This window comes from Bacteroidota bacterium, from assembly GCA_020402865.1.
GTDB lineage: Bacteria > Bacteroidota > Bacteroidia > Palsa-965 > Palsa-965.
In genome coordinates, this window is sequence record JADBYT010000006.1 from 115,343 (window position 1) to 230,685 (window position 115,343).

Annotated in this window: 103 protein-coding genes (2 of these 103 running past the window's edge); 61 read left to right on the forward strand and 42 right to left on the reverse strand. The window is 49.2% G+C overall.

The features are described 5' to 3' along the window. Positions 1 to 941, reverse strand: partial view of a DUF4397 domain-containing protein gene (locus IM638_04655; protein MCA6362303.1) — the 5' portion only. Its footprint begins 1,495 nt before the window's first position; 941 of the gene's 2,436 nt are visible here — the first part of the coding sequence; it begins with the start codon at positions 939 to 941; the stop codon falls past the left edge of the window. A 269-nt stretch (positions 942 to 1,210) separates the two neighbouring features. Here IM638_04655 and IM638_04660 point away from each other — a divergent pair, with 269 nt between their 5' ends. From IM638_04660 to IM638_04690, 7 genes are all read left to right on the forward strand, one after another. After that, positions 1,211 to 2,200 (forward strand): bifunctional phosphoglucose/phosphomannose isomerase, encoded by a 990-nt coding sequence (locus tag IM638_04660; GenBank protein ID MCA6362304.1) that lies wholly within the window; start codon positions 1,211 to 1,213, stop codon positions 2,198 to 2,200. Positions 2,201 to 2,207: 7 nt separating this feature from the next. Next, complete coding sequence (gene lipB / locus IM638_04665) at positions 2,208 to 2,930, forward strand: lipoyl(octanoyl) transferase LipB (GenBank protein MCA6362305.1); 723 nt, start codon at positions 2,208 to 2,210, stop codon at positions 2,928 to 2,930. Positions 2,931 to 3,011: 81 nt separating this feature from the next. Then, positions 3,012 to 4,184: a serine hydrolase gene (locus IM638_04670; GenBank protein MCA6362306.1), complete on the forward strand. Its 1,173-nt coding sequence runs from the start codon at positions 3,012 to 3,014 to the stop codon at positions 4,182 to 4,184. A gap of 105 nt (positions 4,185 to 4,289) precedes the next feature. Beyond that, positions 4,290 to 4,691 (forward strand): hypothetical protein, encoded by a 402-nt coding sequence (locus IM638_04675; protein MCA6362307.1) that lies wholly within the window; start codon positions 4,290 to 4,292, stop codon positions 4,689 to 4,691. A 19-nt stretch (positions 4,692 to 4,710) separates the two neighbouring features. Next, positions 4,711 to 5,445: a 3'-5' exonuclease gene (locus IM638_04680; protein MCA6362308.1), complete on the forward strand. Its 735-nt coding sequence runs from the start codon at positions 4,711 to 4,713 to the stop codon at positions 5,443 to 5,445. Between the two features lie 41 nt (positions 5,446 to 5,486). Beyond that, a complete protein-coding gene (locus tag IM638_04685) occupies positions 5,487 to 6,050 on the forward strand; it encodes a hypothetical protein (protein MCA6362309.1) in 564 nt (187 codons plus the stop codon). Between the two features lie 43 nt (positions 6,051 to 6,093). Continuing rightward, complete coding sequence (locus IM638_04690; protein MCA6362310.1) at positions 6,094 to 7,911, forward strand: ABC transporter ATP-binding protein; 1,818 nt, start codon at positions 6,094 to 6,096, stop codon at positions 7,909 to 7,911. A gap of 9 nt (positions 7,912 to 7,920) precedes the next feature. On the opposite strand, the gene IM638_04695 is transcribed toward IM638_04690, so the two are convergent. The 17 genes from IM638_04695 to IM638_04775 all read right to left on the reverse strand — a co-directional run bounded on the left by IM638_04695 (position 7,921) and on the right by IM638_04775 (position 27,799). Next, entirely contained in the window at positions 7,921 to 8,802 is an 882-nt protein-coding gene (locus IM638_04695; protein MCA6362311.1) for a hypothetical protein, read from the reverse strand. Further along, entirely contained in the window at positions 8,774 to 9,355 is a 582-nt protein-coding gene (locus tag IM638_04700; GenBank protein ID MCA6362312.1) for a hypothetical protein, read from the reverse strand. The genes IM638_04695 and IM638_04700 overlap by 29 nt, the downstream gene beginning before the upstream one ends. 265 nt (positions 9,356 to 9,620) lie before the next feature. After that, positions 9,621 to 11,204, reverse strand: coding sequence for a hypothetical protein (locus IM638_04705; protein MCA6362313.1), 1,584 nt, complete (start codon positions 11,202 to 11,204; stop codon positions 9,621 to 9,623). A 12-nt stretch (positions 11,205 to 11,216) separates the two neighbouring features. Next, positions 11,217 to 11,912: a methyltransferase domain-containing protein gene (locus IM638_04710; GenBank protein MCA6362314.1), complete on the reverse strand. Its 696-nt coding sequence runs from the start codon at positions 11,910 to 11,912 to the stop codon at positions 11,217 to 11,219. Between the two features lie 5 nt (positions 11,913 to 11,917). Continuing rightward, positions 11,918 to 12,649 (reverse strand): glycosyltransferase, encoded by a 732-nt coding sequence (locus IM638_04715; protein MCA6362315.1) that lies wholly within the window; start codon positions 12,647 to 12,649, stop codon positions 11,918 to 11,920. Beyond that, positions 12,646 to 14,985 (reverse strand): hypothetical protein, encoded by a 2,340-nt coding sequence (locus IM638_04720; protein ID MCA6362316.1) that lies wholly within the window; start codon positions 14,983 to 14,985, stop codon positions 12,646 to 12,648. The genes IM638_04715 and IM638_04720 overlap by 4 nt, the downstream gene beginning before the upstream one ends. Then, positions 14,985 to 15,704: a glycosyltransferase family 2 protein gene (locus tag IM638_04725; protein MCA6362317.1), complete on the reverse strand. Its 720-nt coding sequence runs from the start codon at positions 15,702 to 15,704 to the stop codon at positions 14,985 to 14,987. Before IM638_04725 ends, IM638_04720 begins: the two co-directional genes overlap by 1 nt. Positions 15,705 to 15,771: 67 nt before the next feature. After that, on the reverse strand, positions 15,772 to 17,658 hold the full coding sequence (locus IM638_04730; GenBank protein ID MCA6362318.1) for a hypothetical protein: 1,887 nt from the start codon (positions 17,656 to 17,658) through the stop codon (positions 15,772 to 15,774). 8 nt (positions 17,659 to 17,666) lie between these two features. Then, entirely contained in the window at positions 17,667 to 18,326 is a 660-nt protein-coding gene (locus IM638_04735; GenBank protein ID MCA6362319.1) for a CoA transferase subunit B, read from the reverse strand. Between the two features lie 23 nt (positions 18,327 to 18,349). Then, positions 18,350 to 19,510: an acyltransferase gene (locus IM638_04740; protein ID MCA6362320.1), complete on the reverse strand. Its 1,161-nt coding sequence runs from the start codon at positions 19,508 to 19,510 to the stop codon at positions 18,350 to 18,352. Positions 19,511 to 19,522: 12 nt separating this feature from the next. Then, positions 19,523 to 20,233: a CoA transferase subunit A gene (locus IM638_04745; GenBank protein ID MCA6362321.1), complete on the reverse strand. Its 711-nt coding sequence runs from the start codon at positions 20,231 to 20,233 to the stop codon at positions 19,523 to 19,525. Positions 20,234 to 20,256: 23 nt separating this feature from the next. Next, the gene (locus IM638_04750) at positions 20,257 to 22,485 is read right to left on the reverse strand and encodes a transglycosylase domain-containing protein (GenBank protein MCA6362322.1); all 2,229 of its coding nucleotides are present in this window, start codon (positions 22,483 to 22,485) and stop codon (positions 20,257 to 20,259) included. A 168-nt stretch (positions 22,486 to 22,653) separates the two neighbouring features. Continuing rightward, complete coding sequence (locus tag IM638_04755) at positions 22,654 to 23,571, reverse strand: NAD(P)-dependent alcohol dehydrogenase (protein ID MCA6362323.1); 918 nt, start codon at positions 23,569 to 23,571, stop codon at positions 22,654 to 22,656. A 33-nt stretch (positions 23,572 to 23,604) separates the two neighbouring features. After that, positions 23,605 to 24,666 carry a DUF4386 domain-containing protein gene (locus tag IM638_04760; GenBank protein MCA6362324.1) on the reverse strand — a complete coding sequence of 354 codons (1,062 nt, stop codon included), beginning with the start codon at positions 24,664 to 24,666 and terminating at the stop codon, positions 23,605 to 23,607. A 115-nt stretch (positions 24,667 to 24,781) separates the two neighbouring features. Continuing rightward, the gene (locus IM638_04765; protein ID MCA6362325.1) at positions 24,782 to 25,720 is read right to left on the reverse strand and encodes an alkaline phosphatase family protein; all 939 of its coding nucleotides are present in this window, start codon (positions 25,718 to 25,720) and stop codon (positions 24,782 to 24,784) included. A 58-nt stretch (positions 25,721 to 25,778) separates the two neighbouring features. Then, the gene (locus tag IM638_04770) at positions 25,779 to 26,255 is read right to left on the reverse strand and encodes a gliding motility lipoprotein GldH (protein MCA6362326.1); all 477 of its coding nucleotides are present in this window, start codon (positions 26,253 to 26,255) and stop codon (positions 25,779 to 25,781) included. Positions 26,256 to 26,263: 8 nt separating this feature from the next. Then, positions 26,264 to 27,799, reverse strand: coding sequence for a hypothetical protein (locus IM638_04775; protein ID MCA6362327.1), 1,536 nt, complete (start codon positions 27,797 to 27,799; stop codon positions 26,264 to 26,266). A 255-nt stretch (positions 27,800 to 28,054) separates the two neighbouring features. Here IM638_04775 and IM638_04780 point away from each other — a divergent pair, with 255 nt between their 5' ends. The 5 genes from IM638_04780 (at position 28,055) to IM638_04800 (ending at position 33,065) form a co-directional block, all read left to right on the forward strand. After that, positions 28,055 to 29,230, forward strand: coding sequence for a hypothetical protein (locus IM638_04780; protein ID MCA6362328.1), 1,176 nt, complete (start codon positions 28,055 to 28,057; stop codon positions 29,228 to 29,230). 14 nt (positions 29,231 to 29,244) lie between these two features. Then, the gene (locus IM638_04785) at positions 29,245 to 29,946 is read left to right on the forward strand and encodes a hypothetical protein (GenBank protein MCA6362329.1); all 702 of its coding nucleotides are present in this window, start codon (positions 29,245 to 29,247) and stop codon (positions 29,944 to 29,946) included. A 110-nt stretch (positions 29,947 to 30,056) separates the two neighbouring features. After that, positions 30,057 to 31,115, forward strand: coding sequence for a DUF4917 family protein (locus tag IM638_04790; protein MCA6362330.1), 1,059 nt, complete (start codon positions 30,057 to 30,059; stop codon positions 31,113 to 31,115). A gap of 12 nt (positions 31,116 to 31,127) precedes the next feature. Continuing rightward, complete coding sequence (locus IM638_04795; protein MCA6362331.1) at positions 31,128 to 31,868, forward strand: hypothetical protein; 741 nt, start codon at positions 31,128 to 31,130, stop codon at positions 31,866 to 31,868. 240 nt (positions 31,869 to 32,108) lie between these two features. Further along, positions 32,109 to 33,065 (forward strand): hypothetical protein, encoded by a 957-nt coding sequence (locus IM638_04800; protein MCA6362332.1) that lies wholly within the window; start codon positions 32,109 to 32,111, stop codon positions 33,063 to 33,065. Between the two features lie 285 nt (positions 33,066 to 33,350). On the opposite strand, the gene IM638_04805 is transcribed toward IM638_04800, so the two are convergent. Next, complete coding sequence (locus IM638_04805) at positions 33,351 to 34,085, reverse strand: T9SS type A sorting domain-containing protein (GenBank protein ID MCA6362333.1); 735 nt, start codon at positions 34,083 to 34,085, stop codon at positions 33,351 to 33,353. A gap of 299 nt (positions 34,086 to 34,384) precedes the next feature. Here IM638_04805 and IM638_04810 point away from each other — a divergent pair, with 299 nt between their 5' ends. The 3 genes from IM638_04810 to IM638_04820 are packed head-to-tail and all read left to right on the forward strand — an operon-like array spanning position 34,385 to position 37,385. Beyond that, complete coding sequence (locus tag IM638_04810) at positions 34,385 to 34,804, forward strand: IPExxxVDY family protein (protein ID MCA6362334.1); 420 nt, start codon at positions 34,385 to 34,387, stop codon at positions 34,802 to 34,804. A 29-nt stretch (positions 34,805 to 34,833) separates the two neighbouring features. Next, positions 34,834 to 36,297: a pyruvate kinase gene (gene pyk, locus IM638_04815; protein MCA6362335.1), complete on the forward strand. Its 1,464-nt coding sequence runs from the start codon at positions 34,834 to 34,836 to the stop codon at positions 36,295 to 36,297. A gap of 38 nt (positions 36,298 to 36,335) precedes the next feature. Beyond that, entirely contained in the window at positions 36,336 to 37,385 is a 1,050-nt protein-coding gene (locus tag IM638_04820; GenBank protein ID MCA6362336.1) for a M42 family metallopeptidase, read from the forward strand. Between the two features lie 189 nt (positions 37,386 to 37,574). Here the strand turns inward: IM638_04820 and IM638_04825 are convergent, their stop codons facing one another. From IM638_04825 to IM638_04840, 4 genes are all read right to left on the reverse strand, one after another. Next, positions 37,575 to 37,922, reverse strand: coding sequence for a hypothetical protein (locus tag IM638_04825; protein MCA6362337.1), 348 nt, complete (start codon positions 37,920 to 37,922; stop codon positions 37,575 to 37,577). 7 nt (positions 37,923 to 37,929) lie between these two features. After that, positions 37,930 to 38,241 (reverse strand): tetratricopeptide repeat protein, encoded by a 312-nt coding sequence (locus tag IM638_04830; protein ID MCA6362338.1) that lies wholly within the window; start codon positions 38,239 to 38,241, stop codon positions 37,930 to 37,932. 243 nt (positions 38,242 to 38,484) lie between these two features. Next, on the reverse strand, positions 38,485 to 38,856 hold the full coding sequence (locus tag IM638_04835; GenBank protein MCA6362339.1) for a hypothetical protein: 372 nt from the start codon (positions 38,854 to 38,856) through the stop codon (positions 38,485 to 38,487). Between the two features lie 105 nt (positions 38,857 to 38,961). Next, on the reverse strand, positions 38,962 to 39,324 hold the full coding sequence (locus IM638_04840) for a hypothetical protein (GenBank protein MCA6362340.1): 363 nt from the start codon (positions 39,322 to 39,324) through the stop codon (positions 38,962 to 38,964). Between the two features lie 102 nt (positions 39,325 to 39,426). Here IM638_04840 and IM638_04845 point away from each other — a divergent pair, with 102 nt between their 5' ends. The 8 genes from IM638_04845 (at position 39,427) to IM638_04880 (ending at position 45,980) form a co-directional block, all read left to right on the forward strand. Continuing rightward, positions 39,427 to 40,275, forward strand: coding sequence for a peptidylprolyl isomerase (locus IM638_04845; GenBank protein ID MCA6362341.1), 849 nt, complete (start codon positions 39,427 to 39,429; stop codon positions 40,273 to 40,275). 25 nt (positions 40,276 to 40,300) lie between these two features. Continuing rightward, entirely contained in the window at positions 40,301 to 41,821 is a 1,521-nt protein-coding gene (locus IM638_04850; GenBank protein MCA6362342.1) for a hypothetical protein, read from the forward strand. A gap of 38 nt (positions 41,822 to 41,859) precedes the next feature. Next, positions 41,860 to 42,882 carry a phenylalanine--tRNA ligase subunit alpha gene (pheS, locus tag IM638_04855; protein MCA6362343.1) on the forward strand — a complete coding sequence of 341 codons (1,023 nt, stop codon included), beginning with the start codon at positions 41,860 to 41,862 and terminating at the stop codon, positions 42,880 to 42,882. A 109-nt stretch (positions 42,883 to 42,991) separates the two neighbouring features. Beyond that, on the forward strand, positions 42,992 to 43,495 hold the full coding sequence (locus IM638_04860; GenBank protein ID MCA6362344.1) for a flavodoxin family protein: 504 nt from the start codon (positions 42,992 to 42,994) through the stop codon (positions 43,493 to 43,495). Next, complete coding sequence (locus IM638_04865) at positions 43,496 to 44,254, forward strand: arylamine N-acetyltransferase (GenBank protein ID MCA6362345.1); 759 nt, start codon at positions 43,496 to 43,498, stop codon at positions 44,252 to 44,254. A 337-nt stretch (positions 44,255 to 44,591) separates the two neighbouring features. Further along, a complete protein-coding gene (locus IM638_04870) occupies positions 44,592 to 45,020 on the forward strand; it encodes a hypothetical protein (GenBank protein ID MCA6362346.1) in 429 nt (142 codons plus the stop codon). Continuing rightward, positions 45,013 to 45,246 (forward strand): hypothetical protein, encoded by a 234-nt coding sequence (locus tag IM638_04875; GenBank protein ID MCA6362347.1) that lies wholly within the window; start codon positions 45,013 to 45,015, stop codon positions 45,244 to 45,246. Before IM638_04870 ends, IM638_04875 begins: the two co-directional genes overlap by 8 nt. Before the next feature lie 314 nt (positions 45,247 to 45,560). Next, entirely contained in the window at positions 45,561 to 45,980 is a 420-nt protein-coding gene (locus IM638_04880) for a VOC family protein (protein ID MCA6362348.1), read from the forward strand. A 78-nt stretch (positions 45,981 to 46,058) separates the two neighbouring features. Here the strand turns inward: IM638_04880 and IM638_04885 are convergent, their stop codons facing one another. Beyond that, positions 46,059 to 46,409 carry a hypothetical protein gene (locus IM638_04885; protein MCA6362349.1) on the reverse strand — a complete coding sequence of 117 codons (351 nt, stop codon included), beginning with the start codon at positions 46,407 to 46,409 and terminating at the stop codon, positions 46,059 to 46,061. Positions 46,410 to 46,505: 96 nt separating this feature from the next. Here IM638_04885 and IM638_04890 point away from each other — a divergent pair, with 96 nt between their 5' ends. After that, on the forward strand, positions 46,506 to 47,081 hold the full coding sequence (locus tag IM638_04890; GenBank protein MCA6362350.1) for a CvpA family protein: 576 nt from the start codon (positions 46,506 to 46,508) through the stop codon (positions 47,079 to 47,081). A gap of 254 nt (positions 47,082 to 47,335) precedes the next feature. Here the strand turns inward: IM638_04890 and IM638_04895 are convergent, their stop codons facing one another. Both IM638_04895 and IM638_04900 read right to left on the reverse strand, forming a co-directional pair. Then, positions 47,336 to 47,857 carry a hypothetical protein gene (locus tag IM638_04895; GenBank protein MCA6362351.1) on the reverse strand — a complete coding sequence of 174 codons (522 nt, stop codon included), beginning with the start codon at positions 47,855 to 47,857 and terminating at the stop codon, positions 47,336 to 47,338. A gap of 5 nt (positions 47,858 to 47,862) precedes the next feature. Next, a complete protein-coding gene (locus tag IM638_04900) occupies positions 47,863 to 49,071 on the reverse strand; it encodes a phosphoglycerate kinase (GenBank protein ID MCA6362352.1) in 1,209 nt (402 codons plus the stop codon). Between the two features lie 106 nt (positions 49,072 to 49,177). On the opposite strand from IM638_04900, the gene IM638_04905 reads away from it, so the two are divergent. Next, positions 49,178 to 49,846 (forward strand): hypothetical protein, encoded by a 669-nt coding sequence (locus IM638_04905; protein MCA6362353.1) that lies wholly within the window; start codon positions 49,178 to 49,180, stop codon positions 49,844 to 49,846. A gap of 219 nt (positions 49,847 to 50,065) precedes the next feature. Here IM638_04905 and IM638_04910 read toward each other — a convergent pair whose 3' ends face one another. Beyond that, on the reverse strand, positions 50,066 to 52,963 hold the full coding sequence (locus tag IM638_04910; protein ID MCA6362354.1) for a T9SS type A sorting domain-containing protein: 2,898 nt from the start codon (positions 52,961 to 52,963) through the stop codon (positions 50,066 to 50,068). A 368-nt stretch (positions 52,964 to 53,331) separates the two neighbouring features. On the opposite strand from IM638_04910, the gene IM638_04915 reads away from it, so the two are divergent. Beyond that, a complete protein-coding gene (locus IM638_04915) occupies positions 53,332 to 54,462 on the forward strand; it encodes a DNA polymerase III subunit delta (GenBank protein MCA6362355.1) in 1,131 nt (376 codons plus the stop codon). A 219-nt stretch (positions 54,463 to 54,681) separates the two neighbouring features. Here the strand turns inward: IM638_04915 and IM638_04920 are convergent, their stop codons facing one another. Then, positions 54,682 to 55,599, reverse strand: a complete 918-nt coding sequence (locus tag IM638_04920) for a phytanoyl-CoA dioxygenase family protein (GenBank protein ID MCA6362356.1) — start codon at positions 55,597 to 55,599, stop codon at positions 54,682 to 54,684. A 171-nt stretch (positions 55,600 to 55,770) separates the two neighbouring features. Between IM638_04920 and IM638_04925 the strand changes: the two genes are divergently transcribed. From IM638_04925 to IM638_04955, 7 genes are all read left to right on the forward strand, one after another. Then, positions 55,771 to 56,193, forward strand: coding sequence for a RidA family protein (locus IM638_04925; protein ID MCA6362357.1), 423 nt, complete (start codon positions 55,771 to 55,773; stop codon positions 56,191 to 56,193). A gap of 1 nt (position 56,194) precedes the next feature. Beyond that, positions 56,195 to 57,592: a glycosyltransferase family 39 protein gene (locus IM638_04930; GenBank protein ID MCA6362358.1), complete on the forward strand. Its 1,398-nt coding sequence runs from the start codon at positions 56,195 to 56,197 to the stop codon at positions 57,590 to 57,592. A 40-nt stretch (positions 57,593 to 57,632) separates the two neighbouring features. Next, a complete protein-coding gene (locus tag IM638_04935; protein MCA6362359.1) occupies positions 57,633 to 57,887 on the forward strand; it encodes an addiction module protein in 255 nt (84 codons plus the stop codon). A gap of 52 nt (positions 57,888 to 57,939) precedes the next feature. Then, positions 57,940 to 58,191, forward strand: coding sequence for a hypothetical protein (locus IM638_04940; protein MCA6362360.1), 252 nt, complete (start codon positions 57,940 to 57,942; stop codon positions 58,189 to 58,191). Between the two features lie 202 nt (positions 58,192 to 58,393). Then, the gene (locus IM638_04945) at positions 58,394 to 58,651 is read left to right on the forward strand and encodes a hypothetical protein (protein MCA6362361.1); all 258 of its coding nucleotides are present in this window, start codon (positions 58,394 to 58,396) and stop codon (positions 58,649 to 58,651) included. A gap of 5 nt (positions 58,652 to 58,656) precedes the next feature. Continuing rightward, positions 58,657 to 58,971: a type II toxin-antitoxin system RelE/ParE family toxin gene (locus tag IM638_04950; GenBank protein ID MCA6362362.1), complete on the forward strand. Its 315-nt coding sequence runs from the start codon at positions 58,657 to 58,659 to the stop codon at positions 58,969 to 58,971. A 328-nt stretch (positions 58,972 to 59,299) separates the two neighbouring features. Then, positions 59,300 to 62,797 carry an isoleucine--tRNA ligase gene (locus IM638_04955; GenBank protein ID MCA6362363.1) on the forward strand — a complete coding sequence of 1,166 codons (3,498 nt, stop codon included), beginning with the start codon at positions 59,300 to 59,302 and terminating at the stop codon, positions 62,795 to 62,797. On the opposite strand, the gene IM638_04960 is transcribed toward IM638_04955, so the two are convergent. Further along, positions 62,777 to 63,277 carry a hypothetical protein gene (locus IM638_04960; GenBank protein ID MCA6362364.1) on the reverse strand — a complete coding sequence of 167 codons (501 nt, stop codon included), beginning with the start codon at positions 63,275 to 63,277 and terminating at the stop codon, positions 62,777 to 62,779. The two genes, IM638_04955 and IM638_04960, sit on opposite strands and share 21 nt — an antisense overlap. On the opposite strand from IM638_04960, the gene IM638_04965 reads away from it, so the two are divergent. After that, the gene (locus tag IM638_04965; protein ID MCA6362365.1) at positions 63,252 to 63,539 is read left to right on the forward strand and encodes a hypothetical protein; all 288 of its coding nucleotides are present in this window, start codon (positions 63,252 to 63,254) and stop codon (positions 63,537 to 63,539) included. The two genes, IM638_04960 and IM638_04965, sit on opposite strands and share 26 nt — an antisense overlap. Here IM638_04965 and IM638_04970 read toward each other — a convergent pair. After that, positions 63,471 to 64,136, reverse strand: coding sequence for a hypothetical protein (locus tag IM638_04970; GenBank protein MCA6362366.1), 666 nt, complete (start codon positions 64,134 to 64,136; stop codon positions 63,471 to 63,473). The genes IM638_04965 and IM638_04970 overlap by 69 nt on opposite strands. Here IM638_04970 and IM638_04975 point away from each other — a divergent pair. After that, on the forward strand, positions 64,105 to 64,527 hold the full coding sequence (locus IM638_04975) for a TraR/DksA C4-type zinc finger protein (protein MCA6362367.1): 423 nt from the start codon (positions 64,105 to 64,107) through the stop codon (positions 64,525 to 64,527). The genes IM638_04970 and IM638_04975 overlap by 32 nt on opposite strands. A gap of 85 nt (positions 64,528 to 64,612) precedes the next feature. Further along, the gene (locus IM638_04980) at positions 64,613 to 65,566 is read left to right on the forward strand and encodes a lipoprotein signal peptidase (GenBank protein MCA6362368.1); all 954 of its coding nucleotides are present in this window, start codon (positions 64,613 to 64,615) and stop codon (positions 65,564 to 65,566) included. Positions 65,567 to 65,651: 85 nt separating this feature from the next. On the opposite strand, the gene IM638_04985 is transcribed toward IM638_04980, so the two are convergent. Further along, positions 65,652 to 66,635 (reverse strand): aspartate-semialdehyde dehydrogenase, encoded by a 984-nt coding sequence (locus IM638_04985; protein ID MCA6362369.1) that lies wholly within the window; start codon positions 66,633 to 66,635, stop codon positions 65,652 to 65,654. Positions 66,636 to 66,824: 189 nt separating this feature from the next. Then, positions 66,825 to 73,706 (reverse strand): T9SS type A sorting domain-containing protein, encoded by a 6,882-nt coding sequence (locus IM638_04990; protein MCA6362370.1) that lies wholly within the window; start codon positions 73,704 to 73,706, stop codon positions 66,825 to 66,827. 408 nt (positions 73,707 to 74,114) lie between these two features. Here IM638_04990 and IM638_04995 point away from each other — a divergent pair, with 408 nt between their 5' ends. Both IM638_04995 and IM638_05000 read left to right on the forward strand, forming a co-directional pair. Further along, positions 74,115 to 74,480, forward strand: coding sequence for a hypothetical protein (locus IM638_04995; GenBank protein MCA6362371.1), 366 nt, complete (start codon positions 74,115 to 74,117; stop codon positions 74,478 to 74,480). A gap of 94 nt (positions 74,481 to 74,574) precedes the next feature. After that, complete coding sequence (locus IM638_05000; protein MCA6362372.1) at positions 74,575 to 77,988, forward strand: lamin tail domain-containing protein; 3,414 nt, start codon at positions 74,575 to 74,577, stop codon at positions 77,986 to 77,988. A 150-nt stretch (positions 77,989 to 78,138) separates the two neighbouring features. Here the strand turns inward: IM638_05000 and IM638_05005 are convergent, their stop codons facing one another. Next, a complete protein-coding gene (locus IM638_05005) occupies positions 78,139 to 78,786 on the reverse strand; it encodes a DUF2306 domain-containing protein (protein MCA6362373.1) in 648 nt (215 codons plus the stop codon). A gap of 226 nt (positions 78,787 to 79,012) precedes the next feature. Here IM638_05005 and IM638_05010 point away from each other — a divergent pair, with 226 nt between their 5' ends. From IM638_05010 to IM638_05020, 3 genes are all read left to right on the forward strand, one after another. Beyond that, on the forward strand, positions 79,013 to 79,831 hold the full coding sequence (locus tag IM638_05010) for a YARHG domain-containing protein (protein ID MCA6362374.1): 819 nt from the start codon (positions 79,013 to 79,015) through the stop codon (positions 79,829 to 79,831). 96 nt (positions 79,832 to 79,927) lie between these two features. After that, positions 79,928 to 80,707: an enoyl-CoA hydratase/isomerase family protein gene (locus tag IM638_05015; GenBank protein MCA6362375.1), complete on the forward strand. Its 780-nt coding sequence runs from the start codon at positions 79,928 to 79,930 to the stop codon at positions 80,705 to 80,707. Between the two features lie 357 nt (positions 80,708 to 81,064). Continuing rightward, positions 81,065 to 82,606: a hypothetical protein gene (locus IM638_05020; protein ID MCA6362376.1), complete on the forward strand. Its 1,542-nt coding sequence runs from the start codon at positions 81,065 to 81,067 to the stop codon at positions 82,604 to 82,606. 68 nt (positions 82,607 to 82,674) lie between these two features. Here IM638_05020 and IM638_05025 read toward each other — a convergent pair whose 3' ends face one another. After that, a complete protein-coding gene (locus tag IM638_05025; protein ID MCA6362377.1) occupies positions 82,675 to 83,694 on the reverse strand; it encodes a hypothetical protein in 1,020 nt (339 codons plus the stop codon). A 153-nt stretch (positions 83,695 to 83,847) separates the two neighbouring features. On the opposite strand from IM638_05025, the gene IM638_05030 reads away from it, so the two are divergent. Next, positions 83,848 to 85,407 (forward strand): hypothetical protein, encoded by a 1,560-nt coding sequence (locus tag IM638_05030; protein MCA6362378.1) that lies wholly within the window; start codon positions 83,848 to 83,850, stop codon positions 85,405 to 85,407. 20 nt (positions 85,408 to 85,427) lie between these two features. Then, positions 85,428 to 86,978, forward strand: a complete 1,551-nt coding sequence (locus IM638_05035) for a hypothetical protein (protein MCA6362379.1) — start codon at positions 85,428 to 85,430, stop codon at positions 86,976 to 86,978. Between the two features lie 57 nt (positions 86,979 to 87,035). Here the strand turns inward: IM638_05035 and IM638_05040 are convergent, their stop codons facing one another. Beyond that, positions 87,036 to 88,055, reverse strand: coding sequence for a PKD domain-containing protein (locus IM638_05040; GenBank protein MCA6362380.1), 1,020 nt, complete (start codon positions 88,053 to 88,055; stop codon positions 87,036 to 87,038). Between the two features lie 150 nt (positions 88,056 to 88,205). Here IM638_05040 and IM638_05045 point away from each other — a divergent pair, with 150 nt between their 5' ends. Then, positions 88,206 to 89,759: a hypothetical protein gene (locus IM638_05045; protein ID MCA6362381.1), complete on the forward strand. Its 1,554-nt coding sequence runs from the start codon at positions 88,206 to 88,208 to the stop codon at positions 89,757 to 89,759. Between the two features lie 55 nt (positions 89,760 to 89,814). Here IM638_05045 and IM638_05050 read toward each other — a convergent pair whose 3' ends face one another. Beyond that, a complete protein-coding gene (locus IM638_05050) occupies positions 89,815 to 90,309 on the reverse strand; it encodes a hypothetical protein (GenBank protein ID MCA6362382.1) in 495 nt (164 codons plus the stop codon). Between the two features lie 389 nt (positions 90,310 to 90,698). Between IM638_05050 and IM638_05055 the strand changes: the two genes are divergently transcribed. The 15 genes from IM638_05055 to IM638_05125 all read left to right on the forward strand — a co-directional run bounded on the left by IM638_05055 (position 90,699) and on the right by IM638_05125 (position 105,774). Next, positions 90,699 to 92,192 (forward strand): oligosaccharide flippase family protein, encoded by a 1,494-nt coding sequence (locus tag IM638_05055; GenBank protein ID MCA6362383.1) that lies wholly within the window; start codon positions 90,699 to 90,701, stop codon positions 92,190 to 92,192. Between the two features lie 24 nt (positions 92,193 to 92,216). Then, entirely contained in the window at positions 92,217 to 92,651 is a 435-nt protein-coding gene (dut, locus tag IM638_05060) for a dUTP diphosphatase (protein ID MCA6362384.1), read from the forward strand. Between the two features lie 32 nt (positions 92,652 to 92,683). Continuing rightward, positions 92,684 to 93,691 (forward strand): nucleotidyltransferase, encoded by a 1,008-nt coding sequence (locus tag IM638_05065; GenBank protein MCA6362385.1) that lies wholly within the window; start codon positions 92,684 to 92,686, stop codon positions 93,689 to 93,691. Positions 93,692 to 93,695: 4 nt separating this feature from the next. Beyond that, the gene (locus tag IM638_05070) at positions 93,696 to 94,832 is read left to right on the forward strand and encodes a tetratricopeptide repeat protein (protein ID MCA6362386.1); all 1,137 of its coding nucleotides are present in this window, start codon (positions 93,696 to 93,698) and stop codon (positions 94,830 to 94,832) included. Between the two features lie 99 nt (positions 94,833 to 94,931). Beyond that, the gene (locus tag IM638_05075; GenBank protein MCA6362387.1) at positions 94,932 to 95,471 is read left to right on the forward strand and encodes a tetratricopeptide repeat protein; all 540 of its coding nucleotides are present in this window, start codon (positions 94,932 to 94,934) and stop codon (positions 95,469 to 95,471) included. Positions 95,472 to 95,489: 18 nt separating this feature from the next. Next, entirely contained in the window at positions 95,490 to 96,371 is an 882-nt protein-coding gene (locus tag IM638_05080) for a DUF4292 domain-containing protein (GenBank protein MCA6362388.1), read from the forward strand. After that, entirely contained in the window at positions 96,328 to 97,746 is a 1,419-nt protein-coding gene (locus IM638_05085; GenBank protein ID MCA6362389.1) for a peptidoglycan DD-metalloendopeptidase family protein, read from the forward strand. The genes IM638_05080 and IM638_05085 overlap by 44 nt, the downstream gene beginning before the upstream one ends. A gap of 180 nt (positions 97,747 to 97,926) precedes the next feature. Beyond that, entirely contained in the window at positions 97,927 to 98,232 is a 306-nt protein-coding gene (locus IM638_05090; GenBank protein MCA6362390.1) for a hypothetical protein, read from the forward strand. A gap of 3 nt (positions 98,233 to 98,235) precedes the next feature. After that, positions 98,236 to 99,429, forward strand: a complete 1,194-nt coding sequence (locus tag IM638_05095; protein MCA6362391.1) for a hypothetical protein — start codon at positions 98,236 to 98,238, stop codon at positions 99,427 to 99,429. Next, entirely contained in the window at positions 99,426 to 100,049 is a 624-nt protein-coding gene (gene dcd / locus IM638_05100) for a dCTP deaminase (protein MCA6362392.1), read from the forward strand. Before IM638_05095 ends, dcd begins: the two co-directional genes overlap by 4 nt. Positions 100,050 to 100,118: 69 nt before the next feature. Beyond that, positions 100,119 to 100,637 carry a histidine phosphatase family protein gene (locus tag IM638_05105; GenBank protein ID MCA6362393.1) on the forward strand — a complete coding sequence of 173 codons (519 nt, stop codon included), beginning with the start codon at positions 100,119 to 100,121 and terminating at the stop codon, positions 100,635 to 100,637. 92 nt (positions 100,638 to 100,729) lie between these two features. Further along, positions 100,730 to 102,838, forward strand: coding sequence for a polyphosphate kinase 1 (gene ppk1 / locus IM638_05110; protein MCA6362394.1), 2,109 nt, complete (start codon positions 100,730 to 100,732; stop codon positions 102,836 to 102,838). Further along, entirely contained in the window at positions 102,819 to 103,730 is a 912-nt protein-coding gene (locus IM638_05115; protein MCA6362395.1) for an exopolyphosphatase, read from the forward strand. Before ppk1 ends, IM638_05115 begins: the two co-directional genes overlap by 20 nt. An 83-nt stretch (positions 103,731 to 103,813) precedes the next feature. Continuing rightward, positions 103,814 to 105,013 (forward strand): ATP-binding protein, encoded by a 1,200-nt coding sequence (locus IM638_05120; GenBank protein MCA6362396.1) that lies wholly within the window; start codon positions 103,814 to 103,816, stop codon positions 105,011 to 105,013. Then, a complete protein-coding gene (locus IM638_05125) occupies positions 105,010 to 105,774 on the forward strand; it encodes a 1-acyl-sn-glycerol-3-phosphate acyltransferase (GenBank protein MCA6362397.1) in 765 nt (254 codons plus the stop codon). Before IM638_05120 ends, IM638_05125 begins: the two co-directional genes overlap by 4 nt. Positions 105,775 to 105,780: 6 nt before the next feature. Here IM638_05125 and IM638_05130 read toward each other — a convergent pair whose 3' ends face one another. From IM638_05130 to IM638_05150, 5 genes are all read right to left on the reverse strand, one after another. After that, a complete protein-coding gene (locus tag IM638_05130; GenBank protein MCA6362398.1) occupies positions 105,781 to 107,028 on the reverse strand; it encodes a 50S ribosome-binding GTPase in 1,248 nt (415 codons plus the stop codon). A 2-nt stretch (positions 107,029 to 107,030) separates the two neighbouring features. Continuing rightward, positions 107,031 to 108,326 carry a TSUP family transporter gene (locus tag IM638_05135; GenBank protein ID MCA6362399.1) on the reverse strand — a complete coding sequence of 432 codons (1,296 nt, stop codon included), beginning with the start codon at positions 108,324 to 108,326 and terminating at the stop codon, positions 107,031 to 107,033. Positions 108,327 to 108,330: 4 nt separating this feature from the next. Next, the gene (cysD, locus tag IM638_05140) at positions 108,331 to 109,233 is read right to left on the reverse strand and encodes a sulfate adenylyltransferase subunit CysD (protein MCA6362400.1); all 903 of its coding nucleotides are present in this window, start codon (positions 109,231 to 109,233) and stop codon (positions 108,331 to 108,333) included. Between the two features lie 31 nt (positions 109,234 to 109,264). After that, a complete protein-coding gene (locus IM638_05145; GenBank protein MCA6362401.1) occupies positions 109,265 to 109,975 on the reverse strand; it encodes a phosphoadenylyl-sulfate reductase in 711 nt (236 codons plus the stop codon). 227 nt (positions 109,976 to 110,202) lie between these two features. After that, positions 110,203 to 110,658, reverse strand: a complete 456-nt coding sequence (locus IM638_05150; protein ID MCA6362402.1) for an Rrf2 family transcriptional regulator — start codon at positions 110,656 to 110,658, stop codon at positions 110,203 to 110,205. A 245-nt stretch (positions 110,659 to 110,903) separates the two neighbouring features. Here IM638_05150 and IM638_05155 point away from each other — a divergent pair, with 245 nt between their 5' ends. Both IM638_05155 and IM638_05160 read left to right on the forward strand, forming a co-directional pair. Next, positions 110,904 to 114,269, forward strand: coding sequence for a gliding motility-associated C-terminal domain-containing protein (locus tag IM638_05155; protein MCA6362403.1), 3,366 nt, complete (start codon positions 110,904 to 110,906; stop codon positions 114,267 to 114,269). Between the two features lie 88 nt (positions 114,270 to 114,357). Continuing rightward, positions 114,358 to 115,170 (forward strand): nuclear transport factor 2 family protein, encoded by an 813-nt coding sequence (locus IM638_05160; GenBank protein ID MCA6362404.1) that lies wholly within the window; start codon positions 114,358 to 114,360, stop codon positions 115,168 to 115,170. Positions 115,171 to 115,248: 78 nt separating this feature from the next. Here IM638_05160 and IM638_05165 read toward each other — a convergent pair whose 3' ends face one another. Further along, on the reverse strand, positions 115,249 to 115,343 hold the 3' portion of the coding sequence (locus tag IM638_05165) for a hypothetical protein (GenBank protein MCA6362405.1). The gene runs 523 nt beyond the window's last position; the window shows 95 of its 618 coding nt (coding positions 524-618); the start codon falls outside the window, past its right edge; the stop codon is at positions 115,249 to 115,251.

Consider the following 115,343-nt stretch of genomic DNA (forward strand, 5'->3'; position numbering starts at 1 on the left):
GGCCCGCAAATGGTAATGTCGAACGTTACGCCAGCAGGTACGTCCACCCAGGCGGTGGCTTCGCGGAAGCTCAGGTTGTTGGCATACAAGGTATCGTTGAGCCAGATGTCAACCGTTGCTGCTGCTGCATCGGCGCAGTTATGAATGATTTGTGCACGGGCAGTGGAAATGGGAGCCGAAGGCAATTGAATCATGGGGCCGGTGGTATCAGGAGCTACCCAGATACCAAACGCCGGACCATTGCTGTTGGCCGCCGGATTGAGGAAACCTGAAGCTACAGCTACCAGCGCAGCACCGTTCAGATTAAGTGTTTGGAGCGGAGCCAAATACTCAGCCACCACGTCGGTGCCGGCAGCGGTACGCACCTGGAGGCGGTAGTCGGCCGTGGGCAATTCGAGGTAGTTGCTGAACTGCGGATACGATACGTCATTAAGCAACGTAACATTGGTGTAAGGCGTACCTACACCGGGAGCCACAATATCAACAGTGGGTGCATCGGTTGAACCGTGCAGCACAAGGATATCAGTATTAGCCGGATTAGAGGCCGTTTCGCGGCCGAGTGTATAAAGATCAAGGTTAAATGCCGGAGCTGGCGAGTAGCCCGAAGGACTTACAATACCGTTAGCTACTGCCACATAGGTTTCACCAGAAGTAAGTTGAAGACCAGAGAAGCGACGCACTTCATTGATAGTGTCAGTACTGTTTTTACCACAAATGGTAATGTCAAAAGGCACTCCGGCGGGTGCATTGTTGAATCCCCAAACAGTTCGGAATGCAAAGTTGTCAATAAGCAATGTATTGTTCAACCAAACATCCACTGTGTCGGCCGCTGCATCGGCACTATTGTGAATAACCTGCAGACGGGCAGTTTGTGCATTAAGGCCTAAATACCCCAGCAATAGTCCCCCCGCGAGTGTGAAAAATCGTTTTGTTCTATTCATGATTTCTAGTTTTGAAAAGTTCAGCCTGTGGTTGCAACACAGCAACAAAACCAGAATAGGGTTTTAATGTTCAGTGCACTCATCAAACTTTAATGTGCATTAAAACCTGTTTAATAAATTGCACCTGCACGTCCTGACCAGTTACCGGTAATTTACCTGCCGGTTATCATCCGATAAATACCAATTGCCGGAAAAGACCGAAAACAGGCACAAACCGTGCTCCGGCGAAATTTTCTTACCTTTAACCCTTCTGAATTCGTTTGTTACGTATGACTATGCAAAATCTGGTGGAGCGCTTTCCCGAACAACTCGACGAAGCTGTTTCCATCTTTCGTGCCGCCACACTGCGTGAACCGTCGCAGCCTTTTGTGAATGTGGTTATTGCCGGCCTGGGTGGCTCTGGTATTGGCGGAACTATTGTAAGCGATCTCGCCTTCGATTCGTCGCCCATCCCGGTAACTGTTACCAAAGGCTATTTCATTCCGGCATTTACAAGTGCACAATCGCTGGTGGTTATTTCCTCTTATTCAGGAAATACCGAAGAAACCATAGCCTGTTTTGAGCAGGCCCGCAGCAAAGGTGCGCATATTGTATGCATCACCTCAGGCGGACGTGTGGCCGATATGGCCCGCGAAGGCAAAGAAGATTTGCTGCTGGTGCCCGGCGGTATGCCTCCACGCGCCTGCCTCGGCTATTCGCTTGTGCAGTTGCTGGGCGTATTTTCGGCATACGGACTGCTGCCGGCCACATCGCTTAGCGAAGTTTCTCACGCCGGAGCTGCTTTGCGCAGTACAAAAGAAGAAATTGCCGCCGCAGCAACCACGCTTGCCAATGACCTCAATAACCGCGTACCGGTAATTTACAGCACCACGCACCTCGAAGGTGTGGCCATACGCTTGCGCCAGCAGATAAACGAAAATGCAAAAATGCTTTGCTGGCACCACGTAATTCCCGAAATGAACCACAACGAGCTTGTGGGCTGGGCCGGCGGCAACGATCAGTTTGCCGTAGTACTGCTGCGCGACCCGAACGAATACGAGCGCAACAACTACCGCATCGACATTAACAAAAACATCATCATCCAGAAAACAGCAAACTTCTTTGAAGTAACTGCACAGGGACAAAACCCCATTGCAAAGGCACTCTGGCTGATTCATTTCGGCGACTGGCTCTCTGTAATACTGGCTGATTTGCGCGGTGTGGATGCCATTGAGGTAAATGTGATCAACTACCTCAAAAACGAACTCTCCAAAAAATAACAGCGCCATGCAGCAGGTGCGCTTCCGCGATCTGGGTCTGATTGATTACAAGGCCTGCTGGGATTACCAGGAAGAATTATTTGCGCAAACCGTTGCCGTAAAGCTGGGCAACCGCAACCTGCCGCCCGATGAAGCCGTACCTACACAAAGTCACCTGCTCTTTTGTGAGCATCCCCATGTATATACACTCGGCAAAAGCGGCCATGAAAGCAACCTGCTGGTTGACGAGGCAGGCCTGAATGCCATTCACGCTACCTACTATAAAATAAACCGCGGCGGCGATATTACCTACCACGGCCCCGGCCAGCTGGTAGGCTATCCGGTGCTCGATCTCGATTGCTTTTTTACCGATATACACCGTTACCTGCGATTACTTGAAGAAGTGATTATCCGCGTGATGGCCGAATACGGACTCAAGGGCGAACGCTATCCCGGCTACACCGGCGTGTGGCTTGATGCAGCCGACGAACAAAAAGCGCGTAAAATATGCGCTATGGGCGTGCGCGCAAGCCGGTGGGTAACTATGCACGGCTGGGCGTTTAATGTAAATACCAACCTCGACTACTTTTCAAAAATCGTACCCTGCGGTATTGATGACAAAGCCGTTACATCAATGAAACAGGAGCTGGGGCATGATGTAAATATGGAAGAAGTAAAGCGGCTCACCGCATATTATTTCGAGCTCGAATTTGGCTGCAAACTGGTTGTTGCAGCAGACGTAAGGGTATAACTTTTTCGGCCTGTTTCCGTATTACACACAAGGAGTGTGTGAAAAGGGTTGTATCATTTCTTTCATTGAAAAGCCTCATGTATGCGAAAGTTTCTGAAACGTTTTGGAATTGGTTTGCTGATTCTGCTTGTGGCACTAAATCTGTTTATCCTTATCAGCGGCCGCACCTATCTTTACAAAGGCGTATGGAATACCTATCTGAAAGGGCGCAGCGGTCCGTCGGTAAGTGAATATGCAATTTTTGAAAACCGTACGCTTCAGCCGCTTTCGCCGCAGCCCTGGCCCGTAGCGGCCAAACTGAATGCGCAAAGCATTCCGGCCGACTTGCTGGCAAAAATAAATGCCATTGAAACCGGTGCACTGCTCATCATCCGTCATGACACGATCCTGCACGAGCAGTACTGGGGCGATTTTTCGGCGGCAAGTCATACCAACTCCTTTTCCATGGCGAAAACTGTAGTGAGTATTCTGGTCGGATGCGCCATTGAAGATGGTTTTATTCAAAGTGTGGATCAGCCGGTGGGCGATTTTTTGCCTGAATTTAAGCAGGGCGAAAGGGCGCGAATCACCATCAGGCATCTGCTTACCATGAGCTCAGGTATTTCGTTTGATGAAGACTATGTAAACCCGCTGGCCTACCCGGCCGAATCATACTACGGCAGCGACCTGCGCCAACTTACTTTCGGTTACGATAAAGTACACAGCGCGCCGGGGCAAACGTTCGAATACCTGAGCGGTAATACGCAACTGCTGGGTTTTGTGCTGCGTGCCGCTACGGGCAAACCCGTTTCAGACTACGCCACACAACGGCTCTGGGGGCCGGCAGGCTGTGAGCAAACCGCATTCTGGAGCCTCGACCATAAAGACGGCGACGAAAAAAGCTTCTGCTGCCTCAACAGCAACGCACGCGATTTTGCCCGCATCGGCAAACTGTATCTCGACAGCGGCCGCTGGAACGGAAAACAACTTGTGCCCGAAGCCTACGCCCTGCAATCAGTGCAACCGGCCGGGCTAAAACGTAACGACGGAAGTGTGTGCGATGATTACGGCTTCAGCTGGTGGCTAATTCCCGACTACAAAGGCCACCGCATTTTTTATGCACGCGGTATTCTCGGACAATATGTGCTTTGTATTCCTGATCTGGATATGATTGTGGTGCGCCTTGGCAAAAAACGACTGCCCAGCGACAGTGACGATGTGCCGGAAGATGTACATTATTATCTGGATGCGGCACTAACCATGTATGCGAAATAGAAATTATTTACATCGCTCCTCAAAATTGTTTTTTATACCCGGTGAAAAAGCCGGAAGGATAATTTTGAGATGAGTTCTGATTGTTTAACGATCTTTGCACTGCGTATGAAAAAGGATTTTGAAATTCCGCCGGTTGAAAACGTGGCTATAGCCATAATCAAGGAACCTAACCGCGATGTGGATGAATGGGGTGTTTATCTGATAAACCTCAAACAAGAACCCCTGCGGAATGTGTTTATTACCTCCACCGGCTACGGGGAACTTAACGGTGAAAAACGCCGGACTTCTACCCTTCGGCATTTCTTCGAAACCGTGGCTGCCGACACTGCAATTAAAGTAGAACCCATCATGGATTTTACTTTCGGGCTGAGTAACGAGTACTGGGTGAGTTTTTATGTGGGCGAACAGGTTTACGACAAACAATACATCTTTCTGCCCGAAACAATTAACCCGTCAAACTTCACCACCATTCCCCTGCTCGAACGCAAGGGTGTGATGATCGGCTGATTTTGCGCATCTTCGTGGTATGAGCAACTACACGCCGGCCACAAGCATTCTTTTCCTCGATATTGAAACGGCACCGGCAGCGCCGGGCTACGATAAACTGCCCGAACACTGGCAGGAACTCTGGAACCTGAAGGCCGAGCAGATTAAGCGTGAACGCAATTTGCCCGAAGCCTCAGCTGCCGAAGTCTATGACCGCGCCGGTATTTATGCCGAATTTGGCAAAGTGGTGTGCATTGTAGCCGGTGCAGTAGTAAAAGCCGAAGACGGCCGCCGGGCACTGCGCCTCAAAGCCTTTGCCGGCCACGACGAAAAAAAACTGCTAAGCGATTTTGCCGAACTCCTGCGCAACCGCTACAGCCGCCCCGGCACTTTTCTTTGCGCGCACAACGGCAAAGAGTTCGACTTTCCCTTCCTCGGCCGTCGAATGCTGGTACATGGCATTACGCTTCCGCCCGCGCTTGATGTGGCCGGCAAAAAACCGTGGGAAACTTCGTTTATAGATACCATGGAGCTTTGGAAATTCGGCGACCGGAAAAGTTTTACAAGCCTCAACGTCCTGGCCGCATTGTTTGGCATCCCCTCGCCTAAAGACGACATAGACGGCAGTATGATTCATCAGGTATATTGGCAGGAAAACGACCTGGAGCGTATTGCCCGGTATTGCGGTAAGGATGTGGCCACGCTGGCTCAGGTATATTTACGCATTACAGGTGAAGAAATAATTGATGCCGATTTAATTATGGAAATAGGCTGATACAAACGGTTGGTGTATCTTCGCAGCAGGTATTCAGACACATGCGATTTGCCTTCATTTCCCTTTGCTTTCTTTTGCTGTTTGCGGGCTGCTCTTCGCAACCTGAAGCCGACAAAAAAATTATCTCCGGATTTTCAGGAACTGTTGTAAATATCATCAACAACGACGAGGGGTTGCTGCACGGCATCGCACTGGGCATGACCGAAGCCGAGGTAAAGAAAAAAGCCCTGCCCGGCGACAGTTTAAGCAGTACTTCGGCAGGTTATCTGCTTTATGAAGAAAAGCTTGATTCATCAATTGAATATACTTATGAATGTGAGTTTGATGAAAAAGGCCTGAGCGCACTTACCCTTATGGTTTACCGGAAAGGTGAAACACAGGCTGATGCCCTTTTTGCCGATTTCAAAAACTACTTCACAAAAAAGTACGGCCAGCCCGAAGATGCAGGTTTCGGATACATCTGGAATGCAACCGCAGGCAAACGCCCCGCACGCATTACACTCAAAGACGAATCAGTGGAATACCTGTACGGCGTAATTTCCGTATCGTTTTACGACAGCTCCTTCGAAGCGCGGCCTGCCACAAAAGACAGTTTAGCACTGTAATTTCTCCGATTCCGCCGAAAACCTTATTTTTAAGGCGATGGAAATGAAGGAACCCACGGGCGGCGAACTGCTCGACATCCGAAATCTTGTTACTGAATTCCGTTCGGGCGACGAAACCCTGAAAGCAGTAAATAACGTAAGTTTTACTGTGCGCAAAGGCGAAACCGTAGGCGTGGTGGGCGAATCGGGCTCGGGCAAATCAGTAACAGCCCTTTCGGTGATGCGCCTCATTCCTAATCCTCCCGGAAAAATTACCGGTGGCGAAATCATTTACCATTCCCGCACAAAAGGCATTGTGGATCTCACCAAAGTATCAGAGAAAGACATGCGCGATTTTCGCGGGAATGAAATAGGCATGATCTTTCAGGAGCCGATGACTTCCCTCAACCCGGTTTACACCTGCGGCAATCAGGTGATGGAGGCCATAATGCTCCATCAAAAAGTGACCAAACAGGAAGCCGTAAACCGTACCCTGCGGCTTTTTGAAGAAGTACTGCTACCTAACCCGGCCGAGATTTTTAAAAAGTATCCGCACCAGATTTCGGGCGGACAAAAGCAGCGTGTGATGATTGCCATGGCAATGTCGTGCAATCCGCAGGTGCTTATTGCCGACGAGCCGACCACGGCGCTCGACGTAACGGTACAAAAAACCATTCTCGACCTCATGCTCAAACTTCAGCGCGAGCATGATATGGGCATCATTTTCATTACACACGACCTTGGTGTAATTGCCGAACTGGCCGACAAGGTGGTGGTAATGTATAAAGGCCGTATTGTAGAGCAGGGACCAGTAATGGAGATTTTTGCCAACCCGCAGCATCCCTACACCAAAGGCCTGCTTGCCTGCCGTCCGCCACTGAACCGTCGTTTGCACTACCTGCCCACCGTGGCTGACTTTATGACGGTGGCTGAAGACGGCACCATTAGCGAAAATAAACGCACCGTTACCGACATGATTCACGACGTGGAGGTAACGCCCGAGCAGCGCCGCACACAGCAGGAAAAACTCCGCGCACAGCAACCCATCCTCCGCATCGAAAACATCCGCACCTGGTATCCTACGGCAAAAACCATTCTGGGCAAAACCATTTCGTGGAACAAAGCGGTTGACGATGTAAGCTTTGATGTATATCCCGGCGAAACCCTTGGACTGGTGGGCGAATCGGGCTGCGGAAAAACCACACTCGGCCGCACCATTCTGCGTTTGATTGAGCCTACCGAAGGCAAAATTATTTTCGACGGAAAAGACATTACACATTTGCCGGCTGCCGAAATGAGGCCGCTGCGTAAAGACATACAAATCATTTTTCAGGATCCGTATTCATCGCTCAACCCGCGCATTACCATTGGCAGTGCCATTATGGAACCCATGCGTGTGCACAACATTGGCGCAAACGACAAAGAGCGGAAAGAGAAAGTAATGGAACTGCTGCGGCGTGTGAATATGAACGAAACGCATTTTCACCGCTACCCGCACGAATTTTCGGGCGGACAACGCCAGCGTATTTGTATTGCACGCGCGCTGGCGCTCAATCCGCGTTTCATTATCTGCGATGAGTCTGTATCGGCGCTCGATGTATCCGTGCAGGCACAGGTGCTCAATCTGCTCAACGAACTGAAAAAAGATTTTGGCTTTACCTACATCTTCATCTCACACGATCTTTCGGTAGTAAAGTTTATGAGCGACCGCATGGTGGTGATGAACAAAGGCAAGATTGAAGAAATGGGCGATGCCGATGAAGTCTATGCCAATCCGACCTGCGAATACACACGCAAACTCATCAGCGCAATTCCGAAAGGTGAGCTTGAAGATATTCGGCGTGCAATGGTGGAAAAGCGCATGCGCTCAGGCCTTGTATAAACCGGATAACTAGTCCGGCTTGTACGCATACAACGTAACATGCCTTTTCCTGAAAACGATTGCATAGTGAAGTGAGTCCATCGCCGACGTTATTTTTTGCGCACACAACGTGTCTTTAGCATTGTTGATATTACCCAATAGCATTACGTAATCGATCTGCCGGGCTGGCTTACTCATTTCCGTTTTCCATGAGCTCAGGCAATGCAATTCGTGCGGATCTAATGAGGCAAGTGTAAAACGATGAGGAAAATGCGCATCATTATTTTTTAGCGGAAAATAGCCCTGTCCGGTTTCGTAATTATTAAGTAAAGCCACGTCCCGTCCCGCAAAAGCATACTCCCCTGAATGATGATCCAGCACCTCATCCGAAAATGAATACACAACAATTGTACTGCGGTCGCGGATGTATTTACCAGCTTCCGAAACAGCATGCACATTGTTGTTCAGGTGTTCGGCTTTGTCTTGTATCAGAAGATTTTTGGAAAGTGTGATCACAACCGAAACTACGGCAAAAGAATATAACCATCGCTGCGGGTACCGGAAACGGGCAACAACGACCAGCAAAAAAATCCACGTAATCCACTCAACCCGCACGCCAAAAATTCCGCCTCCTCCGGCCTCCTCCGGAAAAAAAAGAACAGCAAAAAAACACAACACAGCAAATAGTATAAGAAGCAAAGTCAGCGACCTTGCTTCATTACCCGCATGCTTTCTTAATCTGAACGTATTATAAGCACCAATTACAATAACGCCCAAAATAATCGCCGCCAATAACTCGTAAAGCAGACTTACCGGTGCTGTAAGTATTGGTGCCGAATGCATACTTAAAAAGAAATCCATTCTTTCAGATACCGGCTCGAATTTAACCGCATTCGCTCCGGACTGTGCCATCGTATAGATTATGAAAAAAAACAAGCGAAGGCAAAAAGCTGATGAACGCCACAATTAACGGCTTTAGCAGCTGCCTGAAATTACGTTGACGTATAGCCTGAATAATAAGAGAAACAAAAACAAATAGCCCTGTAAACAACCAGGTGAGCTGATGTGAAAACCAACCTGCGGTAAACAACATGAGCAGTAGTAATACGTATGGCCAACGGATGTCAGAAGAATACTTAAGCCAGCCGGTTATTCCCAGCAACATAAAAACCACTCCGAAACAAAAATTGTAGAACCCGAACTGAAAAACCAAACTCAGCACGATTGGGAAAATAAGGTAACTCATTATTCGCGGATAAGGAGATACCACAAACATCAACCAACGAAAAGCAAACACAAGTCCGACGGCATAAAGCAAATGAACAATTTTTGCGGCCAGCGCTATTCCGAACCACTCATTAAAAAATGCAAGTAAAACATGCCCCGTCCAATTGGGCGAAGGCAGTGTATTTACCGAATAAAACTGATTTAAAAATTCATCATTCCCAAAAACAAGTTTATACAATACACCCGCATTGTAACTATGTGCAGCCCCATCGAGTGTAAGAAACCATTTTGAGGCGATGAGCGGATTAAGCAGCAATAAAGTGACTCCGCAAAAGAAAACAACCTCTATCCGGTTTCGGAGTGTGGCTGAACGTAACATGGATGCTGGGTTAAATGCAGGCATGTGTGTGATAAATTAAGTTTTACCAGATGCTTCTGTTAAATGTTTACGTTACGCCGACTCTTCAGACAAGTAAAAGCCAATGTATGGACATTATTAACGGTTAATCCGGCAAATACTCATACAAGGTAATTTCCCGTCGGCTATATATCGCTCTGTAATCAAGCGAATCCATAGCACAGGCAATCTTCTCCAGACAAACCGGATCTTTTATATATACCTGATCCTTTACAATCAGTACATAATCGACCTGCTTAGCCGGTTTGTTTTTCACTTCCGGCCAGTACCATGTACAATTCACATCGCGCCAGCTGAGCGAGGCGAGCTGATAGTTGTAGGGTAGTTTTTCATAATTCCATTTTACCGGAAAATAATTATGCTGCGCTTCGTAATTATCAAGCAACACTACATCGCGCCCGGCAACTGCATACTGTCCGATGTGCAGATGCAGCCAGTTGTAAGTAAAAGGCAACACAACTACTGTAGATTTATCACGGATATATTTCCCTGCATCATGCGCTGCATGTGCATCAAGATTGTAGTCAATCAACGACGGCTTGAAGTAGGCCACATGCAACAGGCCAAGCAATACCGTAACTGTACCCGCAGCAGTCCAAAGACGCGAAGGCAAACGAAATTGTGCAGCCAGTATCATCAGAAAGACTATAGTAATCCATATTATCCGTATGCCAATTACCCCTCCGTCGCCAATTACTTCGGGAATAAACAACATGAGCAGAAAAGACAATACAAACATGATCAGCCAGAAAATTATCTGCCCTGATACACCTGCTGCTGCGCTTTTCCGCACCCGGTAATAACGAATGCCGCCTGCAACCACCATTGCGGTTAACAGCAATAAAAAACAGACTCCCAATGTATTCTCCTGAATAAAATACAGTCCCCAAAAACTACCATCCGAAAAATCAGTCCAACGCTTTGATAACGCAACAAATTCTGCTCCCGATCCTCCGCCTCCTTTAACGCTGTAAACAAACAGGAAAACAAGCGATGGCAGCGATACACCCGCTGCATACAATACCTTCCTAAATACAACAGCAAACTGCTTTTGTGTAATGAACAGATAAAGCAGATGACAGCCAATAAACAACCCAGTAAACGCCCAGGTAAGCTGATGCGAAAACCAAAGAAGCGTTAACGCAATTGCCAGCCATAACGCACGCAGCCACGAAGGGTTTGGCGCAAAACGCAGCCAGCTGTTCATCACAACCAGCATAAGCACCATACCCAGACAGTAATTGTAAAACCCAAAAAGAAAAACAACATTGTAAATTACCGGAAAGGCCAGATAACTCATTAACCGTGGCTGCGGCGATACCGTGAACATGAGTCTTCGGAATGCAAGCGCAAAACCGGCAATGTAGGTTAGATGCACTATTTTGGCCCCGGCCGCCACACCAAACCAATGTCCTCCATAAGCCAGCAACAAATGCCCCAGCCAGTTTGGAGAAGGAAGTAAATTGATTTTATAATACTGCCCAAGATATGAATCATTACCCGAGAGCAAATTATAAAGTACGCCGGCATTATAACTGTGTGATGCCCCGTCTTCGGTAACAAACCAAGTAACTCCGGTTATCGGAAAAGCAACCAGCAACAGCATTGCCCCGAAAAATATTCTCTCGGCAAGTGTGAGATACTGCTGTCGGGTGAGGCGGATTTTCATTTACTGTAAAGCTTATGGCTTACCAAGATATACCCAGTCGCCATTGAGTTTGTGACACTCGAAATCCTTTAGCGGAATAACCGATGTAAGTTTTTCTTTAAACGGGAAAAAATTCACATGCTCATCGAGCGTGTAGTAATAGTAGCGCTGGCAGGGTGTAACAATGAACACCTGCTTGCGGGCAATACGCACCAGCTCTTTCATACATTGTTCCAGCTTAATCAGGTGTTCAACCGTGTGGCTGCAGGTTACAATGTCGAATGATTTATCAGGGAAAGGCATTTGTTCAATATTGCCTTTCACATAGGTGTATTCAGTTGAATCGTCTTTGTCTTTAATATCAAAAGCAGTAAGTGCTAAATCAGGGTGACGCTGTTTGATGGTACGAAGCAGATAGCCATTTCCTGAACCTACATCAATGAGTGACGTGGCAGAAGGATCGATATGATCAAGAATAAACGCCAGACTAGGTTTATTGATATCGGTAATACGGTTGCGTGAAATGGTATTGAGGTTGTTGTAAAAGCGGTCGTAATCTTCAGGCGTAAAGCTGTACACACGGCTTTTAAAATCCATCACCTCGCGTATATTACGCCCGCGATAGGCAAACCAGAAAAACGGATACATAAACCAGCGGCTGTCGCGCACCACAGGCGGTATCCATTCATCCATCACATAGCGTATGGCATTCGTCAGATCTCTGTTCATCAGTATCAGGCTGTTCTTCTGTTATACTTACCGGTAACGTGGTTCCATTTAATGCGGAACAAATCAAGCAGCATGCCGGGTGCGTGTTTAAGCAAACTTACACTCGACTCATCGTGACTGCTTTTAAACACCACGGGCAAACGTTTTATATCGTAATTACGTTTGAGTGCAATGTAAAGCAGTTCCACATCAAACGCAAAGCTGTTCAGGCGTGATACGCCAAAAAGATCGTCGGCAATTTCGGCGCGGAAACCTTTGAGGCCGCACTGTGTATCGTGCAAGCCGGTAGTCACAAAACGACCTACAAAAAAGGTAAAAATGCCGCTGCCTAATTTTCGCGCGCCGGAAATTTCACTGAAATAACGCGAAGCCTCCAGCGTACGGTCGCCGATTACAAGATGAAATTGCTTTTCGTCGAGATACTCTACAAAACGTTGCATCGAAACTTCATCAAACGGCACATCGGCATCGGTAAACATTCGCAAACGGCCTTTGGCCTCCCGCATGCCTGCGCGCACAGCTCCTCCTTTGCCCATGTTTTCGGGAAGGCCGATGAATTTGCAGCCTGCACGTTTTGCAACATTCTCCGTAGCACCGTCATCGCCCGAACCATCATCAACCACAATAACCTCCCACGTTTTGCCAAGCGTACCAAGCCACTGCTGCAAAAGCGGCAGCGACTGCTCCAATTGTGCAGCACCTTTGTAAGCGGGCAATACAAAACTGATGTCGGTCACGGTTTGCGGTAATAGGTGCGGTTGTTGTGCTGGATGGAATCTTTCTGCACATCAAACAACTGTGTATGCACAGGCTTAATGAGCAATTCATCAATGTATAGTGGTGATGTTTTGGGAATATCAAAATTGAACAGCGTTACCTTGATGCGCTGTTCGGGATGTGTAATCGGAATAATTCGTTCTTCGAGCGCCCAGTGGTTTGATATTGCCACACAGGCTTCAGACATATTCCCATACACAACCGTATCCAGCTTATCGCCTGAGTAACTTGCCACTTCCACATACGAACGTGCATAAAGGTCTTTGTCGAAATTGGCGAGCCAGAACGTAACGCTGTAATTTCCGGGCACTGCGCCAATAACTTTGGCATCGTAAAGTACATTATACACATAGCGGCCACCGTTTGCCTTCATCGACTTTTTACCACGGAACGGCGGGCCATACGCTTTCACTTCTTCAAAATCACGGCACGCGAAATTCAATACCGAATCGGTACTCAGGTAAGGCCATACAGGCCATGTTTTTTGCGCTTCGAAGGCTGCAAGGTGTTTGCTGTATTGCTGTGCTATGCGTTCCTGCATTTTTGAAGGCAGCAAACGATGCACGGTGTAATCCGGTGTTTCAAAAAGCAAATCAGACAGCGCAAGCAGTTCGGCTTCGTTTGTGCTGAGTTCAGCTTTTCGTGCAAGCACCAGAAACGGACGCGCATCGGGCAAACGGGTAAGCAGGCTGAGCGGCCTTACCGGATCCTTCACCATTGCAATATGCTCAGCCGATTTCGAAAGCGAACTCCGTCCCGAAAGCATGGAAAGCATAGGCAGACCGGTTTTGAGCGAAACAAGGTAGGTGATATTGATAATGTCGTGATTAGCCGGCATCAGTCCGGGCCCTTCGCTACCGTTGTGAAAATAAGGCAAAGGAAGTATGGCCTGATAATCGCTCACCCTGATCTGACGCAGCCAGGCATTTTGCGGAAGCAGGTTTTTCTCATCGTCCATTTCCACAATCCGGTTGTTTAACCGATCCTGCAGCGTGGCCGATGTACCCCACGAATCAAACAACAACAATGCCGGCACCGCAATCATCACCGACCAGCGCAGCACATTGCCAAGCGTACCGGCACGGTGCTCAACCAGTTTCCAGAGGCGATACACGGCAAGAATGTTTACAACATAAAAAAACATCCATGTAAAACGTCCCAGCGCCCTGAACTGCCTGAACGGCCCGGCATACTGTATCCAGCTCCCGTCTTCTTTAAACAAAAACGGCCAGCCAAACGAAAGAAACATCAGTAGCAGCGATGTCCATGCAAGTATGTTGAGCACCTTTTTGTCTGATACACTCAGCAGCAAATCAAACCTCCGCCGCACAAGTCGCAGCAATTGAACCAGCAACACAGCAAGCAAACCAATAACTGCGGCAAGGCCAATGTATGCCGCTCCTTCGTAGCTGCCATGCTTGGGATGAAACCAGCCCGAAACATACGGCTCATACACACGGCCATACGGGTAAAACACGCTGCTCCACGTGGCTGTAAACTGATCAAAACCCCAGGGAACAGACGTGCGGTCGGTTTCATGATCGGTGAAATAAACCATTGCCTGCAGAAGCACCACAGGAAGCACAACCTGCAGCGAGAAATGCAGCAACACAAATTTCAAACGCCCGAAACCACGGTCGCGCGTGACAAAGAGTACAAACCAGTATAAGCCACTGGCCGCAAGGCAAAACACAAGCAGATAAAGGTGTGTGGCTGCAGCAAAGAAAATGAGCAGCGCCGTAAACAAACTCAGTCTGATGCGCGGATAATCATAAAACCGGGCCAGCGAAAAAACAAGGGCGGGAATAATAAAACTGATGGCAAGTGAATAATGCCCCGACATCCGGTCGAGCTGCGGCGAACAGAACATTATGCCCACACCACACAACGCACCGTACCACCACGGCAAATTCCAATGCCTGAAAAGCGCATAAAGAAAAACAGCCCCGAACAACGGCGAAAAAAGCATGAGCAAATTGAGCACCGCCACCGAAGTATGCGCAGCACCGGGGCCAAACACCTTCATTGCATTGGTGTAAAGCGGCAACGCACCGGTAAAAAAAATGCTTTCCTTGTCGGGATAATTCATACTCTGCTGCTGCCACCAGAGCGAATCATACTTTACGTGATATTCCGTTTGATAGTAAATCTGCATCCCATCGCCGGCAGCACCAAAGTAGCGCGAACCGGGGTGTGTAACCAATGTGCCGAAATAGTAAAAAGTAAGCAACAGACCTGCTCCGATGACAAGAAGCAGGCCTTTATCGGTAAACACGCGATGAAAAAATGCCTTCACTATCGGGCCCAGATGTTATACTTAAGAATGCAGAAAATTGCACGGAAACCGTCTTTCCAGCCAATTTTTTTTCCCTCCTCATAAGTACGGCCGTAGTAAGAAATGCCTACTTCGTAAATACGCACTTTGGGGATACGCGAAATGCGTGCGGTAACCTCAGGCTCAAAACCAAAGCGCTTTTCACGAAGCGGGAGCGATTTAATCATTTTCGCATCAAACAGCTTGTAGCATGTTTCCATATCCGTAAGGTTGAGATTGGTAAACATGTTGGAAAGAAACGTGAGGAATTTATTGCCGATGGTATGCCAGAAAAAGAGAATGCGGTGCGGACGTCCGCCCATAAACCGCGAGCCAAACACCACATCGGCAAAACCATCAATGATGGGTTTGAGCAAAATATTGTATTCGGCAGGATCGTATTCAAGATCGGCATCCTGAATAATGATATAATCGCCCGAGGCAATTTCGATGCCTTTGTGAAGCGCCGCTCCCTTGCCCTGATTGTAGGGCTGATTAAACAGGCGGATATCATGACCGGTATGTTCGGCAATGTATTTTTCCACCACACCCTGCGTATCGTCTTTCGAACAATCGTTCACGATCACAATTTCTTTCGTCATGCCGCTGATGAGTTCTACGGCAATCACTTTATTCAGAATCAGGTGAATGGTGGCGGCCTCGTTATACGCCGGGATAACGATACTGAGTTTTTTCGACATTTATTTTAGGAAATAGTGCCGAAAGATAGGGGTTTTCGGCGGTTCAGCGGCAAAAAAACACCGTAGTTTACCGTGGTTTCACCACACCGGCCCGTATGCGCAGATTATCAAAATACATCAGGCTTTCCGAACGGATAAAAAACTGCGTAACCAGCGTATCGCCCGCACAAACCGGCTGATCAATAAACTGCCTGTTTTTTATCGTAATCCATGCATCCTCAGGCGCAGCATAGTTTGTAAGCCGCAGGTCAGTGAGTGCCACATAATCCTGCTGTCCGCGTTTAATATAATACAACACCGATGCGGCATGGCGCGCGTTGCCCCTGTTCATCGCCATTTCAGTATCCACAAAAATATACGCATCATTGAGCGAATCAGGAACCGGTGTTTTGATTTGCAGCGGATACACTTCTCCTGCTCCTCCAAACAACACATTGCCTTTTCCGGATAATGCCCTGACCGGTTGCTTGTATGCCCGCTTCTCAAAATCCATATCCGCAATTTCAATAGCCGGAGGCCCGCTCACGGCTGTATTTTCCATCAGCACAATCCGGCCACCGCCGAAATAATTCCTTACCCTGAATCCGGGATATTTCTTCCTGTCGTTCGCAAAAACCAACAGCCAGGGGTAAGGCGCAAGCGGCTGTCGTATTTCGCACAAGGTGACATCAGGACTAAGTTTGCCGATGCTTTGCTGGTAATTTAAATCGGTGAGAAACTGCCCCTCTGCTGCTAACACAAAAGACTTTTGGGGTACACGCTTGTGCAGCTCATTTACAATTTCTGTAATGTGCCGCTCATCGGGCCAGTCGCGCTGATAGGAAAAGTTAAGCGTAAAGGGCAGCAACAGCAGCGCGGGTAGTGCGGGAGCAAAAACCAGCTTTGAAACAATTCTGTTTTCGGGCCATACATGCAGCAGTTGCACAAACAGCAGCATGAGCAGCGGCACATAAAAAAGCGCCGTGCGTTCAGACAGCAGCAGTGTGCCCACTAACCGGCTCTGAAGCAGCGGACCAAACACGGCAGCCGCAGCAGCGGCGGCAAGCAGCACTAAAAAATGCTGATCGGGCGTAAGCTGTTTGCGCAGTTGTTTCCACGCAAATACGGCAGCTGCACTAATTCCGGCTAATGTAACAATCAGAAAAAATGCCGCGGCCACATCTTTCAGGAAAGGCGGAAACACATGGCCATATAGCATCCTGTCGATCAGCGAACGCCAGGTGCCTCTGAACCAGCTGCCCTGTGCGCCAAAAAACAATGCACCGGCCGCTTTGAGTTTGAGCGAATACGGCACAATACCCGCCAGCACGCCAAGCAGCGGCAGCAGCAGAAACTGTATGCGCACCAGCCGGCCTTCCCACATGCGTTGCGTGGGCATAAACCACACACGCACGGCAGCCGCAACCGAAGCGCCAAGCAATACATGTATAAGTGCGAGATTGGCCAGCACGGCCAGCGCAAGCAGCAGTTGTGCCACAAACGCATCGCGGAGGTTATTGCTGCGGCACCAGCTCCGGTACATCCAGAAACCAGCCAGCATAAGCGCATTACTCAGTCCGTAGCCGCGTGCAATGGAAAAGAAATCGAGCAGATAAGCATAGCCGGTAAGTAATACAAACACGGCAAGCTGTTTCCACAAACCGGCTTCGCGCGCCGCAAACCGGTAAGCCAGCCAGAGATACAGCAAACCGCCAAGCATATTGGGCAAACGCAGCGAAAATTCAGCAGAACCAAACAACCTCTCCGTGGCTTTCATCAGCCACGTATTGAGCAGGTGGTTGTTTGCCGACATCACACCGATATTCTCCGGCCACCAGTTATCGCCACGCACAAATTCAAGCCAGGTAAACGACTCATCCCACGAAAACGGAATGAGTGCACCCCGCACAAATACATACACTGCGGCAAGCAGAGCCAGCGCGGCCAGTACATACGTGGTGCGGAATTGTTGCATCAGCACAATCAGTTGAGCTGCATTTCCGGAATATCGCCCTCAATAACAAGGCGGCCGGCAGTGGCGTTCTTAATCTGCTCTACCGAAATGCCCGGCGCACGCTCAAGCAGCACAAAGCCTTTGCCTTTTACCACTTCAAGCACGGCAAGCTCGGTTACAATTTTCTTCACGCAGCCCACGCCGGTAAGCGGCAGCGAACACTGCGGCAGCAGCTTCGATTCACCGGCTTTGTTTACATGCTGCATGGCTACAATAATGTTTTTGGCCGCGGCCACAAGATCCATTGCGCCGCCCATGCCTTTTACCATTTTGTTCGGAATCTTCCAGTTGGCAATGTCGCCTTCTTCGCTCACTTCCATTGCGCCCAGAATGGTAAGATCAACCTTGCCTGCGCGGATCATGCCAAAACTCAGCGCCGAGTCGAAATAAGCAGTACCGGGAATTTCGGTAATGGTTTGCTTGCCCGCATTAATCAGGTCAGGATCTTCTTCTCCTTCAAACGGGAAAGGCCCCATGCCCAGCATGCCGTTTTCTGATTGCAGCATTACATTTACGCCGGCCGGAATGTAGTTGGCCACCAGCGTGGGAATACCAATGCCGAGGTTTACGTAATAACCATCGCGCAGTTCCTGTGCAATACGTTTTGCGATACCGTTTTTATCTAACATATGTATGTAATTCTTTGTTGTTCTTAGCTCCGCCGTGTGGCGATGATTGCAAATTTATCTTTGAATTTCAGAATTCTTTTTTCAAAAAGCTCGTAGCTCAACGCAGCTATGAGTGTGGTGAGCGATAAATAAATTGAGGCAAATACCCATTTATTTGCACTTCCGATAGCTGGCATTATTTTCATGGAAATTGGCGCAATCAGCATATTATGATACATATACATGCCAAAGGATATCTTCCCCAGGTAATGCAGCAATCCGGGCTTTTGCATCTTTGCTGCAAACTTTGTATTGAATAAAAAATCAGCAAACACGAAAAGCATAAATCCTATGTAAATGTATTTTCTGAACAAGGGATCTATCGGGTTGGTATATTCAAACCGGTGTTCCAGCATAAGTAAAATGATCAAGCCGGCATAGGCCATAAACCGAACAAATCCCGGAATACGTAATTCAATTTTCTTCTGAAAATACAGCCATCCGATCCAGCCGCCAATAGCCATTTCATCCATCCGTGCAAACGTATTCAGGTAGAAATGAAAATAGTTGAGATCGATATAAATCATGGCATAAAGCCTGTAAAGAAAACTGGCAAAAATTACTGCTGCAAATGCCACCGGCATTTTACGAACCGGCACAAAAAACAACAGCAACGGCCAGAAGAGATAAAAATGTTCTTCTACCGAAATCGACCAGAAATGCGCAAAGGGGAATTCGAAATTATTTTCCGATATCACCCTGAAATTACTCATAAACGTGGCCTGCCACAGATAACCCTTGTACGGGGCAACATCCAGCCACTTCAGAAGCAAGGGGGCACAGAGAATCAGAAAAAAATAAAGCGGCCAGATGCGCAACGCCCTGCGGATATAAAACTTGGGAATATTGATTGTGCCTGTTTTATCTTTTTCGCGGATGAGCAGGTAGGTAATGAGAAAACCGGAAATAAGAAAAAACAAATCCACCCCGATGCTGAGGTTGGTGGCGAACCGGTGCGCATACATGCCCGCCATATTCAGTTCCTGCGGCGCATCGGGCGATTTGATCAGCCACGACGGGTTGCCAAACCCGCCGGTCATGCCGTTAAATCCGTGCGCAATTACCACACCAAAAGCCGCAATAAACCGCAACACATCGAGTGTGGGAAAAAAAACCGGCTTTTGTTGTTCTGCAAGATCCTGCATGTGTGCAGTTATTTATCCGCGCTTACGAACGGTGCGTTGTTCGATGCGTTTCTCGTAATTGTTTCCTTTGAAAATGCGCTGCACAAAAATGCCGGGAATGTGAATGTGGTCGGGATCAATTTCGCCCGGCTCTACCAATTCTTCTACTTCGGCAATGGTAATTTTTGCAGCGCCTGCCATCGGGTCGTTGAAGTTGCGTGCTGTTTTGCGGAATACAAGATTGCCGAACCGGTCGCCTTTCCACGCTTTCACAATCGAGAAATCAGCATGAAAAGCGGGTTCAAGCAGGTAGTTGCCTTCTTCGCCCTGAAACGTAAAGCGGCGTGTTTCCTTGCCTTCGGCCACTTCGGTACCAAAGCCGGCTTTTACCCATACGGCAGGCATACCGTACTTTGCAGCCATGCAACGCGTGGCCAGCGTGCCCTGCGGAATAAGATCCACCTCAAGCACACCACTCAGCAGCTGGTTTTCAAACTCGGCGTTTTCGCCTACATACGACGAAATCATTTTTTTCACCTGACGCGTTTTCAGCATCAGGCCAATGCCAAAATCATCCACCCCGGCATTGTTCGAAATGCAGGTGAGCCCGCTTACACCTTTGCGCACGAGCGCATCAATGCAGTTTTCGGGAATGCCGCAAAGCCCGAAACCACCCAGCATGAGGGTGGCTCCGTTTTCAATATCACGCACGGCCTCATCGGCTCCGGATACTACTTTATTCATAGGTTCTTTTCTGTTTGCTGTGGTTATAAATCATCGCCAAAAAGCGGATCATCAAATCCGGTATCGAAAATCGGATCTTCATCTTTCTCGTACTTCGAGCAATCGAGATCAAGGTGTATTTTTCCGCGTGGTTTCGGGAATTCGCCTTTCGATACTTTCAGTGTTTTATCGGCATACACTTTCTGGAAGAACAAGCCCCAGATAGGCAGCGCCATACTTGCGCCCTGCCCTTCGCTGGTGTTGTCGAAGTGTACGCTGCGGTCTTCGGCACCTACCCATGCGCCGGCCGCAAGTTCGGGTGTGAGACCGATAAACCAGCCGTCGGAGTTGTTTTGCGTGGTGCCGGTTTTGCCTGCAATGGCGTTGGTAAGTTTATAGCGCCCGCGCAGGCGGCCGGCTGTACCGCCAAGTACAACGCCCTGCATGAGATTAATCATCAGGTAGGCTTTTTCTTCGCGCAGTACTTCGCGGCTCTTCGGAATAAACTCTTCAAGCACTTTGCCGTTTTTGTCTTCGATGCGGGTAATGAATGTGGGCTCAATCCATGTGCCTTTGTTGGCAAATGTGCTGTTGGCGCCCACCATTTCAAATACCGAAATATCAGCCGTTCCCAAACAAAGCGAAGGCACAGGATCAAGCGGCGAAGTAATGCCCACACTTTGCGCAAAACTCACCACGGCCTGCGGACCAAACTGCTTCATGATGTACGCGGTCACATAGTTTACCGAGTTGGCTAATGCTTTGCGCATGGTAAGCATTTGCCCGTTCAGCTTGTTGTCTGAATTATCAGGACACCACTCGCGGCCATTGTGGTCGATGCAGGTGCGCACGTTCGGAATCTGATCGCACGGCGACCAGCCTTCCTGAATGGCCAGCGCATACACAAACGGCTTGAAGGTAGAACCTACCTGACGGCGGCCTTCCTTTACGTGGTCGTACTGGAAGTGACGGAAGTTGATGCCGCCCACCCAGGCGCGCACGTAGCCGGTTTGCGGCTCCATGGCCATAAAGCCGGCCTGTAAAAAGCCTTTGTAGTAACGGATGGAATCCATCGGTGTCATCACCGTATCAATATCGCCGCGCCACGAAAACACCGTCATGTTTGTTTTCGTGTGAAATGCTTTTTCGATCTCTGCTTCGGAGGCTTTGGCTTCCTTGAGTTTGCGGTAACGCTCGCTGCGTTTCATGCCCGAAGTGAGAATCTGGTCAATCTCCTTCTGCGTGACACGGTAGCTGAACGGCGCATTCTTTTTCTTCTTCAGCGACTTGTCGAAACGTCCCTGCAAATCGGCCATGTGCTCGCTAACGGCAGCTTCGGCGTGTTTCTGCATGGCCGGATTGATGGTGGTGTAAATGCGCAGTCCGTCGCGGTAAAGATCGTAGGGCTTGTTATCGGGGCGTAAATGTTCCTTGCACCATTTCTTCATGAAATTGTTGCGCAGGTATTCGCGGAAATACGGTGCGGGGCCTTCCTTGTGGCTTTCGGGACGGAACGTTACTTTGAGCGGAAGTTTGGAAAGCGAATCGTACTGCGCAGCGGTAATGTGGCCGGCGTTGCGCATTTGTGCCAGCACCACGTTGCGGCGGAACTTAGCCGTATCGGGGCGGCTGATAGGATTGAAAAGCGAGGGATTCTGACACATGCCTACCAGCATGGCGGCCTCTTCAATTTTAAGCGAGTCGGCAGTGGTGTTGAAATATACTTTGGCGGCCGACTTGATGCCTACGGCGTTGTAGGTGTAATCGAATTTGTTGAGGTAAAGGGTGAGAATTTCTTCTTTGGTGTAAAGCCGCTCAAGACGCACGGCAATAATCCACTCTTTAAACTTCTGCATGCCGCGTTTCACGGCGCTCGAATAATCGGCTTTGTGAAACTGCATTTTGGCAAGCTGTTGTGTAATGGTTGAACCGCCGCCCGAACGACGATCGCCGCTGAGCAACGATTTTACAAGCACACGCCCCAAACTGCGGCTGTCAATGCCTGAATGTGCTTCAAAGCGCACGTCTTCAGTAGCAATGAGCGCATTGATCACGTCCTTGTCAATTTCGCCGTAGTTGATATTTACGCGGTTTTCGGCGTAAAAACGCCCCACCTCACTGCCGTCGGAAGCCAGAATAACCGTAGCCTGATTGCTTTCGGGGTTTTGCAGCTCTTCCACATCGGGAAGATCAGAAAAGAGAATAAGACTGATGAGCAGCAGAAACAGCGCAGCAAACGGACTAATGAAAATAATCCAGAACCAGCGCAGCATCCGGCGGTGCGGATTTGCTCCTGTTTTTTCGGTGGAACCGGCAGTGGTTTTTTTGGCCATAGCGGCTCAAAAGTAAGCAATTTCAAGGGGTGTTGAAACAGCCCTGCACAGTTGCCGGCAATTCGTTTGCAAATGTGTGTATGCGGCTGATAACTGTGAGGTTTACGTTTATGCCACTTTGAGCACCACATTGCCTTTTTTGTGCCCGGCATCCACATACACATGCGCCTGCACGGCCTCACTGAGCGGATACGTTTTGTCGATCACCGCTTTCAAATGCCCGCCTTCAAACAGTTTGCGCAGTAGTTCAAGCTGTGCGCGGCTTTCTCTGGCATAATCGCCGCCGGCCACCGATTTAAAGAGCCCGCCTGCACGAAGCAGTTTTTTACCCTGCTCGGCCGGCAGTTTACCTACGGCATCAAACACCAGATCAAAACGGCCTGCACCGTGCGAAATATTCGTTTTGTCGTAACACACCACCTTACCCGCACCGATGCTTTGCAGCAGTGCCGCATTCGCCGTGCTGCACACTGCGGTCACTTCGGCGTTGTAATAGCCGGCTATTTGCACCGCCGCCACACCCACCGCACCCGATGCGCCGTAAATCATTACTTTTTGTCCGGCGCGCTTTTCAATGCCTGCCTGCTGCAAAAAGTAAACCGCTGTTTGTCCGCCAAACAAAATTGCAGCCGCTTCTTCAAACGAAGCATTTACCGGTTTGTGCAGCACGGTGCCTTTTGCTTTTACACTTATATATTCGGCATACGTGCCAAAGCCGAAACCGGTTAACCCGTAAACCTCATCGCCCACTGCAAATTCAGTTACTCCTTCACCGGTTGCCATCACCACCCCGGCATACACCGTACCTAAAACCGGCTTTCGGGGTTTGTTTATACCTATTATCAAACGCATCAGCACACGCTGCCACCAGTTTGCATCCATTGCCCGCACTCGCACATCGCCCGAATTTACGGCGGTGGCAATAATTTTTACTAATATTTCACCGGTTTTTACAGCGGGCCTGCTCACCTGCGCCAGCTTCAGCACTTCGGGTTTTCCGTAAGCGGTACAGATTACCGCTGTCATTTTTTCGCTGCTCATCTTATTTAATTATTAAAATTAATTTGGGGTTGATTCGGATTGCGTGTTTGCTTTTCCGCCTTTAATCAGTTTCCAAAGCGCATAAAACACTTCCCCGCAAATCATGGGCACAACCAGAATGAGTTGAATTGAGGCAAACACCGCTCCGGTTCCGGTAAATAACAATGCAGCACCGGAAGTAAGAATGTAACCGATACCGGCAATGATGAGCAGTGTTTTAATCAGCACATTCACCCATTTCTTTCCGCCCTCATTGTGAAACATCAGCCCCAGCATAATCAGGTGAATGCCGAAAATAATCAACCCCGCATTCCAGATTGTATTAAACGCAAACAGTCCGTTATACACCGCAGCTGCCGAAGCCGTTTGGGTAACTGAAAACAGACTTGCAATTCCCGCCAAAAGAAAAGCGCCGTACAGCAAGCGCAAAAGTGCAGTGAGTCCGCTCAGTTTGGGGCGCTCTTTTTTATAGTAGCGCCGCATGGCCGCTGCCGTTACCACATCAAGCACAAAGATCAGCACCCAGCTCACACGCGCTGTTGCAAACTGACCAAATGCGGCGGCCACATTTGCGGCCGTTAAAGCCTGATTGCCGGCCACAAACAGGGCCGCTAAAGGCGGTGCTGCAATTGCAGCGGCCACCGCCATGAGCAGCAAACTCACACCGATAATTAGCGCAAGCTGTCTCTTTGTGAGCGGCTCCCGCTTTTTCGCCGCAGTGGTCTGGCTGCGTTTTTTCAGCCAATGCGCTTTTTGTGCGGTGTGCGTGCGCGTTGCCGTGCGGTGTGCTGATGGTGTGGTGTGCGTGCGCTGCATACGCGTATGTGTAGGCGTGCGCGCCGGTGCGGCATGGTGCGTGTGCCTTGCTGCGGGCACAGCTTCCTGTGCGGGTTGCACGGCTTTAAGCACAGTATCGGGAAAGGTGTCGGGATGCGGCTTAAAACGGCCTGCCTGCGGTGTGTGCGACCGCATTACATGATAACCTTTAAAATAGCGCCGCTTCTCAATACTGCACGAGGCAAGCAGCGAAAGCAGTATCAACAGCACACACGCACTACAGAAAATTTGTTTTGCATTCATTCGTTTTGCCATCAATTTGATACTGCAAAACTAGTCGTGCAAAAAACGGTGCGCATTGACTTTGGGTAAGAAATGCATCTTACCAAAAAATTTCTGCGTAAACGGCGGTTACTTCCTACTTAAACAGCACATTCATTACTTTACCCTGCGCCGTAGGCATGGGCATGCCCAGCAGGTAAGCCGTGGTGCGGCAAAGATCGCGCTGATCGCCGAAGGTGTTGAGCTCCACGCCTGTTTTGAAATCGGGACCAATGGCAAGGAGTTCTATTTTCCGGCAACCCTCGCACGCATCGCCGTGGCCGCCAAAACCGCTGCTCACCCCGTCCAGATGCCGGCCATGATCGTTGGTTACAAACACCGCCGTATTGCCGGCGTAGTACGGATCGCTTTGTATGGCCTGAAAAATCTGCCATACGTACTGATCGGTAATGCGCACCTGCGCCAGATAATTTGTCCAGTTGTTGGTGTGCCCGGTGTAATCAGGCTCGCGGTAGCTTATCATCATCAGGTCGGGATGATGGGTGCGCAGTACATCGAGTGCGCGGGCGTGGGTAATTGAATCGGGCCGGTAGCCGGTGCCTGCGCCGCTGTAGCCCACATCAAAACTCGGCCGGTAGCGGCCCTGCCAGGCCGGGTCCTGACAATCGGTAAGTATGTGCAGCTTGTCTTTCGAGGCCACTAACCACACTTTATCAGCCGGTGCCGAAAAGGTTTTGCGGTAATACTGAAACAGCCCCGGCACGGGCGGCAGCTCCTGTCCGCTGTTGTCTATTTGCCAGTGCCCGCCGTTTATAATGGCCGTGTGGCCGGCATTGGTGTAGGTAAAGCCTTCGTTGCGGAAATTGGTTAGCAGCACGCCCTGCTGCGCCATGAGTGTGCGGTAGGGAATGTATTGCCGCAAACTATCGCCCCAGGTTTCGCTCCAGCGCGGACCATCAACCAGAATAATAATTACACGCTTTGTTTTGCCTTCAAAGGCCGGAATATCTTCCTTGCAGGTGGAACAGCAAAAAACAATGGCAAGTAAAAAAAGCAGGGTGCGTATTGCGGGCATAACCCAAAGTTAACAACCCGGCGCAAACTGGTTGTAAATCGCCACCAAAAGAAATGCCTTACTGCGCCCGCTCAATGCGGAAACCGGCATCCTTAATGCCGTCGAGGTTTTCGGTGCGCATGGCTTGTTCAATTTCAAGGCTGTAGTGGCCCGCTTTGGCAAACTTCATCCCTGAGCGGAAACGCATCTGGCAGTCGTGCAGCTCGCCCTGCCCTTTGCCCAGCCAGGTGCCGGTTTGCGGATTGGCCAGCTGAAACTCAACCGTATCGGTGCTGGTTTGGCCGCCGGGCATGGTGGTGTGAAAAAACACGTAGATGTTGGAGAAGGGATAATCGTCGGTATGCCGCAGGTTGAAGTAGAGGTTGTAGGGCGTTTGCGTATCGGCAATGTCGAAATCAAACTTCAGCTTCTGGTTCATGTTCCAGGAGCTGTTTTCTATTTCGCGGTTTTCTTCAAACAGGCGTGCGCTGTCGCAGCCGGCCACCACAAGCAGCAGCAGGGCAAACGCGGCGGTAAGGAGGTATGCGGGTTTCATGGTGCGCATCAGATAAACGGCGGCGGCGCCGAGGGTGGCGGAGGCGGTGGTGGCGGCCCCTGCGGACTGCCGCCCCGGTTGTTGCGGTTGTTGCCGCCACGGCGGTTGTCGTTGCGGCGGTTGTTGTTTTGCTGTCCGCCCGGCTTGTTTTGCTGCGGAGGCTGGTTTTGCTGGGGTGGCTTGGGCTGGTTGCGCTGCTGCTGATTTTGCTGCGGCGCATTCGTGTTACCCTGCTGCCCTTGCTGATTCTGGCGCGGCTGCTGATTTTGCTGCGGCGGCTTGGGCCCGCGCGGCTCCTGCGCTTTACGAGGCTGGTTTTGCTGGCCCTGCGGCTTGCGTTGTTGCTGACCTTGCTGCTGCTGCTGTTGCGGGGCATTGCCCTGCTTCTGCGCCTGCGGCAAACGGTCGTCGCCGCCTTTTTTCTTTTTCTTCTTGTTGTTGCCCTTGCTGCGGTCGAAACGGGTGAGGCTGTCCTGCCCTACCACGTTTTCGAAGTCGGGCTCTTTCTTGCGCGGCTCGCTGGCGGCGGCTTCTACCAGTACTTCGGGCTTTTCGCCGTTTTTGTTGAGGGCAAGAATTTCCTTCACCCGGCTCACCGGCACGGGAATAAATTTATCGGGCTCATCAAAAAAGGTGTACCAGATGAGGCCTTTGAAAATGTCGGTTTTCTGGTGGCGTGCGCGCCCGCGTGCGGTTTCAATGTCCACCGAATCGGGGAAATGCTTGAGCGCGTCCATGTAGGTGTCCAGCTCGTAGTTGAGGCAGCATTTCAGTTTGCCGCATTGCCCGGCCAGTTTCAGCGGATTGAGTGAAAGCTGCTGGTAGCGGGCGGCGCTGGTGGTTACGGAGCGGAAATCGGTAAGCCAGGTGGAGCAGCAGAGTTCGCGCCCGCAGGTGCCAATGCCGCCAAGGCGGGCTGCTTCCTGCCGCGCGCCTATCTGCTTCATTTCAATGCGTATGCGGAACTCATCGGCCATAATGCGGATCAGTTCGCGGAAATCCACGCGGTCTTCGGCCGTGTAGTAGAAAATGGCTTTCGACTTATCGCCCTGGTATTCCACATCGCCAATTTTCATTTCCAGCCCCAGCTCCGAGGCCATCACGCGTGAGCGCACCATCGTAGGCTTTTCAAGCGCCTGTGCCTCAAGCCATTTCTCAATATCGGCCGGCTTGGCCTTGCGGTAAATCTTTTTGAGTTCGGTCACCTCGGCCTTCAGCCCGCGCCGCGCCATTTGCGTGCGCACCAGTTCGCCCGTAAGCGACACCGTGCCTATATCGTGCCCCGGCGAGGCTTCCACCGCCACCACATCGCCCACGGCAAGGCTGTGGCCGGTTACGTTGCGGAAAAACTCCTTCCGGCTGTTTTTGAAGCGGATTTCAACCCCTTCAAACGCCTGCTGACCGCCCGGCAGTTCCATATTGGCCAGCCAGTCAAACACATTCAGCTTGTTGCAGCCGCCCGTGCCGCACGATCCGTTATTCCGGCAACCCGCCGGTGTACCCGTGCTGCAACCCCGTCCGCTTGAACATCCGCCACATCCCATAGTGCGCGTTGGTATATTGTGACAGCCCGGCCTGCTTGCGCAGGAGGCTGGTCTGGTTATGATTTTATTGTGTAGTATGTAAGGGTAATTTGCAAAAATAGGGGTTTTTGTGAGCGGTGGGGGTTTTGGGGGGATTTTTGGGGTTTGGGGGGGCTTAGCTGATTTTTGATAGGTGGGTTTATCAATTCACGCTCGCTGTACGTGCGTATTTGGTATATCTGTTTTCAGAGTGTTTGTTTTACATAAAATATGTATATGATATATCTTTTGCAATATTGTGATGTATGTCTTATATTTATTTTTTTAAACAAACAGAGACCATATTTAGTGGTAATACTATATTTGAGAGTTGAGAGAATGCTAATACAATATAAAATTATGCCATTAACAAGAGAAGATAGAATTAAAACAGTTTACGGAGGGGGTGGACATGTTGTAATACTGGGAGCTGGTGCTAGTATTGCTTCAACATTCCGAAATCCTGAACTTGGTGGGAAACAACTTCCATCAATGGAGAATTTTGTTGAAATCGTAGGTTTAAATGATATTGTTGAATCATTACCAGAGAATTTGCAAGCAAAAAATTTTGAAGAATTATACAGTAAACTTCATAAAGACAATCCTAATTCTGATGCTATAATTGAAGTTGAAAAAAGAGTCTATAGCTACTTTAGTGAAATGCAACTTCCAGACGAGGCTACAATATATGACTACCTCGTTTTATCATTAAGGCCTAGGGATTTGATTGCTACATTTAACTGGGATCCGCTCTTGTATCAAGCATTTTGCAGAAACAAAAAAATTGCGGACATGCCTAGGCTTTCGTTTCTGCATGGCAATGTTGCGATTGGATATAGTACAGAAGACAAAAGATGCGGGCCCGTTGGATACCAAGCAAGACGAGAAGGAGGAGTATTCGAACCGACAAAACTGCTATATCCTGTAGAACAAAAAAACTATAACCAAAACGAGTTTATTAAAATGGAATGGGAACGTGTGAAATACTGGCTCCAATCTGAAAGTACTAAACGAGTTACAATATTTGGTTACGGAGCTCCCAAAACTGATGTAGAAGCAATCACACTTATGAATGACGCATATGGAACAGCAAATAAGAGAAATATGGAGCAATTTGAAATAATTGATATAAAGGCGGAGGATGCTGCAATTAAATCTTGGGAAGGATTTATTCATTCCCATCATTACGACTATAGCACAGATTACTTCAAATCATCTCTTGCATATAATCCAAGACGAACCTTTGAAAGCTATCACCAACATAATTTGCCAATTTCAATTGATGAGGCGTTTAGCGAATCCAATCCAATTCCTTCTGATATAAAAAGATTGGAGGATCTTTGGGATTGGCACAAAGATTTGATTGAAGCAGAAAATCAATGGAAGAAAGCACACCCTGATGTCGAACTTTAAAATAATTAGCTAAAATGATTAAATCAATTTTTTCTTTTTTATACAAAAAGGATGAATCTGTAATGACAGAAATATCCGAGGAAGAGTACTTAAAAATATTTGTTAAGGGACGCAAGAAGGAGGAAATCGAGGTAGCATATAGGCAGGCGTGGCAAGCTAAGAACTTTGAAATCGATAATTATTGGAAGCGAACAAACTATTTTTGGGCATTTCAAGTTGCCTCTTTTGCCGGATATTTTTCTGTTCTTGGATCAAACGCTTACAAAACTAACCCCCAAGTTCTATTTTTTGTTACTTGCATCGGTTTTATTACTTCACTTGCATGGACATTTATTAACCAAGGAAGCAAGACTTGGCAACGTCATTGGGAGATTCATGTAGACATGTTAGAAAATGAGATTACAGGACCACTATATAAAATTGTTACAGAGAAAAAGACTTTTTCGGTTTCCAAAATTAATGACATTGTTAGCCGATTTATTGTTTGCATTTGGGTAATCCTATCAGGCAAATATTTGTTCGAGCATGTGACTTTTAATTATACAACCCCCCAAAATATTGAGTTTCAAATTTGGGCTGGCATTCTTGTCACTTTATATTTTACAGGAGCAATGTATTTTGGACATGGACGAGGAAGATTTGGACATCGTAACGTTAAATTTTATAGAAGAACGTTTTCTAATGGCAATAAAACTACGGAAGGACAGCCAGAATAAAATGTACTACTGCAAATACTGCTATAACAATGGTATAACGAATTACACAATACGACTGACCGATTCGAAATTTGAATATCAACAACCACGTCACGAATCCATTCAATAAAATGAGCATAGATAAAATATATACCTATGACGAAGTAATAAAGTCGCTTAATGCAAAGAAACGACAGAAACACTTATTGCTTGGCAATGGTTTTAGTATGTCTTATGATTCGGGCATTTTTTCATACAATGCTCTAAGCAAATTTTTAGAAAACCTTGACAACGATATTCTGCAAAAGCTATTTCAGATAATCAAAACCAGCAACTTTGAATTGTTGATGGAACAATTGGATAATGTGGCACAAATTGCAGAAGTTTTTGGAGCAGACAGAAAGGTTGTTCAGAATATCAGAAACGCAACTGAAGCTCTTAAAGAAAGCCTAATTGATGCTATTAAAGAATTGCATCCTGAACACGTTTTTTCAGTTCCAGAAGAAAAAAGCAAATCCTGTGCAGCATTTCTATATTCTTTTCTTGCAGGGGGAGGACAAATTTTTACAACAAATTACGATTTGCTTTTATATTGGGTGTTAATGCGAAATGAAATAGAAAATGCTATTGATGGATTTGGCCGGGATGTGGAGGAAAGTGACAATTGGATTCAAGAAGATGAAAGACAATACTCTGAACTCCGTTGGGGCAAATACAAAAGCATACAAACTGTTCACTACTTACATGGTGCATTGCAATTATTCGATACAGGTATAGATATAATCAAAGAAGAATACACAAACGAACATTTTTTATTAGAAAACATTAAGACCCGAATGGAGAAAAAGGAATATCCGATTTTCGTAACGGCTGGGAATGGCAATGAAAAACTTTCCCATATTGTTCACAATAAGTATTTAGCTAATTGTTACGAAAGCCTTAGTACAATTGGTGGTTCGCTGATTTGTTATGGTTTTGGCTTCGGCAATTATGACGAACACATTATTGCAGCAATAAACAAAGCAGCAAAGAAACGTAAAGACGAAAACGAAAAATGGCTCCCATTTCTTGCGAGTGTATATATCGGCGTATATTCAGACGCAGATTTGAAACATATAAAATCAATAGAAAAGAAATTCAAAGTTCCCGTTCGTTTGTACGATGCAAGAACTGTAAATGTTTGGAGTTAATTGAACAATTAAATGAACGAAATATTTATCATAGCTGGTGATTATTTAAAGGGGAAATCCGTTTATCCTAAGCTTCGTAGGGGACTAAATTTGCTTTTTAACATCAGCATTGCCTCATTCGTTTATGAAAAGTTTTACGGAAATTATACTTGGCTCAACTATAATGATTACAAAGGCATTTTAAACTTTTTCGTTAAAGGTAATTTTTTCATTCCGTTAAGTATTTTTTTTGTTGTTTATATCTTGACACAATTTATATCTTTAACATTTTTCGTTGCGTTAAATCATTTTAAGACAATTAAAATAACTAGAGAAATTCTGCAATACCAATTCAAAAAAGAAAAAATTGATGCACGTTTAAATGAAATAAACAAAGTTTCAAAATATGTAAGTCCTGTTAAATTGACAAAAAAAACAATGCTTGAAATGTATCAGGAATTGAGAAACCACATTACACCTGAAGCATTTGAAGAAATTGAAAAAAGCCTGAAAGAGCCAAAACAAAATCTAGAGGCCAACTTCACTATGTCCTTTAGAATGATGTTAGCAATAACTATTTACTTTTTTTCAATTCCTGAGTTCGGCTGGTTGTTATACATAACAGCTATGGTAATTCTAATTATTGGAATGTATGTACTCATGATTTCATACCGTTTCCTTGACATAATTCCAACGCTAATGAGAAAGTTACATCATCAAGCGGAAGAATACTTAAAATTACATACAAAAAAAGCGAATGAGAATAATACATAAATCAAATTCCCCACCAACACTACAATGACATAAAAACTTAATGTTGACAATGGATATCGCAGTTGACGAAAAAAAAACACTGGCTATAACAGCAACTAGCCAAAAGGCTGGACTTCCTACTTAGCAGATACATTAGTGCAAAACAAAAGTGCTGTTGTCCGAATTTATTTTATTGATAAAAGTCTCGTCCTTTGAGTAGATGCAAAACCGCTTTAAGAAACCATCCGGACAGAATAAATCATGACAAAGACTTTATTGATAATTGGCGCGGGGACAAGCATGAGTATTCATAGCTCCTTCCCTTCCGGAATACAACTAGCTAATTTAATCGACGTTCATTTAATTACGACAAAGAAAAAAACGCACGAGAAAGAATGTCCATATATTTCTCCGATGATAAATGAAGCATTCAGGATATTTAAGCCTAACATCAATGCCTTCGACAAAACAATTGACAAACTTAAAGTAGAACTTTGGGCTTATGTTCAAGAATATTATTACAATGATGTTGGAACAGGAACTGTTACGCAAATTTCAGTTGACAATTTAATTTCCGATAAGTTCAATAACAATACAGATATAACCAATCTTGCAAAACATTGCATTGCTTACCATCTAAAAGGACAGGAAAACGCTTATATACGAAAAATAAATTCTTCTGGACACATTAAGGCTGACACATGGGTAGACCATTTATTTACTCTTTTACATTCAAGAGGTTGGAGTTATGACGATATTCAAAAAAAATTTCGAGTGATCTCGTTCAATTACGAAAGACTGTTTGAGTATTTATCGTGTAAAGCGATAAAGAAAACTTACAACGAAGACTTAAATCATCTTCAAAACATCGAATATATCTACGGTCGCATTGGTTCACTCGCAGACGTTCCTTTTGAGGACAACAATGACGTCACAGACAAAATGAAAGACTGCTTCAAAAAAATTATGTTAATTGGCGAGCGAAACAACATTGCAAATAAACCACAACTCGACACGTATGAAAAAGTTTTATTCGTTGGCTTCGGTTATGACAAGAACAACCTCACTGATACCCTTTCCATCAACTTGGTCAAAAAAGCAAAACTATTAGGGATGTGTCGTAATAAATCAAAATTGTACCAAGACGTCGAAAGAGATTATAAAATAAATATTACGACTCATAAGACGATTGAGGACTTTCTAAATGAAAATCTATAACCTGTGTGCGGATGGCAACCTATGATAGCAGCTACTTGCAATTTATTGTGGGTTAGGTTCAAATGCGTAAATTCAACTTAGCAAAAAATGCGATTATCTGCAGAACATCACAGGCAAGCGTAAGATGCCCCACAACATACAAATCAAAAACGAGCGAACACAACTAAGCTAAACGAAGCAGCAAAACTCTTTTTTTGCCGAAACACGAAGTTCCGCTTTTTGCAATTCATTTTTGCACAAAAAATCAAAACACCCGCTCCGGTCTTTTTTACGTCACAATCGCGTTTACAATTTCACAAACCGCATCACAGCATTTCCACACCGCACAAAATAAACCCCATCCACCAACTCCCCCACCCCAATTTCCCCCGAAGCATCAGCCACCAACACCAACTGCCCCGCCGCCGAATACACACGCACCACTTCACCCGCCGGCAAATTACGAATGCGGATTACATCGCACGCCGGATTGGGATAAAGCGCAGGCAACGCAGCCGTGTGCGCAGCACCGTTTGAAAGCGTGAGGCAACTGTTGGCCAGAAACACGCCCAGCGGATACGTTTGCAGGCTGCTGCTGGTAACCGGCCCCTGCACATACCCGTTATTCACCCGCAACCCATACACGCCGCAAAAGGAAAGCTGATAATCTGTTGCCGACTCCAGATTGGGCGGGTATTGCGGATTGACCATTACATTGCCGAACGTATCGCACTGCTGAAGGGCGAGAATAAGCGTATCGCCATTGCCGAACGAGGCGGTGTACACCCGGCAAAGCCCGCCGTGATCGCCCCACACAAGCAGCGTGTCGGGCGGTGTGAGGCCGCTGAGCACGGAAATTACACGCACATACATACCATAGTGATAATCCGATACTTTTTCGGCCATAATCACGGTGCGTATGGTGGTATCGGTGCTTAGTGTAAGGCAATAATTATCGGGCGAATTTGGCGCACACGTGCAGGCCCTGCTGCCCGGCGGCAACAACGTAAGCACAGCAAAAAGCAGGAAAATGTGTTTCATGGGGTAAATTTTGCCGGAAGGTAAAACAACTATCGCGGCTGCAAAAAGGATGCGCGCAATTTTTCAGAAAATCAAAATTTGGAGCGAACCGGCTGATTCATTAAAAAACCGTATGGCTCCGGTGTTCCGCTCCAATGCAGCACCGCAACAGAAAAAACATGCTGCCCGAAACTGCATTTCCACTGCACCCCGGGCTAGAAACCAAATCCTTCCGGCATTCCAAAATACCTTATCCTTCCGTTAATTTCTGTGCAAATTCCCCCCAAAACCCCAAAAGCCCCGTATCTTTACCTGTCTGCATGGGCAAATTCAGGCTTGATATAGACTACGATTACGATTTCATCCTGACCGGAATTTCCTGTCACGAAAAACCGTACCGGCTTTGCTGGGCTGTAAACAAGGCATTGCTGCTGGATATGGTACTTACCGAACCATTGTCCATTGCCCTGAAGAAAGGCGACCCGGAATCGAAATTCCTGCTGTATATGCACGAGAATACAGACAACGACACGGCCTGCTTTATTGTGGCCAACCGGGGCGACCGCGGGCTGCTTGTGCCGGAGCAGCATCAGGCCGATTATTTCTTTGTGGCAAAAGGCCCTTTCGGCCGCAGCGACGAGGAACACATGCTTACCGCCCTGCGCGGCATTCCGTTTGTGCTGCTGGCCTTTCCATTGGTGCCGGCCGAACTGAAATCGCGGCAGAACCTTTTATTCTGAATAACACATTTATCGAATCATACTCTATTATGCCAACTCAAACAAACGAAACACAACGCATTCAGTTTAACCGCACAAAAATTGTAGCTACACTGGGCCCGGCCTCGTCCACGCCCGAAATGCTTGAAGAAATGGCCCGCGCAGGTGCCGATGTATTCCGCATCAACTTCTCGCACGGCAAGTACGATGATGTGGCCGCAGTAGTGAAACACATCCGCGAAGTAAACCGCAAACTCGGCACACACATTGCCATTCTCGGCGATCTGCAGGGCCCCAAGCTGCGCATTGGCGTGGTAGAAAACAACGGCGTGGAAATTAAGGAAGGACAAATACTCACCTTCACCACCCACGAAATGACCGGCACGGCCGAGAAAGTATATATCACGTACCCGCAGTTTCCGAAAGATGTGAAAGTGGATGAAAACATCCTCATCGACGACGGAAAGCTGGTGCTGCGTGTGGTGTCAACCAACAACACCGACGAAGTAAAAGCGCAGGTGATGCACGGCGGCATCCTCTCGTCGAAAAAAGGCGTGAACCTGCCCAACACCAAAATTTCGCTGCCGTGTCTGACGCCGAAGGATTTGCAGGATCTGGAATTTGCGCTGCAGCAGCAGTTCGACTGGATCGGGCTTTCGTTTGTGCGTTCGGGTGCGGATATTATCGAACTCAAGCACATTATCCGCAACATTGATCCGGCCAGCAAGGCGCGCGTAATTGCCAAAATTGAAAAGCCCGAAGCGGTGAGCGACATCGACAACATTATCCGCGAAACCGATGCGATAATGGTGGCGCGCGGCGATCTGGGCGTGGAAGTGCCCATGCAGCGTGTGCCGGTGATTCAGAAAATGCTGGTGCGCAAATGCCTGGAGGCTTCCAAGCCGGTAATTATTGCCACACAAATGATGGAGAGCATGATTACCAATATTTCGCCCAGCCGCGCCGAAGTAAACGACGTGGCCAACTCGGTTATGGACGGCGCCGATGCCGTGATGCTGAGCGGCGAAACATCAGTAGGCAAACACCCGCACAAAGTGGTGGAAGCCATGTCGAAAATTATTGCACAGGTAGAAGAAGAACACACGCTTTACTACGGCGAACGCCCGCCCCTGTTCAGCTCCGACGAACGCTATGTGTCTGACCACATCTGCTACGCCTCGTCGCAGCTGGCGCGCCACACCAATGCGGCAGCCATTATTACCATGACACAATCGGGCTACACGGCGTTCCGTATTTCGAGCTACCGTCCCCGCGCCAGCATTTTTGTGTTTACCGACAACTACAGCATTCTCACCCAGCTCAGCTTAGTATGGGGCGTGCGCGGTTTTTACTACGACAAAAACATAAGCACCGACCACACCATTGCCGACATCAAATTTATTCTCAAAAAAGAAGGTCTTGTGGTGAAAGATGATTACATCATTAACACCGCCAGCATTCCGCTGAGTGAGAAAGGCAAATCGAACATGATTAAACTCAGCATTGTTGAATAACCCGGCACACCGCCACATACCACACATTTACGCATACCATGAAAGTAAATACTGCCCTGCTCGGCACCATCTGCGAAACACCGGGTGCACCCGGACATGAACAGCGCGTCCGCGAACTTGTACTGCGCGAAATAAAAAAGCATGCCGATGAAATAAGCATCGACAACATGGGCAACATTACCGCACTGCGCAAAGGAAAAAGCAGCGCAAAAAAAGTAATGATTGCCGCACACATGGACGAGATCGGTTTCATTGTCACCAGCATAGACGACCGCGGCTTCCTGCATTTTATTCCGCTGGGCGGTTTCGACCCGAAAACACTTACCGCACAGCGCGTAATTGTACACGGCCGCAAAGATGTAATTGGTGTAATGGGCTCAAAACCCATACACATGATGAGTCCCGAAGAGCGCAATAAAGTAGTGCCCATTGGCGATTACTTTATTGACCTGGGCCTGCCCAAAAAGGAAGTGGAGAAACTTGTGCGCGTGGGCGACACGGTAACGCGTGAGCGTGCGCTGATTGAAATGGGCAACTGCGTAAACTGCAAATCGTTGGACAACCGCGTGTCGGTGTACATACTGATTGAAATGCTGCGCACGCTTAAAAAGCCTGCTTACGATACGTATGCCGTGTTTACCGTGCAGGAAGAAGTTGGTTTGCGTGGTGTGCAGGCATCGGCGCTGGCTATTAATCCCGATTTTGGTTTCGGGCTCGATACGACCATTGCATTTGATGTGCCCGGCTCGAAAGAGCACGAGCGTGTAACCGAGCTTGGCAAAGGCACAGCCATCAAGATCATGGACTCGTCAACGATATGCGATTACCGCATGGTGGCGTTTATGCGGCAAACCGCCGAGAAGCACAAGATTCCGTATCAGATGGAACTGCTGCCCGCCGGCGGAACCGATACGGCAGGCATACAGCGTTACAATGCCGGCGGCGCCATTGCCGGTGCGGTGTCTATTCCCACACGCCACATCCATCAGGTAATTGAAATGTGCAATAAAGATGATATTGCGCATTCCATACAGCTGCTTACAAAGTGTGTGGAGGAAATAAGCACTTACGACTGGTCGTTTAAATAACATAAGGGCAACTCTAAAAACGCCAAATCTCTTCGTTTGGCTTGTCGCCAAAATCCTCATTTACACAAGTAAACTGCGGTTTTGGTTCCTGTGCCCGCCTCAATCTTTGCCGTTTTTAGAACTGCCCCTTACCCAATAAAAAAGCCCGGCGCAACGATTGTGCCGGGCTTTGTTGTGCATGCAAACATGTTATTTCACATACACCATACGCCGCCCGAAACCCGTGCGCAGCACAAGGCGCGTAGCCGTTAGCGTATCCACCGAGTAAATATTGAACACGCCTTCAGACGCATCGAGCCGCAGGGCGCGCTGGTCAGTTTCGCGGTGTTTGAGCAGGTACCATTTGCCGGTGGAAGTGCCGTTGTCTTTAAGCACGTAGGCACCGGCGGCATCAAGCGCGAGTGTGCCGCGCGCGGTGGCAATGGGTGTGCCTACGGAGGTGGTTTCCTGCTGCAGCGTCCAGGTGCCGGTAATGAGCGAATCGTTATCGGAGCAGGCGGCAAGCAGCAGCAGAAAAAGCAGAGGGAGTGTGCGCATGTGCAGGTTAGTCTTCAAGCAGCCAGATGGCTTCGTTCAGTTCGCCGAGGGTTTTGCGGTTGCCGGTTTGGCGGGCCAGTTGGGCGCCGAGGTGATAGGTGTGCAGGGCTTCGGCCGTTTTGTTTTCCTGCTCAAGCCACTGCCCGAGCTGGTAGTAAGCGCCGAGGTAGTCGGGCCTGTCGGCAAGGAGTTGCTGCACCTGCGCAATGGCCTGGGTGCGCTGCCCGGCGGCGGCAAGCTCTACGGCAATGGCGTAGCGCAGAAAAGCATCGCCGGGTTCTTCGGCCAGCATAGATTGCAGTTGGGCAAGGCGGCTCATGGGGTAAAGGTAAGCGGCCGGAAGGTTTTTTGAAACACCGGACGATTTGAATTTCTAGCCCAGATAGTAGTGGAAACACAACAGCAGAAAAATAATTTGGTTGCCACCCCTCCGAGGTCGCTGAGACCTCGGAGGGGTGATGGTTGTTGTTTTTTCTGCTGTTGTGTTGGAACGGATAGCTGGAGCCGAACGGTTTTTTACTGCACCCCGAGGTTCGCTCCTCTCCTTTTTACTAAGCGCTTGTTAAGGAATTTTCACCGTCACCTCATCCGTTTCGCCTTCTTCGAAACGCACTACTTTGCCGGTAACCATATTGCCCGAAGGCAGCACCACTTCCACGTCCATAATCTTGGGTAAATCGGTAGTGAAGCTGGCTTTGCCGGAGCCGTCGGTGCTGGCCGTGAGCGGATCAATATTGTTGCAGGGCGGACTGGGGCAGCTTCCGTTGGGAATAAGTTTTACCTGTACGCCCGACTGAGGCGCATCGGCCATATTGAGCACGGTGACAATGGCCTTGCATTCCTTGTTGCGGTTGCAGGCGGTGGTGGCGCTGGTGCCGATAAGCAGGAGCGCGCTGCAAATAATTTGCAGCGGTTGTTTGAACGGAGTTAGCATGTGTAGTCAGGTTTGCCTTCCTGATACCACCAAGATAATGCAACCGGGCAAAAAAAGCAAACCCGGCTTTGCGGGCCGGGTTTGAAGTATGATGTGGTGGAATGATTAAAAGGTAACGGTTACCTCGTCGGTTTCGCCTTCTTCAAAGCGAACCACTTTGCCGGTGGGCTGGCTGTTTACTTCCACATCCATAATCTTGGGAAGATCGGTAGTGAAGCTGGCTTTGCCGGACCCGTCGGTAGTGGCGGTGAGCGGTGCAATTTGTGTGCAGCCGGAGCAGCTGCCGCCGGGAACAAGTTTCACTTCCACGCCCGATTGCGGGGTGTTAGCGGCATTTACTACCGTTACAATGGCTTTGCACTCTTTGTTGCGGTTGCACGATGAAGTGCCGGAAACAAAGGCCAGTGAAACCAGCAGCAGAAGCATTGCACTGCCGGCAGCCCAAAATGTTTTAAAACGCTTATCCATACTTATGAAGGTTTGCCGCCTATACATGAAAAGGCACTATTCTTGCTGCAAAGTAGCCGAATAAGTATCTTTACTTCCTACAAATATAAAAAAGTTTTACACATGGGAAAGCGCATAACGCTCCTTTTCGCAGGCCTCACCGCTGCAATGCTTTCTGTTTCCTTTACTGAAGCCGACAAACGGGCCCGGGTGATAATACACACCACCATGGGCGATATAAAAGTGGTGCTTTATGACGAAACGCCCGGCCACCGCGATAATTTTCTGCGTATTGCCGCCAACAAAACCCTCGACAGCACGCTGTTTCACCGGGTAATTAAAAGCTTTATGATACAGGGCGGCGACCCCGATTCGAAAACCGCCAAACCCGGCCAGGGCTTAGGCAACGGCACGCTGGGCTACACCCTGCCCGCCGAAATACACCCCGCCCTGTACCACAAACGCGGCGCACTGGCCGCTGCCCGCCTGGGCGACGAAATAAACCCGAACAAAGAATCATCAGCCTGCCAGTTTTACCTTGTGCAGGGACAGGTGTTTACCGACAGCCTGCTGGACATAATTATAAAAACCCGCATTGACCAGCCGCTGAAGCAGAAAATTTTTGCCGCCTACATCAACGATCCAAAAAACAAAGCCACCAAAGACGCATTTATCCGCGCCCAGCAGCGTGCACGCTACCTCAACCAGCCCGACAGCCTGAACATGCTTTCGGCGCAGATTGATCCTATTATAAACACCCAGTTTGAGAAAACGCCGCACCGCGTAATTACCGCCGAACAGCGCAAAGTATATACCACCCTGGGCGGCACACCGCACCTTGACGGCGGCTACACCGTGTTTGGCGAAGTGGAAAGCGGGCTGGACATTATTGAAAAAATTTCGCTGCTGCCGGTTGACGGAGCAAGCCGCCCCGCGCAGGATGTGCGTATGTGGGTGGAAATTGTGAAGTAACCACACCACACACACACAGCTTACTATGCTGCTTACTGCCTACCGCGCCATTGCCGCCGGCTGCGCACTTGTGCTGCTGCTGCTTGCCAATGCCTGCAAGGAAACACCCCAAAAGCCCGCCCCGCTTGTGCGCACACGTCCGCCCCAAGGCTACGTATATCTGAACAACGGAAAATTTGAGCTTGACGGCAAGCCGTTTTTCCCAAAACTGCTCAACTGCATATTTGTACTGCGCACGCACGGCGACAGTATATGGCCCGCCGTTTCGCCCGAATATACCGACAGTGTGAGCAAGCGCAACTTAGTAAAGCCGCGCCGCGAAAGCCTTGCCGAACTCCGCGCCACCCTGCAATTAGTGCGCGACATGGGCTACAACAGCCTGCGGATATGCGGCATAGGCGAACCGCTGCTTATGAAACCCAACGACAGCAGCACCCTGCACGTGCGCTGCATTGACAACGACGGCTGGGAAAAACGCTATCCGCTAAACAGCGACGCACAGTACAGCCGCTACTTTGCCGCCCTGCGCCTGCTTACCGATGCCGCCACCGAAGCCGGACTCAAAACCATTTTCCTTACCCGCACGCAACCCTTCAACCCCCGCTCACACGAGCACCTGCGCCGCGTGGCCGAATTTACCAAACCGCAGCCCGGCATTATGGCTGTTGACTTTTTCAACGAACCACTGTACTTCGATTCGCTCAAGCACACCACAAAAAACGCGGTGGTCGCAGAGGTAACCAGGTGGCAGCAGATTTTTATGGAAAGCAATCCGCACCACCTTACCACCATTGGCCTTGCCCACGAAACCGAAGTGGCCGTGTGGGATCCGAACCTGCTGGATGTGGATTTCATTTGCTTTCACCCCTACGAATATGCGCCCGATATGGTGTGCAACGAACTGTACTGGTACAGCCAGTATGTGAAAAAGCCCTGGATGGTGGGCGAAACAGGCCTGTCGGCCGAAGATGTAAAAGTGCCTTACGCCAGCCAGACCGCTTTTACCAAACGCACGTTTGAGCAGGCCTGCAACTGCGGCGCAATCGGCTATGCGCTGTGGCAACTGAAAGACCAGCCCGAAGGCAATTTCCACCAGCAGTTTCTGGGCATTATGAACAACAAAGCCTTTACCATAAACAGCAAGGGCGACACCGTAAGCGGCACACCCAAGCCGGTAAACGAATTTATACGCACCGCCGCATACGCCAAAACCGGAAACTGCGAACCGGCTGCCAGCTACAACAACTACGGGGCCGACAGCCTGTTTACCGTAACCGGCACGCTGTTCGACAACCGCTACACCGGGCTGGAAGGGGGAATTATAATAGTGTGGGATAAAACCTGGACACAAACCAAAAGCACACACACCCGCAAAGACGGCGGCTACGAACTGAAAGCCGCGTTTGAGCCGTACTACATTTGCTTTGCGGCCACGCGCATGGAAACGCAGCGCAACGAAATTGCGCACGTCACCAAATTCCGCCGCAAGGAATCAAACCTCATTTCGGTAAATACCATTGAGCTGGAACCGGTAAAGGGGAAATAAACGCCGGCAGGGGAAAATACTACCTTTGCACCATTATCATGAAAGACCGTATTGAATCCTTGCTCGAAGAAATTGAAGCCTTTGCTGCGCGCAACGCAGAGCAGGCCGAGCAGTTCCGTTTGAATTACCTGAGCCGCAAAGGAAAAATTTCCACGCTGTTTGAAGAGTTTAAAACCGTGGCGCCCGAAATGAAGCGCGAAGTGGGCCAGCTGCTCAACCGCCTCAAAACAAAGGCCGAGGAAAAACTCGAAAGCCTGCGCAGCGACAGCGGCAGCGACGAAAGCACAAGCTCCAGCACCGACTGGTTTGCCCCTTCCGGCGCGCCCGAGGGCACACGCCACCCGCTGCAACTGGTGCGCCGCGAAATACTCGATATTTTTGGCCGCCTCGGCTTTACGGTAGAAGAAGGTCCGGAAGTGGAAGACGACTGGCACAACTTCTCGGCGCTCAATTTCCCCGAGGAGCATCCCGCGCGCGACATGCAGGACACGTTTTTCATTGACGTAAGCGATGCGAAAAACCCGCACGCCCTGCGCACACACACCTCGAGCGTGCAGGTGCGCGTGCTCGAAAACACAAAACCGCCGGTGCGCATTGTAATGCCCGGCCGCGTGTATCGCAACGAAGCCATTTCGGCCCGTGCACATTGCTTCTTCCACCAGGTTGAAGGCCTGTATGTGGACAAAGGGGTTTCCTTTGCCGATATGAAGCAAACGCTGCTCTACTTCTCGCGCGAGATGTTTGGCGCTGATACACAAATTCGTTTGCGCCCCAGCTATTTCCCCTTCACCGAACCAAGTGCCGAAATGGACATTTCCTGCACCATTTGCCACGGCAAAGGCTGCAACGTATGCAAACACTCCGGCTGGGTCGAAATCCTCGGCTGCGGCATGGTGGATCCGGCGGTACTCAGCAACTGCGGCATTGATCCGAATGTGTATTCGGGCTTTGCCTTCGGCATGGGCATTGAGCGGATTACGATGCTGAAGTACGGGGTAAACGATCTTCGTTTGTTTTCGGAAAACGATGTGCGTTTTCTGAAGCAGTTCCGGGGGGCGTAATAAATCTGATCTGCTCAAAAGAAAAGTCGTGCAGGAGCGCGACTTTCTTTTATCTGCCCGTTCCCAGCCACCGGAATGCTGTTAGTGAATTAAAACAAACGTGAAAGCGATGAAAGGCGTAATACTTTTAGGCAGTTCAAACAGCAAAGGCGAAACCTTTCAGCTGGCAAGTTACGTGGCCGGGCAAACCGGCTACCCGATTATTGACCTGAAAGAAAAACACATTCTCCCCTTCGATTACGAATTCAAGAACCGCCACGACGACTTTCTTCCGTTAATCAAAGAAATCGTATCCGGTTACGAACTGATCATTTTCGCCACGCCGGTTTACTGGTACACCATGAGCGGTACGATGAAGATTTTTTTCGACCGGATTTCCGATTGCCTGAAAACCGAAAAAGAAACCGGAAGAAAACTGCGGGGCATGAAAATGGCCGTGCTCAGCTGCGGATCTGACGATGAGTTGAAAGACGGATTCCACATGCCGTTTATTGAAAGCGCCAATTACCTGAGTATGCAATACATGGGCAATGTGCATGGCTGGATTGAAAACGACACCATACCAGACACGGTAAAGAAAAACCTCGACAATTTTATTCAAAAAATTGCCTGAATGGATTTCCGCAAGTACCTGGAACGGATTTGTGTGGATACCCGCCCTGAAGCCACAAAAGACGTATTGTTCAGGCTTCAGAAAAACCACCTGCTGCACATTCCGTTCGAAAATTTAGATATCCACTACGGCATACCCATTGTGCTGGACACGGCCCGCATGTTCACCAAACTCATCATAAACAACCGCGGCGGGTTTTGCTACGAACTTAACTCACTGTTTTGCGCGCTACTCACGCACATTGGTTTTGATGCCCGTTTAGTGTCGGGCAAAGTACATGTGGAAGCCGAACGTTATGGCCCTGAATTCGACCACATGGCCATTGTGGTGCAGTTGGAAAACAAGTGGTATCTGGTGGATGCCGGCTTTGGAAAATTTTCTTCCGCACCGCTTGAGCTCACTCACGGACTTTTGCAGGAAGATGAAAACGGCGTATTTGTAATTGAGCAACTGAATGCCGAAGACTTCAAAGTGAGTCGGATTGAAAATGCAGTAAACACGCCGGAGTATATTTTCAGTATGCGGGAGCAGCCGCTGAATGCGTTTGAAGACATGTGCCGTTATCACCAGTCAAGCTCCAAATCGCATTTCACAAAAAACAAGCTGGTCACAATTGCCACCGCATCCGGGCGCGTTACGCTTACCGATACTTCGTACAAAATTACCCGCCACGGGCATACGAAAACTGTTGTTTTTGAAGGGAGTGAATTTGAGTATCATCTCCGGCAGCTTTTTGGGATGCAGGTTGTGAGGGGGTAGGTTGGCTGTGTTTTTTTGGGTAATGTGTTGGGGGGGCGAGTGATATGTATTGATATTGTTTTGTGTGCACGGCTCCCATTTTTGGGTGCGGTGCTTTTTTGTGTGTGTTTGTTGGGGTAGTGTTGTTCTTTGATGTGGAATGCGCGGGCTTTGATCTGTGAGTCCGGATATGCGTATATTGTATAGCTATGGGCTGGATAGTTGTTTTACGTAATATGCGTAAAAGATATTCCTAATGGGATATTGTAATGTATGTCAATAGCTTGATGCTGTAATTTTTCCAGATTAAATAATTTAGTGGGTTGCGTATATTTGAGTGTTATGGTGCATTTAAAGAATGACAGAAACAGAAGAAAAATATCTACCGACTGAAATCTTACAAAAGGCAATTGTAAGTGGAAAGGAATATGGTTGGAAACGAACGGACTTTAAGGAAGTAGTTGACAAGGCAGTAGAAGTCGGACTTGGAATTATTGGCGGACAAGTTCAATTTAAACTTCCAGACGGAACTTGTGAACTCTATTGGCACAAATATGACACGACAGAAAGAAAAACAGGAGAAAGTTGGAAAGAATACTGTCAGCGGACTAAAGCCGAATGTATAAATCAATTTGAAAAACTCCCGGCTGACAGCGAATTAGTAAAAGAAGGTATCGAAAGCTTTGACTTTTTAAAAGAGAAAAGTAAAACTGACGCAATCCTCAAAAACTTTTTGATTTTCATTCTTTACTTCACCGACCTTGAAACAGAATTAGAAAATGAGTGACGAAAAAGTAATTATCGAATTGACTAAGAACGAAGCAATTGTTTTATTCGAATTTCTCGGCAGATTTAATGAGAATGACGGCTTGAGCAAATTTGAAGACCAATCAGAACAAAAAGTGCTTTGGGACATTGAACGTATTTTAGAAAAACAATTATCCGAACCTTTCAGGGCTGACTATGGAGAAATTGTGGCTAAAGCAAGAGAACAAGTGAGGGATAAAGAATGAAAACTTACCATAACACGGGTTTTGCGTAAGGCGGGGTGTCGTGCAAATTTGGAGCTATGTGCTTCTATTCAAGTTCAGTGGTGGTTGACTGTTTTGTGCCCTGAAATCTCGCACGAAAACCAAGCGACAAACCGTTCATACAGCTCAAACTTATGCCTGGCGAAATTTCCGTGTAATGCGTTTTTTGCCTTCCGTTCTTCTGTCAAAAGCCGGCAATTGCAGATTTATACCTGTCGGAAATGACCCTTGTTTTTTCGCGTTCACAGCTTTGCTGTTCTATGTGTAAACCGTACGTTTGAACAAACAACCACATCATGGCACACATCAATCCGCACATCAATTTCAGCGGCAACGCAGAAGAAGCATTTAACTTTTACAAATCAGTTTTTGGTGGTGAATTCACAAATATTATCCGCTTCAGAGAAATTGCCAGTGCCGAATTTCAGGTGCCGGAAAAAGAGGCCGACAAGCTGATGAACATTGCATTACCCATTGGCGGCAACCTGCTTATCGGGAATGATGTGCCTGAATTTATGGGCACTGTAAACCTGAACGAACACCGCAGCAAAATTTCAATCAGCGCCGAAAGCAAAGCCGAAGCGGAAAAATTGTACAACGGCCTTTCGGCTGGCGGCGAAGTAGAAATTCCGCTTATGCAAAGTCCCGACGGATCTTACTTTGCCATGTTCCGCGATAAATACGGCATTGAATGGATGGTGAATTTAGAGGCTTAACCGCGCAAAACCTTCACAGCAGGATGGCCGACTTTCACACCACATCATTACGCTTACTTTGCTGTGCTTCAAACGCCCCTACCCAATCATCTCCATCTTCCTGAAATAATCCACCACCGCCTCGCGCATCAGTTTATGCTGCTGTGCGGGTTTTAAATGTGGCAGTTTAGCCGTGGGGCTCCAGTGCGGCCAGCCGTCGGCGTCGGTGCCGTCGAAAAGGTAATAGCCGTAGGGTTCCAGCAGCGTGCAAATGGCAATGTGCATGACTTCCAGCTTCTGGTCTTTCGAAAATTTCCGGTAGCCTTTGCCCAATTCCTGCACGCCTATAATAAAGAGAATGGCCTGCAAATCAAGATCGCCGCCAAACTGGGGTTCCAACGCGGTAAGCACCTGCTGCCATTGCTGTTCAAGTTCTTCGTCGTGAAGCATGGTGCAAAGGTAAGCGGCTGTGCTGTTCACAGTGTGCTGCTGAAAACATTAATTCCGCGCAAACCCCGGCAAAGCAGCATCGGCTTATTTTCGGGCATGAATTTTCTGGATCTGCTCATCCTCATTCCGGCCATCTGGGGTTTCTGGCGTGGTTTTACCAAAGGCGTAATTATGGAAGTAGCTACGCTGGCCGCGTTTTTCATTGGCGTGTGGGGCGGCATTCACCTGTCTGATTCACTCGCGTCTATCATTCGCGGGTGGATGGGCTCGCAGTCGGAATACATTCCGCTGGTGGCGTTTGCGCTGGTGTTTGTGGGCATTCTCATGGCCGTGTACGGTGTGGCCAAATTAGTGGACCGTGTGGCCGAAAAAGCGGCGCTGAGCATTGTAAACAAAATTGCCGGCGGCGCATTTGGCGGCTTCAAATTTGTACTTATCCTGAGCGTGCTTTTCTTTGTGCTCGATGCCGTGCAGAAAAGCGTGCCCCTGCTTCCGCCGCAAATCAAGGAAGGTTCGCTGCTCTACGGCCCCGTAGCCAAAGTAGCACCCGCCGTTATCCCCGGACTCACCGAAAGCAACCTCGGCGAAATGATTCCGAAAAAAGAAGATGTAGAAGTAGATGTGGACGTGAACCTGAAATTGAAAGATTCCACCAAAAAAGACAGCGAGTAACTACTTGATAAAATAAATTGGAGCGAACCTGATGGTGCGGTATAATGCCGCTTGGCTCCTGCCTTACGCTACAATGCAGCCGCAAAAAATACAACTCAAACCACCTTGTTTTTGCGGCTGCATTTCCACTCCAGTCAGGGCTAGAAATTCAAACCACCGGGTGCAATAAATAAACAGTGAAAAGGGAGTGAAGAAACAACTTCCAAGCACACGCCACACAGTGAGTGCGTGCTCAGCCGCTGCCGGAAATACCTTTACTTCAGCTTAAACGAATTCAGAAACCGGTCGGCCTGTGTGTTGAGCAGGCGGCTGTTTTCGGTAAGCACCATTACCGTGTAAATGCGTTTGCCCCGGGCAAATTTGCGTATGCGTGCAATACCGGCATTGTCGCCCACGGTTACGCGGTATTCAAATCCGCTGGCGGCACCGGCTTTTACGGGGCGCACCAGCGTATCCACAAAGCCCGTGCCCACGCCCCAGGCATACACCTGCACATCGGCGCGGAAAAGCTTTTCGTAATGCGCCGCAAGCTGGCTCAGCGTATCGGTGGTGGTGTATTGCGACACGGCATAATACACGTTTGAATCAAGGTGGCCCTGCGGCGGTTCGTAATACACTTTTATGCCTGATACATCGCCTTCCATGGTGGCGGTGTCTTGCGGTGTGCCGGGAAATTCGGCTGTCCACGCATCGCCTTCAAACACCACACCACCGCTTTGCCCGCACGAGGCAAGCAGCAGCAGCAAAAACGCGGGCAGCAGCAGCAGTTGTTTCATACGCATCAGGCCTGAGCGGGCTCGGCGTTTACAGCATCCACACCGGGCAGTGAGCCGGCTTCAATGTATTCCAGCAGCGCGCCGCCGCCGGTTGATACATAGCTCACCTTGTCGGCCAGCTTGTATTTGTTTATAGCCGCCACACTGTCGCCGCCGCCAATAAGCGAATACGCGCCCGCAGCCGTAGCCGCCACAATGGCATCGGCCGCCGCTTTGGTGCCCTGCGCAAAATTCTCCATCTCAAACACGCCCATGGGGCCGTTCCACAAAATGGTTTTCGATTCGGTAATCACCTTGCTGTACAGCTTCCCGGTTTCAGGACCGATATCAAGACCCATCCAGCCGTCGGGAATGGCATTTACGGCGCAGGTCTGGCGGTTGGCGTCGTTGGCAAAATTATCGGCGCACACGGCGTCAACCGGAATGTAGAGGTTTACGCCTTTGTCTTTTGCGGCCTGCAGAATATTGCGGGCGGTATCCAGCCGGTCATCTTCGCAAAGCGATTTGCCGATGCTTCCGCCCTGCGCTTTTACAAACGTAAAGGCCATGCCGCCGCCAATAATAATGTTGTCGGCTTTGGCGAGAAGCTGCTCAAGAATGAGGATTTTGTCCGACACTTTGGCCCCGCCCAGAATGGCGGTAAACGGCTTCTCAGCACCATTAAGCACTTTGCCAATGCCGGCCAGCTCGCCGTGCATCACAAAGCCAAAGCATTTGCGGCCGGGGAAATATTTTGCAATCACCGCCGTAGAAGCATGTGCGCGGTGCGCGGTACCAAAAGCATCATTCACATAAAAATCGCCCAGCTGCGCAAGCTGCTGCGCAAAGGCTTCGTCGCCCTTTTCTTCCTGCTTGTGAAAGCGCAGGTTTTCGAGCAGCAGTACTTCGCCTGACTTGAGTGCCGCCGCAGCCGTGGTGGCCGCTTGGCCCGTGCAGTCGGTGGCAAAATTCACGTTCACGCCGCCCAGCAGCTGCGAGAGATGCGCCGTGAGGTGTTTGAGCGAATACTTTTCAGACGGCCCTTCTTTGGGGCGGCCCAGGTGCGACATGAGAATACATGCACCGCCGTCGTTCAGAATTTTCTGAATCGTGGGCACCGCCGCCCGCATACGCGTATCATCGGTAATGGCAAACGACTCGTTGAGCGGCACGTTAAAATCCACACGAATCAGGACTTTTTTGCCGGCGAAGTTGAAATGAGCAACGGTTTTCATGATTTTTTGTCGGAATGAGGCTGCAAAAATACAGTTTTCGGCGGCAAAATCATTCCCGCACCCAAAACCAGAGTTGTGTATATTCGTTGCAACAACTCGGCTTCCCATGCGCGCATTATACATTATCGGAATCGTATTTGCTTTTTTCTTCATCATTGTAATGGTGGCCGGCACCGCCGGTACCGCCAGTGAAAAAAGAGGCTACTACAACAGCTACGAACTTTACGAATACGATTACAGCGAACCCGAATACGTGCGCTCAACCGAAATTGCCGTAAGCATTTCGTTTGTGTATTTCGTGTTTATGTATGTGCTGTACATTCTTTCGCTGGTGCTTGTAAAAACCACAGCGTCCCGCATATTCTCCATTATCGGGTTGTCGCTTACACTGATAATGACGGTGTGGGGCATACTTGTCATGAACAATCCGCGAAGCATTACGTTTGATGAAGTGGGCGGTGCGTGGATTTTGTACGGACTCATTACGCTGAGCATTGCCATTATTGGCACGGTGCAGGCATTCAGGTATTACAACCTGCAGCGTGCCGCACAAACACCGCAAAGCTGGCCGCCGTATGGTCAGCCCTACCCGCCTTATCCGCCGCAGCAGCCCTACGGGCAGGGCTATCCGCCCTACAACCCGCAGCAGTATCCGCCGCAGCCGCCCTACCCGCCGCAACAACCCAACTACGGCCAGCCGCCGTATCCGCCGCAGCAAGGACAACCACCTTACCCGCAGCAGCCGCCACCCGGGCAGGCACCCTGGATCAGATAAACAAAAGAGGCAACCCGCGCGGGCTGCCTCTTTTAGAGGCTGTTAGGGAATTTTGTTTTGCTTTGATTTTGCAGGATTTATTGCCAGATCGAGGCGGTTTTTGAGTCGATACCCGGAGGGTCTCGGCGAAAAAACCAACGAAGAGATGGCAAAAAAGACGCGAAATCATTAAAAAGAAAATTCTCTAACAGCCTCTTATATTTCAGTCAACTCAACCAATTACTGTTTAAGCAGTTTCATGGTTTTCATTTCACCATCCACGGCCACTACCTGTACAAAGTAGATGCCCTGGCTGAGGAATGAAATATCAAGCAGCACCTGATTATCGCTGGTTACATTATCGTGGCGGGCCACGACGCGGCCTTCGCTGTTGAGGATGAGGATAGAAGCTGCATTGCTTACACCGCTCAGGTCAACCGTAACCCTATCGCCTGCCGGGTTGGGGAAGAGCGAGGGATTTTCGCGCACGGTGGTTTCTTTTGCCACCGGCTGCTGCGGAGCCTGATCAGCCGAAGGCATGCCGAGACGCGGCGTGCCGGTAATCCACAAATCGAGGTTGTAGCACTGTGTGGTGCTGAACGCGCTGTTGTAGCCCCACACACGCAGGTAGTATGTGCCCGGAGTCATGGCTGCGCGGGTAAACGACTCGTTGGTGGTGCCACCGTTGGTGCCCGATTGCAGCACCACACCAGCCGCATCAAGCAGCTGCAGATCGTAATCGGCCGGCAGGTTGCTAAGCTGGAAATCAACACTGGTTGAAGCAGCGGTGAGCGTAAACTTGTAGTAATCGTTATCGGTAGTGGTTGAAATCTGCGACCCGATGGTTGAGTTCATGTTAATGATGGGCGCCGCAGAAGTAGAGTTGTTTGGCTCGTAGGTTTCGGTGCAGGCGGTGGGTGTATTGTAAATCCACACCCCACGGCCATAGGTAGCTACGCGCACACGTCCGGCGCCGTTGTTCTGAATATCAATTTCGTTGATCGCTACACGGGGCAGATTCGACGTAATTACCGACCATGTGGTGATGGTGTTGTTGCGGGTATATACGCCAATGTTCATGCCCACATACAGGTTTTCGGCAGCGGTATTGTCAACCACTACTGTACGGGCAGCAATGGCGGGCAGCGTGCCGGTAATGTCGGTAAATGTGGCGCCTGAGTTGGTGGAAACACGCACTTTACCGCCGGTGGTGGCAATCCATATTTTGGTGGCCGTAGAAGGGCTCACACAAATATCGCTGATGCTGCCTGCGCCGGTTATGGCGTAGGTTGTCCAGCTGGTACCGCCGTTAGTGGTTACGTAAAGATTGCTTCCCGAGCAGGCGTAAATGTAGTTTGCGTTTGACGGAGCCACGGCCACATCGCTGATGGTGGCTGTGATTGCGCCTGAGATGAGCGAGAAGGTTGAACCGCTGTTGGTTGATTTATACACGCCCGAACCGCCGGCAAAAATGATGCTCTCGGTGGTGGGGTGTATGGCCAGCGGAGTAACCCAGTCGCCACCCGGCACCGCAGCCAGGTTGGCGCGCGAATTACCGCCATTGGTTGAACGGTAAAGCTGTCCGAACTGACTGGTGCCCCAGATGTTGAGTGAGTTGGTGGGACTTACCAGTCCTTCCATACCATCGGCACCGAGCCAGCTTACCAGTGTGCCCGTGCTTTGCGATGCGGTAGAACCATTGTCCTGCGCGCCGCCAGTCCACACGGTGGTGTTGGTGGGCGAGCTGGCAATGCGGTAAAACTGCATGATGCCAAGTCCGTTTGAAATATCGGTCCAGTCGTCGCCGTTGTTGGTGCTGCGGTAAATGCCGCCATCGGAAAGCGAGTAAAGCGAAGTGCTTACATATTCAAGGCCATGAATATCGGCGTGGTTGTAACCGGTGGTGTTGGGCGCAAACCATTCGGTGGTGGCGGTAAAGGATACGCCGGCGTTGGTTGACCTGAAGCAGATAATGCCTGCAATGTGCACAAGGCTTGCATTGGTGGGCGATACACAAATGGCCATATCGTACCAGGCCTGTCCGCCGGTATCCGAACCATCGGCATTGTAGCCGAAGAAGTTGTTTACGCCTGCCGAGCCTGAGATTTGAGTTACAAAGCTGGCGCCTGAGTTGGTGGAATAATACAGGCGGCCAAAAATGCTTCCGCTGGCTTGTACAATATACACTACAGCCGGGTTTGCGGCACTCACACCAATCATGCTGCGGCCGGTGTTGGTAATGCCTTGTCCGGCACCAAGCACAGTCCAGGTTACACCGTTATCGGTAGAGCGTACAATGCTGCCGGTGCCCGATGCATACATGGTGTTCGGGTCGCCGGGCTTGAACTCCATGTCTTCCTTCATAGAGAAATGCACCTGTGTCCAGGATGTGCCGCCGTTGGTGGAACGGAAAATTCCGTTCGATGCAGCCGCAAACACAATGCTGGAGTTGGTGGGATGGATGAGGATGCGGCGGATTTCGCCGGTGGGGCCGCTGCCGAGCACGGTCCAGTTTACACCACCATCGGTTGATTTGATGACCTGATTGGCGGAGTTGCCGGTGCCGGCATACACAATATTCTGGTTGGCCGGATCAATGGCAATGGAATAAATATGCATCCACAGGTTGTTGTAATCGGTAACGGGCACCCAGCTTACACCGGCGTTGGTTGATTTCCACATACCGCCGCCGGGCGAACCTACATAAATGGTATTGGTGTTGCTTGGGTGAATGGCCATTGCGGTAAGACGGCCATTACCCGGGTTCCAGCCCGAGGTGCGGTTCCATGTAGTGGGGCCAAGTTGTGTCCAGCTTCCAACCGGCACATAACCAATACGCTGGTTGGATTGGGTGAGGAAGTTTTCGTAAGCCATTTCCTCTTCGGCAAGGTTGCGGACATAACCCTGCTCATTGAGGTGAAACTGGCTTTCGTATTTCCAGCGCTGATACTGTTTGTAACCGCTGCCACGGCCGGTGCCCACACGGGCAAAATAATCGGCAGCCAGCGCATCAATCTCGTCGATCTTCAGATCACGACGATTAATGATGTCGTTGATGTTCTCCACCCGCTCAGTCTGCTGAGCAAATGCACCGCCGCTCAGCAAAGCCGCAATGCAAAGGATTCTGATTTTTTTCATGAGTTGTGTGTCTTGATGAATCACTAATTAAGCACATACAAACCAATAAGTAAATAACTGTGCATCAGCTTTTATCAACAGATCCACTTATCGGGAATTACAAGTATTTGTAAATGGAATTATTACACGAATTAAATACATTCTAAACGATTTCTTATGCTATAAATAGTGTAAAAAGCCTTTTTTATTGGGTTTAAAAAGGTTTTATGGAAACAATACGCGACCTGTTAATTGTGCACTTAACTTATTAACAGTTCCGATTATTATATGCAGGATTATTTTTTAGATCCTGCAAAGGTGTTTCGGGTTCGTTAAGAATACACATAGCTGGTTGGCAAAAAAGCCCCGGAGCTTCTTATCTTAGCAGCATGTTTTTCCGCGATATTATTGGTCAGCATGATGTAAAGCAACGGCTCATACACACTGTATCGGGCAGCCGGATTAGCCATGCGCAGTTGTTTTTCGGGCCCGAAGGTTCGGGTACACTGGCACTTGCGCTGGCTTATGCACGTTACGTACATTGTACAAAACGCAACGCGGAAGATGCCTGCGGCGAATGCCCCTCGTGTGCCAAGTATGATAAACTGGTGCACCCCGATTTGCATTTTGTGTATCCGGTGGCACTGTCGAAAGATGTGCGCGTGAGCACACACGTAATTGCCGAATGGCGGCAGGCATTTCTTGAAAATCCTTACCTCACGCTCGACGAGTGGTTTAGCCGGCTGGAGGCCGAAAACAAACAGGCGGTAATCGGCACGGAAGAAAGCGGCGAAATTCTGCGCAAACTCAGCCTCACCACGTTTGAGGGCGAATATAAAATCATGCTCATCTGGATGGCGGAGAAGATGAACCTGCAGGCCGCCAACAAGCTGCTGAAAATTCTGGAAGAACCGCCCGATAAAACATTGTTTCTGCTGGTTACCGAAAGCGAAGACCAGCTGCTGCGCACCATTGTAAGCCGCACGCAGTTAGTAAAAGTGCGCCGCATTGCCGACAACGACCTGCGCGATGCGCTGATGCAGCGCCACCAGCTCAGTGCCGACGATGCTGCAAAAATGGCTTATCAGGCCGATGGCAGCTATGCCGCGGCGCGCCTGCTGCTTGAGCGCGACGAGAATGCGGCGTTTTACTTAGCCACCTTCCAGAAATGGATGCGCGCCAGCCTGAAGTTTGATGCGCAGAAAGTAATTGCATCGGTTGACGAACTGGCCTCCATTGGCCGCGAACGCCAGAAACAATTCCTCAGCTATTCACTTGATCTGGTGCGCGACAGTCTGGTGCTCAATTACGGCGATGCTGCGCTGGTGCGCCTTACCGGCGAGGAACTTGGTTTTGTACAAAAGTTTGCCCCGTTTGTACACAAAGCCAACGGCGAACGCTTTATTGATGAACTGAACACCGCCGCACAGCATATTGAGCGCAACGGAAGCCCGAAGATTATCTTCATGGACCTTTCGTTTAAGCTGAATGAGATGCTGAATGTGCCGAAGGCGGTGTAACTGTCAGGTCGGGCGGAGCCGAGACCAGACAGGGGTGCTGGGCCGAATTAAGCTTGCGGTATTTTATTGCTTCTGCCGGAATGATTTTCTAGCCCCGGGCAAACGGATGGCCGCACTTTGTAGTATGTAATAATAAGGCCAAAAGGCGGACAGGAGCGCGCACGGGAGCAGGTGGTTTTTTATTGCGCTTTTCGGTTCGCTCCGAATTATTTTTTTAGCCTACTTCCACTCCTCACTCAGCACCCGACGCTGTTCGTACCACGTAATATACTGCACTAAACGCGGCATTGTGCCCCGGTTGGGTGTGGCACAATGCGGCAGGGCGTTGTGCCAGATAATGAGATCGCCTTTTTTGCCGGGTATGGTTACGGGCCTGCCGGTTTCTGCGGCAAGTTTGCGCGGATCGGCGCCGGGGGGAAGGCTGCGCAGCCACTCGTCTATCTTCAACTGAAAGCCGGGCACGCACTGAAATGCGCCCTGCTCTTGGCTCACGTCATGCAAATACAGTAAGCCTTGCAGGTTGTACGGAACGGGCGGCACCAGACTTACATCCCAGTGCAGCGGTGTGCCGGCAAATTTATTTGAGCCGGTTTCAGGCGTATTGAAGCTCACCTTGTCGATAGTGACCTGAATGGCGTGGTGGCCGTAAAGCTGCTCATACGCCTTGCGGATACGCGCCGACATGCGGTTGCGCTGCAGGGCAGGATGATTGAAAAGCTGAAGCATCATGCCCCGCCTGCCCTCGTGCGCAGTGTACCAGCTTGCGGGGTTTTGCGGATCGGCCTGAAGATACTGCCAAATGGCAGCCGCAGCCGCATCACAATCTTCGTCAGACACGGCATGATGCAAAACCACGTAGCCGTTCTGTTGCCAGAAAAGCAGATCGGTTTCATTGAGCACAGGCGTTTGAAGCTGTTCTGTACCGGCAAATACCATGCGCGCACGGAACCAGTGTGCAAACTCCTGCACACTGCGCGGCTGAAAAAACAAAAAGCCCATCAGCTCATCCACACTCACGCCATACTGATTGAGCAGCTGCACATCGGCCGTCCAATGCGCCAGCCGTTGGTCCTGATTGGCCGAAGGGTTGTGGTAGCGCTGCCAGAGTGCATAAATTTCCTGCGCGGTGGGCTGCATAAGTCTTGAAAATGCAAAACTGTTTATACCATGAATGTATGCGCAGAAAACGAATGTGCAAAGCAGCCGTGCAGAAACGGGTATTTACACGCGGATGTATTTACACGCTGCACCACGAAGATTAATAAGCAGATGGCCACAGTTACTTATCTTCGTGCTTTTACAAGCGCTATGAACGAACAAAGCATAAACTCATCAAAAGCGCCCGAGCCGGTTGGGCATTATCCGCATGCACGCCGCGTGGGCAATTTACTTTTCCTTTCCGGTGTGGGTCCGCGTGAAAAAGGCTCGAAAAAAATTCCGGGTGTGGAGCTTGATGAAAACCGCAACATCCTGAGTTACGATATTGAAACGCAGGTGCGCAGCGTGTTTCAGAATGTGCGCTGGATTTTGGAAGATGCCGGAAGCAGCTGGGAACAAATTGTGGACGTAACGGTGTTTCTGACCAACATGAAAGACGATTTTGCCACCTACAACCGTCTTTGGGCCGAGTATTTTCCCGAAAACCCGCCCTGCCGCACCACGCTGGAAATAAACTGCCTGCCCACGCCCATTGCCATTGAACTGAAGGTAATGGCCACTATTGGCCAGTAGCATGCTATCGTCGCGTTATTCGCTTGCCTGGCTTGTGACCGGACTGTGTGCGGCGGTGTTGCTGCCCACACTGTTTATGCGCGGCATGTTTTTCGACGGTGTGTTTTACGCCAACATGAGCATGAACTTTGCGGCAGGCGAAAGCACATTCTGGGAGCCGAAATGCAGCAATACGTTTTATGCGGTATGCCACGAGCAGCCGCCTTTGTTTTTTGCACTGCAGGGGGCATTTTTTTACGTGCTCGGCAATTCCTTTCTCACCGAACGTATTTACGATCTGGCCGCAGCCTTGCTGAGTGTGTGGCTGCTGCTGCGTATTGCAAAAGCAACCGGCCACAGCGCATCGGGCTGGATGGCGGTGCTGTGCTGGATGATAATGCCCGTCACATTCTGGGCATACCACAACAATGTAATTGAAGGCACGCTGAGCATGTTTACACTGGCCGCCATGCTGCACCTGATGCGTGCGCTGCACGAAGGCAAACGTGAAACGCAGCACCTGCTGCTGGCCGGGTTGTGGATTGCGGCGGCAGGACTTACAAAAGGCGTTCAGGGCATGTTTCTGCTTGCCGCGCCGGGGCTTTGGTGGCTGGTGATGCGGCGCAGCACATTGGGGGCGGCGCTCAGGCAAACGGCGCTGGTGCTGACGGTGCCGCTGGCAGTTACGGCCTTTTGCTGGTTTAACGAAGCCGCACAGCGCAGCTTTGCCGCTTATTTTGAGCACCGTTTGGCGAGCACGTTTGCAGGCCTCAACAGCACGGGCAGCGGCAGGTTTCACCAGCTTTACGAATTGCTGCTGAACATGCTGCCGGTAATGGGTATAGCGGCACTGCTGGTTTTGCTGCTGCGCAAAAAGGCACAAAAGCCCGCCGCCTACGATTTGCGTTTAGCTGCGTTTATGCTGGCGGCGGGGCTGGCGGGTATTTTGCCGCTGATGGTTACGCTGGAGCAGCGCGGATTTTATCTGGTTACTGCATTGCCGCTTGTGGCGCTGGCCTGTGCGCTGTTGCTGCATCCGTACACTACAGCCTTGCAGGCCGCACTTCAAAACCGTGTGCCGGCAAGCCGCGTGGTAGCCGCCATGGGTATGCTGCTGCTTGCCGGGGCGGTGGCGGCCGCAGCCATGCTGGGCGGAAGCTACAAACGCGACGAAATCAAACTCCGCGACCTGGAAACCGCCGCCCGCTTTATTCCGCCCGGCAGCATTATTGGCCATGATACCGCCGCAACAGACTGGACGCTGATGCACAATGCGTGGCGGTTTTACAAAATAAGCCTCGCCTTTCCCGAAACGCCCGACCCGGAATGGGTGCTGCTGCCGCAAGGCAAACAGGCGCCCGAAGGGTATGCAGTGGTGGAGTGCGGGTTGCGGGAAATGGTGTTGTGGCGGAGGAGGTGAGTGATATTTTTCTTCGTATGTTTATATAAAATAAAAAGCAATGAGTGTTGAATCTCTTAAATCTTATTTACACTTACGGATTGATAAAGCTGACGAGCTTCTGCTGAATAAGATCGCAGCAATTATTGATGAGTCAGTGTCCGATTCTGAGCAACACGACACTGATAATGATTTGCTTACCCCTGCTCAGAAGCAGGAACTTGAGAGGCGCTATCAGGAATATCTTAGTGGCAATACTGAATCTTATAGTTTTGAGGAAGTAAAAATGTATTTGAGAACCCGAAAAACATCTTGAACTTGGCTTACACCTTCATTATACTTAAAAACGCCAGAGAGGATTTAAAAAAATTTATGACTATTATCTGACTATAAATAGAGCGCTTGCCGAACGCTTTTTGAGTGAAATAGACGATACAATTATGATTGTGCGTCGCTTTCCATTATCGAGAAGCCACTTTTGGAAAAACTACCGATTGGTATTGTTGCCCTCATTTCCATACTTTCTTTGTTACACAATAGAAGAACAAAAACTGGTTTTTCATGCCGTTTTTCCGGCCAAAGATGATCCTGATAAAATACTTAACTCCCTGCAAGGATAATCCGTCTTGCTTATATTACACGCTGCCGTGAACCTGATCATTACGTGCTTAGTCTTCTTCCGCTCCCGAAAGGATGCTGCTGCAAGGCAAACAGGCGCCCGAAGGGTATGCGGTGCTGGAGTGCGGGTTGCGGGAAATGGTGTTGTGGCGGAGGAGGTGAGTGATAATTACTTTTTTGTATCTTCAACAAAAACAAAACATCATGCGTGAAGAAACATTAAGATCATATCTGCGACACAAAATTGATCACGCGGACAAGGATTTACTTATCACAATAAAAAATATGCTTGATGAATATCTTCATGTGCAACAGGAGAAACAATTTGACCTGAGTGAAGAAGAGAAAGAAGAGTTAACTACTCAATATAATCGCCTGCTTAAAGGCGAGGTTAAAACATACACTGAACAGGAATTAAGAGAACATATCTATAAAAACAGAAAAAGCAAAAAAGCAAGCTAGTCTTTATGAAGAATAGAGAATATCTCTTTTTGCCTGTAGCACTTAATGATATTAGTAGAATTTGCGCCTATTTTGATGATGAGAGTGACTATAAAGGGGATCGATTTTACAATGAATTGATTGAGGAAGTTAAATACGTTAGCCAAATGCCGCGCTCAAGAAGGAAGTATCATAAATATTTCCGTGTAGTGTTCATGCCTAATTTTCCTTTTGCGATTATCTACTCGTTAAATAAAAATGTCATTTATATTCATGCAGTCCGTTCTACGAAACAAGATTTGAAGCGTGTTTTGTATGACCTGAAACAGCAAAGTAAATAATTAACTGACAATAATTTATGGGGCTCTTGTTGCTCATCGTCAGCAAAACATCCCTGTATTTTTCGGCCCATAGCAGTAAATCATCGGCTTCCTGTATTATTATTTCAAACCAGTGCTTATCTTCGTTCCACTGTGTTACAGCTTTTGCAAACCATATCATCTCTCCTTATTGCCCGTCCGGCATTGCGCCTTATTCCTGTGCGAATTAGATAGCCCGGCGGCGTAATTTGTTTTTACTCACTTATTCGTTTCGCCGGGCTTTGCCGAATTACCTCCCGAAAGGGCGGAAGCTCTGCTGTTTCAGCACTTTTCACTAACTTCGCGCGCAATGAAAAAATATCCCGAATACCCGTCGCTCGACCTGCCCGCTGTGGCTGATGCCGTGCTTGCCGACTGGGACAAAAACAAGATTTTCGAGAAAAGCGTTACCTCACGCGAGGGTGCCGAGCCGTTTGTGTTTTACGAAGGACCGCCTTCGGCAAACGGTATGCCCGGCATTCACCACGTAATGGCCCGCACGCTGAAAGACATATTCTGCCGCTACCAGACACTGAACGGCAAACAGGTAAAACGCAAAGCCGGCTGGGACACCCACGGCCTGCCCATAGAACTGAGCGTGGAAAAAACGCTGGGCATCACCAAAGAAGCCATCGGCAAAACCATTTCCATTGAGGATTACAACAAGGCCTGCCGCACCGAGGTGATGAAATACACCCACCTCTGGGAAGACGTAACCCGCAAAATGGGTTACTGGGTTGACATGCGTGATCCTTACATCACCTACGAAAACAAATACATTGAGAGCGTGTGGTGGCTGTTGCAGCAGCTTTACAAAAAAGACCTGCTCTACAAAGGCTACACCATACAGCCCTACTCGCCTGCAGCCGGCACCGGCCTTTCCTCGCACGAGCTGAACCAGCCCGGCTGCTACCGCCCGGTGAAAGACCGCTCGGCCGTGGCCATGTTCCGCGTAAACGCTTCGGAGCAGGCGGCAAAGCTGTTTGGCAATGAGCCGGTAAGCATACTGGCCTGGACCACCACGCCGTGGACACTCTCGTCGAACACGGCACTGGCGGTGGGCAAAGACATTGAGTACGTCCTCGTACAGTCGTTCAACGCATACAGCCACCAGCCCATGCGTGTGGTGCTGGCCAAAAATCTTCTCGGCAATTATTTCGACCCCAAACTGGCCGAAATGCCGCTGGAAGACTACAAGCCGGGCGACAAGAAAATTCCCTACCGCGTGCTGGCCGAATGCAAAGGCAGCGAGCTCGTGGGCCTCGCCTACGAACAACTCCTGCCCTACACCCTGCCCGCCGAAACGCCCGAACAAGCTTTCCGCGTAATTGCAGGCGACTTTGTAACCACCAGCGACGGCACCGGCATTGTACACATTGCCCCCACCTTTGGTGCCGACGATATGCGCGCCGCCAAAGCAGCCGGTGTGCCCGCCATGCTTGTGCGCGATGAAAACGACAAACTCGTGCCGCTGGTGGATCTGCGCGGAAAATTCCGCCCCGAAATGGGCGAGTTTGCCGGCGAATATGTGAAAGCCGACTACCTCAGCGAGGCCGAAAAAGCGGCCGAAGTGGAACGTATGAAAACGCTTTCCGGCTCGCCGCTTGCCGAACTGGTGGCCAAAATCGTGAGCCGCACAAACGAATACCTCAGCACCGACGAGCGCATCATCCTCAAGCTCGAACTCGAAGGAAAACTCTTCAAAAAAGAAACCTACGAGCACAACTACCCGCACTGCTGGCGTACCGACAAGCCCGTGCTGTATTACCCGCTCGACAGCTGGTTTATCCGCGCATCGGCCGCCAAAGAGCGTATGGCCGAGCTGAACAAAACCATCAACTGGAAACCCGAAAGCACCGGTACCGGCCGCTTTGGCGAATGGCTCAACAACCTGCAGGACTGGAACCTGAGCCGCTCGCGCTACTGGGGCATTCCGCTGCCGATCTGGGTGAGCGAAGACAAAACCGAAATGCTTTGCATTGGTTCGGTGGAGGAACTGAAAACTGAAATTGAACGCAGCCAGGCAGCCGGATTCATGAGCAGCAATCCGCTCGGTAAATTCACGCCCGGCGATTTCAGCGAGGAAAACTACCACAGCTTCGACCTGCACCGCCCATACGCTGACGATATTGTGCTGGAGCGCAACGGCAAAAAACTGTTCCGCGAAACCGACCTCATCGACGTGTGGTTCGATTCGGGCGCTATGCCGTATGCCCAGCTGCACTACCCGTTTGAGAACAAGGCGCTGGTGGACGAACGCAAATACTTCCCGGCCGATTTCATTGCCGAGGGTGTGGACCAGACACGCGGCTGGTTTTACACGCTGCACGCCATTGGTGTAATGCTGTTTGACAGCGTGGCTTACAAGGCGGTAATTTCAAACGGCCTGGTGCTGGACAAAGTGGGACAGAAGATGAGCAAACGCCTCGGCAATGCCGTGGATCCGTTTGAAACGCTCAAAAACTTCGGCCCCGATGCCACGCGCTGGTATATGATTACGAATGCCTCGCCGTGGGACAATCTGAAATTCGACATTGAAGGCGTGGCCGAGGTGCGGCGCGGTTTCTTTGGTACGCTTTACAACACCTACTCGTTTTTTGCGCTGTATGCAAATATCGACGGGTTTGAGATTGATGAAATGAATGTGGTGCCGGTAGCAGAACGCGAGGAACTGGACCGCTGGATTATTTCGAAACTATACTCGACCGTGAAATTTGTGCGCGGGCGCATGGAGGATTATGACCCCACGCCGGCTGCACGCGCCATTGAGGAGTTTGTGGATGTGCACCTTTCAAACTGGTACGTGCGCCTCTCGCGCCGCCGTTTCTGGAAGGGCGAAATGACTGTGGACAAAAAAGCGGCCTACGAAACGCTTTACGAGTGCCTGAATGTAACGGCACAGCTTATGGCGCCGTTTGCCCCGTTCTTCAGCGACTGGCTGTATCACAACCTTACCGACGGCATCCGCGCCAAAGCCGTTGCGCACCACACGCCGCTGGCGCCCGAATCGGTACATCTTACGCTGCTTACCCGGCCCGATGAGACGCTTATTGATACAGAGCTTGAGGCGCGCATGGAGCTGGCGGAAAAGTTTTCGTCGCTGGTGCTTTCGCTGCGCAAGAAGGCCAATATCCGCGTTAGGCAGCCGCTGAGCCGTGTAATGATTCCTGTGCTGGATGCCGATTTCCGTCAGCGCCTCGAAAAAGTGCAGCACCTGCTTTTGCATGAGGTGAACGTAAAAACGCTGGAATACGTAACCGAATCAGGTGTGTTTGTGAAGAAAATCAAGCCCAATTTTGTGATTTTGGGCAAGAAACTGGGCAAACACATGAAAGCGGTGGCTGCACAGATTACAGGCTGGGATCAGGCGCAAATTAATGATCTTGAGCAGCGTGGCTGGGCCGACGTGCAGGTGGAGGGCGAAACCCTGCGCATTGAGCGCAATGAGGTGGAAATACTCATTGACGACCTGCCCGGCTGGCAGGTGGCTACCGACGGCAGACTGGTGGCCGCACTGGACGTGACCCTTACGCCCGAACTGGCCGATGAAGGGCTGGCGCGTGAGCTGGTGAACCGGATTCAGAACCTCAGGAAAGACAAAAACTTCGAGGTTACGGATCGCATTGGGGTGAAGATCAGCGCAAACGATAAGCTGACCGCGGCTGTTAATAATAATTTCAACTATATTTGCTCGGAAACTTTGGCGACCTCGTTCGAAATTGTCTCTGATCTAACTGATTCTGAGGCTACTGCGGTTGAGGTTGACGAAGCGGTCAAAACGTTTGTACTAATCACCAAACAACACTAAAACCTTCCGAACCATGGCGAAAAAAGCGAAAAAAGCAACTAAAAAGGCTCCCGCTAAAGCTGGTGGAGCTAAAAAGGCTACGGTAAAAAAGGCAGCAAAAAAGGCCGCTCCCAAAAAAGCAGCCAAGAAAGCAGCTCCTAAAAAAGCAGTGAAAAAGGCCGCTCCGGCGAAACCGGCAAAAAAAGCCGCTAAAAAAGCAGCTCCTAAGAAAGCCGCTAAAAAGGCCGCTCCGGCGAAAAAAGCAGCTCCCAAAAAAGCCGCTAAAAAAGCCGTTGCGAAACCGGTGAAAAAAGCGGCTCCGGCGAAACCGGCAAAAAAAGCCACACCCGCCAAGAAAGCCGCTCCCGCAAAAAAAGCCGCTCCGGTAAAGAAGGCCGCAGCACCGGCAAAACCGGTGAAAAAAGCCGCTCCGGCACCCGTTAAGAAAGCCGCTCCGGCCGCAAAACCAGCGCCCGTGAAAAAAGCAGCCCCGGCTCCCAAACCGGCTCCCGCTAAACCGGTTGAAGTAAAAAAAACACCCGAACCTAAGCCCGTGCCCGCCAAACCGGTTGAAGTAAAAAAAGCTCCCGAACCCAAGCCCGCACCCGCCCCGGTTCCCGCTCCGCCCGCACCCATCATGCCCGAGGATGACCTCATGCTTGACATGGATATGGATGATAACGACACCCCCGCCTCAACCGGACCCCGCGTTGACGAAGGTCACGAGTCTGACATTGAGCGTGGCGCGTTCGACCACTTCTAATTTGATTACGAATTGAACTGATTTTGTGATGGCCAAGAAAGCAATCAAAAAAGCACCCGCAAAAAAAGCTCCTGCTTCCGCTAAGAAAGTGAAAGCAGGAGCCAAGCCGGCCCCGAAAACGGGGAAAAAAGCACCAGCCAAAGTTGTGGGTGCGAAAAAAACCGCCGGTGCAAAATCGTCGGCTAAAGCGAAACCGGCTGCAAAAACAATCGTAAAAAAAGCACCGGCTAAACCTGTGAAGGCCGCCGCCGCAAAAAAACCGTCGGCCCCCGCTAAAAAAGCGGCCACGACGATTGCTAAAAAGGCCGTTAAACCCGCCGCTAAACCGGCACAGAAAAAAGGATCAGCACCAGCTAAAAAAGTGGTGGCTAAAAAACCTGCCAAGGCTCCTGTAAAAGCAGCACCGGCAAAAGCAGCTCCGCCTAAAAAAGCGGCGCTGCCTGCAGCCAAAAACGCGCCCAAAACAGCAGCACCGGCTAAGCCCGCCCCACAAAAAAATATCGCAGCTCCTGTGGTAAATGTTAATTCTCCTGCTGTTAAATCTGTTGTGAAACCGAATGTGGGTATGTCTGTAAAAAACAATAAACCTGAAGCCAACAAAGGCAATGACGATCAGCGCTCTCGCTACTCAGACGCTGAACTTGTAGAATTCAAAGAACTCATCAACAAAAAATTAGAAGAAGCCACCCGCGACTATGAGCTGCTGAAGAATACGCTCTCGCACAAAGATGACCATGGCACCGATGACACTTCCCCCACATTTAAATTGCTGGAGGACGGATCGGATGTGCTTTCGAAAGAAGAAACCGCACACCTTGCTGCCCGTCAGGAAAAATACATTCAGAACCTGAAAAATGCGCTCATCCGCATTCAGAACAAAACCTATGGTATTTGCCGCGTTACCGGAAAACTTATTCCCAAAGAACGCCTGCGCAGTGTGCCGCATGCCACACTGAGCATTGATGCAAAATTAGGACAGGGCCGTTAAGCCTTTTAACAAATTTTCTTACTGTCGCCGCAATTTTCATTGCGGCGACTTTCGTTTATATACCCGCCTTTGGCCGAATTGTTGCATCTTTGCTGCCGTGAAAAAAGCATTGGCTATCATCTTCGCCGTATTGTGTATCGACCAGGGAATTAAGCTCTGGATCAAAACACACATGACACTTGGCGAATCATACCGCACTGCGGGCAACTGGTTTCATCTGCACTTTGTAGAAAATCCCGGCATGGCTTTCGGTCTCGAATTTACAGAAGGTGCCACCGGTAAACTTGTGCTCAGCATTTTCCGTATTCTGGCCGTTGCCGGTATTGCCTATTACCTTTTTACACTCTTTAAAAAACAGGTACGCCCGCTGCTCATCGTGTGCGTATCACTTATTCTGGCCGGGGCACTGGGCAATATTATCGACAGTGCGTTTTACGGAATGATTTTCGACAAAGGCACTACCTACGATCCGCAGCTTGAAATGTATCTCAACTACGGCGGTGTGGCCCAACTCAGCAGTCAGGGCTACAGTTCGTTTTTGCACGGCTGTGTGGTGGATATGTTCTACTTCCCCGTGTACACCGGCGAATGGGGCGGCGACGAAGTAATTTTCTTCCGTCCGGTATTCAACATTGCCGATGCGTCTATTTCTATCGGCGTGTTTCTGCTTATCGTGTTTCAGCGTCGTTTGTACGGCGTACAGGAGCAACTGAGCGAACGTAAGATTTTCGCTTCAAACGCATTCTTCGGCGTAGTGGTTTTTCTGATCACCTCGTTCCTTTCGCTCACACTGCTCAGTATGTTTGGCAGCACACATCCGCTTGGTGCGCTTACACTTACACTGGCCTTTCTTGGTTCGGCAGCGGCAGGCTTTGGCTTTTTCCGTATGCTTCAGCGCGAACCCGTGTACGTACCCGCAGTGACCGAAACAGCCGAAACCCCAGCCGAAACGGCATCGGAGCCTGTAAACGAAAGCGGGCAGGTTACTCCGCCAAGCGCCGGCGAAAACACACCGCCGGCTGAAGATAGTCAGCCATAACCGTCAGAAACAATATATCAGACAATATACAAAGGCCGCACAGCATCATGCAGTGCGGCCTTTGAGCGAGTGCGGTAAACAGCGTTTATTTCTTCAGCAAAAGCTCGGCAATCTGCACCGCATTGGTGGCTGCACCTTTGCGCAGGTTGTCAGACACAATCCACATATTCAGCGTGTGTGGCTGTGTTTCATCGCGGCGGATACGGCCCACAAACACATCGTCTTTGTTGTTGGCGTGCAGCAGCGGCATGGGATATTGCTGCGCAGCCGGCTCGTCGATTACGGTTACGCCTGCGGCAGACTCAAGCAGTGTGCGTACTTCGGCAAGGTCAAACTCTTCGGCAAACTCCACATTCACCGACTCGCTGTGCCCGCCCATTACGGGTATGCGCACACAGGTGGCGGTTACGCGGATGCTGTCGTCGCCCATTATTTTTTTCGTTTCATTCACCATCTTCATTTCCTCTTTGGTGTAGCCATTATCGAGGAACACGTCGATTTGCGGAATCACGTTCAGGTCGATGGTGTAAGCGTATGCCTTTTCGCCCTCCACACCCGCACGCTCATTCATAAGCTGATCAACGGCTTTTTTGCCGGTACCAGTTACCGACTGGTAGGTGGAAACGACAATGCGTTTTATGCCGTAGCGTTTGCGCAGCGGCTCAAGCGCCACCACCATCTGAATGGTGGAGCAGTTAGGGTTGGCAATAATTTTATCGTTGGCAGTAAGAACATGGCCGTTTACTTCGGGCACTACCAGTTTTTTGGAAGGATCCATGCGCCAGGCCGAGGAATTGTCGATAACAGTAGTACCAACTTCGGCAAAACGCGGTGCCCATTCAAGCGATGTACTGCCACCGGCCGAAAACAGCGCAATATCAGGCCGCATTTCAACTGCCTGCTGCGGTGTAACAATAGTGTAGGTTTTGCCGCCAAACTCAAGCGGCTTCCCGGCCGACTTCTCGGACGCAACGGGAATAAATTCGGTTACCGGAAACTTGCGTTCCAGAAGTACTTCCATCATTTTGGTGCCCACCAGTCCGGTGGCACCCACAAGAGCTATTTTCATGCTGTAGTTAATTGCAGGCTTTGCAAATGTACTGTTCAGGCTTCAACAAACAATTGTATTCGTGATAAGTGTACTTGTTTTTCGATTAATCAGCAGTTGTGTATAGCAACCAGCCACTATACTTCAGGGCAACAAAAACCCCGCTGCGAAAATTGCAGCGGGGTTTCTTGATTTGTGTAGTTCAATCAATTACTGTTTCACAACACGACGGGTGGTTGTGTTTGCACCGTCGGTAATGCGAATCAGGTAAATACCACCTTCGTAGTTTGAAAGATCAACTTGCTTGTTGGTTGTGGTAATGGTAAATGCCTGTACCAACTGACCAATGCTGTTCATCACTTCAACATTCACCACATCATTCGGAACATAACCGAGGTCGATGATAAACTGACCAAGGTTCGGGTTCGGGTAAATGGTTGTGTTGTTGAATGACTGTGAGGGATCACTTACACCTGAGCAGGGATCTACAAAAATTATATCTGTAGCAGTAGCTGTACAACCGCTTGAATCGGTATAGGTGTAAATAATGGTCTGATTACCTGTAAGTGTAAGCGGTGTAAATGTTGTACCGCTTACGCCGGGACCAGAGAATGAACCACCTGCAGGTGTTCCTGTAAGTGTGAGGGCTGCATCGTCAGCACAAATAGTAGCTTGTGCAATAGTGAAGCTCACAACCGGCAGCGCATTGATTACAACGCTGATCGTATCACTGCCCATACAACCGTTGGCATCAGTAACCATTACTGAGTATGAACCGGAAGCAGAAACCGTATTGGTTTGTGCTGTTGTAGTGTTGTTCCAGAGGTAAGTTGAACCAGCGTTGCCGGCATCAAGCACAACAGGGCCGCCGCAAACAGTGGTGTCTGCGCCGAGAGCTACAACAACACCATTGCTGATCGATACCTGAATTGTATCAGATGCCATACAACCGTTGCTGTCGGTAACCATTACTGAATACAAACCGGAAGTAGAAACTGTTTCTGTCTGGCCTGATCCTGAAGTGCTCCATGAGTATGTTGCACCAGCGTTACCGGCATCAAGCGTAATTGAAGCACCGTTACAGTTTACTGTATCAGCACCAAGAGCAACTACGGGGAGTGCATTGATGGTTACGCTGATTGTATCAGAAGAAGAGCAGTTGTTGTTGTCGGTTACCATAACTGAGTATGAACCTGAAGCAGTAACCGTTTCTGTTTGACCGCTGCCTGAAGTGCTCCATGAGTATGTTGCACCAGCGTTACCGGCATCAAGAACTACAGAGCCTCCGCACTGAGCGGTATCAGCACCAAGTGCTACAACCGGCAATGCGTTTACAGTGATCTGAACTGAATCAGCATCGGTACATCCGTTAGCATCAGTACCTACTACAGAGTAGAAACCAGCAGTTGTTACAGCTGTGGCAACTCCATCGGTAACACCGCCGCTCCATACGTATGTGGTTGCTCCGCTTCCGGTAAAGGTTACGGTATCACCAGAACATACTGTTGCTGAAGTTGCAGCCGCAGTTACTGTGGGCAATGCGTTTACAGTGATCTGAACTGAATCAGCATCGGTACATCCGTTAGCATCAGTACCAACTACGGAGTAGAAACCACCAGTTGTTAGCGCTGTGGCAACTCCGTCGGTAACACCGCCGCTCCATACGTATGTGGTTGCTCCGCTTCCGGTAAAGGTTACGGTATCACCAGAACATACTGTTGTTGAAGTTGCAGCCGCAGTTACAGTGGGCAGTGCATTCACAACGAGTGTAAAACCTACAGCTGCTGAGTCTGAACAACCATTCGTGTTGGTCTTGATCAGGTTGTAAACACCAGGAAGCGTAGCCGTGTAAGTATTGCTTGTTGCAGACGGAATCATTACTCCGTTCAGATACCATTGGCTTGTTCCGCCTGATGTTCCGGTAAGCACCGTGCTGCCACCGGCGCAAATAGTGTTTGTACCTGTAATAGATACAGAAGGCAGTGCGTTAACGGTAACAGCTACTGTAACTGTTGATGTTGTTCCGCAGTTATCAGTAATTACACAGGTATAAGTTCCGCTGCCGGCTGTGGTAATTGCTGTAATTGCAGGAGAAGCTGTTGAAGCAGTAAAGCTGTTCGGGCCTGTCCACGCATAGGTGTAAGGAGCAAGACCACCTGTTGGTGTTGCCGAAAGCGTTAAGTTGCTTGCAGCACAAACGGTGTTCGACGGGCTAACAGAACCAGCAGAGGTAAGTGCCGGCGGCAATGAAATGGTAACCGTTCCGGTAGCTGTGCAGCCTGAAGATGCGGTTGCTGTTGCGGTATAAGTTGTGGCAGCAGTAACACCAGTTGCATTTACAGAAGCACCTGTGGTTGAGCTCAGGAATGTTCCCGGCGACCAGCTGAATGTAGCCGGAGAAGCTCCGCCGGTGATGGTGATAATGTAATCTTCGGTTTCACCATAAGTAGATTGAGACGCACAGGGATCCATGATTCCGGTTCCGCTGTAATCCATATCACGCACACGCAGACGAACCTGACCATTAATGGCTGTGAGCGGAACAGTGAAGGTGAACGAAGTGGAGGCCGGACTGGCGCCTACGTTGTTTGATTCGCCAAGTTTTTCACCGGCATCATTCAATACACCGTTCTGGTTAAAGTCAATCCATGCTGCAAGGTCATTCAGCGTGTATGTTCCTGCAGTAAGTGTAATTGTATAAGTGCTGCCTGCAACAAGAGTTGTTGTTGTTGGTGCTGTTGCAGGGAACAAGGTGTAGAATGGAGCTACAGAAGCACCAGACGGGCTGTTCAGTGTATTTAAGACTACTGAACTCACATAATCACCGAAAACACTGCCGTTAGTATAAACCGGCTGGCAGTAGCTGGCCGGCGGTAGAGATGCACTGGCTGCAAGAACCGATGAACCTCCGCTGCAAACCGTAGCCGGTGTTGCGGTTACGCTGCTCATGGTAAGTGCCTGACCAACAGTAATTGTTGCAGTAGCTGTATTCACACAACCATTTGCAGCTGTTCCTGTTACGGTGTAGGTTGTGGTTGCGGTCGGGTTAGCAGAAACTACAGCTCCTGTAGATGGTGTAAGTGCTGTTACGGGCAACCACGTATAAGTAGCTGCTCCGCCCGCTGTAATGGTAACCGGGCTTCCGCCGGGCAAACAGATAAGTCCGCTTGCCGGTGTAGCTGTTACTGTGGGCAAGCCGTTTACAGTAATTGCTATGGTTACAGATGCCGTTGATGCACAACCATCGTTAATGGTTAACGTGTATGTACCTGTTGCAGCAGCTGTAACGGCCGAAAGGGTGGGGTTCTGGCTGCTGGAGGTAAAGCTGTTGGGGCCTGTCCAGGAGTAGGTAAACGGCGCTCCGCCACCTACTGCACCACCATTAAGCGTGATGTTTGACCCTGCGCAAACTGTTGCAGCCGGGCTGGCCGAAGCTGTTGCACTCAGTACCGAACCTGCTGTAATAGATACAGTTTGTGTTGATGTACAACCGCCGTTTGCAGCAGTTACCGTGTAGGTGGTAGATGCTGTTACAGCAGAAGCAAGCGGGTTGCTGATTGCTGTATTGTTCAAGAAGGTAGCGGGAGACCAAGAATAGGTAGGTGCTCCGCCGTTCGGCGACCAGCGATAACCATCAGGTACGGTTACAGTCCAGGTAACGTTGTTGCGGCCCGGAGCTACAAAAGCAGTAGTACCGGCAGCATTCTGGATACCTTGAACCGCAGCGTTATTTCCTGTAGAGCCTGTAGTGTGCGCTTCAATTACGTTGGTGCTTTCAAAAATCACCACCTGTGTAGTAAAGCTGCCTACAGCAGAGTAGAAGTTACCAGCAGTCCAGTTAACAACCAAACGGCGGTTGGGAGCTGTTCCGGTTACAAAATAGTTGATGGTTCCCGTTGTGCGGAAGTCCATATCTGTGCATACAGGTCCAATTACCGGACGGGGGGCAAAGGCAGAAGGCCAGGTATTGTAGTAACCGGTAAATGTATTGGGAGCACCGGCACCAAGTACCATAAATCCGTTGCTGGAAACAGCAAACGAACTGTAGCTGGTTCCGAAAAACATAAAGTTAAACGGAATAGCAAGGTTCTGCCAGCCACCGTCATCAAGTGTACCTGATGAAAGCGGAGTAACAGCTACACCTGCGTTGGCAAGTGTGGTTACGCCTGAGCCAGGAGTAGGAATCAGTGTATAAGGAATAACAGCTCCGGTGTATGAAGTTGTTGTAGCAGCGGCAGCTTGCAATTGTGAGTTTCCGCCATTGCAGATAGCTGCCGGTGTTGCGGTTACAGCACTAAAGCTGGGCGATTCGGCTACTGTAATAGCAGCTGTTGCTGTGTTTACGCAGCCGTTAGCATCGGTACCGGTAACTGTATAGGTTGTGGTTGCAGCCGGGTTGGCAGTTACGTTTGCACCAGTTGTGGCCGACAAACCTGTTGCAGGCAACCAGGCGTATGTTGATGCTCCGCTTGCTGTAAGTGCTGCCGGGCTTCCGGCCGGAACGCAGATTGTACCGGTTGAAGGTGTAACGGCAACTGAGGGAAGAGCATTAACACTAACTGTAAATTGTGAGGTTGTTGCTGATAAACCGCTCGATGTACAAGTAACTGTAACCACATAATATGTGGTAGCAGTAAGCGGTCCGGTTGCCTGTGTGTTCGATGTACCGAGCAATGTGGTATAAGGTCCGCCGTTGGTTGTTGCTGATGCCCACTGATAAGTGATGCCGCCACCAGACGAAGATCCGGAAAGTGTAAGTGTAGTTCCCAGGCCTGAACAAACAGATGTAACACCTGTAATGCTTCCGGCTGTAGGTGTTCCGGTGCAACCATTAATAATGTATGCTCCGATATCATTATCCGGTGTACGGGGAGCACAGTTAAGATCTGCTGTAATGTAAGCCGGAGGTGCTGTTCCCACACTGTTCAGTGCAATTGTACCGGCTCCGAGATCGGATACAGGATTAATAAACAAAGGATCTAATGATACTGAGTTTGCATCCATCCCAACCATAGCAGCTTGCCAGTTGGCAAGAGTTGTGTAAGTTACCGCAGCACCCTGACCCAGGAAGCCCGTAACACCGGCATCAGCAGCCAGATAAAGATCATTATAGTTGGAAACAGTGCCTGTATTACCAATTGCTGTTGCAGTAGGTGTTACATATACAAAGTGACGGGCAACGCCGGTTTGCGCAGGAGTGAAGTTGGCAAAGATGTTGTTTTGCACAGTGTAAATCGGGCCGGTGGTTGTGCTTACCTCAAAAGCAGCACTGCTCAGGTTCAGAGAGCCGGATCCGTTAATGCTTACGCTGTTGTTGTAAATTTCATACGTCTGCGTGGTTGCTCCGCCTGTGCCGCTGATGAAAATACCTCTCAGCGTGCGGGTTGCGGTTGCAACACCGGTATAAGCAGAAGTGATTTCAGAAACAGCGTTGTTGAACACACGAAGTGTATGTGTGCCGGTTGTCGTGTGCGACATCCGAATACCGGCAATACCGGTTGTTGAAGATGTGCTGATGTTGCGTACTGTTTGAATTCTATTGTTACTTACAGTACTTGTTCCCTGAAAGGTATTGATAACAATACCATCGGTTTGTGCAGCATTGCCCGAAACGTTGCGGATGCTGTTGTTTGAAATGGTAAATCCGCTCAGGTTGGTGGCAAGAATGCCATACGTTGCGCTTGTGCCGTTTCCAATATCGTTTGCCGTTGCCGGGTTTCCGATGGTGTTGAAGGTGGCGCAGTTGGTGCGTACAACTTGTGTATTAACATCGGGGAAAGCAGCATTGCTCAACAACTGGATACCTGCATACACATTGGTAATGCTGAAATCTCTGAATGTGTTGTTGGAATTAGCGCCGGTAGCGGCTGTTGGTATGGTTATTACGTTTGAAAAGAAACCACGGCTGCCGGTGTTTGCACGGTTCATGGTTACGGTAACGTTTGAAATAACGTTGTTGGTAGCACCATCAGTAGCCGAACTATTGTAGATACCTACGCCATGATCGACAGTTTGATTTCCAATGTTGCCACGGATATCAAGGTTGTTCAGGGTCACAAAGTCGGCTCCTACAAGTCCGAAAATCGGATCAACGTTGCTGGCGAGTGCTGTAGTGCTGGCCTGGTTGGCAATGGCACCTGCCGACCCGCTGGCTCCGGCATAAGCAACAATGGCTGCGGTTGCCGATTTGGTGAAGGTGATTGTATTTGCAGCACTTGATCCTGCAACCGGCCCGATCAGAATCGGGAAGAAGTGGCTGCCGTTGGCTGCGGTAACATCATACTGGGCATCAACAAGGTTAAAGGTAACCGCACCCGAAATACCGCGATGGTTTACATCGGCTGCGGCTTCGTTCAGGTTGCGGTAAGTTTGTCCCACGCCTACATTGTAGGTGCCTCCGGCAAGCGGAGTGGGAGCTCCCGGTGTAAAACGGAAGTTGTAAGCCGGCCAGCGGTCGCTCTGCAGCGAACTGTTGCCTGTAAAAGACGACCCGGTTACAGCATCAATATACTGGCCGTTGCCGCCGGTTACGCTCTTGATACCAATTGTTGCCGACTCTGACGTATTAAGTGTACCCGTTGGGGCGGCACCATACCAGAACTCAATTACACCGGTTGCTTCATACAACTTCACCTGATAGTTAATGGTACGTGTGGATGTAAAATAGTACGAAAGCGAAGTCCACTGCATGGTGAACACCTGCGAGCCGGGTGTGCCTGTGGTTTGATACACAATGGCAGAAGAGCTAAGGTCGTCCCACCAGGGTGCAAGTACAGCTGCATTCGTGGTCGAATACAAATTGGGCGAAAACGCATCAAAAGCAGCCAGATTCGCCAGACTCAGCCAACCATTGGTAGATACCGACAGCTGTGTGTACGGTGCCGACAAATAGTTGAACGTAAATCCAATCGGGATGTTTTGCTGAAAAGCATCATCGCCTACAGCCGTGGAGGTCGTTCCGCCAACAATTGGCGTGTACGTTCCGGTAAACACAGATCGCGTCATGGCGAGCTGCGCCTGCACTGCTGTTGCCGAAATAACAAACGCGGCAAGCAGTAACAGGCTCTTACATCGAACAGTAAATTTAATCATGTGAGGGTTTAATTATGATTATTTATTCTGATTCGGACAGATTGTCCGATTTTATATTTACGTAAATATGAGCATTAACATTGAATTTACCCGTGCAGGATGCTTATTCTGCAAGAAATTCAAGCATTAACACAGTAAAACACACGGCTGATTTTATAGCACGGCAGTTGTTGTAAAACATACAAGGCCTTAAAGCAGCATAGCTTTGATATGCACTTAATCAGTTCTTTAGCTTTCCAGACAAATGCCGGTTCAGGATATAAATCAGATCTTCAATGTCGCGTTGAACCGGCTTTTATGCAGTGAAAGCAGCCAAATAACCAGTGCAAAAAACTATCAAATTCCACAAGTTCAAAACTTGTATGGCTTGGGTTACGTAAATCAGTTTTAAAACTTTAATCTCAATCAATGGCCGTTACAGCAATTGTTTTCGTGTACAATGCCGATGCAAAACTTACCAGTGCCGCATTCGATTTTTTGCATAAAATAGTATCGCCATCTACATACCCGTGTAAACTCTGTGGTATTACTTATGGCAATTTTTCAATGGTGAAAGAATGGAAGGATTTCATCGCCACATTACCGCTGCCGGTAAAATTCCTTCACCGCGATGAATGGCTGCAACTTACCGGAAGAAAGGATGATACATTCCCTGCGGCATTTTTACAAAAAGACAATGCATATTCTCTCTGGATTGCCGCCGAAACAATGAACACGTTTGAATTGCCTGAACTGATGCTGTTTATACGCAGCCGGGAAAATGAACTTCGGTGAAACTGCTTTACACCCGCTTCGCAATTCCCTCACCGCAATTTCATTTTCAAACACGCTTGTTTCTCTTATCTTTACAGGAGAACCCTTAACCGGCATGCGTTTCTGTAAATTTCTCCTGCTGCTGTTTGCCCTGCAGGCTGCCCCTGCGGCGGCTCAGATTACCGATAATTTTGGCGACGGCGACTTTACCAATAATCCTACCTGGAGCGGCGACAACTCCATGTTTCTGGTAAACACCGGATTTCAGTTGCAACTCAATGGCACAGCCGCCGATACATCCTACCTCTCTATGGCATCGCCTTTTATCGGCAATGCCGAGTGGCAGTTCTGGATTCGGCTCAACTTTGCGCCTTCTGACAACAACAATGCACGCTTTTATGTAGTGGCTGACGTGGCCAACCTGAGCGGCCCGGTAAACGGCTATTACGTGCGCCTGGGCGAAAACGGCTCATTTGACAGTGTTGATTTGTGGGAACAAAGCGGCACCACACACACTAAAATTATTGATGGTATTCCGGCGCACTGTGCGGCCACAAACAATGTATTGCGCATCAAACTCACCCGCGACAATGCCGGGCTTTGGAACCTGTATTCCGATACGCTTGGCGGTAATACATTTCTGCCCGAAGGCTCGGTAACCGATAACACACACACCACCTGCAACTACATGGGTATGTGGTGCAAATACACCGTATCAAACATTACCCGTTTTTACTTTGATGATATTTACGCCGGCCCGATTATCGTTGATACTACTGCCCCCCTGCTTGTTTCGGCCACAGCACTTTCAGCCACGCAGCTTGATGTGCTGTTTAACGAACCGGTGAGCCTTGCTACTTCACAAAACACCGCCAACTACAGCGTAAACAACAGCATCGGCGCTCCTGCCACTGCCCTGCGCGACGGAACCAACCCTGCGCTGGTGCATCTAACTTTTGCAAACAGCTTTGTAAACGCCACAAACTACACACTCAGTGTTACGGCTGTGGAAGATGCAAGCGGAAATGCCATTACCTCAGCCACAACCGGTTTTCAGTGGTTTGCCACCATTGCAGCCGGATTCCGCGATGTGGTGATTAATGAAATAATGGCCGATCCTTCGCCGCAGATTGCCTTGCCCAATGCGGAATTTGTGGAACTCTTCAACCGCACCGCAAACAACTTCAACCTCACAGGCTGGCAGCTTACCGATGGTTCTTCTACGGCTACGCTGGGCAACCACGTTATTCCCGGCGGCGGATACCTCATACTCTGCGCCAATGCCGATACGGCCTTGTTCAGTCCGCTTGGCCCTACACTCGGCCTGAGCAGTTTTCCCTCCATCAACAATGCCGGCGATTTGCTGGCCCTGACCGACGGCACCAACGCCATCGACTCTGTGCGCTTCGACATAAGCTGGTACCGCGATGCATCGAAAGACGACGGGGGCTGGGCACTAGAGCTGATCAATCCCGCACTCGGCACTGGCTGCGCACCTTCGGGCAACTGGATTGCTTCTACAAACAGCCTTGGCGGCACACCCGGCGTACAAAACAGCGTGTTCAACAGTTCGCCCGATGTAACTGCGCCGCAATTGCTTTACGCCTATGCCGCAGACAGTGTGCATGTAATTCTCTGCTTCAACGAAGCCATTGATCCGGCACAATTGCTGCTGCTCAGCAATTACAGCATAAACAACAGCATTGGCACACCCGTTTCGCTCAGCTACGATACAACCACCCTGCAGTGTGTTACACTTACATTGGGCACAGCACTGCAAAACCAAATTGCCTACACCGCCACATTCAACAATCTGGCCGACTGCGCAGGCAATGTCATTACCGCAAACACGGCCGTTTTCACTTACTACATTGTGCAAACCTACGATGTAGTAATTAACGAAATTATGGCCGACCCCGATCCGCCACAGGATTTGCCCAATCAGGAATATGTAGAACTGCACAATACCACGCCCTATCTCATTTATCTCGACGGCTGGCAATTTACCGTGGGCAGCACCACACGCACAATAACCAATGCCTGGCTGCCGGCCAATGGCTACATTGCTGTGGTTGACGACGCCGCACCCGGTCAGTTCGGAAGCATTAACCTCACCGCAATGAGCAGCTTCCCGTCAATCACCAACACATCAGGCACCATTACACTGCGCACCAATCGCGGACTGCTGCAACACAGCGTTAGCTACAGCGACAGCTGGTATGTGGATGCATCAAAAGCCGGCGGCGGCTGGTCGCTTGAACAGATTGATCCGCTCAATCCATGCGCAGGTGCCGTTAACTGGCGTGCCGCAGCAACTGCCGATGGCGGCACACCCGGCGCACAAAACAGCAACTACGCACAAAATCCCGATGCACTTGCACCGGCACTGCTGCGTGTATCAGTGCTCGCGCCCGACAGCATCCGCCTCTTTTTCTCCGAACCGACAGACAGTGCTTCGGCAGCCGATATTTCCCGCTACACAATCAGCAACAGCGTCGGAACACCGCTGCAGGTAAAGCCGCTCGGCAACGATTTCATGCGCGTGGATCTGAAGCTCAGCGCAGCCATTTCGGCCGGAATCATATACACGGTTACCGTTTCCACCCAGCTTACCGATTGTGTAGGAAATCCGGTAAACAGCAACACGGCCCCCTTTGCCCTGCCCGAACCGGTGGCCGCTAACGATATTGTGATAAACGAAATCCTGCCCGATCCGCTCGACGGTGGTGTGGATTTTGTGGAACTCTACAACCGCTCGCAAAAAGTAATTGATCTGGGTTCGATGGTGTTGTGTACGCAGGATACCATTGCCAATATACTGGAAGAAATAAACATCATTGCACCTGATGGTTACCTGCTTTTCCCGGGCGAATATGTGGTGCTGAGTGAAGACGGAAATGCAGTAGCTGCACAGTATCCGGCCAACATAAACAGAAGCCGGTTGCTTGACATGAACAATATCCCGTCGATGAATATTGATGGTGATCTTGTAATTATTGCCGACACCGGTTTGCGCATCATTGACCGTTTGGTGTACAGCGGCGACTGGCATTTCGCATTACTCAACGAAACAAAAGGCGTAACGCTAGAACGCATCGATACGGAGCGCCCCACGCAAGACGCCACCAACTGGCATTCGGCCGCCGAAACAGCAGGTTTTGGTACGCCCACACAACGCAACTCGCAATACAGCGCCGCACCTGCCGATGATGGTGCAGTAACGCTTGGCAACACGATTTTTTCGCCCGATAACGATGGTTTTGAGGATGTGCTGAACATCGGTTTCAATTTCGACCGCCCCGGCTACGTAGCCAGCGTAACCATTTACGACGAGCGCGGCCGTTTGGTACGCACACTTGTGCGCAGCGAGTTGCTGGGCACCGAAGGCGGCACGTTTTCATGGGACGGCATCACCGACGACCGCAACAAGGCGCGCAACGGGGCATATGTGGTGTACTTTGAAGCCTTCAACCCCAACGGCGATGTAAAGCGTTACAAGCGCGCGTGTGTGCTGGCGGAACGGTTGTAACCCTTGTTATGTACAATGCTGCGAGAGGTTTCAGACGGCTATGCTGTAAAACCTCTTGCAACACCTGGCAAAGTCTGTGACTTTCCACCAAAATGCTTCCGCGTGCGCTGCTAAAGCGAAACGAAGTTGAGCTTAGCATCCTCACTCTCGTTACATAGTCTCGGGCTGATGCTCCTTACTCCCGCTCTTTATTCCCGCTCTGATCATCCATTCGGCAATCAGCAAATTAGGCACCCAGCCCAGCCACGCTACAATGCGATACACATCCATAGGCGGCGGCGCAAAAGCAAACACAATTAAAAACTTCCATGCACGCAGTGTAAGCGCAGAAAGCGTGAGTGCAAAACTGCGTATCATAAATTTACGATGCCGCGCAATATCGCCCTTGCGAATGGCGGTATAAGCGCGCCACGTAGTATATAGCCAAAGCAGGGCAAGCAGCACAAACGCAAGCTGAGAGGTAATTCCACCATTGGCAAACACACCCATAATCAATCCGGCCGGACCTGAAATGCAGAGCAGCACAATAATATATGCTTTGCCCATGCCTCTGTGCAGTTTGCGAAATCTCCCTGCGGGAAGAAACTGCGTAAACCCGGCAAATACAAGCACAAGACTGGTAAGCACGTGCGCATAAAACGCCGCACGCCACACACCGATGTGCATGACGTGTTGTTTAATTTGAAGAAAACCTTCTTCGGGGTTGAATGTAAAATGCGGCAGGGTAATGCGCACCATGAGGATGGTGAAAAAAGCCAGCAACATATAAAGCGTAATCTGAACGATTCTTCTGCGCATGAATAATGAATGTGTATTTCAAAAGTACAGAACCATTCATTTCGCGGGATATAAATAATGACAGGTGTTTCCTTTTCTGATTAAGTGTAAAGCGTTGGTGATTCACACGGCCAAATCATTTATTCACTCAAAACCACACTTATTCAATTCACCCCAACACCCGCAAGAAGAATCACGGTTGATTCAGTGCGCATTATTTATATTCGCTATACCAAACAAAAGCACCATGCGTTTACTCAGCCTGCTTATCATTACCCTGCTTTCATTTTCGTGCGGCAACGCACCCAAACAAACTGATGCGACCGAACAAAAGTCGGAAAACCTTACCGTTCCCGAAGCATTGCGGGGCGATATCCGAAAAATAGGCGGCACAAAAGCCACGGAGCAGGAACTCATCGAAAAAGCACTTCAGGCAATGACGGCAGGCGCTGATCCGCTGCTGGGCTGCTGGGTGGGTATGTTTGGTGAAAACAAAATAAACATTTCCATCACCGAACGCACGGCCACAGAAGCAAAAGGCTTTACGGTATGTGCGGGCAATTTCCGCCCCATACGCGGCACGGTAAAAGCCGATGGCGAAAACCGTTTTCTGCTGAGCATGGATGAGCCGGGCGACAATAAATACGACGGGCATTTTGAATTTGCAATTACACTTGGCGGCAGCCAGCCTTTGCTGAGTGGCACGTGGAAACCTTTTAAAACGGGCGTGGTGGCCAACCGCGAGTATTCGCTTACCAAAAAGAAATTTGTGTACAGCGCAGAGGCAGGCACTTATCCGCAGGCATCGGCACGCGAGCTTACGTATGAAGATGTAGAGAATCTGGGATCGGATGAACTGCGGGTAATGCGCAACGAAATTTATGCCCGGCACGGGTATTCATTCCGCGATAAAGCCATGCGCAATGTGTTTGATGCGCTGGAGTGGTACATCCCGATGGGCATTGATATCCGCCACCAGCTTACGGATGCCGAGGTAAAGAACATTTCGCTTATTTACCGTTATGAGAAATATGCCGAAGCAAATTACGACGATTACGGACGTTAATTGCGCCGTTTAATCGGCCACTGATACAAACTGGTCGTAAAAACGGAGGCCGGGCCGGGCAAAATGCTAACTTCGCGCCGACTCATCTCTGTTTGCATGGAATTTCAGAACATTCTTACCTCAGTTGCCGATGGTGTGTTCACCATCACCATTAACCGTCCGGATAAGCTGAACGCCCTTAACCAGGCCACGCTTGGCGAATTGCAAAGTGCGATTAATATTGCCAAAGCCGATGCGGCCGTAAAAGGCATCATCATTACCGGAGCCGGCCCGAAAGCATTTGTGGCCGGTGCCGACATCTCAGAATTTACCGGCCTTGATGCGCCTTCGGGTGCAATTTTTGCTGCGGCCGGTCATGCTATTTTCAAGGAAATTGAACTTTGTCCGAAACCGGTAATTGCCGCTGTAAACGGCTTTGCGCTTGGCGGCGGTTGCGAACTTGCCATGGCCTGCCACATGCGCGTAGCGGCTGAAAATGCGAAGTTTGGACAACCCGAAGTAAATCTCGGCCTTATACCCGGCTACGCAGGCACGCAACGACTGGTACAGCTTATCGGAAAAGGGAAAGCGATGGAACTGCTCATGACAGCCGATATGATTGACGCCAACGAAGCCTACCGCCTCGGCCTTGCCAACCATGTGGTAGCTGCCGACCAGCTGCTGGCGAAAGCAAACGAAATTTTGCAGAAGATTTTTACCAAAGCCCCGCTGGCCATTGCCGAAATTGTAAACTGCGTAAACGCATACTACACCAGCGGCATCGACGGTTTCCGCTACGAGCAGGAAGCTTTCGGCCGCTGCTGCGATACCGCCGATTTCCGCGAAGGTGCCGGTGCTTTCCTGGAAAAACGCAAAGCGGTTTTCACAGGTAAATAAATCATATTTGCCGTAAAAATGAAACGGACTTTCTCACCTTGAGAAAGTCCGTTTCGCTATGTGTCCGTTAGCAACCGGTTTCTAGTCATACCAGAAAACATAAAACCGGTCGTTTTCCCCCTTGCACACAGAGCACATAGTATCTGTTTTCGGATTCGTTTACCGAATAAATTATTCTCTGTTTTCAGCGCTGATGGATCAGAAAGTGTCGCTGTTTGTTTGCGTGAACAAAAATGGAACAGTAAGGCGCATTTTACAATTCAGAATTAGAAAAAAATAAGGCAGCTAAACGTTAGTTTTTGGTTGGATTGCTTGATTTTATTGACATTTGGAGGAAATTAATATTAGTCTCCAAGCATGAAAAACGACCCGCTTTGGCACCTTGTTCAGGCGCTTAGTACAAGTGAAAAAAGACAATTTTCACTTGTACACAAAAAACAAAAGGGCGGATATGTAGCCCTCTATCATTGGTATTGCAAACAAACAGAACCGGTGTCACCCGATGCGGCTGCACTGAAATCACTCAGGCTAACTTCAGGTGCTCTTGCCGTTCAAAAAAACTACCTCAGCACGAAACTGATTGAGCTGATGATGAAGAACTCTGCCCTGAACTCACACACTCTACGCGTAAGAAACTTATTGTCGCAGGCTGAAGTGCTTTTTCAACGAGGATTGCGCGAACATGCATCGCGACTGGAAAGCAAAATACAACAGATCACTTCCGAAAATGGCATGTATAGCCATGAGCTGGCTCTTTATGAATTACAGGAAGTTTCCATAGCAAATTATAAAGAGTTTAACGAAACAATAGATTATGCCGGGAAAAAGCGGAGACTTATTGCTCTTATCGAAGAAGAAATTGCATGCCACGAATTGTCGAAAAAAATAATTACGCTTAGCAGAAAATTGGATTACGCCCGTACAAAGAAAGAAAGGTCCAGGTATGAGGCAGAATTTGCAGGCGACTTAATGAATGGACGTAAAAAGGTAAGAGGAGCACAGGCGGCAAGTTATCTGATACATGCACGATTGCACTTTTACAACATGATGCAAAACAAAACCGAAATAAGAAAGCTGTACAGTGAACTTGTATCGTTTTGGGGGGGCAACGAAAAGCTATTGGCACAAGACCCCATGTTTTATATTGCGATGAGTTATAATCTGATTGTAAATCTTATCGCTTTTGTTGCTGATAAAGACAGGGATATGCTTAAAAAGCATTGGACTGAACTTCCTCAAAAACTTCATCCCTATCTTACTTCATTTCTCATGCAGCGGATCCGGTTTTATGATGCCGAACACAAACTGAGAATAATGGCACAGGAGGGAGAAGTAGAAAAAATGCTTGGTGTTCTGCCTGAAATACAAGCACTTAAACAAACAGATCATCAGCATACGAAAACGTTTACAGAAAGTATCCGCTATTTTGAAGCAATGACTCTGTTTTGTTGCGGTAAGTTAAAAGAAGCACTCAAGCACCTGCTCGATGACCTGAGCGATGATGATGTAACCGACAGACGCTACCGGATTGTGCTAAGAAGCATGCTACTTCAACTGGTTATTCATACCGACCTCGGCAATATGGAAGTAACAGAGCGACTTGCTTCACAACTCGCTCGCTTTTTGAAAAAAAACAACAGCACGAATTATACAGAGGGATTCCTGCCCGGGTTCTTTGACGCATGCACAACCGCGTCGGGCAGAAATAAAGTAAAACTGATCACAGACCTTTATAATACGTTGCTCACTCATATTCAAAAAAACGGCGACTGGCAATTTTTTACCAATCAGCACCTGTTAATGGCCTGGCTCAAAAAAAACAGTGCCGGACTCAACTGGAGTCAGGCACTGAAACACACCTGGGAAGAAGGAAGGACAATGTTTTTGCATTACCCCTGATTATTGCAAAAACCTGATTGATCTTTTTCCCAAGCCTGCACACTGCATTGGTTTGGCAGATGTTGTTCTTAACGAACAGCACGAACAGCACTATGTGTTCCGTTTGAATCTTCAATTACAAACAAATACAAGCCTGGCGGAAAATGCTGCAAGCCTACACTTGCCCGTACAGCTCCTGATGGTAATATTTCTGTACCTACAAGTCTCCCGGTTACATCATAAAACCGGAGCACCCTCGATACCCCTTGCGGAGAGAAAGAAAACACAAACGCTCCGTCAATTGCCGAAACAAGCTTAATTTCCGAATCCGAAGAGACTTCGTTTATTCCTGTAATCCAGCTATAGGGCTGCGATGTGGAGGAACAGCCATTGCTGTCTGTTACGGTTACCGTGTATTGCCCGTTTCCTGAAGGAATAAACGTATTGCCTGTGGCTCCCGCAATAGGTACTGCTCCGATGTTCCATTGCACGTATGTGCCCGGAGGTGGTGTAATCTGCAATTGCCCGTTTACATAAGATATTACCGGAACCGGAGGCCCTACAAAAGTGAGTGTAATACTCATTGCCGGTGTTTGAACTGACGTTGTACAATAGCCCGGATAAGCATCTACTTCGTAAAAGCCTGTTTGCGATGCAATAATTGTATTATTATTGGAATTGGGAATGGGCACACCATTCAGCTTCCATTGCAACGCGATCCACGGCAGGTCAAGCGAAACAATATTCAACTCGCCGTTGCAAATAGAATCAGGTCTTGACGTTGAAACAAGTGGATATTGAAATATCCAGCCGTCAACAAGTACCGGCTGCGAAAATCCGCTGCATGTATCATCTGTTACAAACACACTATACTGAAACCCTGCATTAGTGGAATAATGCACGTAAAGAACAGCACTGGTTTCGCCTGGCATAGGCGTGCCGTTCTGATACCACTGATAAGAATCGTAACTTTGGGTCAGTGTGAGCGAATCACTTGTATTTGGACAGAGAATCATGCCTGTCTGAACAATTACCGGTGTAATCTGACATTGCGCCTGTAGGCGCGCGACAAAAACAATGATTCCCAAAAAGAAAAAAAGCTGTTTCATTGTGTACTGATTATTTACTTGTGCTAAAATTGTAAGTGAATTTGATTCTTACAATGCATCTCGGCAAAAACATTAGGTCTCTGACACAACATACACGCTCTGAAAACCCCTATTTCTGAATATTTTACGAAGGAATGATTAGTCTGTAACATAATGAAAAACGACCCGCTCTGGCATTTGGTTCACGCACTTACACAAAGTGAAAAGCGCCAGTTTGTTCTTGAAAACAAAGACCAGAAATCCGCTACGGGATTTATGGCCTTGTATCACTGGTACACCCGGCAGGACGAACCCGGCTCTCCGAATACGGCTGTACTGAAAAAACTTAAACTCACACCGGCCACGCTTGCCGTTCAGAAAAACTACCTGAACGGAAAGCTCACTGATTTTCTGGCCCGGACCGTAAACGACAATTCAGATACCCAACAGATCAGGCTAATGTTGTCGCAAGCGGAAGCGCTTTATCAGCGAGGCTTGCGCGATCATGCAAAAAAAATTATCCGGCGCGCTTTTCAACTGGCAGCATTCAACGAATTACATATATACCAGCTTGCCTTGTATGAGCTGATTGAGAGCTACGTGGTAACACCTGCCGACTTTCTTGAGGTTGCTGAATTTGACAAGAAAAAGCAGGAGGTGATGCGTACCATGGAAGTCGAAATTGCCTGCCACCGGCTGTCGGCAGATGTAATATCGTTGGGCGTGGAGATGGATTTTGCGCGCACGCCTGCTGAGAAAAAACGACTGAAGCAGGTGGCCGCTAATCCGCTCATGCATAGTAACCAGGAAATCCCCAGTTTGCGTGCCCGTTATCATCTTACACATGCCCAAACACATTTCTACAATCTTGTGCAGGACAGTCCGCGCATGGTAAACCTTGCGCTCGAACATTTTCGTTTTTTTGATAAAAACCCGGCTTACGCCGGGCGCGATATGTCATATTTTGTAGGCATGTGTTACAACATGGTGGTAAACCTCATTCAGCTTGGCCACCCGCATCAGGTGAAGGACGTGGTGGCCCGGTGGCACCGTTTGCCGAAAGATTACAAACGCGAAATGAGCGATTTTTTTCAGCAGCAGCATCGTTTTTTCAGCTCAGAACTTACTTTCAGGTGGCAGCTGTTGCAGGGAAATCCAGAAATGCTGATTAAAGAACTTCCGCTGGTTCAAAAACTTAAAGCCACCGAGCATCAGTATCAGCAGGCGTTTATCAATAACATTCGTTTTTATGAGGCGCTGGCGTATTATTTTTCAGGTAAGCGAAAAGATGCGTTGCGCATGCTGCTTGATGAACTTCAGGATGAATCAATCATTAACCGGCGTTATCGTCTTGTAATGCGAAGCATGATGCTCAGACTGATTATACATTGTGATGAAGAACATGATGATGTAGTGGAGGAGCTTGCCAAACAGCTTGACCGATTCGTAAAGAAACATCACGCCCAGCATTTCTGCGACGGAATAATGGTGTCGTTCTTCAAAAAATGGCCCGGACTAAGCATTTCGCAGCGACGGATATTGTTTTCATCAACTGTAGCGCAAATAGAAAAACGCTATGCCGAGCAATGCGACTGGCAGTTTGCCATAAACTACAGATTCTGTCTGGCATGGATGTACACAAAATTCGAAGAGCCTGATTTTGGCAAGGCATTGCTGCTTTGCAACCGTACTTTTTACAAACTGCACACCGCCTGTCACAAAATTCCGCATTAACTTTAGTTCAGGGCAATACGATGAAAAAAGATTCGCTGAGTGTACTTATTCATTCGCTTACACAAAGCGAAAAAAGACAGTTTGTGCTCGAAAACAGCAGCAGTAAATCAGCCACGTATATGAAACTCTATATGTGGTATGCCAAGCAGCAAACACCCCATGCGCCTGACGAGAAAACCATAAAACAGTTCAAAATCACCCAAGGCAATCTGGCCGTTCATAAAAACTATCTTTCTTCAAAAATATTTGATTTGCTGGTTAGCAATGCGGCGGACAAATCAACAGCCATTCATGTACAGAATCTGCTGGCTCAGGCCGAGGTGCTGTTCAAGCGCGGACTAAACAACCATGCCCAGAAAATTGCCCGCAAGGCTGCGCAGATTGCCGAAAGCAATGAATTATTCCCTCTGCTGCTGGCCATTTATGCCCTTGAAGATAATTATGTGCGCAAGCCAAGCGAAATGGCCGAACTCAGTAAACGCTATCCACGAAAAAAAGAACTCCTCAATATTATTCATAATGAATACGACTGCCAGGAGTTCTCGCAGCGCATTGTTGGCCTGGGTGCCGGCCTGAACTATGCCCGCCTGCCCGAAGAACGTCAGAAACTGGCAACGCTGGGCAATGATCCGATGATGTTCAGCGATCACCTGCCGTTAAGTAATGCTGCCTTTCTGCATCTCATGCACGGCAGGCTGCATTATTTCACAATGACAATGGATGTAAACGGTTTGCTGAAGCTGAGTCGTGATCACTTTTCATATTTCGAAAACAAACCGGCCGCTTTACAAGCCCATACCGATCACTTCCTCGGTATGGCATACAGCAACCTGAATAATGTAATACAGCTGGGCAGGGAACAGGAAATAAAATCAACTATTGAAAAATGGCATAATATTCCCGCTCAGTGCAAGCATGTCTTCAGCGAACACCACTTTGCGCAATACCGTTTATTTGATATTGAACTACAAATCAGGCTTACCCTTAAAGAAGGAACATGCGAAAAAATACTGCCTGCTTTATCACGCAAAACCGCACAAATAAAAAAGGACTTACCGTATTATCCTGTGTTCGAAAAAAACATGCGCTTTTTTATTGCACTGGGAAAATATCTTGCCGGTGAAAACAAATCCGCGCTCCGTTTGCTCCTTGATGAATTAAAGGACGGTTCGACCGGAAACGGACAGTATCGTTTTATTCTCCGGGCCTTGCTGCTTCAGCTTATTATTCACTGCGACCTGAAGCATGGGGAAATAGTGGAAGAACTGTCAAAGCAGCTTCAGCGGTTCATTCATCGGGAAAATTGTAGTCAGTTTCCCGAGAATTTATTCCCTGAATTCTTTTCGCGCTGGTATTCAACCCCTGAACTGAAACGACAAACACTTTTTAAAAAAACGCTGGAAAAAACAACTGCTGTATTTGTAGCCCAGCACGACTGGCAGTTTGGTATCAATAATCGTTTTATTATGGCGTGGCTCATAAAAAACACGCATGAGGTGAGTTTCAATGAAGCCTTACTGATTTGGAACACCGGGTTTGGCCGGCAGCTTGAACTACACCGGAAAGCATAAAAAAACGGGCAATCACCCCCTGCCGGATTGCCCGTTAACTATATGTCCCGGCCTCTGTCAGCGCAACACACGAAGTGCGCCAGCAGAGCCGTTTATTCCCTGCAGGATGAACATATAGATTCCTTCGCCCTCGTTTGAGAGATCGATTGTAAGCTGTGTGCTTCCTGCCGGAACGGGAAGAATAAAAAGTGTCCGGCCGGTAATATCCGTAACAAGCAGCTCGCGCTGATAGCCTTCGGCAACGATGCCCGCAGTAAATACATGATTGATACTTTGCTTAAGCCAGATTTGTTGTGCAATTGTTTCACCTACACCTACCACCCAGCTGTATGGCTGTGAGGTAGCGCTGCATCCGTTGCCATCAGTAACCGTTACCGTATAAACACCGCTTTGCACCGGGGTATAGGAAAATGTGGTAGCACCCGAGATCGGACCGGAAGCATCACTCCACTGATAGGTATAACCCGAAAAATTTACAGTAGAAAGCACGCCGTTGTTATAGGTGATTAGTGGCGTTAGCGGGCCGGAAAAAATAAGATTAAGCACTACACCAAGCGGCTGTATAAACTGCGGGCAGATTTGCGGTGCTCCTGAAACACTGTAGTTACCTGTTTGTGTAACGATAAGTGTATCATCCGTTGCTCCCGGAATGGGTACGTTGTTATTTGTCCACTGGATATTTACTTCGTAAGGTGGAAGCAGCACAAGGTATTCGGTATCGCCGGGACAGAAGTTAAAACTTCCCGAACTCATTACCGTAGGAAGCGTAAACACCCATCCGTCAACCAGATTTTGTGCCGACATGCCGCTGCAGGTGTCCTGTGTAACAAACACAGAAAAATTATAGCCCACATCATTTGCAGCATTAACCGGCAGCGTAGCCGAAGTGGCTCCCGGAATAGCTACATTGTTTTTATACCACTGATAGGTTTGATAAGGCTGCGTGGTACGCAGTGTATCTGTAGCGTTGGGACAAAGAATGGGGGATGCGGGTGTGATAACGGGTGTAATTGTGCATTGCGCATTTACAGCACCCGACAATAACCCGAACAGAGTCAGTGTAATAACGTATTTCATATACTATGTGATTTTTGCCGCAACAATTTTCTTCAATCTTTCGCAAAGGCACAATACAGATTATTTAACTAATTAGTTTTCTAAACTATTAGAAACACCGTTAATATTATTATTTACGGTATTTTTGATTATCTAAAATTAGTTTTTCAAATGAATTCTGATCAATTATGGCCATTGGTACACGCGCTTACCAAAGCCGAAAAAAGGCAGTTTGTGATCGAGGGGTTGTCGGGGAAACGAAGCGGCGGGTATATCGAATTGTTTCGTTGGTATGCACGGCAGAAAAGCCCGGCCACGCCGGGAGCTGAAGTAATGCGCAAATTAAATCTCACGCCCAACCGGCTTGCTGTACAGAAGAACTACCTCAGCGAAAAACTGAATGAATTTCTGGGGCGGGTATATACACGCCCCACCAATCCGGCCGGTGTGCGCCAGTTACTTAATCAGGCCGAAGCATTATACAGCCGGGGGTTAAGCAGTAATGCAAACCGGGTGTTGAACAAAGCGCGTGAGCTGGCGGCAAAAAATAATCAGTATGTGCAGCAGCTTGATGCGCTTGAGGTATTTGAAGCCAATACGCTTTCGTATATGCATGTGGCCCGCCTGAAACAAACCTCGGCCGAAAAGCTCAGCCTGCTGCCGGTTATTGAAAATATGTACCGCTGCCAGTTGTTTTCAAACGAAATACTCGCAATTGGGGCAGAAATAGATTATGCCCGCACAGCCGCGCAGCGCCGCACCATGAAAAACTACGCACGGCACGAACTGCTTCAGCATACGGGCGCTGCAAAAAGTGTTTCGGCAAGTTATTACCTTCTCCATGCCCGACTGCACTTTACACGCACCGCTCAGGACGTTACTGCAAATGTGAAGGCGGCCCTTGAACACATGGCCCTGTTTGATGCCGACAAACACATGACAGCGTCTGAAATAAATTATTACATCACCATCGTTTTCAATACGGTAATTGTACTAAGGCTGGCCGGTTCACAGTTGCAGTTTCAGGAGCAGCTGCACCGGTGGAATCAACTTTGTAAAACCTACGCACATGCCATTGACGAGGTAAGTCTGATGCGCTACAAATTCAATCACTCAGAACTCACCATGCGGATAAGCCTGATTGGCGGCGATACGGAAACGATGATTAAAGAACTGCCGCGCTTCAGGCAGCTGCTCAAAACTGATCATAGCTACAGCATGGTATATGCACAAAGCATGGGTTTTTTTGGTGCCATAGCCTACTACACTGCCGGCCGCTACAAGCAGGCGCATGAGTTGCTGCGCGAAAACACAAGCGATCTTAAACCATCGCCCCAGCGATACCGGTTTCTGCTGAGAAGTCTGCTCCTGCAACTGATGATACACTGCGACCAGCAGCACGACGATGTGGTTGAATACCTTACCCGCCAACTCGCCCAGCTCATAGCCCGACAGCGGTGTGCGGGCTTTTCGGAAGGACTGATTGCCCCCTTTTTTGCACACTGGCTCAACGCCGATGCCACCACACGCGCAGTACTCATGCGCGAACTTTATGACACAGTTACAACACGCTACAGCACACAGCACGACTGGCAGTTTGGAAGCAATAACCAGTTTTTTATGGCCTGGCTGTTAAAAGGAGGCAGTCAGATGGCCTGGGGCCCCGCACTGGCAAAAGCCTCCGCCACATGGAAACAGTTAGTGAAAAATGCAGCACCTGTGTAAAACAAACAGCCGCAGATAGTGCATCTGCGGCTGTAAAAAATAACGCGGTGAGCGATTAGTCTTCCTTATAGAAAGTTTTGTCTTCGTCTTTATCGAAGAAGAAGCTCAGGTTCTCATACTTCTGAATGAACGCGCGGAATTCAGCAGAGGTAGCAAACTCTTCGGTAATGTTGTCGGTAACACCTTTGAGTTTGATACGGCCTTCAGACTTGGTGTCGAGCTTGTACACGTAGTATTTTGTGTCAGAAGATGAACCTTCTTCACGTACGTTGAGGTACTCGCTTGAACCTACTTTCGATACAAACCCGATGTATATGGTGGGTTCATCTTCGCCCGATTTCTTTTTCTTTACGATACGGTACTGATTACCTTCATATACTTTAATTGAGTAGGTATAGTCTTCCGAAGAGCGCTCTTCGTAAGTACCTTCGAGAGATTTGTTGGCTTTTGCATTTGATACATCGTCAACCGGAACTTTGGACTCGTAGGGACAGCCCATGAAGGTAAAACTGAGTGCAGCAACCAGGGTAATTAATTTAAAAGCTTTCATGCGGTTTAAGGTGTTGTTTTGTTGGTTACGAATATAGGTGAATTTCGCGTTTGCCGTTATACGGCAAATGCCGGAGTTTTTTACAAAATCCAGGCCAATTCGTTTTTGACCCGGTTTCCCCCGCTTGTTTTCAATGGTTTCAATTTGTTTTTGACATTGCAGGAGGGTTTTGCGGCGTGAATAATGAGGGGTGAAATGAGTACTCATACTCATCATTATGTGTAAAGGTTTCACCCCATCTGGTTAACGGAATAAGATGCTGCGGGGAAAAAAGTGACGGGGAAAAGTGATTTTTTGATGTTATTAACACAAAAACCTGTAAAAAAACGAATTATGTGTACCATTAACAGGCCGAATTACCGGAATTTCGCAGGATATAGTGTGTTGATTTGAGTTCACTCAAACGTCTTGCCGGGCAAACTGCCATTTACGGGCTGAGTACCATTCTCGGCCGGATGCTCAATTATGCGCTGGTTCCGTTCTACACCTATATTTTTGATGTTCCTGCTGTTTACGGGCTCAATAATGAGTTTTACGCCTACATCTCCTTCCTGAATATTGTGTTTACCTACGGCATGGAAACGGCGCTGTTTAACTTTTCGAGCACCGAACCAAACCGTAACGGCGTTTATACCACGGCCATGCGCTCGGTGCTGGTATCCACCATGTTTCTGGCGCTGCCGCTGCTTGTGTTTGCCGATCCGCTGGCCGAACTCATGCGCTATCCGGGCCATGCAGGCTTTGTGTGGATGGCTGTGGGCATTGTGGTAACGGATGCCCTCACCGCTATTCCGTTTGCAAAACTTCGTCTCGAAGGCCGGCCAGGGCGGTTTGCCAAACTCAAACTGCTTAACATCGGCATAAATCTCATCATCAATTTCTTTTTCATCGGGCTTTGCAAATGGGCGTGGACAAAAGACCCCGACAGTTTTTTCGGTTCGTTGTACAACGATGAAATTGGTATCGGTTATGCCTTTGTGGCCAATCTGGCGGCCAACGTGGTGGTGCTCCTGCTGCTTATGCCCGAACTGCGCCGCATTGATGCCGGTTTCGACATTGCGCTGTGGAAGCGGATGATACGCTATGCCATGCCGCTGCTGGTGGTGGGCCTTGCGGGTATGGTAAATGAAACACTCGACCGTATTCTGCTCAAATACATGCTGCCGCTGGGCATGGGCGAAACGGCCGTGGGCATTTACGGAGCCTGCTACAAAATTTCAATCCTCATGGCCATTTTCAGGCAGGCGTTTCAGTATGCCGCCGAACCGTTTTTCTTTTCGCAGCGCAACGAAGGCAACGCCCGCGAGCTTTACGCCAAAGTGATGAGCATTTTCATTATTGCCTGCTCACTTATTTTTCTTGGCACCACGCTCAATCTCTCGTGGATACAGTATTTCATTGGCCCCCCCTTCCGCTCGGGGCTGGCGGTAGTACCTATTTTGCTGCTGGCCAATTTATTTCTGGGCATCTACTTCAACCTCAGTATCTGGTACAAACTCACCGGCCGCACCCGCTCGGGCATGTGGATTACCATGGCAGGCGCGGTCATTACGCTAACGCTCAATTTTATCTGGATTCCCTCGCAAGGCTATTTTGGCGGCTACATGGGTTCGGCCTGGGCCACATTGCTGTGCTATGCCACTATGATGGTGCTTTCGTATTATGCCGGCCAGAAACACTATCCGGTGCCCTACGCCGTAGTGCGCGGACTGGGCTATATTGGTCTGGCGCTGGGGCTTTATCTCGCAGGCACATTTATTGCAAACGATTCGCAGTTAATTACGCTGTTGTTTAAAAATGCCCTGCTGCTGCCGTTTATAGCCGTAGTGTGGGTGCTTGAAAAGCCCCGGCAGTGGTTTGCCCGCAAGCCTGCACAACCTTAAAAACAGCTACCTTCGCACAATATGCTGAACGTAAAAATCATAAACCGCTCTGCTCACGCACTGCCCGAGTATGCCACCGAACAATCGGCCGGACTTGACCTGCGTGCAAATCTTGCTGAGCCGGTTACGCTTGAACCGCTGAGCCGCGCCATGGTGCCCACCGGGCTTTCCATTGAATTACCCGCCGGTTTCGAAGCCCAGGTGCGTCCGCGCAGCGGCCTTGCCGCAAAACACGGCATCACCGTACTCAACAGCCCCGGCACCATTGATGCCGATTACCGCGGCGAGATTAACGTAATTCTCGTTAACCTCTCCAGCCAGGCATTTACCATACAAAACGGCGAACGCATTGCACAACTTGTTGTTGCCCGCCACGAACGCATTAACTGGCTGCAAACCGAAGAACTAAGCACCACACAGCGTGGTGAAGGCGGATTCGGCAGCACCGGCAAATCATAATTCCGACACACACCTCTGATTACGCAGTAACTATGAAAATTATTGTTCCAATGGCGGGCATGGGCAAACGAATGCGCCCGCACACACTTACCGTTCCGAAGCCCTTAGTACAGGTGGCCGGAAAACCCATTGTACAGCGTCTTGTGGAAGACATTGCCAAAGTGTGCAATGAACCGCTCGAAGAAGTGGCCTTTATCATTGGGCCCACATTCGGTAAGGAAGTGGAAAACATGCTGGTGGGTGTCGCACAGTCGCTCGGCGCCAAAGGCAGCATCTGGTATCAGGAAGAAGCACACGGCACTGCACATGCCATTATGTGCGCCGAACAGGTGCTCGACGGCAAAGTGGTGGTGGCTTTTGCCGACACACTGTTTAAGGCCGATTTTAAAATGGATACGGCTCAGGAAGGAATTATCTGGGTGCAGAAAATTGAAGACCCGCGAGCCTTTGGTGTGGTAAAATTAGACGCCGATGGTGTGATTACCGATTTTGTGGAGAAGCCGGCTGAGTTTGTGTCGGATCTGGCAATTATCGGTATTTATTATTTCAAAGACGGTGCTTATCTCAAGCGCGAACTGAAATACCTGCTCGATAACAACATCCGCGAGAAGGGCGAATTCCAGCTCACCAACGCCCTTGAAAACATGAAACGTCAGGGTGTAAAATTTACGCCCGGAAAAGTAACTGAGTGGCTCGACTGCGGCAATAAAGATGCAACGGTTTATACCAACCAGCGTGTGCTTGAGTTCGACCGCAGCGATGCGCGTTTGATGCCTTCGAAAATGACGCAGGAAAACAGCCTCATTATTCAGCCCTGTTTTATCGGCGAAAATGTGGTGCTCCGCAACGCTGTGGTTGGTCCGCATGTATCGCTCGGTGCCGGTTCGGTAGTGGAAAACAGCGTGGTGAGCAACAGCATTGTGCAACAATACAGCACACTGCGCAATGTGGTAGTCACCAATTCAATGGTGGGCAGTTATGCCACCGTAAACGGCCACACACTTGATCTGAGCGTGGGCGATTATAACGTATATCAGTAAACAGATGCGACTGCTTTCGGTACTGTTCATGCTGGCTGTGTTTGCAGCCGTAAGTTGCCATCCGGCCAAACCGGCCTCGGGCAATACTTCGCAGGTGCGTGCGCCCAAACGCAATGCGCCTAAAGACGACAGCGTGACCCTTCGTAAAACCTTAAAGCAGGCCAAAACCGAAGCGTTGTTTATTGACGGATGTACGGAAAAACTCATTGGCAATCCGCAAAAAGCCATTATGGCGTTTCGTGAAGTGCTTGAGCTTGACCCGGCAAACGCGGCTGCCAACTATGAGATGGCGGGTATTTACCGCGACAGTAAGCAGCCTGATCGTGCACTCAGGTATGCCATGCGTGCCGATTCGCTGCATCCGGAAAACGACTGGTACAAACTGCGCCACGCACAGGTACTGAGCGATCTGGGCCAGCACGAAAAAGCCATGAAGCTGATGAAGCAGCTGGCCGACCGGCATACCAACAAGGCGTTCTGGCAATACGAATATGCAGCGGCGCAGGTGCGTGCCGGCGATACGAAAGCGGCATTGAACACCTATGACCTGATCGAGAAAATAGAAGGCCGATCAGACACACTGTCGGCCCGGCGCATTGCCGCACATCGCGTGGCGGGCAACAATGCGGCTATTGTGGCTGTGCTCGAACAGCAGATTACGGCCAATCCGGGCAGCGAACAGGCTTACGTGGCGCTTGCCGGCGAATACACCCGGCAGGAAAATGCGCCGGCGGCTTTGCTTGTGTGCCAGCGTCGTACAAACGCCTTTCCTCAAAGTGCATCGGCCTGGCTTGATTTAGCTGCAGCACAACGCAGCGCCGGTAAAAACGCCGAAGCCTGGCGAAGTATGGTCAATGCCTGTCAGATTCCGGCCGAGCCTGTGCGTAAAACCGAAATGCTGCGCAGCTGGTACCTTGGCAGCGATTCGCTGGTACCCAATGCCAGCGACCTGGCCAAAGCCGATTCGCTTTGCCTGCTTATGCGCCGCCACCATGCCGACTATTACGGCACATGGAGCGCATCGGCCGCCGTGTGGAAACTGCGTGGCAAAAACGCCGAAGCCCGCGATGCCTGCCGCAAAGCCATTGCGCTCGACAAAAGCCCGTGGATGCCGTGGAAAATGCTGCTCGAACTGAACTAACTGCTTGGCGATGATGCCGCGCAGCTCAAAGACAGCCGCGAAGCCACCGAGCTTTTTCCGCAACAACCGCCCACCTGGCTGTACTATGGCCGCCAGCTCATGAAGCAGAAGCGGTACAGCGAAGCCATTGACCCGCTCGAAACCGGCGCTTCGTATGTGTTCGACAATGATGCGCAGGAGCTTGAGTTCCGCCTGCTCATTATTGAAGCCTATCGCCAAACAGGCGACGATAAAGAAGTGGTGACCATTTGCAAGCGCCTGCTCAAACGTTTTCCCGACAATGCGCCGCTGGTGTATGAGCTTTGCTGGAGCTACTCGCGCCAGCGCATTGAACTGGCCACGGCACAGGAACGCATGAGCGCACTGGTGGCGGCCAATCCGTTGAATGCAAGCTATCTTTCGCTGCTTGGTTATATCGACTTGCAACTGGCCGAACACGATAAAGCACAGGCACACCTTCAGCAGGCACTCAAACTCAATGCAAACGATGCGCTCACCAACGAGCGCATGGGCGATTTACAGCTGGCGCTTGGCAATAAAGATGAAGCCGTGAAATACTGGAAAATTGCCAAAGCAAAGGGCAGCACATCACCCAAACTCGATCAGAAAATTAACACACGTGGCGCACAGCCTGAATAACATTTAATGCACAACCCGATGCGCATTACCTCTGCCCTGCTGATACTCATTCTTGCCGCTTTCTCGTCGGGAAGCAGCGCCTGCCGTGGAAAAAAACAGGTAGTGGCGGCCGATACCACGGCCACACAAAACACAAACGGCTGCAAAATCGACTACAAACTGCCGAAAGTGCTTGCCGCCGAAATGAGCAGCCACGAAATGAAATTTGAATGGCTGAGTGCAAAACTCGACTGCGAGGCAAAAACCGACAGTTCGCGCGTGGCGTTTGATGTGAATGTGCGCATGCGCCGCGACAGTGTGATCTGGCTAAACATTACCGATCCCGCACTCGGCATTCGTGTAGCGCGCGTGCTCATTACTACCGACTCCGTGAAGTTTGTAAACTTTCTCAACAACACCTGCTTCCGCGGCGATTTCGCTTACCTCAGCCAGTTGCTGCAAACCGAGGTTGATTTTGATATGATGCAGTCGCTGCTGGTAGGAAACAGCGTAGCATTTTACAACGAAGACGAAAAACTGAAAGCACAGGCCGATAAGCAAAATTGCCATTATATACTGAGCACGGTGCGCAAACGCCGCCTGAAAAAAGTAGAAGAAGGAAGAGCACTGCCCGAAGAGCCGCTTCAAACGCTTACACTCGATCCGCAGACATTTAAAATTCTGAATGTGTTTTTTATTGATGCACAGCTTCGCACGTTCAAGGCCGACTATTCTGAGTTTACGGAAGAGGGCGGCATACTTTTCCCGCATAAAGCCACGTTCTTTGCAAAGGGCGTGCAGAAAAGCGCCGAACTGAATGCCAGCTACCGCAAAATTACACTGAACGAACCACAACAATTCCCTTTTAACCTGTCCGATGACTGCACGCCAATTCAAGTTACTCCGACTGGCAAACAGTAAGCTGCTGTTTGCCGTATTGCTGCTGCTCACGCTTGCGCTGGTGGCGGCTCCTGTGGTATATGCGCAGAAAAAAAGCAGCAAAAAGAAAACCACTGCCAAAAAGGAAACATCGAGTAAATCAACGCTCCAGCAAAAAAAACAAAAGCTGCAGTCGGATATTGATTTCACCAACAAACTTCTTTCCGAAACCCGGCAAAACAAAAAACTTTCGCTGAGCCAGCTTGCGGCACTCAATCAGAAAATTGAAGCGCGCGAAGGACTCATCAACACCATCAGTGGTGAAATTTCGGAAATCGAACAGCAAATCGGCCAGCGTCAGCAAAACATCCGTCAACTCACTAAAACCGACTCGATACTGCGCGAAGAATACAAGCAGATGATTCAGTTTGCCTGGCGCAACCGCAACGCCAACCAGCGCATGATGTTTTTGTTTACCGCCGGAAGTTTCAATCAGGCCTACAAACGCATGATTTATTTGCGGCAGTTAAACCTGCGCCGCAAAGCCAAAGCCGAAGAAATTGCCGGTAACCGCGAGGCGTTAAATGAAGAAGTTGTAACCCTGGATACTGAACGGGGTGAGAAAAAAAGTTTACTGGATAACGAAAGCAAAGAAAAAGAACAGCTTGCCGGTGAAAAGGAAGAAAAGCAAAAAACCTTCCTGAGCCTGCAGGAAAAAGAAAAACAGCTCAAAGACGATCTCGACAAAAAGAAAAAACAGGCCGCACAAACTGATGCCGCCATCCAAAACCTGATTGCTGCCGAAGCAGCACGCGCAGCCGAAAAAGCCCGCAAGGAGGCCGAGAAAAAAGCAGCTCAGAAAAAAGCAGACCCGGTAGTAAAAACCGATCCGAAAACCGGCAATACAGGCAACTCCGGTAACAGCAAACCCGCTGAAACACCAACGGCAAAAGCCGAACCCGCAAAAATTGAAATCAGCCCGGAAGAAAAAATTGTAGGCAACAGTTTCCTCAACAACAAAGGCTCACTGCCCTGGCCGGTGGCACAAGGCACCATTATCGAACACTTTGGCACACATCCGCACCCGGTACTGGCCAAAGTAATGGTAAACAACAACGGCGTTGATATTGCCACCACACGCGGTGCACAGGCCCGCTCGGTTTTTGATGGCGAGGTAACCGGCATTACCAACATTCCCGGCGCAGGCTGGCTGGTTATTGTACGCCACGGCGAATACCTTTCGGTATATGCCAACCTGAGCAGCGTATCAGTAAAAACCGGCGACAAAGTGAAAACCAAACAAGCCATTGGCAACGTAGCCGAAAACGACGAAGGCCAGCCCGTGCTGCATTTTGAAGTATGGAAAAGCGGTGTGGGAAAAATGGATCCGGAAGGCTGGATTGCGCGGAAGGGGTGATCAGTCTGCAAATATGATAATTTATTAAGTGCAACTCTTTTTATTCCTCTCTGCAAATGAGTTATATAGTAAAAAAAATTGTGGATATACATTTAACATTCGGATGTGAGTAAGTTATGTTATACATTAGTCATATAGCAATTTTTCCTACTCATTTTGCAATATCAAAAAACCAATTAAATGTTGTACAATCAGTCTCCCGAACGAGAGCAAATTAATCACTTTCGAATGTTTGTTGAGTCCTGCAAAAATGGGGAGGATAAGTACACAGATTTAGTATCAAATATATTCAAACAAGCTCGCGCACTTGCTAATGATAAAGAACATATCTATACAATAGACAGAGGTTTTTTTACTGTTATTCATTTTTTAAGTGAAAGCGGCAAAGAGTTTTTAATTAATCACAAAAACGACAACATTACAACTGCGGATTATTCACGGATTTTATCTATATTAGACAAACAATATGAAAACAATTTCTGGTAATTAATGCCGTTTAACTCTTCTCTTTCATTACATTTTGCTCAATTAAATAAGGCTTGGCAAAAGTCTAGATATAACAAATACTCCGATCGTGAAAAACAAGAGTACCACAATCGGTTGGATGAATTGTTTGTTAAAATCAAAGATGTTGACTTTACATCATTACATAATGAGACTATTTATATTTATAAAAATGCCATTGATTTTCTATTTAAGAGTATCGACTTCCTCGACAGCAGCACTCTAAATCTTATTCCCTTTGAAACTGTTGAATGTTTAAGTCATGCTCTTAATGATTGGAAAAGAAATAATGATCGATTTATCATCGCAACTAATCTTGTAAAGAATTTATCTGGCTATAGCTTTGATCCATCTCTGGTAAGGGGTGATATATATGAACTTATCAAGCATGAGTTTGGCGTTAAATTCAATGCAAAACTTATACAGATAAATGTTCCTGTTTATTTATCTAGAGATTATCTCGCAAGTGTTGTGCTATACCATGAATTAGGACATTTTATTAACGAGCATTATCAGATTTGTACATCAATATTACCAGAGGTAATTGGTTTAGATTTTAATCAATCACGCTGTCGCTCACTTTTAGAGCGTTTCTTTCACTTTACACCACAACGTTTTGAAATATTAATTGCCAATACAAATTCACGAAGCGATAGGCATGGAGTTCTTAAAGGGCTAATATACTCTTACTTAGGAGAATACTTTTGCGATTTGTTTGCAATACAATATGTAGGAGTTTCATTTCCTCAATATCTTGATTATATAGATAGCGATACAACACCTACTCTATCTCACCCAAGTAAAGAAAGAAGAATAGAGCTAATGAGAGCTTTTCTAGATCCTACTGATGCTCTCCAAGAAGCACTATTTTTCATTGAAATCTTCCAAAAAGCAATTCAAAAAATAACCGGAAAGAAGCTTCAAAAAGCGGTTACACTAATTGATAGTAATAGTTTCTATGATCTTTTACCCGCACAAATTACAAGCACTAATCAACTACACGGTGTATTTATCCAGGGATGGAAGTGTTGGGAAAAAAACTTAAAGGGATCAGACATTGATTCTGTCGCAAACATTAAAGAAAACGCGGTACTCAGATATGAAATAATAAATAATTTAATAGAAAAGTCTATTGGTAATTTTATTGTTGAACGTGACTGGAAAAATGCAAGTTTATGATTCTTAGTGAAGATAAAATTAAAGAGTTAATTGAAAAAAAGGAGCTTGTAATACAGCCTCTACTTGATATCAAGCAAATTGGTCAGATTAGTATTGATTTACGAATTGGATATGACTTTTTAGTATCTATTCAAGGTCGAGATCCATACATTAACGCATCACGAAATAAAGAAGATGAAGAAAATAGTATTGAGGGTGTATATTCTATTAACCATTTTTTTCAAGAAACCCGCAGAAGGATTGGAGAAACCATTCTCCTTTATCCACAACAAACAGTTTTATCAAGCACGTTAGAATATGTAAGGCTGCCTAATAATATTATGATGTCAATTCATACCCGAAGTTCTTATGTAAGGCTTGGGTTATCAGTAAATACAATTATACAGCCTGGTTATTGCGGCTGTATTTCATTAGAACTAACAAATAATAACAAAAATACAATAAACTTAACTGTTGGAGCTCCGATTATACAGGCTGTTTTACATGAAGTTACAGATAAGACAGAATATCTAAGAAAAGGTCGGAAGTATATTTGTCAAGTCAGACCAAAAGTTTCCATGATTCAGGAGGATAATGATCTAAGTATTTTGAAAGAAATCTGGAAAAATAGCCGACAATAAGGTTATTGCACCTAGATTATATCTAACACATTCTTCCTACCTTAAAGCATCCAAACAACAGCTCCTGCCATGAAAACACTCTGGCTTATCCGTCACGCAAAATCGTCGTGGCAACTGAATACGCTGCCCGACAATGAACGCCCGCTCAACGACCGCGGCTACCGCGATGCGCACGAAATGCCTGCACGTGTACTCACCGGCATAGCCAAACCCACGTGCATGTGGGTAAGTCCTGCCGTACGCACCTACACCACGGCGCTCATCTTCGCACGCCACCTGCGCTTCCCGTCCGAACAGTTTTCGCTTGCTCCGCAGTTGTATGAATCAGGTGTGGATGAATATCTTGATGTGCTGCGGCGCACGTCAGATACACACCAGCACGTAATGCTCTTTGGCCACAATCCGGTAATTACGCAGCTGGCCAACCGGCTTTGCAATACACATATCGAAAATGTGCCTACCTGCGGCATTGTGAGCGTTGCACACCCGCACACCAACTGGAGCGAACTTGGCAAAACACCTGCACAGCTGCTCAGCTTTGATTTCCCCAAGAAATCAAACGAAGAAATTACGCAACGCGATGCATAAGCCGGCACCGGCGCGTTAAACAATCGTTAACTGGGTGTAAGCACGGCTTTTCCGGTTATTTTTGCCACACCCTATTCCAAAGATGCTTTGCAATGCTGAGAAAAAAATTACCGTTTATCAATCGCGACATTAGCTGGCTTTCGTTCAACGAGCGTGTGCTGCAGGAAGCCGAAGATGATGCCAACCCGCTGATTGAACGGCTGAGGTTTCTGGGCATATACTCCAACAACCGCGACGAATTTTTTCGCGTGCGGGTGGCCACGCTCAAACGCATGGGCAAACTTGGCCGCAAGGCTGAATCGGTACTCGGCGCGCCGCCCGATATGCTGCTGGCGCAAATTCAGAAACGCGTGGTGGCTGCATCCCATCGCTTCGATCGTATTTACAACAAAATACTGGCCGAACTTGAAAAACACCACATCCACATCATCGACGAAAAAGAGCTTACAAAAACGCAGGGCGAATTCGTAACCGGATTTTTCCGCAACAAGGTAATGCCTTCGCTTTTCCCGATTATGCTCGACAATGCGCCACAGTTTCCCTACCTGCGCGACCGTTCCACCTACCTTGTGGTGCGCATGGTGGCCGCCGGTGTGGAATCAAAACCAAAGTACGCACTGATTGAAGTGCCCGCCGACGCCATTTCGCGCTTTGTGGTGTTGCCCCAAAGTGGCCGCGAGCAATATGTAATGCTGCTCGACGATGTGATACGCTTTTGCCTTGCAGAAGTGTTTCCGGGCTACGACCCCAAGCGCATTTCGGCCTACACCATTAAGCTAACACGCGATGCCGAACTCGACCTCGACACCGACGTGTCGAAAAGCTTCCTCGAAAAAATGTCGGGCGGCCTGAAGAAACGCAAGAAAGGTATTCCGGTGCGTTTTGTGTATGACAAGCAGATGCCGTCTGATATGCTTAAATATCTGCTGCGTCAGTTAAAAGTAATCCGCACCGACAATATCATTCCCGGTTCGCGTTATCACAACTTCAAAGACTTCATCCGCTTCCCCGATCTGGGGCACCCCGAGCTTATCTGGCCTGCGCACGAACCGCTCCGCCACCCGCGTCTGATACGCGGTGAAAGCATGTTTGATGAGATACGCAAAAAAGACCTCATCCTGCATTATCCCTACCAAACATTCGATCACGTAATCGACCTGCTCCGCGAAGCCTCCATCGATCCGAAGGTGAAGAAAATACAGATTACCCTTTACCGGGTAGCCTCAAACTCCAACGTTGTAAACGCGCTTATTAATGCGGTAAAAAACGGCAAGGAAGTGGTTGCAGTAATGGAGTTGCAGGCCCGGTTTGATGAGGAAAACAATATTTACTGGGCCAATAAACTTCAGGAAGAAGGAGCACGTGTAATTTTTGGCGTACCGGGAATTAAGGTTCACTCCAAACTCTTCCTAATTACCCGCCGCGAAGAAGGCAAAGTGGTGAATTACGGCCATATCGGCACGGGAAACATGAACGAATCGACGGCAAAAATTTACACCGATAAATCGCTCATTACCGCCGATAAGCGCATTACCGATGAGCTGGTGAAAATCTTTGAGTTTTACCACAACAACCTCAAGCCGGGTCATTACAAGCATTTGCTGGTATCGCCCTTTACCATGCGCCGCAAGCTGGAGAACCTGATACAGTTTGAAATTGAGGAAGCGAAAAAAGGCCGTAAAGCATCAATGCTGCTGAAAATGAACAACCTGGTTGATCTTGAGATGATTAACCGCTTGTACGAAGCCAGTAAGGCCGGTGTGGAAATTACGCTGATAATAAGAGGAACCTGCTCACTTATTCCGGGTGTGAAAGGCATAAGTGAAAACATTCGTGCCATAAGCATTGTGGGCCGCTTTCTGGAACATACACGGGTGTTCATTTTTCATCACGGCGGCGATGAAAAGTATTTCATATCTTCGGCCGACTGGATGACGCGCAATCTGGATCACCGCTCGGAAGTAGCGGTGCCCATTTACGACACCGACAGCCAGAAAGAGCTGAAGGAAATTCTCGAACTTCAGCTCCGCGACAATCGCAAGGCGCGGCTTATCGGCGGGTTGAAGGAAAATACTTATCTGGAAGTTCCCGCCACCGTAGAACCGCTAAATGCACAGGAGGCGATACGCGATTATCTCGGGAAAAAGCCTAAGGCTCCCAAGCCACCAGTAATTAAACGAGTTGAAATTCGCCGCAATTGATATAGGTTCCAACGCTGCACGCCTGCTCATTGGCAACGTGTATGAGCGTGCCGAGGGCCCCGTGTTTAAAAAAGCTGATCTGGTTCGCATTCCCATCCGACTGGGCGATGATGCGTTTTTGCACAAAGAAATTTCAGCAGCCAAAACAGAAAAACTGTTGCTGGCCATGAAAGCGTTCAGGCACCTCATTGATTTTTACGAAGTAACCGCCCTCAAAGCCTGCGCCACATCCGCCATGCGCGAGGCACGCAACTCGGCCGATGTGGTGAAACGCATACAACGCGAAACCGGGCTGAACATTGAAGTAATTGACGGCCGCACCGAGGCCGAAATTATTTACGCCAATCACATTGCCGAACATCTCGCCCCGGGTCACGACTACCTTTATATCGACGTGGGCGGCGGAAGCACAGAACTTACGCTGTTTTCGAAAAACCGCATTGTGGCTTCGCGCTCATTCAACATCGGCACCATTCGTTTACTCAACAACCTCGTTTCAAAAGAACAATGGAACGAGTTCCGCGACTGGGTAAAACAAACCACAGCCGATTACCATCCCCTCTCGGCCATTGGCTCTGGCGGCAACATCAACAAAATTTTTAAGATGAGCCGCAAGAAACAGAACCGCCCGCTTTCCTACGCCAAACTCAAGGAGCAGCACGAGTTTGTGGAGTCGTTCAGCCTTAAGGAACGTATTGAAGTACTCGGCCTCAACCCCGACCGCGCCGATGTAATTGTGCCGGCAGGTAAAATATTCTTAACCGTAATGAAGGCTGCCGGTATTGATGATATTTATGTACCGCAAATTGGTATGGCCGACGGACTGATTCATCTGCTGTACGAAAATCATCGTTCGCCGGGTGTGAAAAAGGCATTGGTGTTTAGTGAATGAATGTCGCTTAAGACAGACTGAATTCTGATTAAATCAAAGAGATTGGTTTAATTGAAGGTCATATTCATGTACTATCTTTGAATATGGCATTAATAAAAGATAGCAGCCCATTTTACAGTGGCCGGCCACTTCCTCATGAATTGTTTACCGGACGAGACGAGCAAATTCGCCTTATCGAACGTTCGTTAAAACAGGTGGCTGTTGGTAAACAACAAGCTGTTTTTTTAACCGGAGAGTTCGGAATAGGCAAATCTTCGTTAGCACACGCCACTCGTTATATTGCAGAGTCTAAGCATGATTTAATTGGCATTCATGTAATGCTGGGAGGAACCAAAACACTTGACGATCTTTCTGAACGAACTCTTGAATACGCACTTCGAAATGAAGCATACAAGCCAAGAAATACAGAGCGCGTCAGAGATATGTTATCAAAATATATTGGTCAACAATCTGTTTTAGGCATAAACCTAAACTTTGACCAACTTAAGGCCGATGCGCCAACCCTGTCAAGAGGGTTTTTGCCCTTTCTGAAAGAGCTGTACAAGCGTGCAAAAGGAGATGGTGTAAAAGGGGTGTATCTGATTCTTGATGAGGTGAATGGTATAACCCCAAACCCTGATTTTGCACACTTCGTGAAAACTCTTGTTGATGGAAATGCGTTAAGCGCAGACCCGCTGCCATTATTTTTATTGTTGTGTGGCGTAAGAGAAAGGAGAGATGAAATGGTTGCGCACCACAAACCTGTGGACAGGATATTCGACATTATTGATGTACAGGCTTTGAGCGAGCGTGAAACAAACGAGTTTTATATCAAAACCTTTTCGAGCGTAGGTTATACAATTAATGAAAGAGCTTTAAGTCTTCTGTTTTTTTACGCTCAGGGGTTTCCAAGAGCCATCAATCTTATTGGCGATAATATTTTTTGGAAGGCGACACAGCGACATATTGATTATGAAGTTGCCTTGTATGGCGTAATTGCTGCGGCCAATGAAATTGGTGCTAAATTTATTGACAGCCAAGTACTAAAGACTATCGAAAGTGCTGACTATAAAAGTATTTTAAGAAAAATTATTAAAAACACTGCGGTGAACGAAATGGCGATCAACAAGAAAGATATTCTGCCTCTTCTCTCGCCCGACGAGAATAATAAATTCAATAACTTCATGCAAAAGTTAAAAAAACTTGCCGTGCTTCGTTCCGGGATTGAGCAGGGTGAGTATATTTTTAACGACCGGCTCACCCGGTTATACTTAAGTATGAAGTTTTATTCCGGAAATCTATGATTCTTCTCCGCATACTCCGCGTTCTGTTTGGGATCTATGCCATTTGCATATTCCTTGCCTCGCTGTTTGTTTTTCCGCTGTTGCATGCGCTGGTATTTTTGCTTTTCAGCGAGAAGAAAGCGCCGCATATTGCACACCGCCGCATATCGCGGGTGTGGGCTTACTACCTGCATTTCTTCTTCTTTCAACCCATACGCGTAAAAAACCGCGAAGTGCTTGATCCTGAAAAAGCCTACGTGTTTATTGCCAACCACCGCTCACAATTAGATATTCCGCTTTTTGCCGTAGCCTGCAAAAACACATTCCGCTTTCTGGCGAAGGCCGAACTTACCAAAGTACCGCTGATGGGTTATGTAATTAAAAAACTTTACATCACCGTAAATCGCAAAGATGCCACCGACCGCAACCGGAGCATTGAGAAAATGAAACGTTCGATCGACGACGGCATTTCAGTATTCATTTGCCCCGAAGGCACACGCAACCGCAAGGAAGAACCCATTGTGTCTGAATTCCGCGATGGGGCTTTCCGCCTGGCCATTCTTGCGCAACAGCCGCTGGCTGTGCTTACAGTGTATAACACCGGCGACAAGCTGCATCCCAACCGCCCGTTTGAAATGTCGCCCGGAGCGATATATGCAAAATGGAGTGAGCCCATTGATACACGCGGCTTAACGGTTGAAGATATACCCGCACTGCGCGAACGCGTGCACCGGCAAATGACCGAAGACATACGCCGTTTCAGGGAAACCGGCCAATGGTAATCACGGTTATATTACAAACGCCACTCCGGCTGTGGTATGTGTATGCTCGTCGATAAGAATGAAGGCGCCGTTGTATTTATTTGCCGCATAGCTTTCGGCAAACACGGGCTGTGCAAGACGAAGCGAGATGATGCCGATTTCGTTAAGCTTTAATTCTGCAACGCCCTGCTCGGCCGCCAGCGTTTCTACACTGATGCGCGCCGAAATGGCTGATACCTTTGCCTTTACACGATTCACGCCATGCTGAAGTGTATAGGTTTTTCCCTGCACGAGCGGCGCGGAATCAAGCCAGCAAATGCGGGCTTCGAGTTCTTTTGCCGGTGCGGGAGCCTCGGTTTCTCGGGCAAGCATGCCGCCACGGCTGAGATCAATTTCGGTGGTGAGTGTAAGCACCACGCTTTGCCCGGCTGTTGCCGCGTGCACTTCCTCCATACCGGCATACACTTTATCCACCACCGAAGTTTGCTGTGACGGCAATGCCACCACACGATCGCCACGACGCAGCACTCCTGCAGCCACACGCCCTGCAAAGCCCCGAAAATCGTGATACTGTTCCGACTTGGGACGAATAACCTGCTGCACCGGAAAACGTGCAGGCAGTTGTGCCGCAATGCTGGTATAGTCAATACTTTCGAGACAGCCCAGCAGGTGCGGGCCGTTGTACCACGGCATGGCTTCTGACGGGCGCGCAATGTTTTCGCCCCAGAGCGCGGCCACGGGAATAAACGTGAGCTGCTGTTCGGCATAAGAAGCCAATGCTGTAAGCGTTGCAAAGTCGCTGCAGATTTCCTCAAACCGTTCAGCACTATATCCGGCCAGATCCATTTTGTTTACACACACCACCACATACGGAATGCGCAGCAGCTGGGTAATGTAGTAGTGGCGGCGCGTTTGTTCGGCAATGCCGTTGCGCGCATCCACAAGTATTATGGCTACCTGCGCGGTGCTTGCGCCGGTAATCATGTTGCGTGTATATTCAAAATGGCCGGGCGTATCGGCCACAATGTATTTGCGGCGCAGCGTGCTGAAATAAATATGTGCCACATCGATGGTGATGCCCTGTTCGCGTTCAGCCACAAGCCCGTCGGTAAGCAGCGAAAGATCAGGGTATTCAATGCCCCTGCGGCGGCTGGCCTGCACAATGGCATCGAGCTTATCCTGCGTAATGCTGTTTGTTTCATACAGCATGCGGCCAATGAGTGTGCTTTTTCCGTCGTCCACACTTCCTGCGGTGGCAATGCGTAATATATCCATGGTTATAAAAATGCTTTTATCATTATGCGCACGCTCCATGCCATAACCAGTATGCCCACAGCAATGAGCAGCGTACGTGCGGGAAGTTTACCCGCCAGCCGCACGGCTATGGGCGATGCCGCTGCGCCGCCCAGCAACAGGCCGGCAATTACGGGCCAGTGGCCGGTGCCGGCCAGCGCAAAAAATGTGATGGCGCTGGTGAGTGTAACAAAAAATTCGGTGAGGCTTACCGAGCCAATGGTGTAGCGCGGACTGCGGCCACCGGCCAGCAATGTGCTTGTAACCAGCGGCCCCCAGCCGCCGCCGCCAAACGAATCGAAAAAGCCGCCTGCTGCGGCAAGCCAGCCAATGCGTTTTACCTTGCGCTGCGGTTTGCTTAACTGAAATGCGCGCAGCAAAATACGAATGCCGAGAAAAAACGCATAGCCCGAAAGCAGCGGCATGAGCCAGCTGCCGGCATGCTGCCCCAGCAGCACCAGACCAACGGCACCGGCAATGGCGCCCAGCACACCCGGAAACACAAGATGGCGAAACAGTTTGCGGTTTACATTGCCAAACCGGTAATGGCTGTAACCCGAAATGCCCGAAGTAAACACTTCTGACGTGTGAATGGCCGCGCTGATGCTTACCGGATTTACACCCGCCGTGAGCAAACATGTGGCCGACACTAATCCGTAGCCCATGCCCAGCGCACCATCTATGAGTTGTGCAAAAAAACCGGTAAGCACAAAAACGCCAAACGATCCGCCAAACAATTCGGCAGTAGCGGTAAGTAAATCGCGCACGGGTGGCAGCGGCAGGTACGAAAGCATAATATGCCCGCCAAGCATGAGTCCGAATGCAATAATCAGCAGCGTAGCGATGCGTTTCCAGTTGCGCTCACTGCCCTGCACAACGTTTTGCACACGGTGCAAGGTTGCCGGCGCGGGCAATTGCTCCTCGGTTTCGGATGCAATGGAGAAAAGGAGATTGTGCTCTACACAGTCGTGCCGCAATTGCTCTACCAGATCAGTGTAGGAGGTGGCGGCAATTACAAGCTGCACATCAATAAGGTCAGTTGTGTGATAGGTTTTTTGCACCAGCGTAAGCTGGCTGTGTTGCACGGCCAGCTGTTTAAGCGCCGTACTGAAAAACGGAGCCAGCAAGGTAATCTCCGCATCGGGCGACTGTTGAAGCAGCTGTGCAGCCAGCGTGGCGCCGCGTGCGCCGTCGCTTACCAGCAACACACGCTTATTGTCGGGCAGCACCAAAACGGTGTGTCCGGCAGCAAACGAAAGGCTGTGGCTGGTGGCGTGCATGGGATCAGAAGTAGCCTTCTTTTTTGCGTTGTTCCATGGCCGCCTCGCTGCGCTTATCGTCGATGCGGGCACCGCGTTCGGAGATTTTTGCAGACAGAATTTCTTCGATGATTCGTTCCACCGTAGCAGCAGCAGAGCTTACAGCAGCTGTACACGTCATATCACCCACGGTACGGAAACGTACAGTAGCTTTGAAGGGCACTTCGTCGGGCTGCACATTTAAAAATTCGCTGTGCGGCCAGATCAGTCCGTCGCGCTCGATGACACTGCGCTGGTGAGAGAAGTATATTGAAGGAATGGCAAGGTCTTCTTTGAGAATGTATGTCCACACATCAAGCTCGGTCCAGTTGCTGATGGGGAACACACGTACGTTTTCGCCCACGTCGATAATTCCGTTGAGCATATCAAACAATTCGGGCCGTTGTTTTTTGGGTTCCCACTGCCCGAAATCGTTGCGCACGGAGAAGATGCGTTCTTTGGCGCGGGCCTTTTCCTCGTCGCGGCGTGCACCGCCGATGCAGGCGTCGAACTTAAATTCTTCGATGGCATCGAGCAGGGTAACGGTTTGCAGCACGTTGCGGCTGGCGTATTTGCCGGTTTCTTCCTTTACACGGCCTTTGTTAATGCTGTCCTGCACGTAGCGCACAATAAGTTCGGCGCCAGTTTCGCGCACAAGCCAGTCGCGAAACTCGATGGTTTCGGGGAAATTGTGGCCGGTATCAATATGAAGCAGCGGAAAGGGAATGCGTGCGGGCCAGAATGCTTTTTGTGCAAGGCGCACGAGCGTAATGGAGTCTTTACCTCCGCTGAAGAGCAGTGCAGGCCGCTCAAACTGTGCGGCTACTTCGCGCATGATGTAAATGCTTTCGTCTTCGAGCTGTGCGGGAAAAGAGGGAATGCCAGACATGAGTTGTATTGAAAAGTTGAGCGGAGTAAAGTTAGGAAGAATGCAGGCCACATTCTTTGTGCGAGTTTTCCCACCACCAGCGTCCGGCGCGGATATCTTCGCCGGGCTGTACGGCACGGGTGCAGGGTGCGCAGCCAATGCTTGGAAAGCCTTTGGCGTGCAGGGCATTGAGCGGAATGCGGTGCTGGCTTGCAAACGCTTCTGTTTGTTCGAGCGACCAGTCGAGCAGCGGATTGAATTTAAGCAGCTGATACGCTTCGTCCCACGCCACAAACTGCAGGCTGCCGCGTGCATTGCTTTGTGCGGCGCGCAGGCCGGTAATCCACACCGAGGCGCCGCGAAGTGCGCGTTGCAATGGTTCCACTTTGCGGATGTGGCAGCAAGCCTTGCGCTGCGCTACCGAATTGTAGAAGCTGTTGGGCCCGTTTTGGTTTACGAAATCCTGCACGGGCTGCGCCTGCGGAAAAAACACATGGACCGCAATTTTATAGCGGGTGCGGGTAAGTTCAAGCACATCATACGTTTCCTGAAAAAGCCGGCCTGTGTCGATAGTGAAAATTTGCACGGGTGTTTTTTCAGCCGCAATGAGGTGTGTAAGCACCTGATCTTCGAGCCCGAGCGACGAGGAAAAGCGTGCGCTGCCGGGAAACTGAGCCAACACCCGTTTCAGCCTTTCGGAAACAGAAAGAGGCTGAAGCTGTGTGTTGAGTGCGTGAAGTATTTCGGGCGAAATGGCCTGCATGTGCTTTTAATTTGCGGGGCAAAGATGCGGATTTTGATTTATTCCTACAAATCCTATTTACATAGTAGGGGTTAGTGGTTATTTTGGAAAGCAGGTGACCGGGGTTTATAGCCGCGATTGCAGTGGAAACCCGGCGGCAGGAAAATGTATAGTGGTAACGAAGCCGGGTTGGAGCGTAAAGCGCGAGCAGCAGGTATTTTGAAACACCCTCAGGTTCGCTCCAACGTTTACTTTTTCTTTTTTGATCCTGTTTTTGCGTCCGGTTTGGAAAGCGCGGCAATATCAGCAATGGTTTTACCTTCGAGCACTTTGAGTGTGGCATCGCGCACTTCGAAGAAGAGGTGGCGGAGTTCGCAGGTTCCTTCGGGATAGGGGCAGATGCGGCAGGGTTCGTAGAATTTTTTGCTGACGCAAGGCAGCAGGGCCACCGGGCCGTCGGTAGCGCGAATTACTTCAACCAGTGTAATCTGGGCGGGGTTGCGCAGCAGGTAATAGCCGCCACCTTTGCCAGCGCGGCTGCCGAGGATGGAAGCGCGGCGCAGTTCGAGCAGGATGGCTTCGAGAAATTTGCCGGGGATTTTGCGTGCTGCCGCAATTTGCTGGATGGGGACAAAGCCATCTTCGTAATGCTCGGCAAGGTAAGTGAGGGCGTGAAGCGCGTATTGGGATTTGTTGGAAAGCATGCAAAAAACAGCTATGGTTAATGCAAACTTAAACAGTTATATCTGATCTGTAACTGATTTTGGACATTCTAAATGACACAGAAAATGATTGGCTGAAACCGTTCTTGCGTTTTTCAGTGTAAATATACCAGCTAACCATTTAGAAACAACCTTGTTTGTATTTTGAAATTCAGGTGTTTAGCTTTGTTTTTAGTTGCCCAGCCTAACGGATTATGCGTCAGTTTTACTTAATTTTGATTATGCCTATGAATTATTCTTTGTTGTTTTTATTATTTGCTTTTTGCACCGGTTTCCTCACGCCCGAAGCCGCAGCACAGGCCGTTGGTCCGTTTCAGACCCGCAATCCGTTTCAGGATAATGTGTTTATAGAAAACAATGGTCAGTTTGTTTCGCGTTTTCACCCCGAAGATAAAGTACACTATGCCATCACCAACTCAGGCGAGTTGTTTCAGTTTTCGAGCCGGGGCGTGGAAGTGCTCACCTCCTCTAGCCGGTCGAAAAAAGACGAGGCGCTGAAAGGTGAAAAAACGGCAGAGCAGATTGAAGCTTCCACACGCCGCAATGTAGGGCATTACAGTTTTGTAGCGATGCGCTGGCTGGGGGCTGACACTACGGTTGTGCCGCAGGCGCAGAAGCAGAAAAAACATACGGTTACCTATTTGCAAAAAACCGAAACGGGCGGCTACACCACCCTGCGCGCTGCCGCTTTTGAAAAAATTGTGTACCGGAATATTTATCCCGGTATTGACGTGGAATACATTATCCCCGAAAGCGGTGGTGTGAAATACACGTTTGTGGTACATGCCGGCGCCGATCCATCACAAATACGCTTACAATATACCGGCGAGCAAACCGGCATGCACCTGCTGCCCAACGGAGCTTTTGAAATAAGCACACCCGACGGTTTTGTGCGTGAAGAAGCGCCCGTGTGCTACACCGCCGACGAAAATCCGGTAAACTCCGCCTTCAGTTTTGACGGCTCCACACTGCGCTTTGTATTTCCGAACGGCTACGACAACACGCAAACCCTGCTCATAGACCCATGGGTGGTTACAAACCTGACCAACCTGAGCACCTCGCAAAACGGCTACGATGTGCGCATGGACAACTTCGGAAACCTGTTTGTGTATGGCGGCGGCGACCCTACCGGGCTGGCCGTGCCGCCCTATCAGGTAGCCAAGTACGACCAGACAGGCAACCTGCTGTGGACATTTAACGGCACGGTAGCCTCGCAAAGCTGGACATCAGTGGGGCAGCTTGCCTTTGCGCCAAGCAACATACTGGTGGACCGCATAACCGGCAAAACATACATTGGTCAGGCCTACAACAACTCAGGCGCACAAATTGTACGCCTTGACCCGCAGGGCAACTACGACAACTTTATTACCGTGCAGTCAACCTTTTTTGAAGAGATCTGGGATTTTGTGTTTGACTGCAACATTAACCAGATTTATGCCCTGGGCGGTGGCACCACATCAAACATAAATTTTGGTGTGGTAAACAGTGTAACCGGTACAGTTACCTCCTCCAACATAACCGGAACCGCATCGGGCGCGGGTGAAGATGCCGTAAACGTAACTACAGACCCCGCTGGTAATGTGTACTGCATTTTTGCCTGCGGAATGACCCCGTCTGTAAACAACCATATTTTTAAAGTAAACAGCACATTTAATGGTTTTGTGTGGACAGCCCCCTCGGGCTACATGACCATGAACGAAGGAAACAACCGCCCCTTTTTGCCCAACACCACTTTCTTTTCGGGCAACGGACACAATTGTCTGGCAGCCGATAATACGTTTTTGTATTACTACGACGGTTTCAACCTGAAAGCCTTTAACTCCGCCACCGGCGCTCCGGCAGGCGTACCCGCTACGCTGCCCGGCTATACCTTACTGCACCAGGGCGGCATTGCGGTTGACAACTGCGGCAATATTTACATGGGCGGTGTGGGGCAAATACACATTTACCAGTTTAACGGCTCTGCTTTTTCGCAAACCGGAACAATTAGTCTTGGTGCAAATCTGAGTACCGCCCATGTGTACGACATACGCTACAACACGGCCAACCAGACCCTGTATGTATCGGGAGAAGATTTTGTGGGCGTGTACAGTGCCACGGCCAGTGTAAACTGTTCGAGTATTTCGGTGTTTGTAACGGCCGATTGCAGCGGAACAGCCGTGGCGGGTGTACTGACTACAGTGGCAAATCCGCAAATTACCTACACCTGGTACGACAGCAACGGCAATGTAGTGGGCACCAGCACCTCCGCCAATCTTACCGATACGATAACCGGTTTAAGCCAGAGCGGAAACTACATTGTATTTGCACAGGTAAACGGCCTCTGCGGCGGTCCGCTGGCCATAGACACATTCAGCATGAACATATTGCCGATAAATGTGGGGCCGGTGGTGCCGGTTTCGTGTTTCGGGCTGAGCGACGGAAGTGCTGCTGTTAGCGTAGTATCGGGCAATCCGCCTTATACGTATGTGTGGAATACCACGCCACCACAAAATACGCCCACCCTGTTAAACCTGGCGGCCGGCACTTACCAATGTACCATAAGCGATACACTGGGCTGCTCAAATACGGTAACCGTAACCATTACGCAGCCGCCAGCCCTTGCCGCCACAACCACAGGAGCAAGTGTGCTTTGCTCGGGCGCGGCCACTACGCTGGCGGTAACACCTGCCGGCGGAACAAGCCCCTACTCCATTTTGTGGACGCCCGGCGGACCCGGCAACAGCATTACCGTATCGCCAACTGTGAACACTGTGTATCAGTATCAGGTAACCGATTCGGCAGGATGCACATACAGCGATACGGTAAGTGTAACAGTGCTTGATGCCGGTGTGGCTGCCTTTGCCGCCACGCCGGGCGGATGCACGCCGTGGCCGGTGTCGTTTACCGATCAGAGCACGGCCTCTGGCAGCGCGGTGGTAACTACGTGGCTATGGGATTTTGGCGACGGAAACACGGCAACCGTTCAAAACCCGCAACACACCTACCTAACCGCCGGCGTGTACACGGTGTCGCTTGTAATTACGTTCAGCAACGGCTGCTCTGCATCCATTACGCAGCCCAACCTGGTAACCATCAGCGCAAGTCCGGTAGCGGCATTTACCTTCAGCGAATTATCCGGCGGACTGTTTCAGTTTACCGACCAATCGACCAATGCAGCTTCGTGGTTCTGGGACTTTGGCGACGGCGGCACCTCTACGGTGCAGAATCCCACACATACGTATGTGGTTGGTGACACCTCATACTATAACGCCACGCTTGTAGTAACCAGCCCCAACGGTTGCACCGACACGGCCGGAGCGCGCATAGAGGTGCGTGATTTCATCATCTACATTCCGAACACCTTTACCCCCAACGGCGACGGCGACAACGATGGTTTCACGGCCTACGGCATAGGTATAGCCACGTTTGACATGATGGTGTTTGACCGCTGGGGCATGCTGCTTTATCAAACCAACGATATAAACCGCATGTGGGACGGCACATTTAAGGGCAACCTTGTGCAAATGGATACTTACGTGTATAAAATACGGGTAAGAGATGTGTTTGGCCGGCAACATGAATATATCGGCCATGTGAATGTGGTGCGTTAAGCGTTTCGCCCGAATGCGCATCGGGAAGGATGCCTGTTTCAGGGTGATGGAATTTCAGGAATACAACATTCCCTCTTACATTTACGGCATGAAACACCTTGCAGTGTATGTACTTGCTATGCTGTTGCTGGCCTCCTGTGCGGAAAACGGGCAACAGAACACCACCGACAGCCTGCCGCAGAAAACCACCGGAACAGAACCGCCTGATTTCAATGCGCTGTTACGTACCTGGGCCGAGGTAATGAACGACAGTGATCTTGCCGTGCAAACTTCGCTCTACTCAGACACCATAAAATATTACGGCGCCATTTTGCCCAAAGCAATGGTGTTTGAAATGCAGTCGAGCTACATTGCCGCCCAAAAAGACTACGACCTGCGCATACTGGAAGTAGATAAAAAGGAGCTTCGTCCTGATGGCTCCTGGTACATCCATTTTACCAAGCAGGTGCGCACAGTAAAAGACACGATAAATTATCCTTCGTCGCTGGTGTTTGTGTGGAAGCAAAATGGCTGGAAAATAACCGAAGAAACCGACGACATCACCGAACTCAAAGGTGCCGCCAAAGAGCACATCCTGTCTTACAGCCCCGCTATTACCCATATTGAAGGAGTAATTGAAGCAAACAATGCCTGGAACACATCAAAGCCAGGCAGCGACCCCAAAAGCGACGGCGGCATGGTTTACTATGTGCTTTTACCGAAGTATCCGGTGGCCACCATAGCCGGCCCGCACAACAATCCGCCCGCCGAACTTGGTATTACGCGCATCCAGCTGCGCAGCCAAAGTATTGATTTAAAGAAATGGGTGAATGTGCCGGTAACTGTAAGCGGCCGTTTGCTGCATAGCAGCGCCGAAGGAGTTTATACGACCGTGCAGATGGATGTGGCGGAGGTGCGGTAGGTGTATAAGTATATATTTACTCAACGAGGCTGTTGCAAAACAATGCAACAGCCTCGTTGATTTAAACGGTGAACACTATTAGTTTACCACTTTTATCACTCCTTTAAAAAAGCGGATTACACCATAAATAATCGGTCCGTAAGTAATGAAATAGGTTCCGCCGTTTGAAGCCA

Coding starts and splice junctions, on each gene's coding strand:
- IM638_04860 (MCA6362344.1), top strand. CDS start 42,992: ATGAAAGGCGTAATACTTTTAGGCAGTTCAAACAGCAAAGGCGAAACC.
- IM638_04915 (MCA6362355.1), top strand. CDS start 53,332: ATGTTTTTCCGCGATATTATTGGTCAGCATGATGTAAAGCAACGGCTC.
- IM638_05025 (MCA6362377.1), bottom strand. CDS start 83,694: ATGAAACAGCTTTTTTTCTTTTTGGGAATCATTGTTTTTGTCGCGCGC.
- IM638_04730 (MCA6362318.1), bottom strand. CDS start 17,658: ATGCAACAATTCCGCACCACGTATGTACTGGCCGCGCTGGCTCTGCTT.
- IM638_04775 (MCA6362327.1), bottom strand. CDS start 27,799: ATGGGATGTGGCGGATGTTCAAGCGGACGGGGTTGCAGCACGGGTACA.
- IM638_05075 (MCA6362387.1), top strand. CDS start 94,932: ATGAAGCAGAAGCGGTACAGCGAAGCCATTGACCCGCTCGAAACCGGC.
- IM638_04845 (MCA6362341.1), top strand. CDS start 39,427: ATGGGAAAGCGCATAACGCTCCTTTTCGCAGGCCTCACCGCTGCAATG.
- IM638_05065 (MCA6362385.1), top strand. CDS start 92,684: ATGAAAATTATTGTTCCAATGGCGGGCATGGGCAAACGAATGCGCCCG.
- IM638_05045 (MCA6362381.1), top strand. CDS start 88,206: ATGAATTCTGATCAATTATGGCCATTGGTACACGCGCTTACCAAAGCC.
- IM638_05035 (MCA6362379.1), top strand. CDS start 85,428: ATGAAAAAAGATTCGCTGAGTGTACTTATTCATTCGCTTACACAAAGC.
- IM638_04935 (MCA6362359.1), top strand. CDS start 57,633: ATGAGTGTTGAATCTCTTAAATCTTATTTACACTTACGGATTGATAAA.
- IM638_04830 (MCA6362338.1), bottom strand. CDS start 38,241: ATGAGCCGCCTTGCCCAACTGCAATCTATGCTGGCCGAAGAACCCGGC.
- IM638_04685 (MCA6362309.1), top strand. CDS start 5,487: ATGCGATTTGCCTTCATTTCCCTTTGCTTTCTTTTGCTGTTTGCGGGC.
- IM638_04865 (MCA6362345.1), top strand. CDS start 43,496: ATGGATTTCCGCAAGTACCTGGAACGGATTTGTGTGGATACCCGCCCT.
- IM638_04905 (MCA6362353.1), top strand. CDS start 49,178: ATGCGCGCATTATACATTATCGGAATCGTATTTGCTTTTTTCTTCATC.
- IM638_04735 (MCA6362319.1), bottom strand. CDS start 18,326: ATGTTAGATAAAAACGGTATCGCAAAACGTATTGCACAGGAACTGCGC.
- IM638_04660 (MCA6362304.1), top strand. CDS start 1,211: ATGACTATGCAAAATCTGGTGGAGCGCTTTCCCGAACAACTCGACGAA.
- IM638_04710 (MCA6362314.1), bottom strand. CDS start 11,912: ATGAACAGAGATCTGACGAATGCCATACGCTATGTGATGGATGAATGG.
- IM638_05010 (MCA6362374.1), top strand. CDS start 79,013: ATGCGTTTACTCAGCCTGCTTATCATTACCCTGCTTTCATTTTCGTGC.
- IM638_05080 (MCA6362388.1), top strand. CDS start 95,490: ATGCGCATTACCTCTGCCCTGCTGATACTCATTCTTGCCGCTTTCTCG.
- IM638_04945 (MCA6362361.1), top strand. CDS start 58,394: ATGCGTGAAGAAACATTAAGATCATATCTGCGACACAAAATTGATCAC.
- IM638_05155 (MCA6362403.1), top strand. CDS start 110,904: ATGAATTATTCTTTGTTGTTTTTATTATTTGCTTTTTGCACCGGTTTC.
- IM638_04810 (MCA6362334.1), top strand. CDS start 34,385: ATGGGCAAATTCAGGCTTGATATAGACTACGATTACGATTTCATCCTG.
- IM638_04725 (MCA6362317.1), bottom strand. CDS start 15,704: ATGTCGAAAAAACTCAGTATCGTTATCCCGGCGTATAACGAGGCCGCC.
- IM638_04745 (MCA6362321.1), bottom strand. CDS start 20,233: ATGAATAAAGTAGTATCCGGAGCCGATGAGGCCGTGCGTGATATTGAA.
- IM638_04895 (MCA6362351.1), bottom strand. CDS start 47,857: ATGAAACAACTGCTGCTGCTGCCCGCGTTTTTGCTGCTGCTGCTTGCC.
- IM638_04760 (MCA6362324.1), bottom strand. CDS start 24,666: ATGAATGCAAAACAAATTTTCTGTAGTGCGTGTGTGCTGTTGATACTG.
- IM638_04955 (MCA6362363.1), top strand. CDS start 59,300: ATGAAAAAATATCCCGAATACCCGTCGCTCGACCTGCCCGCTGTGGCT.
- IM638_04795 (MCA6362331.1), top strand. CDS start 31,128: ATGAACGAAATATTTATCATAGCTGGTGATTATTTAAAGGGGAAATCC.
- IM638_04920 (MCA6362356.1), bottom strand. CDS start 55,599: ATGCAGCCCACCGCGCAGGAAATTTATGCACTCTGGCAGCGCTACCAC.
- IM638_05125 (MCA6362397.1), top strand. CDS start 105,010: ATGATTCTTCTCCGCATACTCCGCGTTCTGTTTGGGATCTATGCCATT.
- IM638_04875 (MCA6362347.1), top strand. CDS start 45,013: ATGAGTGACGAAAAAGTAATTATCGAATTGACTAAGAACGAAGCAATT.
- IM638_04680 (MCA6362308.1), top strand. CDS start 4,711: ATGAGCAACTACACGCCGGCCACAAGCATTCTTTTCCTCGATATTGAA.
- IM638_04750 (MCA6362322.1), bottom strand. CDS start 22,485: ATGCTGCGCTGGTTCTGGATTATTTTCATTAGTCCGTTTGCTGCGCTG.
- IM638_05095 (MCA6362391.1), top strand. CDS start 98,236: ATGCCGTTTAACTCTTCTCTTTCATTACATTTTGCTCAATTAAATAAG.
- IM638_05135 (MCA6362399.1), bottom strand. CDS start 108,326: ATGCACGCCACCAGCCACAGCCTTTCGTTTGCTGCCGGACACACCGTT.
- IM638_05030 (MCA6362378.1), top strand. CDS start 83,848: ATGAAAAACGACCCGCTCTGGCATTTGGTTCACGCACTTACACAAAGT.
- IM638_05130 (MCA6362398.1), bottom strand. CDS start 107,028: ATGGATATATTACGCATTGCCACCGCAGGAAGTGTGGACGACGGAAAA.
- ppk1 (MCA6362394.1), top strand. CDS start 100,730: ATGCTGAGAAAAAAATTACCGTTTATCAATCGCGACATTAGCTGGCTT.
- IM638_04835 (MCA6362339.1), bottom strand. CDS start 38,856: ATGCTAACTCCGTTCAAACAACCGCTGCAAATTATTTGCAGCGCGCTC.
- IM638_04690 (MCA6362310.1), top strand. CDS start 6,094: ATGAAGGAACCCACGGGCGGCGAACTGCTCGACATCCGAAATCTTGTT.
- IM638_04765 (MCA6362325.1), bottom strand. CDS start 25,720: ATGCCCGCAATACGCACCCTGCTTTTTTTACTTGCCATTGTTTTTTGC.
- IM638_04770 (MCA6362326.1), bottom strand. CDS start 26,255: ATGAAACCCGCATACCTCCTTACCGCCGCGTTTGCCCTGCTGCTGCTT.
- IM638_04675 (MCA6362307.1), top strand. CDS start 4,290: ATGAAAAAGGATTTTGAAATTCCGCCGGTTGAAAACGTGGCTATAGCC.
- IM638_04740 (MCA6362320.1), bottom strand. CDS start 19,510: ATGCAGGATCTTGCAGAACAACAAAAGCCGGTTTTTTTTCCCACACTC.
- IM638_05150 (MCA6362402.1), bottom strand. CDS start 110,658: ATGCTTTCCAACAAATCCCAATACGCGCTTCACGCCCTCACTTACCTT.
- IM638_04890 (MCA6362350.1), top strand. CDS start 46,506: ATGAATTTTCTGGATCTGCTCATCCTCATTCCGGCCATCTGGGGTTTC.
- IM638_04805 (MCA6362333.1), bottom strand. CDS start 34,085: ATGAAACACATTTTCCTGCTTTTTGCTGTGCTTACGTTGTTGCCGCCG.
- IM638_04780 (MCA6362328.1), top strand. CDS start 28,055: ATGATATATCTTTTGCAATATTGTGATGTATGTCTTATATTTATTTTT.
- IM638_04820 (MCA6362336.1), top strand. CDS start 36,336: ATGAAAGTAAATACTGCCCTGCTCGGCACCATCTGCGAAACACCGGGT.
- IM638_05040 (MCA6362380.1), bottom strand. CDS start 88,055: ATGAAATACGTTATTACACTGACTCTGTTCGGGTTATTGTCGGGTGCT.
- IM638_05020 (MCA6362376.1), top strand. CDS start 81,065: ATGAAAAACGACCCGCTTTGGCACCTTGTTCAGGCGCTTAGTACAAGT.
- IM638_05070 (MCA6362386.1), top strand. CDS start 93,696: ATGCGACTGCTTTCGGTACTGTTCATGCTGGCTGTGTTTGCAGCCGTA.
- IM638_04755 (MCA6362323.1), bottom strand. CDS start 23,571: ATGACAGCGGTAATCTGTACCGCTTACGGAAAACCCGAAGTGCTGAAG.
- IM638_04985 (MCA6362369.1), bottom strand. CDS start 66,635: ATGAAAATAGCTCTTGTGGGTGCCACCGGACTGGTGGGCACCAAAATG.
- IM638_05005 (MCA6362373.1), bottom strand. CDS start 78,786: ATGCGCAGAAGAATCGTTCAGATTACGCTTTATATGTTGCTGGCTTTT.
- IM638_04840 (MCA6362340.1), bottom strand. CDS start 39,324: ATGGATAAGCGTTTTAAAACATTTTGGGCTGCCGGCAGTGCAATGCTT.
- IM638_05145 (MCA6362401.1), bottom strand. CDS start 109,975: ATGCAGGCCATTTCGCCCGAAATACTTCACGCACTCAACACACAGCTT.
- IM638_05090 (MCA6362390.1), top strand. CDS start 97,927: ATGTTGTACAATCAGTCTCCCGAACGAGAGCAAATTAATCACTTTCGA.
- IM638_05160 (MCA6362404.1), top strand. CDS start 114,358: ATGAAACACCTTGCAGTGTATGTACTTGCTATGCTGTTGCTGGCCTCC.
- IM638_04885 (MCA6362349.1), bottom strand. CDS start 46,409: ATGCTTCACGACGAAGAACTTGAACAGCAATGGCAGCAGGTGCTTACC.
- IM638_05120 (MCA6362396.1), top strand. CDS start 103,814: ATGGCATTAATAAAAGATAGCAGCCCATTTTACAGTGGCCGGCCACTT.
- pyk (MCA6362335.1), top strand. CDS start 34,834: ATGCCAACTCAAACAAACGAAACACAACGCATTCAGTTTAACCGCACA.
- cysD (MCA6362400.1), bottom strand. CDS start 109,233: ATGTCTGGCATTCCCTCTTTTCCCGCACAGCTCGAAGACGAAAGCATT.
- IM638_04825 (MCA6362337.1), bottom strand. CDS start 37,922: ATGCGCACACTCCCTCTGCTTTTTCTGCTGCTGCTTGCCGCCTGCTCC.
- IM638_04925 (MCA6362357.1), top strand. CDS start 55,771: ATGAACGAACAAAGCATAAACTCATCAAAAGCGCCCGAGCCGGTTGGG.
- IM638_04705 (MCA6362313.1), bottom strand. CDS start 11,204: ATGAAAATCCGCCTCACCCGACAGCAGTATCTCACACTTGCCGAGAGA.
- IM638_05015 (MCA6362375.1), top strand. CDS start 79,928: ATGGAATTTCAGAACATTCTTACCTCAGTTGCCGATGGTGTGTTCACC.
- IM638_05000 (MCA6362372.1), top strand. CDS start 74,575: ATGCGTTTCTGTAAATTTCTCCTGCTGCTGTTTGCCCTGCAGGCTGCC.
- pheS (MCA6362343.1), top strand. CDS start 41,860: ATGAAAGACCGTATTGAATCCTTGCTCGAAGAAATTGAAGCCTTTGCT.
- IM638_04975 (MCA6362367.1), top strand. CDS start 64,105: ATGTCTGTAAAAAACAATAAACCTGAAGCCAACAAAGGCAATGACGAT.
- IM638_04910 (MCA6362354.1), bottom strand. CDS start 52,963: ATGAAAAAAATCAGAATCCTTTGCATTGCGGCTTTGCTGAGCGGCGGT.
- IM638_04790 (MCA6362330.1), top strand. CDS start 30,057: ATGAGCATAGATAAAATATATACCTATGACGAAGTAATAAAGTCGCTT.
- IM638_04930 (MCA6362358.1), top strand. CDS start 56,195: ATGCTATCGTCGCGTTATTCGCTTGCCTGGCTTGTGACCGGACTGTGT.
- IM638_04870 (MCA6362346.1), top strand. CDS start 44,592: ATGACAGAAACAGAAGAAAAATATCTACCGACTGAAATCTTACAAAAG.
- dcd (MCA6362392.1), top strand. CDS start 99,426: ATGATTCTTAGTGAAGATAAAATTAAAGAGTTAATTGAAAAAAAGGAG.
- IM638_04695 (MCA6362311.1), bottom strand. CDS start 8,802: ATGGCACAGTCCGGAGCGAATGCGGTTAAATTCGAGCCGGTATCTGAA.
- IM638_05105 (MCA6362393.1), top strand. CDS start 100,119: ATGAAAACACTCTGGCTTATCCGTCACGCAAAATCGTCGTGGCAACTG.
- IM638_04850 (MCA6362342.1), top strand. CDS start 40,301: ATGCTGCTTACTGCCTACCGCGCCATTGCCGCCGGCTGCGCACTTGTG.
- IM638_04995 (MCA6362371.1), top strand. CDS start 74,115: ATGGCCGTTACAGCAATTGTTTTCGTGTACAATGCCGATGCAAAACTT.
- IM638_04880 (MCA6362348.1), top strand. CDS start 45,561: ATGGCACACATCAATCCGCACATCAATTTCAGCGGCAACGCAGAAGAA.
- IM638_04785 (MCA6362329.1), top strand. CDS start 29,245: ATGATTAAATCAATTTTTTCTTTTTTATACAAAAAGGATGAATCTGTA.
- IM638_04950 (MCA6362362.1), top strand. CDS start 58,657: ATGAAGAATAGAGAATATCTCTTTTTGCCTGTAGCACTTAATGATATT.
- IM638_05085 (MCA6362389.1), top strand. CDS start 96,328: ATGACTGCACGCCAATTCAAGTTACTCCGACTGGCAAACAGTAAGCTG.
- IM638_04900 (MCA6362352.1), bottom strand. CDS start 49,071: ATGAAAACCGTTGCTCATTTCAACTTCGCCGGCAAAAAAGTCCTGATT.
- IM638_05050 (MCA6362382.1), bottom strand. CDS start 90,309: ATGAAAGCTTTTAAATTAATTACCCTGGTTGCTGCACTCAGTTTTACC.
- IM638_04670 (MCA6362306.1), top strand. CDS start 3,012: ATGCGAAAGTTTCTGAAACGTTTTGGAATTGGTTTGCTGATTCTGCTT.
- IM638_04990 (MCA6362370.1), bottom strand. CDS start 73,706: ATGATTAAATTTACTGTTCGATGTAAGAGCCTGTTACTGCTTGCCGCG.
- lipB (MCA6362305.1), top strand. CDS start 2,208: ATGCAGCAGGTGCGCTTCCGCGATCTGGGTCTGATTGATTACAAGGCC.
- IM638_04800 (MCA6362332.1), top strand. CDS start 32,109: ATGACAAAGACTTTATTGATAATTGGCGCGGGGACAAGCATGAGTATT.